This is a genomic window from Mucilaginibacter sp. (assembly GCF_965277465.1).
In the GTDB taxonomy this organism is placed as follows: domain Bacteria; phylum Bacteroidota; class Bacteroidia; order Sphingobacteriales; family Sphingobacteriaceae; genus Mucilaginibacter.
In genome coordinates, this window is the sequence record NZ_CBDICW010000002.1 from 1,384,118 (window position 1) to 1,499,460 (window position 115,343).

The following is a 115,343-nucleotide window of genomic DNA, read 5'->3' on the forward strand; positions in this document are numbered from 1 at the left end:
GGTGTAAAGATGCCTGAAATTGAGGTAGTGAGTATTGCCGAAGAAACGAAGAAGAAAACCATCCAGTCGCACTTTACCAGTGTGCTGATGGGGAATATAAACCAGGCCCTTGAAAAAAAGGAGCAGGTTATTTTGTTTCAGAACCGCAGAGGATATGCACCGGTGCTTATCTGCAAAATATGTGCTTACACCCCCAAATGTATCAATTGCGATGTTACTTTAACATATCATAAAAGCAGCGGTAAGCTGCATTGCCATTACTGTGGCTATAAAGAGGATGCACCGCAAATTTGCCCGGCCTGTGGCTCAACCCATTTGGAGTACAAAGGCTTTGGTACGGAAAAGGTTGAAGATGAACTGAGCCTGATTTTGCCGGCTGCCAGGATTGCCCGCATGGATCTGGATACTACCAGGTCGCGCAATTCATTGCAAACCATACTGAATAACCTGGAAGAAAAGAAGATTGATATTTTGGTAGGTACACAAATGGTTGCCAAGGGGCTCGATTTTTCGGATGTTACCGTTATCGGTATTATTAACGCCGATAGCCTGCTTAAATTTCCGGATTACAGGGCTAATGAGCGCAGCTACCAGATGCTTGCACAGGTTAGCGGGAGGGCAGGCAGGCGCGGCAAACAAGGTAAGGTAGTGATACAAACATACGACCCAGCCCACCGCGTTATAAAACAGGTAATTGAAAACAATTATAACGAGCTGTATTTTACCGAGATGGAAGAGCGTAAAGGCTTTAAATATCCCCCATTTTACCGCATCATCAACTTAGCCATTAAGCATAAGGATCCCGAAATGGTTTATAACCAATCCATCTATTTAGCCACAGAGTTGAAAAAGCATTTTGGCGACAGGGTAATTGGCCCTGAATTTCCATTGATCAGCAGGATAAGAAATTACTACATCCGCTCCATCATGCTGAAATTTGAAAAGGACGGTATCTCCATCAATAAAGCAAAAACCATCATTCGCGATGTAATTACGCAGTTTCAAACCACCAAATTAAGTAAGGGCAGCATTGTACAGCCCGATGTGGATCCTTATTAATAGCTCAGTCGTTTTGTATGGTAATCAGCTGGATCTGGTAATATCCCGCGGTTGGCAAAAGCCCGCACTGAAACTTTGTGTTCAAACTTTTGTAACTGATCAGTACTTTTAAATTATCGGTTTGATAATTAACGGGCAGGTTGATTGGGCTGTAAACACTATCCGTACTGTTTATTTTAATAACCCAGCCACAACCGTCAGCCGCAGGCGACCCTTGATTTAATACAGTAGCTTCAATGCCATTTTTTATACTTTTTGTATTATCTTTTTTGCAGGATGATATAATTATAGCAGGCACCAATAAAATGCTTATCAGCAGGATGAGTAATATTTTGCTTTGTTTCATAAATGGTTTTAATAGTAATACGACTTTAATGGCCCATACGCTACAGTAAACATCGTGTTTAACGTTTGTTTTTTTAATGTTAAAAAGAAATGAGCAAGATAATCAGGTATATGTGCAAAGCTATTAATCAGTACAGCTTTGTCAATGCTCAAAATCCTAAAATCGTGTTAACTTTGTGTTGTAATGAACTACAATTTCAATGATCACTATCGCGAACAGGGCGCGCGTAAAATACTGGTTGAAGAGCTAAGAAAAAAAGGAATTGATGACGAAAGGGTTTTATCGGCCATTGGTAAAGTGCCGCGTCATTTCTTTTTTCACCAAAACTTCTGGAACCAGGCTTACAAGGATATTGCTTTCCCGATAGGTGAAGATCAAACTATTTCACAACCTTATACCGTTGCTTATCAAAGTCACCTTTTAAATATAAAAAAGGGCGATAAGGTATTGGAAATAGGTACAGGCAGCGGTTACCAAACCTGTATATTAATGGAATTGGGCGCTAAAGTTTATACCATAGAACGGCAGGAGAAGCTATACAAGCAAACCATACAGGTGTTACCACACATTGGTTATAAGCCTCATTTCTTTTTAGGCGATGGCTCGATGGGGATTGCTAAGCACGCCCCTTACGATAAAATTATAGTAACAGCCGGGGCACCTACCGTGCCAGATGTATTATTGAAGCAGCTAAAAATTGGCGGAATATTAGTGATCCCGGTAGGAAACGAACAATCGCAAAAAATGGTAACCATACTAAAAGTTGCCGAACACGACTACGAGAAAATTGTATTGGATACCTTTAGGTTTGTACCCTTAGTAGGCGATAAGGCCTGGTAAACTATACTGATATAAACTATCAGGCTATTGTTTCATAGCCCTGTCCATTTCAATTTTACTATCGCGCTCTTTCATGGTATCGCGTTTATCAAAGGTCTTTTTACCCTGTGCTAAACCAATTTCTAATTTGGCAAAACCGCGCTCGCTGATAAAAAGTGCAAGCGGTACAATGGTTAAGCCTTTTTCTTCACCACGGGTTTGTAGTTTTTTTAGCTCTTTTTTGTTAAGCAGCAGGATCCGGTCGCGTTTGGCTTCGTGGTTATAGAACGATCCGAAGCTGTACTCGGCTATATGCAGGTTGCGTACGTAAAGCTGTTCGTTTATAAAAGTGCAAAAAGCATCGTTGATATTAGCCTTTCCTTCGCGTATTGATTTGATCTCGGTACCCAGCAGTTTTATCCCGGCAATATATTTGTCAAGTATGTGGTATTCAAAATAAGCTTTCTTGTTCTTTATATATATATCCTGGTTCATCACGGCCTCATTTGCTGCAAATATGCAAATTATTATTTTGTTTGTGGTTTTACAACCAGCACCGGTATATTCACCATGTGCCTTACCGAGTTAACTGTTGTGCCAAAAATAAGATCTTTTAAAGCCTTGTGCCCATGCGATCCCATCACCACAAAATCAATTTTTTCGCTGTTGATTATTTTAGCTATGGAGCTTGCTGCGCTGCCGAACCCAATATGTGCACGGGCTTTATAGCCTAATTCAGTCAGCGTGTTGACATAAGTATCTAAGTTGTCTGAGTCACTTTGTGTTTCATGGTCCATCACTTCGGTGCCATAATAACGGGCGCCTGCCGTTTCAACAACATGTATTAAAGTATAAACGGCATGTTTACCGCCCTGCATTATCGCATTGCGGATACATTCGGTATCGTTTTTTGAAAAATCAATAGTGATAGCTATATTTTTATAGGCAACAGGCGTTAAATCCTCAATTTTTGAAGCCAGGCCATGCGGTACCTGTGCAGGCATATCATAATGTTTAAACAATAAGGGCCTTAAAAACACATAAATAAGCAATATGGCTATGGCAACTATTAACGGAGTAGCAACCCCATAGATCCATATTGCAGCGGATGGATATTGCGTTCCCCAATCGCTCAATTGCTGGTAAACCAGTTTGGCATTTAAGCCTACAATTAAAACAGCACTTGCCCACGCCAGTATTTTTACCTTTAGGCTGATGGCGAAATCCCCCATCCGTTTGCGGCTTGATGTAAAATGTATAAGCGGGATCACAGCAAAACCTAACTGCAAACTCAATACCACCTGGCTTAAAATAATCAGGCTGCCCAGTCCTGTTTCGCCAAAATAAATAATGGTGAACACGGCGGGCACAATGGCCAGCACCCTGGTAAGTAAGCGGCGCAGCCAGGGTTCAATACGCAGGTTAATGTGCCCTTCCATAATAATTTGCCCGGCAAGCGTACCCGTAATGGTTGAGCTTTGGCCCGATGCGATCAAGGCAATAGCAAAAAGGGTAGGCGCAACCTTACCAAAAATATGCTCAAGCAGTTTATAGGCATCCTGTATCTCGGCTACCTGGAAGTAGCCATTTTTAAAAAAAGCAGTTGCGGCTAATATCAATATGGCTGCATTTACCACAAAGGCAAGGTTAAGTGCAATAACAGTATCAAACAGGTTGAATTTTATGGCTGCTTTGATGCCTTTATCATTGCGGCTTATTTGCCGGGTTTGTACTAATGATGAGTGTAAGTACAGGTTATGCGGCATTACCGTAGCGCCAATTATACCAATTGCAAGGTAGAGGGCATTCCCCGTTAAATTAGTGGGGATAAATCCCTTTGCAACTCCCGCAACATCGGGCCCAACAATAAACATCTCAATTAAAAATGACAAGCCTACAATAAATATCATGGCCATAATAAAGGCTTCCAGCTTGCGCATGCCTTTGTTCATTAAAAAGAGCATTAATACGGTATCAGTTATGGTAAGTGATACACCCCATATAAGCGGCAGGTGGAACAATAGCTGTAAACCAATGGCCATCCCAATAATCTCGGCCAGGTCACAGGCTATAATGGCTATCTGGGCCAATATATACAGCCAGAAATTCACAAAACGCGGATATGCATTTTTTGAGGCCTGTGCTAAATCAAGACCGCGCACTATGCCTAACCTTGCACTTAAAGATTGCAGTAACAGGGCAATTAAATTGGAAGCAAACAATATCCAGATCAGCTTATAGCCAAAAGCGCTGCCTCCGGCAATATCTGTAGCCCAGTTGCCCGGGTCCATATAACCTACGCTAACCAAATATGCGGGCCCTATAAAGGCTAATATTCTGCGCCAGCCAGTTTTATTCTCAGTGTTTATTGAGCTGTGTACGTTTGCAAGTGATTGGTCTGGAGTTTTGCTCATATCGTAATCAAAAGGTTATTTGCCACTTCGCGGCTAATTTGTACAGTTTTATTTTCCATCTGCAATATCATGGAGTGGTCAAACTCTATAATATCAGTTACTATTATTTTTTTACCGATCATTAGTTCCTGTTTTTCCAGGTACTGCAAAAACGGGGTTGAATGATCCCTGACACCACAGATCACGCCGCTCTCATTAACCGTAATTGCCGAGATCGGTTTTAAATCGTGTTTTTTAAAAAGGCCGTTGCTATCAGGTATCGGATCGCCATGCGGATCGTGTTTTGGAAAACCCATAAACTCATCCAGCCGGTTAATCAGCTCGTTCGATGAGATATGCTCCATCTCCTCGGCCATTTCATGCACTTGGTCCCACTTAAAATTCAACTTCTCCACCAAAAAATATTCCCATAAGCGGTGCTTGCGGATAATATTAATGGCAATTTTTTCGCCCGGTGCTGTTAGGCTAACGCCCTGGTAGGGAGTGTAGTTGATCAGCTCTTTATCTGCCAGTTTTTTAAGCATATCAGTTACCGATGATGCCTTGGTATTTAACAGGGACGCAAGCTGGTTTGTGCTCACGTTTTCGGCATTGAGCGATAGGTGATAGATTGATTTTAAGTAGTTTTCTTCGGCTAATGTATTCATTTATACAAATCTAATAATAAATTTAGACTTATCTAAATAATAATTAACAAAGAATTTATTTTTGTTAAAGCTCTTTTTTAAAAAATTTTATTTTGTGAATTAACTAAAACCTTATATTTGCCTGTATCATGGCTGCCGAATTAGACAAAATAGACCTACAAATACTTAAAATTTTACAGGAGAACGGAAGGATAACCAACCTTCAGCTTTCTAACGAAATAGGGCTTTCGCCTGCACCTACATTAGAGCGTGTGCGCAAGCTTGAAAATGCCGAATACATCAAGAGCTATCACGCTCTTGTTGACGAAGAAAAGCTTGGATTAGGTATAAAAACCTTCATCCAGATCTCGCTTGATTTTCATCAAAAAAACACCATTCAAACTTTTTTGGATGAGATCCAGAATATAAAAGAAGTTACCGAGTGCCATCACGTTACGGGCCAGTGTGATTTTTTACTGAAAGTTTACGTGCGCGATATTAAATCGTACGAGCAATTGATTATGGAGAAGATAAGCCGCATTACGGTAGTTAAAACCTTCCAAACTATGATGATCATGTCAACCAGTAAAAAAGAACCTATTGTACCGTTGGAGTATTAATTGATAACCCTTAACCATAAAATATAAAATGCTTGCTTTTTGATAAAAGCAAGCATTTATTTTTAGTTCAAAATTGTAAATGGTTAATGTATCTGCCAGTCAATCGGCTGCTTTCCTTCTTTTTCAAGGATAGCATTTGTTTTTGAGAATGGCTTCGACCCAAAAAATCCCCTGTCCGCCGAAAATGGCGAGGGGTGGGGTGATTTTATAATGTGGTGCTTTCTGGCATCTATCAGTTCGCTTTTGGCTTGTGCAAAAGCGCCCCAAAGTATAAATACAATTCCAGTTTTCTCTTCGGATATTTTTATGATCACGGCATCGGTAAAATTTTCCCAACCCTTTTTTTGATGCGATCCGGGCATCCCGGCTTTAACCGTAAGGCTTGCATTAAGCAGCAGCACACCTTGTTTGGCCCATTCGGTAAGGTCGCCATGATTGGGTGGGGTAAAACTCGGTATATCGGTTTGCAGTTCTTTGTATATATTTCTAAGCGATGGCGGAATGGTAATACCTTTTTGCACCGAAAACGAAAGGCCATGCGCCTGATTTTCTCCATGATAAGGGTCTTGCCCAAGTATTACCACTTCAAGCTTATCAAATGGTGTAGTATTAAATGCGTTAAAAATATCGCTGTTTTTTGGATAGATCTTAGCACCTGATTGCTTCTCGGTCTTCAAAAATTCGCGCAGGGCTACCATGTAGGGTTTATCAAATTCGCTACCTAAAACCCTTAGCCATGACGGCTCAATATCAATTGCCATAAATATTTATTAAGATGTTGATTAAGCGTACAAATAAACGGATATTTGTATGCTAATTTATAGTATTACAGAAATGTCAAATATAGTAAGGTTAATTATTGCTTGTGTTGTTTTAGGTGCCGCAGTTGCACTATGCGCATTCGGTTTTTGGGGATGGGGCATATTGGTATTGTTTTTAGGTGGCTTTGTATTGTTAAGCTATTTCTTTAATGAAAACATGATTATTGCCCAATGGTTTTTACGTAAAGAAAATTCAGAAAAATCTGAAGAGTGGTTGTTAAAGATCACCGATTATGAAAAACAACTGAACAAAAGCCAGTGGGGTTATTATAATTTATTAATAGGATTGATAGAATCGCGTAAATCGCCTCTAAAATCAGAAAAATATTTCAAAAAGGCGCTTGCCTTGGGTATGAAAATGTCGCACAATACAGCATTGGCTAAATTGAGCCTTGCGGGTATATCAATGGCAAAGCGTAACAAACGCGAAGCACAAATGTACTTGCAGGAAGCAGCTAAAGAAGATACAAACAAATTACTTGCCGATCAGATCAAGATGATGAAAACGCAGATGGCTCAAATGGATAAGCAGGTAGTTCAACGCGGATACAGGCAGTTTTAAGAATATAATATTACACAAGGTAATAGCTAAAGGCTTCCCGAATTTCGGGAAGCCTTTATTTTTCCTCTATCGAGCCATAATAATCAGGCTCCGAAGAATTGTTCTGGTTTGGATAAAAATGCCTGTCATTAATAAATGAGGTATCCTCTGTTGGGTTTGCAACCTCAACCATTTTCAACAGGCTTCTTATAAAAGACAAATTGAAATTGCTTCTGTTCAGTTTTATCAGGTATTCGCTTTCGGTAATTTCTAAGATAGAATTAGTCATAACTTTAGTTATAAGTGTTTATTGCAATAATAAACATCGTAATCAATACTAAAGTTTCATTTACTTTATGCTTTTATTAATGAATTGTTAATAAATAGCACATTTTGAGGGAATTAATTTATTTAGGCACGAACTGAAACGCCGTGCCTAAATAAAAAAGGATTATTCAAACCAGGCCATTACCACTTCTTTAACAGGCATGGTAATATCTAATTTTAGTTTTTTACGCATTCCGCCTAAGTCGTTAAATACTTTGTTGGGGTTTGCTGCTTTAAGTTCTTTAACCGTATTAAAGCCCATTTTGTTAAGTACCGGCACCCATTCGGCAGGTACACCAATATTTATAAACTCATCGGCCGTAATCACATTTGCTTTTTTCTCCGGGCGCATCTGCGGGAAAAATAGTACTTCCTGTATGGTGCTTTGATTGGTCATCAGCATAACCAAACGGTCAATACCTATACCTAAGCCCGATGTTGGCGGCATGCCATATTCTAACGATCGTAAAAAGTCATCATCCATAGCCATAGCTTCATCATCACCGCGTCCGGCTAATATCAGCTGTTCTTCCAAACGTTCCCGCTGATCTATCGGGTCATTAAGTTCAGAGTATGCGTTGGCAATTTCTTTTCCGTTCACAAATAATTCAAAACGCTCAACCAGGCCTTCCTTGGTACGGTGCTTTTTGGCAAGCGGTGTCATTTCAATAGGGTAGTCGGTTATATAAGTCGGCTGTATAAGGTTGGCTTCTACTTTAGCGCCAAATATCTCATCAATCAGTTTGCCTTTACCCATAGTAGGGTTAACCTCAATGCCCAGTTCCTTACAAGTTTCGCGTAAGCCGGCTTCGTCCATTGCAGATACATCAATGCCTGTATATTTCAGGATAGAATCATACATGGATAGCTTTACGTATGGCCCTGCAAAGTTGATCTCATTGGCACCCACCTGTACAACCGGGATGCCATGAACAGCTCTTGTAACAGTTTCAAGGCACTCCTCAACCATGGCCATCATCCAGATATAATCTTTATAGGCCACATATATTTCCATGCTGGTAAATTCTGGGTTGTGGGTACGGTCCATGCCCTCGTTACGGAACATTTTACCAAACTCATAAACGCCATCAAAACCGGCAACAATTAATCGTTTTAAATATAACTCATTGGCTATGCGCAAAAATAGCGGCATATCCAGGGTGTTATGATGCGTACCGAAGGGGCGTGCAGCTGCACCGCCATGCACGGGCTGCAGTATGGGCGTTTCAACCTCAAGCCAACCCTGCTTATTAAAGTAATCGCGCATGCTGCTGATCACTTTTGAGCGCTTCATAAAAATCTGCTTAAACTCCGGGTTAACGGTAAGGTCAACATAGCGCTGGCGGTAACGCATTTCGGGGTCGGTAAAGGCATCGTAGGTATTTCCTTCATCATCGCGTCTAACCACGGGCAGTGGTTTTAATGATTTTGAAAGCACTGTTAATTCCTGTACATGTACCGAGATCTCGCCGGTTTGGGTTAAAAAAACATAACCTTTAATACCCACGTAGTCACCTAAATCTAAAAGTTTTTTAAATACGGTGTTGTAAAGTGTTTTGTCTTCGCCGGGGCAAATATCATCACGCTTTAAATAAACCTGTATACGGCCTGTAGAGTCCTGTATTTCGGCAAATGATGCACTGCCCATAATACGGCGGGTCATGATGCGGCCGGCAATAGTAACCTCCTTATATTTATCAGGCTGTTGTTCAAAATTGTCGGTAATATCCTGCGCAAAGGCGGTAACCTTATATTCTTCGGCCGGATAAGGGTTAATACCTAAAGCACGCAGTTGCTGTAATGATTCGCGGCGTAAAATTTCCTGTTCGGATAGGGCAATACTCATATTTTTATTAAAGGTGCAAAAATACGTTTTTGAGGCGAAAGCAAAAAGGTTTTAAGTGATGAAGATTGCACTACTTTTCAAAAATGCCTGATCTTAAAAATCAGAATAATATATTTGAATAATGGACTTGAAAGTTATTGCGTTTGATGCCGATGATACCCTTTGGGTTAATGAGCCCTATTTTAGGCAAACAGAAGAACAGTTTTATACGTTACTGAGTGGGTTTTCATCGCAACATGAACTGGAGCGCGACCTGCTGAAGATTGAAATAGATAACCTGGCGCTGTATGGCTACGGCATAAAGGGTTTTATATTATCAATGATTGAAACTGCCCTGCACGTAACCGATAACAAAATAAGCGTTGAAGCGGTTGACCAGATAATGCAGTTGGGTAAGCAAATGCTTAACCAGCCAATTGAACTGCTGGATGGGGTTGAGGATGTGTTAAAGGCATTAAAGGGCAAATACCGTTTAGTGGTTGCCACAAAGGGAGATCTGCTTGACCAGGAGCGGAAACTAAAGAAATCAGGATTGGGGCATTACTTTCACCATATTGAGATCATGTCTGAAAAGGACGATGCCAATTATCAGAAGCTGATAAGGCACCTGGACATACAGCCCAAAGAACTGATGATGGTTGGTAATTCGCTTAAAAGTGATATACTGCCGGTGCTTAAAATAGGAGGTTATGGCGTACATGTGCCTTACCATATTACCTGGGCACATGAGCAGATAGAACATACCATTGAAGATGAAAAGTTTAAAAGTGTGGAGCGGATAATTGAGATCCTTGAATTTTTATAGAAAGTGAATGCGCTTTTTAATACCCTGCCTGCATACTACACAAGTGTATCTACCAAAATACCTATATAATAAATTTTAATTGAGAACTATGAAAACAGTATTGATTACGGGCGCAAATAAAAGCATAGGCTTTGAAACTGCGCGCCAGCTTATAACAAAAGGATACCATGTTTATTTGGGTACCCGCAGCCTGGCTAACGGCAGGCAGGCCATTACAAAATTACATGAGTATGGATTAGAAAATGTTGAAGCCATAGAAATTGACATCAGCAAACCTGAATCCATTAAAGCGGCACGATTAGCTTTAGGCGAAAAAATTACCTCCTTAGATGTTTTGATCAATAATGCGGGCATAAGCGGTGGCTTTCCGCAAGTTGCTTCAACCATTGATGTTGATGTGATAAGAGACGTATTTGATACCAACTATTTTGGTACCATAAACGTAACCCAAACGTTTCTTGATCTGCTGAAACATTCTGCAGAGCCCAGGATAGTTAATGTTACATCAGGCCTGGCGTCCCTTACCTTGCACAGCGATCCATCATGGATGTATTATGATGTTAAAAGCGCGGCTTATGGCCCTTCAAAAACTGCGCTGAATGCTTACACCGTTGTATTGGCTCACGAACTATTGAATACCCCGTTCAAGGTAAACGCGGTAGACCCGGGCTATACCAGCACTGATTTTAACCATCACCGCGGGCCAGGTACGGTTAACGATGCCGCGGCAATAATAGTTAAGTACGCCACTTTAAATAGTGACGGGCCTACAGGTAAGTTTTTTAGTAATGATATTAAGGATGATAGCAAGGAAAGCCCCTGGTAGTAATCAAAAAGTTTACACGGCGTAATCTCCGTGTTTCTTTATACTTTTCTTAGTGTTCTTTGCGGTTAATTTTACCACAAAGAACACTAAGATTAATATACAAAGTGCATAAAATAAGCTGTTTACTAAAATGTATTTTTGATATAACAGCCTTAATAAATATTATTCCGCATCTGCTTCCTGTAAATACATTTCATCAATTGCAACGGCATATTTCTTTTCAATTACCTTTCGTTTGGCTTTCATGGTTGGGGTAATTTCGCCATCATCCATGCTGAATGGATTGCGTTTTATTTTAAAGCTTTTTATCCGCTCAAATTTAGCTAACTCATTGGATAGCCGTTTAATATCCTGAGCTATCCAGTCTACTATCTCCTGGTCGTCAATAAAAGCATCAGCCTTTTCAAAGTACTCATCGCTCAGGTTAAATGTTTCCTGCAGGGTTTCCCTGGCGGGTACTATAATTGCGGTAATATATTCGCGTTTATCTCCCACTAAAAATAATTGCTCAATTTTAGGGCTTTTTAAATAGGTGTTTTCAACCGGGGTGGGATAGATGTTTTTACCATAGGCGTTTACCAGCATATTTTTTAGCCTGTCGGTAATTTGCAGGTTGCCCCTGTAAAAACGGCCAATATCGCCGGTATGGAACCAGCCATCGGCATCAATAACCGAAGCTGTTTCTTCGGGTTTGTTCCAATAGCCCTTCATTACGCAATGCCCGCGTACTATGATCTCACCTTCTTCCGATTGGTAGCTATCCTTAATACTTTCGTGCGTTTGTATGGTATAAATGTGCTGCGTATCTACATTCTGTATAGCTACTTCAATGCCGGGTATAATACGGCCCACGGTGCCATAAATTACCCTGTCAACCTCGGTTACCGCCATTACAGGCGATGTTTCCGTCAGCCCGAAGCCTTCTAAAACCTTCACCCCAAGATCGCCAAAAAACTCGCCGATGTTTTTGGGTAAAGCACCACCGCCCGAGAGCATGATTTTTAAACGGCCGCCTGTACGCTCTTTTATTTTACTGAACACTAACTTCTCGGCCAGCTTATGCTGGTTGGCTAATATAATGCCTGGCTTTTTGCCCGCTTCTTTAACCTCGCGGTATTCCTTGCCCATTTTTAACGACCATAAAAAAATCTTCGACTTAATGCCGCCGGCACTGGTACCGTTTTTCATGGCCTTATCATGTATGCGCTCTAACAGCCGGGGTACACAGTTCATAACCGTAGGCCGTACCTCGCCCATGTTTTTTGCTAAAAGATCAAGGCTTTGTGCAAAGGCTATTTTACTGCCGGTAAACAGGCAGATATGATAAGTAGCCGTACGCTCAAAAACATGCGAAAGCGGCAGGAAAGACAAGAACACATCATTGCTATCAATAATGGTTATCTGCAGTAAACAAACCCTTGCATTTTCGGTAAGGTTATAGTGCGTAAGCATCACACCTTTTGGCGTACCCGTTGTGCCCGATGTATAAATAAGGCACGACAGATCAGAAGGTAAAATAGCTTCACGGGCGCTGTTAATGGCTTGTGCGTACTTGTTTACCAGGGTACGGCCTTCGTCAATTACCTTTTTAAGGCTAAATACCCCGGCATTTAAATTTAGTTTATCGGTATGTTTTTCAAAATCATCAAATGCTGGGATAATGCGGATCAACGCCGGGCAATTGTTGGCTACCTTAAGCACCTTGCGCAATAAGAATGGATTGCCAGCTAAAATGGTTTTGGCTTCAGAATCATTCAGTATATATTCAATCTCGGCTTCTGTAAGAGTAGGGTATATGGAGGTATTTATTGCGCCTATTTGCTGTAAAGCCTGGTCGTAATAAACATAATCCGGACCGTTCTCAATAATTAAGGCAAGGCGGTCACCCTTTTTTATGCCGATCTCCAGGAACCAGGCAGATATGGCATCTATCTTTTCAAGTGCTTGTTTATAGCTTATTTCAACCCAAACCTCACCAACTTTATGCGTCATAAAAGTATGGGTATCCGGATGAATATTTTTTACAATATTGCGGATAAGGCCTGGTATTGTAGATTGCTGGGCTGCCGTGTTCATTTAAATTAAAATCGGTTTATATTAGAACAAAGCTAATTTAATTTTTAAAAAAGTAGCTTTCAATTATTGTGATTTATTTGATTACAACTGGCGTGTTTAATTAAAATGTATTTGTCTATATTTAACACATAATTACTTTCACCACATATCAAACAAGGATTGTTAAAAATCCGTCCTGATCGAAAAGGATATATCCATTTGCCCAATAATCCGGCAGGTGCGATTGCTAATATCTCTGTTTTCTGATAAAATCAACATCAATTATTAAATACATTTAATCAGGTAATGCTTTTGCGTATATAAATATGCGCTGCATTTTCAATAATAAAATCAATGGAAACAAAATCCAACAAAACTATAGTGCTCGAATGTTACCGCAAAATAATCCGCGATATGGATCTATCAGTGGTAAATGATTATGTACACGAAGATTATATACAACACAGCCCTACCATAAAAGACGGTCGCGCCGGATTGGTTGAAATGTTAACCATTATGAAATCGCTGCCAAAACCGGCAGAAAAATCGCCATCGCCTATCGTCAGGGTTATTGCGGAGGGTGATTTTGTAGCCATACACCTTGATGTTAAATTTATGGGTAAACAACTGGCTGTAGTTGATTTAATGCGCCTAAAAGATGGTAAACTGGCCGAGCATTGGGATGCCGGACAGTTATATGAAATTACGGACAGCCCCATAACCATAATTAATGGCAGTACCGTTATTGAAGACTCTGTTAATGCCGAGAGGGGTAAAGCGCTGGTGCGGAAGTTTTATGATAAAGTGCTCAATGGGGATAGGTCAAGCCACCACGATTATTTTACAGATGTTTTTATTGAGCATAGCCAGGTAAACGGCTTATTGAATACCCAGGGCTACAACATTGAGATAAAAAGAATTATGGCCGAAGGCAATTTTGTGGTTGCCCATTGCGAATACGCAGGCATAGATACAGTTGCGGCCTGTTTTGATATTTTTAAATTGGAGGATAATAAAATTGCCGAACACTGGAACGTTTGGCAGCTTGTGCCCGAGGTAATGGCACACGGAAACGGAATGTTTTAAAACAAAATAGCCCCGGTTTACCGGGGCTATTTTAATATATTGTAAAGGGTTGCTTTATACAGAGAAACTTTCTCCGCAACCGCAGGTACGGCTTGCATTAGGGTTATGAAAGTTGAAGCCTTTGCCATTTAAGCCATCAGAAAAATCAAGCTCAGTACCGGCAAGGTATAGGAACGATTTCATATCCAAAGCTAAACGCACGCCCTGGTCTTCAAAAAACTGGTCGCCCTTTTTCATTTCATTATCAAAGTCCAGATTGTATGATAAGCCTGAGCATCCACCTCCCTGAACAGACACGCGCAGGAAGTAAGAAGCATCAAGCCCCGAATCCTTTATCAGGTGTTCTATCTTATTTTTTGCTTTATCAGTTACAGTTACCATTGTATTAAATCATAAGTCCGGAGTATTAAGTGTAAACCCATAACAGGACGCAACTTATTACTCACTGGAATTTAGTGATGAACTTTTTCGCTTTCAATTGGCGCCATACCGTTTTTTACACGGTAATCATTAATTGCAGCTTTAATAGCATCTTCTGCTAAAACCGAACAGTGAATTTTTACCGGTGGAAGCGCTAATTCTTCAACAATATCCATGTTGTCAATCTTCATGGCATCGTCAATGCTTTTACCTTTAAGCCACTCTGTAGCTAAAGATGATGATGCAATAGCCGAACCACAGCCAAATGTTTTGAATTTAGCATCGGTGATAATGTTGTTATCATCAACCTGTATTTGCAGGCGCATAACGTCGCCGCATTCAGGGGCACCAACCAAACCTGTGCCTACTTTGTGGTTACTTTTATCCAAAGTGCCAACATTGCGGGGGTTGGTATAATGATCGATTACTTTTTCTGAATATGCCATTTTTTTGTTTTTTGTATTTTTATTAATGGGTTTGACATTAAATATCCAACCTGTTGTTTTATTGTTTTACAAAGCTGAAGCCAGCAAGCCGCTTTCAGTAATGAAATTTAGTGTTCTGCCCACTCAATTGAGTCAAGGTCAATACCTTCTTTAAACATTTCCCACAGTGGTGAAAGTTCGCGCAGATGGGTAACCGCTTTTTTAGTTACTTCAACTGCATAATCAACTTCTTCGTCTGTAGTAAATCTGCCTAAACCGAAACGGATTGATGAATGTGCCAGATCGTCTGACAAACCTAAGCTTTTCAATACGTACGATGGTTCTAAAGAAGCCGATGTACAAGCTGAGCCTGACGATACAGCAAGATCTTTCATCGCCATCATTAAGCCTTCGCCTTCAACATATTTGAAAGAGATATTAGCCACATGTGGTAAGCGGTGATCAACGTTTCCGTTTACATAGCTTTCTTCAAGCACGGTTAATTCAGCTTGTAACCTGTCGCGCATTGCCGATAAACGTTTAGCTTCGCTTTCCATTTCTAAACCGCATAGTTCACAGGCTTTACCTAAACCTACAATACCAGGTACGTTTAGCGTTCCTGAACGCATACCACGTTCGTGACCGCCACCGTCCATCTGGGCAGTAACCTTAACTCTTGGTCCTTTACGGCGTACATATAATGCACCAACACCTTTAGGGCCATACATTTTATGTGCCGATAAAGCTAAAAGGTCAATACCATCAGCATTAACATCAACAGGTATTTTACCTACAGCCTGTACAGCATCGGTCATAAATAAAGCGCCGTATTTGTGCGCTATTGCTGATATTTCTTTAACCGGTTGTATAACACCTATCTCGTTGTTACCATACATAACCGAAACTAAAATAGTTTCGTTGGTCATAGCTGCTTCTAAAACTCCAAGGTCAACTAAACCATCTTCTTTAACAGGCAGGTAAGTTACTTTGCCACCAAGTTTTTCAACGTGTTTGCAGGCATCTAATACCGCTTTGTGTTCAGTAACGGTGGTAATGATGTGATTGCCTTTTTCTTTGTACATTTCAAATACACCTTTAATAGCCAGGTTATCTGATTCTGTTGCACCTGATGTAAAGATGATCTCCTTATCGCTGGCACCAATTAATTTGGCCACCTGCTCACGTGCATAGTCAACACCTTCTTCAGCTGCCCATCCAAAAGGGTGGTTACGGCTTGCGGCATTGCCAAATTTTTCATTAAAATAAGGCAACATGGCTTCAAGTACCCTTGGGTCCATCGGCGTTGTAGCATTATTATCTAAATATATCGGAAGGTTCATACTCAAAAAATTAACAATACAAAGATATATAAAGTTTATTTAAAATCATTCAAAACAAGCCGAAACTAACTGTAAGCAGCATTTATTTACAATATTTGGACATGAACAAGATAGAGCATATTGGGATAGCAGTAAGCAACCTGGAAGCTGCGATAAATAACTATGAAAAACTATTGAATACCCCGGTTTATAAAACGGAAGAAATAGTGTCTGAAAGTGTTAAAACGGCATTTTTACAATGCGGCCCAAATAAAGTGGAGCTTTTAGAGGCCACAGCAGCCGACAGTGCAATAGCTAAATTTATTGATAAAAAAGGCGATGGGATACACCATATAGCCTTTGAGGTTGTTGATATTATTGCAGAAATGCAAAGGCTGAAAAATGAAGGATTTGTGCTGTTGAATGATGCCCCTAAATTAGGTGCAGACAATAAGCTGGTATGTTTTGTTCATCCCAAAACTGCAAATGGCGTTTTGATTGAACTGTGCCAAAGCATCGGCACAAATCCTTCTGAGTAAATGTCATGGTTTTAATTTTCTTATCAGGTGGTTGTTATGGTCGGCTACGTAGGCTGTATTTAGCTTGTCTACAGCCACAGCGGTTGGGCCGCTGTAAGTAGAAAGGGACAGCGCTCCGTTTATATCACCACTGGCACCACTGCCTGCAAATGTGGTTACAACGCCGGCAGGCGAAATTTTTCTTATCTGGTTATTGGTATAATCAGCAACATACAGGTTTCCCTCAACATCAAAATTTAAACCCTGCGGGTTGTTAAAAGTTGCGGCTGTTCCGGTTCCGTTGGTGGCACCTGCCGTTCCTGATCCTGCAAAAGTACTAACCACACCATCCGGCGTTATTTTCCTGATCATGTTGTTAAATGAATCTGCAACGTAAACATTGCCGGTGGCATCCACAGCAACACTTGTAGGGGCATAAAAGCTTGCCGCAGTACCTGTGCCATTTTGCGAGCCGCTTGCGCCGCTTCCGGCAAGGGTTGATACCACACCGGCAGGCGTTATTTTACGGATCAGGTTATTACCCTGGTCGGCTACATAAACATTTCCGCTTCCGTCAACTGCAATGCCCGATGCATCATAAAAACTCGCTCCCGAGCCCGGGCCATTGGCTGAGCCTACCTGTCCGCTACCGGCAAGGGTGGATACTACGCCACCAGCTGTAATTTTCCTGATCAAATTATTGCCCTCATCGGCAACGTATAAATTGCCGCTTGCATCAATGGCAATGGCGTAAGGGTAACTAAAAGTTGCAGCGGTGCCTGTGCCGTTGGCCCTGCCTTTGGCTACGGTGCCGGCAAGGGTGGTTACCACGCCTGTCGGGCTGATCATCCTGATCATGTTATTACCTGCATCGGCAACATACACGTTTAAGGAGGCATCAACAGCTATGCCCGATGGAAAATAAAAAGTAGCTGAAGTATCCGAGCCGTTTTTTGAGCCTGTAGCTGAGCCACCGCCGCCACCGCCGGCTAAAGTTGTTACTGAGCCCGAATAATTAGCGGGTGTGCCGCCGGTGTTAACATCGCTCTTTTTTGAACAGGCCGTAAAATTCAGTAAGGCAAATACCGAAAACAGGGTAATAGCATTTAGATGAGTAAAATTTTTCTTCATAATAATTGGTATCGCAATTTTAAGCTTTTTTGGTATATTATAACGTAGCAAACGTAAATAATTGTGTTTGCTATAAATAAAAACAGGCCTTTGTTACAGGTAGTTATTGGTAAAATGCAAATTGGTTGAAATTATGTTTTTAGTTTAGAATATATATACTATATTTGCGCCTCTTTTAGGAAGAAAGTTAATACAAATGAAAAAAGACCTGCATCCATCAAACTATAGATTAGTTGTTTTTAAAGATATGTCAAACGACTATTCTTTTATAACTAAATCATGCATCGATACCCGTGAATCAGTTAAGTGGGAAGATGGCAACGAATATCCGTTGATTAAATTAGAAATTTCTCATACTTCGCACCCATTCTATACCGGTAAAATGAAACTGGTTGATACTGCCGGACGTATTGATAAATTCCGTACTCGTTACAACAAAAAGTAATTTTCTTGTTTCGATAAAATATTTACAGGTCTCCCGGTACATCGGGGGACTTTTTTTATTTTTGCACTATGGCAATTATCCTTTTTGACGATAACGCACATTTTACTCTTCGTCCTTTAACGTTTACCCGCCCGGTTGCCGATCTGCGTATCGGTATATTTACTATAGCCGAAAAATGGAGCAAGCAATTAAATCAGCCTGTTTCTTTTCATACACAAGCCTGGCTGCAGGGTAAATTCCCTATTGCTATACAAGCCAGCAATTTATTTGTTAATGGCTCTGTTTGCCCCGATGAGTTTTTGATTGAAGCTATTGATAACCTGCAACCCGGCGATGCCTTAAAATACGATGGCCAACTATTGGCAGTTAAACTAAACGAAGCTGAAGCGGTTACTTTTAACCCTGATGCTGAATTTGGTAAAACTATTGAGCACCAGCATACTCCGGTAATTGTCCGTTTCCCCGAAGATATATTCAGGAAGAATGATATTGAGCTCCGCAAGGATTTTAATTTTATAACCAAAGGCCGCAGTAGTGCAGCTATCAGTTCAACCAATACCATTATCGGTAATGACTTTTTTGCCGAGGAAGGTGCGGTTGCAGAGTGTTCAACATTTAATACCACAAACGGCCCTATCTACCTGGCTAATAACACCGAGGTTTGGGAAGGCACGCATATCCGCGGTGCATTTGCCATCTGCGAACATTCGCAGGTTAAAATGGGTGCAAAAATTTATGGTGCTACAACGGTTGGCCCATACTCAAGGGTTGGTGGTGAGCTTAATAACGCTGTTATATGGGGATACTCATCAAAAGGGCATGAAGGTTACCTGGGTAATGCCGTATTGGGCGAATGGTGCAACATAGGTGCCGACTCCAATAACTCAAACCTGAAAAATAATTACGAAGATGTGAAGCTATGGGATTATACCTCGCAGCGTTTCCGTAAAACGGGGTTGCAATTTTGCGGATTAATAATGGCCGACCATGCCAAATGTGCTATTAACACTATGTTTAATACCGGTACGGTAGTAGGGGTTAGCGCCAATGTATTTGGTGCAGGCTTTCCGCGTAACTTTGTGCCCGATTTTGCATGGGGTGGTTCGCAGGGGTTTGAGGTTTATTCTGTTAAAAAGATGTTTGAAACCGCAGGCAAAGTATTTGCCCGTCGTGATCACCGTGTTTTTGATGAAAACGAACAGGATATATTAAAGGCCGTATTTGAATTAACAAGCGAGTTCAGAAGATTTTGAGTAAGCTGTTGATCAATTTGATCTGACTAAAACTAATCAACTAAATAATAAGAACATGAGAAAAAAAATTGTTGCCGGAAACTGGAAAATGAACCTTGACTATAATGAGGGTTTAAGTTTGTTTTCTGAAATGATCAACATGATCAGGGATGAAGTAACCGGCAAACAGGAAGCTGTTGTATGCAGCCCTTTTATTCACCTGCACAGCTTGGTGCAATTGTCAAAAGGTTATGATAAAGTATCAGTAGGTGCACAAAATGCATACCAGGCCGAATCGGGTGCTTACACCGGCGAGATCTCTGCAAAAATGATCAAATCGGTAGGTGCTGAATATGTGATCCTTGGCCATTCAGAGCGTCGCCAGTATTTTGGCGAAACCAATGATCTGCTTGCTAAAAAAACGGATGTAGCTTTAAAAAATGATCTGAAACCAATTTTTTGTATTGGCGAAACTTTACAGGAACGCGAAGCTAACCAGCACTTTGGTATCATAAAAAGCCAGTTACAAGAAGGTGTTTTTCATTTAGAAGAAGATCAGTTTGTGAAGTTAGTAATTGCTTATGAGCCGGTTTGGGCCATAGGTACAGGCGTTACAGCATCTTCAGACCAGGCGCAGGAGATCCATGCGTTTATCCGCATTGAAATTGCCGCTAAATACGGGCAGGAAGTTGCAAACAATACCACCATTTTATACGGTGGCAGCTGTAACCCTAAAAATGCACCTGAACTTTTTGCGCAGCCAGATATTGATGGCGGCCTGATAGGTGGTGCTTCCTTAAAATCGCGCGATTTTGTGGATATTGTAAAAGTATTTAATCAATAAAGATCAGGTTGGTTAACGATTGGGAATGATTATTGTCAACCAAAGCATGTTAACCTTCCATCTGTAAAAATGAAAAAGCTATTAAAAGTTCTAATACCTCCTTTTATTGGCTTTTTCATTTTTTTTGCCCTGATATGGCTTAATCCGGCCTACCAGACATTAAGGACAGATGAGATGGGTGAGGGAACCTTACGAAGCTTTATGGCTTTTTATAAGTACTTTTTGCCCTTGTTGTTTGTTATTGGCCTGTTTACTCAATTACTGGTTATTGTGCCGGTATGGGATTATTTAATTGTAAAGCCCTGGCCATATAAGGTAAATGCCATAGTTGACCTGGGTTTTGTTTGCCTGTTATTTGCAGCAGCAATAAGCTATACCATTTGGGATATGGCCGACGGCAGTCATCATTTTATCACACTGCTGGTGTATATGCTGGCTGCCCAGTTAATATACTGGTTTATTAACCTGCTTGCCTTACTTTTAATAGAGTGAGTGCTCAAATTTGAATACATGAATTATTACGAATTACTTTTTACTACCATAACTACCGAAGATTATCAGCAGGACCTTTTGATTAACGCTCTGGGCGAAATCGGCTTTGATACTTTTGAGGAGCTTGATCTTGGATTTAAGGCTTATATCCCTGCCACTGATTTTGACCAGCAGAAATTAGATGAGCAATTATTCCTTTACAAGGACATGTTCACTTTTAGTTATGATGTAACACTCATCCCACAAAAAAACTGGAACGAGGTATGGGAAAGTAATTTTGAGCCTATTGAGATACTGGATAAGATATTTGTAAGGGCAACTTTTCATGAGCCTAAGCCTGCGTTCCCTTACGAAATTGTGATAGATCCAAAAATGGCTTTTGGTACCGGGCATCATCAAACCACTTCAATGATGCTGGAGTATGCATTAGAGACAGAGTTTGAAGGTAAAAAAGTACTGGATATGGGTTGCGGCACCGGGATATTAGCCATAATGGCTGCAAAGCTCAATGCGGCTACCGTAACTGCTATTGATTATGATCCTGTTTGTTACGATAGCACAATTGAAAATGCACAGTTAAACCATATTGATAACATCATCGCCCTGTGCGGATCAAAGGAGGCTATTCCTAATGAGCAATACGATGTTATTTTAGCTAACATCAACCGCAATATTCTTATTGACCAAATGGAGCACTACAGAGAGGTTTTAATAAACGATGGTGAAATTTATTTCAGCGGTTTTTATGAAACACCCGATCTGGATATTATCACCACCGAGGCTGCTAAGTACGGGCTAAAGTATATCAGCCATAAAAAAAATAAAGACTGGGTTGCCGCTAAATTTGTAAAGTAGCCTAACCTGTTTAGGTTTTATCAATTTTTCTTCGGATTTATCTTTTCATCAGTTATTGAGTGTTTGTCTTTACAATAAACTCTCATTAAATTTATGTTTTGGTAATACAAAATGTTACTGGGCTGACAGTTTAAAAAACCATCAGCTTTAATTTTGTATTAACTTTTAGACCGAATTGGTCAAAACGATATAAATCTATTTCCATATCATGAAAACGTATCTTGTTCCTATTGATTTTTCGGAAGCATCAGTGCATGCAGCGGAATTTGCTGCCGCCCTGAGTCATCAAACTGATGTTAGCCATATTATTTTGTTAAATGCGTACTATGTATCGGTTTATGAAACGATGCTCCCTAACCCCGATATGGTGCTTTTACAAGAAGATGAGATTGAACAAAATGCTGCCGACAGGATAAAGAAATTAGAGAGCCTGAAACGGAGACTTTATAATCATGTTAGGGCAGGTGTTGAAATAAGTACACATTTAAACCGCACGCACCTGGTACGTGCCGTTGTTGAAAATGCGATCAGTAAAAAAGCCGACCTGGTGATTTTAGGCAGTAAGGGTAATAGCAGCGCTGAGGATACGCATATAGGCAGCCACGTTGTTAAAATATCAAAGGCCAGCCCGGTGCCTGTTATTGTAGTGCCGCCGGCTTATGATTTTGAAACCATCAGCAGGGTAGTGGTAGCTATTGATTTTAAAAAGGTTACCGAAACCGTTCCTTTAGAAGAGCTTACCAAGCTGTTAAGTAAAAAGAAATTTGACCTTTTGGTTGTAAATATTGATAATGATGCCAAACATATTGGAAAAGATGCCGAACAGATGGCTGAAGAAACTGCCCTGCACAGTATGTTGAAAAAGTTTAACCCGGCCTATTATTATGTTAATGAAACGGATGTAATTAACGGCATACTAAAGTTTGCTGCCGATAAGGATGCCCAGTTAGTTATAGCACTGCCGCATAAATACAGTTTTTTACAATCGTTAATGCATACCAGTATCTCACAGCAATTGGCCGAGATTGCCTCGGTGCCGGTTTTATTACTTAAATAGATAACGGCTACTACTAAATCAAAAGAGGATGTATCAAATTCAATTTTAGTAAAAGATGCCAAATGATACCCTCTTTGAGATCCCTGTGTCTTGGTCTTAGTGTGCTTAGTGGAAAAATTAACCACAAGCCCACTAAGAAAGCCAAAAAGAAAAACTGAGATCATCTATTTGCAAAATTATGCTGCATTATTCTTTTTGATACAGCCCATTTTGGTTAATAACCTAAGGTAAACCTCTTTTTAATGTAGTTGTTGTTTTCTAATTCATTCACTATAGCTACTGCCATATCTTCAACATAGATCTCACATTTACCAGCTGCATCAAACACCGGGCTATCGGTTCCCAATCTGAATTTGGCGGTGCGCTCACCGGGGTGCAGGTTTATTGCAGGGCTTAAAAATGTCCAGTCTAACGCTTCTTCTTTCCGTATTATGTTTAAATAATCGCGTGCTGCTGTTGCTCCGGGTTTATATTCCGCAGGGAACTGAAGGCCATCCACTAATTGTTTACCATCAATTTCTAAACTCCCGGCACCACCTACTACCAATAAGCGTTTAACACCCGATGCTTTTACAGCCTGCTGAATTGATTCGGAACCTTTAATAAAATCTGCATAGATTTCCGGGTTTGTCCAGCCTGGGTTATAGGCGCTAACCACTGCATCGTGTCCGCTTATTAATTCGGCTAAAGCTGTGGTATTAAAAATATCAGCCGCTTTTATGGTCAGGTCCTCGTTTACGGTACTAATCTTTTCAGGATGACGAACAAGTGCTGTTACCTTATAGTCCCTATTTAATAGTTCTGTTAAAACTGCGGTACCTACAAAGCCCGAAGCTCCTATTAATGCTACTTTCATAATTGTTTTTGTTAATTGTAATTAAATATGTTACAGTTTATATTAAATTTTTTTAATCGAATTGTTTGCTGAAACCGGCCAGCGTCATGCTGCCTAACTTGGTTACCAGTGCAGCTTCCATTTCTGCTTGTAAATTATTTAAGTGCGTATTGATCTGCCTGCCGACCGGGCACTCCGGATTAGGTAAATTTTTTGCCTGCCCTAAAACGGCGCCTTGTTTAACCGCCTTAAAAATAGCGGAGAGCCTTATTTGTGATGCCGGTTTGCCCAGGCTATAGCCACCGTTTTTACCTTCTTTACTAATTATTAACTGATGGTTGCGCAGGTTACTAATTTCTTTACGCACCAGGGCCGGGTTAATATTTATACTGCCGGCTATATAGTCTGACGACAATAGTTCATCATCAGCCCTGCATAACAGGGTTAGGATATGAATTGCTATTTGAAATCGTCCGTTCATTCTGTAATAAATAAAATTACAGTACAAATTTATTGATAATTGTGAGCAATAAAAGGGCTTTAAAAAAATTGTACTTTTAATTACAAAGGGGTGATATTTGCTTTATGAGGGCATGAAAGCATTAATTGCCTGATCTGTAAATCTCTACAGTTAAAAACTTAAATAGCCCGAAATAAAATATTATTCAATAATATTGATAATTAGGTAGATATTGAATATTATTGTAACTTTATTAACTATCGCGAAACCCCTTAACCACTAAATTATTACATGAAAACACTCGGAAAAAAAATCAGGCTACTACGCCATCAGAAGGGATGGAGCCAGGAAGATGTTGCTAAAAGACTGGATATATCTATCCCGGCATTCTCAAAAATTGAAACAGGCATTACTGATATTAATTTATCCAGGCTTGAGCAAATTGCTACTTTGTTTGAAATGACAGTAGTGCAGTTACTTACTTTTACCGATTCGGAACAGGATCAAAAGTTTGTGAATGAGTTAGAAACCATTAACAAAAAGCTGATGGACCGCGAAACCGAGGTAATTGATCTGCAAAAAAAGGTTATCGAGTTATTTGAAGAATTAAGACATAATAAAGCTACTGCCTGATTCTACTTTTCTTAGTTTTTTATTGAAATATGTAGCGCATGGTTAAATGTTTTTTACCAAATACTGCGCCCATTGCATTGTGCATCGCTATCATTTTTTCGTTAAAATCGCCAACCCACGATAGTTCTAATTCAGTATATTGATTTAGCGGCAGCACGTATTCGCCCAGTGTAATAAACAACCCTGACTCCAGTCCGTGGTTTTGGAATTTCTGTTTCGTTCCCATAACAATTGCCCTCATCCGCGAAACTCCTTTCCACTTCTGATATAAGAACCGCAGCTTTCCAATCAGGTTTAGCTTGCCGTTCAATGGTTTTATCATAGGGTTAGCATCGGGCAAAATTATCATAAACGAAGCCGGCTCACCGTTTACATAGGCAAACCATATCAGGTTTTCATCCATTATTGCCTTCATTTTTTTGAAGCTTTCGGCAATAGTTTTATGATTAATGGGTACAAAGTTTTCAAAATCTTTCCAGGCATCATTATAGATTTCCATAAAATCTGCCGCAAACTTGTCAATCTCCTTAACTTTAAGGTGCTTAAACTCATAGCCGGGCTTTTGAGTTACCCATTTGGCTATTTTATAAAACCTTGCCGGGAAGGGTTTTAATATATCTAAATGATTGGTGATCTGGGCATACTGTGTTTCAAAACCGTAATGCTCAAAAAAGGCCTGGTAATAGGGCGGGTTATAATTCATACCGTAGGATGGGGCAGTAAAGCCTTCAACCAATAACCCCCAAAAGTTATCATTTTCGCCAAAGTTAATGGGGCCGTCCATTGCCTTCATGCCGTTTTCGGCCAGCCAGTTCTTGGCAGTATCAAATAAAAGGAAAGCAGCAGCTTCATTATCAATACATTCAAAAAAGCCCATGCCACCCGTTGGCTGTTCGTAATTAAAGGCCTTTTTGTTATTTATAAACGCAGCAACACGGCCAATGGGCTGTCCTTTGTCATCAGTAAGCACCCAGCGGATACATTTACCATTTTGATGGAAATTGTTTTTAGCCGGATCAAATACAGCCTCTATATCGTTATCAAGCGGACAAACCCAGGTTTTATCATCCTTATAAATAGCCCTTGCGGTATCCAAAAATGCTTTTTTGCTTGCTTTGTCTTTTACTTCAGTTATGGTCATTGTGTGCGTTTGCTGAAAACAGCTGTTATAAAAAAAGCATTCAGAGGCATGGTCTGAATGCTTTATAATAAGATATATTAATTACCTATTAAAAATCGTCGTCGTCGTCGTCATCATAATTTTCAAACCCGATATCATCTAAAGGGCCGTCAAAATCATCATCATCATCTACTGCCTTCTTCTTTGACGGTTGGTCGAGCGTGCTATCGTCATCATCATCCTCGCCCGCGCTTTTAGAATCTACTTTCTTGTTTACAGGTTTTTTTGGAGTTCCCATTGCCATGAATTTTTTAGTAAAACTTTTTTCAATAATAACTTAATTGCATCTAACTGCAAACAGCTTTTTAATTATTCTGCTAATTGTATTTCTAAGTAAAAATAATCAAAATCATTTTCATTAAAAATAAGATTTGAAAAAAATATTTTTTGTTTTTGGACGCTTCTGGCACGGGTAAATTATTCAGCCTGTTCGCCTATAGTAGCCGTATTGTCGGTAAATTCCTTAATCTGAGGAAGTTCGTTTATGCTGTTTATGCCAAAGTAATCCATAAAAAGTGCACTGGTGCCATAAAGCGTAGGCTTGCCTAAACTTTCAGATTTTCCGATAATGGTAACCAGCTCTTTTTCGAGTAGTTTTTGAACCGAGTAATCGCAATTTACACCGCGGATCTGCTCAATTTCCTGTTTAGTTACGGGTTGTTTGTAAGCTATAATAGCCAAAGTTTCTAATGCGGCCTGGCTTAGTTTCTTTTTTGACCGTTGGGCCTGTAGCAGGCTTATTACCTGGTGAAAGTTTTTCTTGGTTAAAAACTGGTAGCCGTTGCTCACCTTAACCACTTCTATGGCAAATTGCTTATCCTGGTATTTAAGGGTGATATTTTTGATGTGCAGGTTTATCTCATCCTCGGTAAAATCTTGCTCAAAGGCCGATTGCAGGCAATATATGATCTCTTCTGTACGGATGCTTTGCTCCGAAACAAATATTAAAGCTTCAATGTATTGTTCTATATCTTCCATTTATTGCGATGGGGAACGGGATGCTGAAGTCCGAAAGTAAAAAAAGCTTTTCATCCGGAAAATATCTCCGGACAAAAAACTTTTTAATATATACGGCTTAATAATTTATCACCTGCTCTTCAATAGCGGCAGGTATATCGCGCCAATCGTATTTTTGGGTACGTAACTGCGGTTCAAACCCGGCTTCTTTAATAGATTCCTGTATCCCTTTTGCGGTAAAACGGTGTGGTGCACCTGCTGCTGATACTACATTTTCCTCAATCATAATGGAGCCAAAATCATTAGCACCAGCATGTAAACATAATTGGGCTACCTGTTTACCAACGGTTAACCACGATGCCTGTATGTTTTTAATGTTTGGCAGCATAATACGGCTCAGGGCTATCATGCGGATATACTCATCGCCGGTAACGTTGTTGGTAATGCCCCTTACTTTACGTAATAAAGTACCATCATCCTGAAATGGCCAAGGTATAAAGGCAACAAAGCCATAAGCGCCCTCCGGTTTTTCTGATTGTACCTCGCGGATCCAAACCAAATGCTCAAAACGCTCTTCGATGGTTTCGATATGGCCAAACATCATAGTGGCCGAGCTTGGCAGGTTGATCTGGTGTGCTGCACGCATCACATCCAGCCATTCTTTACCACCGCATTTGCCTTTACTTATCAGGCGGCGCACACGGTCGTTCAGTATTTCTGCACCGGCACCTGGTAATGAATCAAGGCCTGCGGCTTTAAGTTCCCTTAGCACATCTATATGGCTCATACCCTCTAACTTGGCTACGTGCGCAATCTCGGGCGGACCTAATGAGTGTAGTTTTAATGTTGGATATAGTTCTTTTAACTGCCTGAAAGTATCTGCATAAAACTTTAAGCCCAAATCAGGGTGATGACCGCCCTGCAACAATAGCTGATCGCCGCCGTAACGGAAGGTTTCCTCTATTTTTTGCTTGTAGGTTTCTATATCCGTGATATAACTGTCCTCGTGTCCCGGGCGACGGAAAAAGTTACAGAACTTGCAATTGGCTATGCAAACGTTGGTTGTATTTACATTACGGTCAATTTGCCAGGTAACTTTGCCATGCGGCACCTGTATTTTACGCAGCTCGTTGGCTGTGTACATCAGGTCGGCAGTGGAGGCGTTATGATAAAGATAAACTCCTTCTTCCTGAGTTAAAAAATCAAACCGCAAAGCGCGTTGCAACAGATCGGCTGTGTTCATGCACAAATATACGAAGTAGGTGGATTGATTTTAAATGCAATGCGATAATTGACAATTAAATGTATAGGGTGCAAAATATCTTGGTAAAAACACCATGCATTGTGTCTTAAGCATACTCGAGACACAAATTATTGTGCCTCTACTGAAGCTTTGATTAATTTACAACCTCGCCTTTATCCAGCTTTAAAACCTTTGTTACGCTTTCTGGTATCTCGTGCTGGTAATGTGTTACGTAAATAAGGGTAACATTGCTTAGCCTGCAAATGGTATCCACTAAGTTTTTAAAATGCTGCTGCTGATGATCGTCGAGCCCCTGGCAGGGTTCATCAAATATTAAAAGTGCCGGATTTTTGATAAGGGCACGTGCCATAAGGCAAAGCCGTTGCGCACTTGCCGGCACATTTTTTAGTAATACGCAAGCATATTTATCAATTTCCAAAGCTTTCATCCAGCGTAAAGCGGTATCGGCTCTGGTCTTTATTGATGGCCTGAAGAGGCCAAGCGTATCATAATAACCTGATTCAATTACCTGTAAACAACTATTATCGGTAGGGAAATATTGATGCAATTCGGGAGATACAAAGCCGATCTTGCTTTTTATATCCCAGATGCTTTCGCCCGTGCCCCGCTTTTTATCAAACAAAATAATATCATTGGCATAAGCCTGCGGGTTATCACCATTGATAAGGCTTAGTAAAGTTGATTTTCCGGCACCGTTAGGACCTAATAATGCCCACCTGTCGCAAGTATCAATTTGCCAGTTTACATTATTTAAAATTACCTTATCGCCATATTTTATGTGCACATTGTTCATTTTAACAATGTTTTGATAAGCAATTTTGCTGGCATTCGTGTTTAACAGGGCTATCAGTTCATTATTATCAATCTCATCTTTATCATTGCTCATGTAAAGTTGAGGGTCAAACTGGTCTTTGGCTATTGTTTGGGCAATGGCGCCATTTTGTAATGCTGCAATATGAGTTATGGCGTCAGGGATCTCGTAGGGTGATGTGGCTACAATCACCGTAATGCCCGATTCAATAATATCGGTAATTATTAAATTGAATTGTTTGCGCGTTTCTACATCAAGCCCGGTTAAAGGGTTATCGAGCAGGAGCAAAGCAGGGTTCTTTAACAGCGCAGCTGCTATCATTAAGCGTTTTGTTTCGCCGTTTGATAGTTTGATGATCTGCTTGCTGATCAGTTCGGTTAATCTTAACAGGGTAACCGTTCTTTCAAATGTCCAATAGATATTGGTTTTTGATAGGGGCGTTATAGTATTTAAATATTGTTCAACAGTTAATGCATCTTCCGAATCGGACGAGTTATAGCGTTGCTGATAATACAGATCGGTGGTGTTTGACAGATTTTTAAAATGGTGCCGTGGTTCAACTAAAGCAATCAGTTTATGGTGGGTTAAATAGCTGGTGGCTGTTTCGGCCTCATTAATAAATTCATCAAAAAAAGAATATTGAATATCTCCGCCGGTAATGTTAAACCGACCGGCAATGGTTTGCAGCAACGCACTTTTTCCTGAGCCGCTTTTACCAATAAGTGCCCAATGCTGCCCTTTATCAACGCTGAAATTTAAATTACTAAAAAGTTTATTGTTTAAAAACCTAACGGTGGCGTTGTTTATTGAAAATATAGATGTAGACATTGCTTCCTGATTGCCCGGTAAATTTAATTATCTATTTGTATCAGCCTAAATAAATTTCAATTAACAATTGCTAAGAGTGGCAGAGGGGATGAAGCAATAAGCAGAAGGAGAGGATATAAAACAAAAACGCTCCCGATAATTATCGCGAGCGTTTTTGTTTATAAAAAAAATGAGATTACATTTTTTTCTTAGCTGTATCAGCAGTCATTTTTTTAGCTGTGTCAGTCATTTTTTTAGCTGTATCCATCATTTTTTTAGCTGTATCAGTCATTTTAGCTGAGTCCATTTTAGCTGAATCCATTTTGGTTGAATCTGCACCAGCAGCACCTTTACCTTTACAAGCTGCAAAAGAAACAGCGATAACTAAGGCTAAAGCGCCCATTTTGAAAGAATTTTTCATGTTAATTTTTTTTAAAGTGATTAAATAGTTTGCCTATTAATACCTCAAAAAACAAAAGGTAACCCATAATTTTTAAATAAAAATTACAAGTCACCTTTTGACAGTTTAAAAACTAAAAAATTAACAGAAAAAACTAAGCGAAATTATTTCTTCTTAGTAGTGTCTTTTTTAGTGGTGTCAGTTTTAGCTGAATCAATTTTAACGGTTGAATCTTTCTTTACAACAACAGTTGAATCAGTTTTTACTGAATCAGTTGTAGAAGAACCTTTACCTTTACAAGCTGCAAAAGAAACAGCGATAACTAAGGCTAAAGCGCCCATTTTGAATGAATTTTTCATCTTTGGATATTTTTAAATGTGAGTGTTTGAAGATTAATACTCAAATATTAAAAAGGTAACCCATCAATTTTAAAAAAAATATAAATTCTATAGTTTTTGTAGAATTTGTGATGGATAAAGTGAAAATTCCTTAGCTGCTTAGTTCTTTTTCTTTACCTCTGTTTTTTTAACTTCGGTACTTTTAACTACTTTGCTAACGGTATCGGTTTTCATTTTTGAGGTATCGGTTGCCGGTTTGGTAGTGTCAACCTTTACAGTAGTGTCCTTGCTGCTTTTAAAAGATGAGGATGAATCAACTTTTGCAGAATCGGCCGAACCTGAGGCCTTTTTTCCCGTACAAGCCATAACCGATAGCGAAAGTACAAGCGCTATGCACGGAAGCTTAAATAAGTTTTTCATATTGTTTTGTTTTAAGTGTTGCTCTTTAACAAATTTTTAGGCAGATGGTTTTATTATCGCTTTTATCGTAAATATTAAATAAGTTGCAGTGTTTTAATTTATAGTAAATAGAAATATGTTAGCCTACTGTTAAATGGTTTAAAACCAGCTTATTTGAAATTATTTCGGTTTTAATTTTTTTTTACCAATAATGGGTTACAATTTCGCATAAATAGTATTAAGTAGTGAGTAAAGACTTAAATAGCGGTATACCAACAGATAGTGAAGTTATCTTAGGTATCCTAAACAATTCGGAAAGTGTTATGAAGCGGCTGTATGTTGCTTATTTTCCGATGATATTACAACTGATCATTAATAATAATGGTAGTGCTGATGATGCCAAAGACATTTATCAGGAAGCCATAATTGTTCTTTATAATAAGGTTAAAACAGGCGACTTTGAGTTAAGCAGTAAACTTAAAACCTATATCTATTCAATTTGCCGCAGGCTTTGGCTTAAAAGGCTTACACAAATGAACCGGTATGGCGGAGATATTAAAGATTTCCAGGAGTATTTAACTGTTGATGACGAAACCGAAAAAAATAACGAGCGCGACATCCAGTTCAATAAAATGGGAAGTGCACTTAAGTTATTGGGCGAGCCTTGTAAAACCATTATTGAAGATTTTTATATCAATAACAGATCAATGCAGGAGATCTGTGAAACTTTTGGGTACACCAACGCAGATAATGCCAAGACCCAAAAATACAAATGTCTGCAAAGGCTGAAAAAATTGTTTTTTCAGCAAAAATAAGGAGTATAGCGATGAGCGAAAATCAGTTAGCAGAAGAAATTGAACGTTACCTAAGTGGTGAGATGACCAAGGACGAACGTGCACGTTTTGAAGTTATGCGTAGCGAAAATACGGATATTAACAGAAAGGTAACTGAGCACAAGCATTTTACCAACCTGATAAAACAATACGGTGAGCGCCTTGAATTAGAAAGACGCTTAAATGCCATACACGATGAAATTGATGTGCATGCCTTAGAAGAAGAACTAATGATAAACCCTCCGTTTATTGTAAGGTTATGGCGCAATCATCATTCAAAAATATCGGTAGCGGCTTCAATAGCCATATTTGCTGTTTTATGTACCTTATTTTTTACCGGGTACCTTAACAACAGGGAGGTTAATTACATTAAGCTGCGTGGCGAGATCAATAAGATAAGTAAAAAAACCAACGAGTTAAATAATAAGGTAAATAACCTTAACCCGGTACATGCAAATATTGTTAACCCTGGTAATTTCAGGGGTACTGGTTTTGCCATATCTTCAAACGGGTATATTATTACTGATAACCATGTAATTAACGGGGCTGATTCTGTTTATGTGCAAAGCACCGATGGAAAATCATACAAAGCCAAACTGGTGTATTCAGAACCACAAACTGATATTGCTGTTTTGGTAATTAATGATCCTGCTTTTAAAACATTGGGTGCCATACCTTATGCCTTTAAGAAAGCAGAAACAGATATTGGCGAAAATGTATTTACCATTGGCTATCCGCGTGATGCGATGGTTTTAGGCCCGGGCTTTTTAACAGCCAATACAGGCTACCAGGGCGATACCATTGCTTACCAGGTTTCAATACCTGTTAACCCGGGTAACAGCGGCGGCCCTTTATTAGATAGTAAGGGAAACCTGATTGGTGTTATTGATGCCAAACAAACCCACATGGAAGGCGCAGGCTTTGCGGTTAAATCAAGCTATTTGCTGAAGGCTATACAGGCTATCCCTGCCGACTCACTAAAGAAACCATTGAATATAAACTCAAAAAACGTATTGGCAGGCTTGAACCGCGTACAGCAGATCAAGAAAATGCAGAACTATGTTTTTATGATACGGGTTTACAAGCAATAAAGATCCCAAAAAACACATATATATGTGTAGGCGTTCCGGTATTACCGGAGCGCTTTTTTGTTTTAAAGGATATGGATAAGGGGTAAATGAAGTTTATCTGTCAACCTCGCCCAATACAAAGTCTATAGAGCCAACAATTGCTATCAGGTCGGCTATCATTACTCCCTTTGCAAGTTCGGGCAATACAGACAGGTTATTAAAGCTTGGGGCACGTGCCTTTACCCTTGTGGGGATCTCAGATTTACCATCGGCCATAAAATAAAAGCCAAGCTCGCCTTTAGCGCCTTCGCATCTTATGTAATAATCCTGCGCCTTAGGTATGGTTTTGCGCGGCATTTTTGCGCGTGGGTCAAATTCGGGGGTGCGTTTTAATTCTTTCTGCAGCCTGTCTAAACACTGCTCAATCATTTTTACGGATTGCTCTATCTCATCAACGCGTACTTTGTAACGGTCCCAGCAATCGCCTATGGTGCCCATTTCGCCTTTGCCAACAGGTATATCAAATTCAAGTTCGGGGTAAACGGAGTAATTATCAATCCGCCTTAAATCCCACATTAAGCCTGATCCGCGCAGCATAGGGCCCGAGCAGCCGTAATTAATGGCCACATCCAATGGTAGCACGCCAATATTTGCGGTACGGTTAATAAATACCTGGTTATCTGTTAATAGTTGATTAAGCTCAACCATTTTAGGTTTAAAGTAATCCACAAACTCGCGGCAGCGTTCTTCAAAGCCAACCGGCAGATCGTAAAATAAGCCGCCCACCCAGATATAATTATACAGCATTCGCGAGCCCGAAGCCCACTCCAGCATGCCCATAATATGTTCCCTATCCCTAAAGCACCATAAAAACGGGGTGAAAGCGCCAATATCAATACCGTAAGTACCAATAGCTATCAGGTGCGATGCTATCCGGTTAAGCTCACAGACCAACACCCTGATGTATTCAATGCGTTTGGGAATATCTTTATCAATCCCTAACATCCGCTCAACACCCATAACAAAGGCGTGGCTATTATTCATAGAAGCTAAATAGTCGAGCCTGTCGGTAAAAGGGATAGTTTGCTGATAGGTTAATGATTCGGCATGTTTTTCAAAACAACGGTGCAGGTAGCCGATATGCGGTATAACCTCTTTAACTATTTCGCCATCGGTAATTAACTCCAGCCTTAGTACGCCGTGCGTTGATGGATGCTGCGGCCCCATATTCAGCACCATATCCTCTGTAGCGGCGGTGGCTATTTTTTGGTAATAGTTGTTTAAAGCGGTATTATATTTAGGGTTGGAGCTGTTCAATTTTTTATTATTGCTGAACCCGGTTATTTATCCCGGATTATTTTGAATTTAAAGATCGCCTTCAAATTTATTCATTTCCGGTTTAAACAGCTAAGATTATCATAATAAAAGATAGACAAAATCCCTTATAAGCAAAAAAGCCCGTGGTAACAGAACCACAGGCTTTTTGTAGGATATTTAACCAGAGATTATTACATCACCTTTGGTTTAAAGCTTTCGCTTATTTTACTGCTTTGTGTGGCTAACCAGGCATAGCTGTACATTGCTATGGCTTTTGCTTTACCCTGGCGGCTTTTAAACGTCCATACATCTTTCATAAACTCTTTATGATTTTTGCTGTTCAGCGTATCAAATGCAACCGAGATAGTAGGGGTAAGGGAGTAAGCGGTATGCCATGTACCAAACGGAATAAATAAAGTTTCGCCGGGGCCTACTACAAAATTTATAGGGGTGGCATCCTTATATTTAGGATGCTTTTCATAATCAGGCTCAAAAATATTCAGTTCCGAACGCCATGGATCATCAGGGCGTGGGTAAAGCATTTCTTCCTGCCCGCGCGGAAAAACGGTGAATTGTTTTTCGCCGTATAACTGCGTTATCCAAGCATTTAAGTGATAATAATCAAGGTGCAGGTACGGGAATTTACCTCCTGGGCCACCGATAAACAATTCGGTAGCGCCGCCCCATTTACCAAGCGACTGGAACATTTTATTTTTTAGCCAGTTTGGCGAAGCATAATTAAGATCAAGCGGGTCTAAAAGGGGCATCAGCTCCGGTAAAGTTTCTGGTATATCAAATATAAAAGGATATGGTGCCGGTTTCTCTTCGGTACTGGCTTCTACCATATCCATAATTTCTTTCATGTTATAGTTTTTCCCACGGCAATCGGTAACACGCTCAGGGTAGTTTTCCCTAAACCAATCGGGCGTAAAAAGTCCGTTAGCTTTCCAAACTTTTGCAGCCTTTGTAAATACCAATGGAATACCCGGTTTGTAATGTTCTTCAATGAACTCTTCGTAAGAAATATTATCCCTTCTTATAATATCCATGATCTTAAATTACGTTTTATTTATGTTTAGGTGAATAGTTTCAATATATTGAATAGCCAATAGATTGGATTATTACGAAATTAAGGTGCAAAAGGTTTAGCTGTTACAATAGCAGAATCCCTTAATAACAAAACAGTAAAGATGTAAATCCTTTGGGCGAGTGAGCGGGGCTTAGTCTATTTTGATGCCTTTGTAATATTCAGCATTTTTATAACCCTTGCGCAGGGGGAAACCTTCCCAATCATCGGGCAGTAAAATGCGGCGCAGATCAGGGTGGCCTTCAAAAAATATTCCTAACAGATCATAAGTTTCGCGTTCGTGCCAGTCAGCAGTGCGGTAAACAGCTGTTAAGCTGGGGAAGGTGGGCAGATCATCCGGATCGCCATTGTTCTGTACACTTGTTTTTAGCGTAAGCTGGGTTTTATAAGGGATGGATGCCAGGTGATAAACTACGCCAAAACGATTATTTTCGGTGCCGTAATCAACACCGGTTATGCTGGATAGGAAATCAAAATAAGTTTCAGGATTGTTACGCAGTTCAAGACAAACCGCTACAATGCGATCGGCCTCAATAAGCAAAGCTGGCTGCAGCCCGGTTGTTTCTTCACCAACAATTATTTCCGGGCCAAATTTGTCAATCAGCAATAATTTAACATCCTCAAAAATCATGGGGCTAAACGCGTTTTTTTCCAGGTCTTATTGTCAATCTTTTTATAAACAATACGGTCGTGCAAACGGCTTGGGCGGCCTTGCCAAAATTCTATCAGGCGGGGCTTTAAAATATAACCACCCCAAAAAGACGGTTTTGGTACTTCTTTATTTTCGTATTCGGCCGATAGCTCGTTCCATTTTTTTTCTAAAAGATCACGGCTGTCAATTTCCTGGCTTTGCGGGGAAACAACAGCACCTATCTGGCTGTTTTTTGGGCGCGAATGAAAATACTTTTCAGATTGCTCCTTGGTTATTTTTTCGAGCGTGCCTTCAATGCGTACCTGTCTTTCCATACTTGGCCAAAAAAAAGTTAAGGCACCAATTGGATTTTTGGTGATCTCTTTTCCTTTACGGCTCAAATAATTGGTATAAAAAACAAAACCTGTATCATGCACACCTTTCAGCAAAACAATACGTGCCGAGGGGCGGCCATCAGTTGTGGCTGTTGCCAGGGTCATGGCGCTGCGTTCTGGAACTTTTGCTTCCTGTGCCTCGTCAAACCACACCTCAAATTGTTTCATTGGGTCGGCTTTGGTACTGTTTTCAGTTAAGGTTGCTGCGGTGTAGTCTTTCCGCTCGTTTTCTAATTCGTCCTGGTTCATCACTGCAAACTTACTAATTAATTATCCCGTACATATACTATTGTATTTCAAATTCAGAAAACTGAACATATTTTTGTAATACTTGTTATATTGAGCAACCAAATTAACTTATATGCTTAGTTCCATTTCGGCAGCCGCAGGGCGCTTGTTAATATCGGAGCCATTTATGATGGATCCGAACTTTAAAAGAGCAGTGATTTTGTTAACAGAATACGCTGAAGGTGGCGCTATGGGTTTTATATTAAACCATGCAAGCGAGTTTTTATTGGGCGATATTTTACCCGATGTATCCTACTCCGAGATTCCGGTTTTTATTGGCGGCCCTGTAGCTCCCAATACATTACACTTTATTCATTGCTGCCCGCACAAAATTGATGATGGTATTGAAATAGGCGAGGGTATATTTTGGGGTGGTGATTTTGAAATGGTGAAAGAACTGGTGAGCAGTTACCAACTGAATGCCGATGAAATAAGATTTTTTACAGGTTATTCCGGCTGGACACCCAAGCAGTTAGATGATGAAATAAACGAGGATAGCTGGATAGTGGCCGATAAGTTGAGCATAAGTACTATTTTCTCGCAAAACGAAGAAAATTTATGGAAAGAAGTGGTAATAGGATTGGGGCAGCGTTACGCACACATCGCTAACTTTCCGGAGAATCCATCGTTAAATTAATGCTGCACTAATCACAAAAAGTTAAACTATTTTTCCATTTCCAAAGCCGACTCTTCCACCTTTTTCTTTAGCTCTTCTTTATAAGTTATTAGGTTTTTAACTATCTGCTCATCGGCAGTTGATAGTATTTGGGCTGCAAGGATACCTGCATTTTTAGCTGCATTTAAAGCTACAGTAGCAACCGGGATGCCATTAGGCATCTGTAAAATAGAAAGTATTGAATCCCAGCCGTCAATTGAATTACTTGACTTTACCGGAACACCAATTACAGGCAAATGAGTTAATGAAGCCACCATACCAGGTAAATGCGCTGCACCGCCAGCACCGGCAATAATAACTTTTAAGCCACGGCCAGCTGCTTCGCGTGCGTAAGTGAACATACGGTCGGGAGTGCGGTGGGCTGATACTACCGTGATCTCGTAAGCAACACCTAATTCTTTTAAAACGTCGGCAGCATCCTGCATAATATGCAGATCTGATTTGCTGCCCATTATAATGCCGATTTTTGGTTGGCTCATTATTTAATTTATTAACTGATTACTTTTAAAGTTTGCTGCACAAAGCGTGCTTTTTCTATGGCTTTTTCACGGTCGGCATCAACAATAGTAACATGCCCCATTTTACGGAAGGGCTTGGTTAAAGCCTTGCCATATAAATGTACGTAAACACCGGGGCATTTTAATACCTTCTCAATCCCTTTGTAAATAGCCGGGCCCTCGTATCCGGCTTCGCCTAAAATATTTACCATTATGGCATTGTTTAAGCAGGCAGTATCGCCCAAGGGCTGGTTAAATATGGCCCTTAAATGCTGTTCAAACTGCGAAACCACATTACCCTCGATAGATTGGTGCCCACTGTTATGCGGACGTGGCGCCAGCTCATTAACCAGTATTTTGCCATGCTTATCTAAAAACATTTCAACAGCCAATAAACCTACAATGTTAAGGTCTTCTGCTATTTTAACGGCTATTTGGGCAGCGTCCTGCTGAATTTCAAATGGTAGGGTTGAGGGAGATATTAAAAATTCCACTAAGTTGGCTTCAGGATTAAATTCCATCTCAACCAAAGGGAAGGTTTTTACCTCGCCGTTTTCATTACGGGCAACTATAATTCCTATTTCTTTTTCAAAATCAATCCAGCGTTCAATCAGGCTGGGTTCGGTAAAGGCTTTAGCCAGGTATGATTCATTCAGAACTTTATAAACACCTTTGCCATCGTAACCATCCCTGCGTAGTTTTTGAATATAAGGAAAAGGAATATGACTTTGCTTTAATTGCTGTGCCGATGATATTACCTGGAATTCGGCAGTGGGGATATTATTTTCTTTAAAAAATTGCTTTTGCAGGCCCTTATCCTGTATCAGCCTGATAATGCGTGGCTGCGGATAAACTAAAACTCCTTCTTTTTCTAACTGTTCCAGTGCATCTACGTTAACCTTTTCAATTTCAATAGTTATCATATCCACCTTTTTGCCAAAATTGTAAACGGTTTCGTAATCGCTTAATGAGCCTACAACAAATTCGTCACATAGTTTACGGCAAGGGGCTTCACGATCCGGATCCAGGATCTTTACCGTTACATTGTAATTAATAGCCTGCTGTATCAGCATACGGCCCAACTGGCCGCCGCCTAAAATTCCTAATTTTAAATCTCCGTAGAATGCTTTCATTATAATAATGCAAGTTTAGCCTAAATCTTTCAAAAAGCCTAAATCATAGTAATACAAGAATAACAGTTTACTTACTCTTTTTTACCAGTTTAACATAAAAAACAGCGTGAATTAACAGGAATATGGTACCTGTTGAAAAATAAAATATGCCGTCGCCGGGTCTTAATTTCAAAAAAAATGTTGTTGCTATAAACACAATGGGCCCGGCAAAATAAAGGATGAGGCGGGTGCTTATATTGTTCCACAAGGTGGTATTTGCCAAAAACAATGAGGAGGCCGACATAATGAACAAAATGACATTGAGCAGCAGCGCACCCGATACAATTAAATTAGCAACCTGGGCATAATCATAATGCGTGCCCCTTTGTGAGTATGCATAATAAATACAATTAACCGCAATTGACACTACTATTGAGGTGATAAATGTTTTAAAAAGATTTTTAGTAAGTGTATTCATGATGAGGTTGCAAAATTAAGTAAAACAAAAGCAGGTTTAAGCTTAAGGGTTCAAAATTTGTCTGGATGCAATGTCACAAATTGCATGATACTGTGGGCATGCAAAGTGAAATTACCTGTAAAAAGCCTACCTTTGCGCCTTATTTACGAAAAGTTCTTTAAAATGAAAACTAAAATAGCCGTAGCCAATGGCGATGGAATAGGTCCTGAAATAATGCAGGCCGTTCTCCGGATTTTTGAAGCAAATCATGTTCCGCTTGAATATGAATTTGTTGAAATGGGGAAATCTTATTTTGATGCCGGTCATTCAACCGGGATGACAGCGAAAGCTAAAGAAACTATTGAAAATCTTGGTCTGCTTTTTAAAGGGCCAATGGAAACGCCTAAAGGCAAAGGCGTTAAAAGTATAAATGTTACCGCCCGTAAAGTTTGGAACACTTATGCAAACCAGCGCGATTTCCGCTCATTAAATGGTGTTGAAACTGTTTTTTCAAAAGCGGGTATCCCAATTAACCTAACTATCATTCGCGAAAATATTGAAGATACTTATGGTGGCATTGAACACTTATTAACTTATGATGTTGCTGTAGGCCGCCGTATTATAACACGCCCGGGCTCGGCCCAGGTTATCCGTTATGCTTTTGAAATGGCAAGGCGAAAAGGCTACACAAAATTAGCCTGTGCGCACAAGGCTAACATTATGAAGCTGACCGATGGTTTGTTTCTTGAAACCTTCCAGGAGATAGCAAAAGAGTACCCGGACATTCAATCATCAGATATTATTGTTGATGACCTTTGTATGAAACTGGTTACCCAGCCGCAAAATTTCCAGGCAATAGTGTTAACCAATTTACAGGGCGATATTGTATCTGATCTTTGTGCCGGTTTAGTGGGTGGTCTTGGTTTTGCACCATCAGCAAACATTGGCGATAATATTTCCATTTTTGAGGCCGTACATGGTACTGCGCCTGACATTACTGGTAAAGGTATTGCTAACCCTACAGCACTTTTGCTATCAGGCATCCTTATGCTGCGTTATATGGGCTTTACCGAAAACGCGGCTGCTATTGAAAATGCTTTGTTATATACTTTAGAGCATGGCACCCATACCGGCGACTTTGGCGATAAATCAACCGCCGCAGTTAATACCAATGGTTTTGCTGATGCAATAATTGCCAATTTGGGTAAAGCGCCATCAAAAGACTTTGTTATTTCGCAACCAAACCAAGAGATTAAAGCAACAGCCAAGCATCTTGATAAAAACAAGCTAACCGTAACCAAAGGCATAAAGGAAGAAATGGTTGGGGTTGATGTTTTTGTTGAGGCCGGCGACTTGCAGCCTGCTGAATTAGCCGAATTAGCTAAGAAAAGGCTAACCGATAATTTTGAGGTGGTAATGATCTCCAACCGTGGTACACAAGTTTGGCCTACAGGTTCAATTTATACCGAACTGGTTAACGAGTACCGTGTACGTTTTGAAAAGAAACCCGGAACCGTTGTTACCCAGAAAGAGTTACTGCATATAGCCGCTGCTTTTTCTGAAGACGCAAAAATTTGTTCAGTTGAGTTTTTAATGAAGTTTGGTGATAAGATAGGTTATACACTGGCACAAGGCCAGTAATTAAAAATATCTTATTTATTAAGTTTCCTATTCATATAATGCCTGTCCGCGATGAGTGCGACAGGCATTCCTATGCATACAATAAGTATAGCAATGCCAATAACGGTAGGCAATACATGAAATTGTTTAAGCCCGATTTTACTTAATGGGATTACTATCAGGTTCATAACAAACCAAGTGATAAGGCCATACTCAACCCCGATAAGGTATTTATTGCGGAAGTTAGTTTTGAAAAACGGGTAAGCGAGATAAAACGCTACGGTAAATACATAGGCTATTACGTAATGAAAAAACAAACCCCATAAAACCATTTTTGTGCCCCCGGCAAAGGCTGCCTTGCCAAAGTAACCGCTTGCTATAAAATCAAAAATGATGGCGGCATTAGTTTTATAGTTCCACAGCATAGCGGCAATTGCATCAAGCGTGCCGGTAAGCAGCCATGCAAGCAAAATAAGTATAAAAGTTTTATTTTTTTTATCGATTACAGGCTTCGCCATTTGGTAGTATGATGTGTAAGCGTTTCAAATGTAAAAAAAATAGCATTAAATGCAGGTAGTATCCTTTATGATCTATAAAAGGTAAAAAAATACTCCATATATCCTGTTGAGGATGAGAAGCATAAGTAACTCTTTTTATTTCTTTAAAACCATTGTGTGTAATCAATGGTTATTAAAAGGTAAATCAATTAATCATAAAGAAAAAATATTATCGCAAAAGCTGTACTTATTATAAATCTATCTAATAACGTAAATAAACAGAACATGAAAAAAGCAATTTTAATAGCTGCTGCAGTAACACTTGGTTTCTTCTCGAATAATTTATTCGCTCAAACCATGCAGAAGGATACAGCTAAAAAAACGCCAACACCTACAACATCAAATATGGCCGTAACCAAGCCCGATACATCTGCTAAAGACATACAGGCTACTTTAGCCAACGTTGCAGATCTATCAACACTGGTTGCTGCAATTAAAGCAGCCAATCTTGATGAAACTTTAAAAGGCCCGGGCCCGTTCACCGTTTTGGCACCTGATAACAGTGCATTCAGCGCTTTGCCGAAAACAAAGGTTGATAGCCTGATGAAAGATCCGGTTAAGTTAGCTGCTTTGGTAAAAGGACACGTTATAGCGGGCCGTTACGATAAGGCAGCCCTTATAAAAGCTTTAGGAGCTGGTAAAGGTACAGCAGTATTAAAAACTGTTGATGGCCAAACATTAACACTATCAGTAAAAGACAAAAAATTAGCTATCACCGATGCACAGGGAACTGTTGTTGAGGTAACTTCTTTTGATACACCAAGTACCAATGGCCTGATTGATGGCGTCAATGGTGTTTTAATGTCTAAATAATCAATCAATTTTAAATCCAAATTTGGTCTTGCCCGTATCGGGCAAGGCCTTTTTTTATGGGGTTTTTAAATTATCGCTGATGTATAAGTACAATAATCATTATTTGGCATCAGCATTGATTAACAAAAGCTAAATAACAAAAAAACATGTTTAAAATATATTACAGAGTTTGGGCCGATGCTATTGTGGCAGAGCAGGCAAAAAAGGTGGAGAAAAGGAACTGGAAGCTTTATACGCTCATCCCAATGTCTATCGTTATGGGTATTAACCTGCTAACTTTTTTTTACTGGATGAAGGTGTTGGTAAACAGAAATTTACCCTTGTTTATCGGGGTGAATATTTTTAATGCCAAGCCAATCAATTCGTTTATATCGGTAGTGTGTACCTTTATTATTCCGTTTATTATTTTAAATTACCTGATTGTTTTTAATAACGACATTTATAATTACATACTCCATACTTACCATGCCGAAGGTGGAAAGCTATACCGTAAATATGTATTATACTCACTGGGTTTGTGTATAATCCCGGTATTAATTAAGGTGATGTTTTTTTAATTGAAGGGATTTAAACTTTTAACAAGCGCTCGCCTTCAATTTTCTTTTGTAATTCTAATATAGCGCCAATCAGTGCTTCAGGGCGTGGTGGGCAGCCCTGAACGTAAACATCAACAGGTATCACCCTGTCAACACCTTTTACTACATGATAGCCGTGCTGCCAGTAAGGGCCGCCACAGTTGGAGCATGATCCCATCGAGATCACATATTTAGGATCGGGCATTTGCTCATACAGGCGTTTAATGCGCTCGGCCATTTTAAAGGTAACCGTACCCGCAATGATCAATACATCGGCCTGGCGTGCTGACGGACGCGGAAAAACGCCATATCTGTCCAGATCATAAGTAGAGGCAAATGCGCCCATAAATTCAATGGCACAGCAGGCAATCCCAAAACTTAAAGGCCATAATGATGATAAACGCGCCCAGTTAAGCAAATCGTTCATTTTAGTGATCACAACACCACCATTCTCGCTGCTTATATCGTTACTCATTACCGGGCTTTTTTAAAGTTGGTTTAAACATTGGTTTCCTTATAGCGGCAGGCTCCGGGCTTGCTGTAGCAGCGGCAGTTGCAGGTATAGCGGGTAAAGTATCAGGCGTAAACGGCCTTATTTTATAAGTGCTTTGTTCGGTATTAAGTTTATCGTACAGGGTTGATGGAATATTGGTATTAGTAGTTGGTAAGGTAACTTTAGGTTTTATCCAGTCCAGGTCGCCTTTTACCCAAACGTAGGCCAGCCCAGTTATCAGGATGCCTAAAAATACAAACATTTCAATAAGGGCCATCCAGCCCCAGCGCGCATCAACGGCATTCATATCATGGTTGCCAAAAACTATAGCCCAGGGAAAAACAAAAACCATCTCTACATCAAACAGCAAAAAAATCAGGGCAATTACATAAAAACGGGAGTTAAAAGGCAGCCATGCATTTCCGGTTGGTTCTTCGCCGCATTCGTAAGAGGTCAGCTTCTCCGGGTTCGGATTTTTTGGTGCCAATAAGTTATTGGTAAAAAAAGCAAAGCATACCATTATTATTCCTGTAATTAGGAAGATAAGTATCTTTCCAAATTCTGATATTTGCGAAACCCCATCCATGACGACAAATTTAACAAAACAAACAGATTTTGATGCTATAATTATTGGCGGTGGCGCCTGTGGTTTAATGTGTGCCGTGCAAGCAGGTTTTTTAGGTAAGCGTATGCTCGTGCTCGAAAAAAATGATAAGGTAGGCGCGAAGATCCTCATCAGCGGTGGGGGCAGGTGCAATTATACCAATATGTATACCTCGGCACAGCAGTTTATATCTGATAATGAACACTTTTGTAAATCCACCCTTTCGCAATGGACAGTTGATGACACCATCAGTTTTTTTGAAACCTATGGCATCACAGGGAAAGAAAAAACCCTGGGGCAGCTGTTTCCGGAGAGTGATAAAGCCAAAGATATTGTAAATGTTTTTACCGGCTTATGTGATGATTTAGGGCAAACAATTTGGTGCAATACCGAAGTTAAGGGCCTTGAACAGGCTGAAAATGGCTTTGCTGTTTTGATAGAAAGAAACGGACGGACTGAAACATTGAACGCCCCAAGTGTGGTAATTGCATCCGGAGGCTTACCTATCCCGAAAATGGGGGCTACTGATTTTGGTTTGCGCATGGCGCGAAAGTTTGATCTTAAAATTAATGATACCGCCCCTGCATTGGTGCCTTTAACCATTACCGGGAAAGATCAGCCCTGGTATGAGCAATTATCAGGCAACAGTATTTTTTGCCGTGTATGGAATGACAGGGCAAGCTTTGAGGAAAATATTTTGTTTACCCACTGGGGATTAAGTGGCCCGGCTATTTTGCAGATCTCGTCCTATTGGAAAGCAGGGGAGTTTATTTATATCGATTTGTTACCCAATCAAAACATTGCCGACCTGATACAGAAAGAGCGGGAAGCCAATGGTAAAAAGATGCTGCTTGCCTATATAGCCGGTTTATATACCCGCAAATTTGCCGAAGCATTGAGCGATAAGTTGCCGGTTGATAAAAACCTGGCATCGTTAACAAAAACGGATATTGAGGATATAAGCCAGCTGATCCATGAATTTAAGGTAAAACCAGCAGGGGATAAGGGCTATGACAAAGCCGAAGTGATGCGTGGCGGTGTATCAACAGACGAGCTTTCGTCCAAAACTTTAGCCGTTAAAAAAATACCCGGCCTTTTTTATGGCGGCGAATGTGTTGATGTTACCGGCTGGCTTGGTGGTTATAACTTTCAATGGGCCTGGGCATGCGGCTTTGTAATAGCTCAAAATATTTAATTGATGCCTATAAGTTAGTTGGCTTGATGTGCTGCTTTTACCTGCTTAAAATAGTTTACAAGTCGGTCAACATTGGCTAACACGTATACTTTGGCTTTTATCTTGTCAACAACTTCGGGTTCATCGCCCATAATGTCGGTCATAATATCTTCAAAGTTAGCATCGGTCAGTCGTCGCATCTCGGCAGTATTGGCACCGTAATAGTAAGTTATCTTTTGGCTACCGCCGCCTCCGCCGCCAATGGGTATTTCAACCCCGGCACCAACCCCTCCTCCAAAGCCACTTCCGTAGCCGCCTGTGCTAAAACCCGCACCAACCTCGGGCTCAAAGCTTACGCCACGGCCACCGCCGCCTTTGCCTACTTTGGTAACATAGAGTTTTACGTCTTCGTTCAGTTCTACTTTAACAAAGTCGTATTCTTTTTTCGACCAGATCTCGTTTTGAGGGGCATGGGCTACCACAAAGCTGTCTTTACCCATTACAAACGATTGCAGATCTCCGGCACTTAATTTAAAAGGGGTTGATTTTTCGCCATCCTTAAATTCAATAAAGCCCTCATCCCTTACAGGGCCTTTGGCTGATGGATTTACGCGGATAAAACCAGTTTCCTTATTACCCTTTATATCAGTAAAATGACCGGCCTGCCACTTGCTGCTTTGTGATTTTGCTGATAGAATGATCAGCATAAAAAATAAAATGATTAAAATTGAGCGCATAATAAGTAAAACACAAATAACGCAATTTTAACACATTTAATATGATGAATGTTGATTTACGAAGCGATACCGTAACCAAGCCTACCCCCGGAATGTTAGAAGCAATGTTTACAGCCAAAATTGGCGACGATGTTTTTGGCGAAGACGAAACGGTTAATGAACTGGAAGATAAAGCCGCTAAACTATTTGGTATGGAGGCAGGCATATTTTGCCCATCAGGTACTATGACCAATCAGATAGCCATAAAATGTTTTACCCAGCCTTTAGATGAATTAATTGCCGACCAAACAGCACATGTTTACCGTTATGAAGGCGGTGGGATAGCCTTTAATTCGGCGGTATCAACTCGTTTGTTAAATGGTTACCGCGGTATTATTACTGCCGAAATGATTGAGCCTGAAATTAATGCCGAAAATATCCACTACCCGCATACCATTTTGGTAGTGCTTGAAAATACGGTAAATAAAGGTGGTGGCAGTTGCTATACCTTAGAGCAGATTAAACCGATTGCTGAATTGTGTAAAGACAAAGGCTTAAAACTTCATTTAGATGGTGCGCGCATATTTAATGCACTTACTCAAACAGGTGATAAGGCTGTTGATTATGGCAAATATTTCAACGGCGTTTCGGTATGCCTCTCCAAAGGATTAGGCGCGCCGGTTGGTTCTGTTTTTTTGGCAGATAAAGAAACCATTAAGTATGCAAGGCGTATCCGCAAGGTTTTAGGCGGTGGCATGCGCCAGGCAGGCTTTTTAGCTGCGGCAGGTATTTATGCCCTTGATCATCATGTGGAAAGATTAAAGATTGACCATGCCCATGCACAGATCTTAGCCGCAGAATTAGCTAAATGCGACTGGGTGTCGGCAGTATTACCGGTAGAAACTAATCTTATCTTGTTTGATACGATAGCCCCGGCAAGCGCTGTACTTGAAAAACTGGCCGAACATGGCATTAAAGCAATGTCGACCGATAAGCACCGTATCCGTTTTGTGCTGCACTTAGATGTGCATGCCGACCAGGTGGAGCATGTGGTTAAAGTGCTGAAAACGATATGAGGAAAAGTTTAGGTCTAAAGTTCAAAAGGTTAACTAAACATAATGCCTGTTTTGAACTTTAGACCTAGTACTTATTTATTCAATACCCTGTCGCCTGATTGTCTTTCAACCATCCATCCCGGGTATTCTTTTGGCAGGGCGCTTACTTCATCAATCTTTTGCAGGTCATCCGCAGATAAAATAACATCCACCGATTTGATATTTGCATGCAACTGGTCAATACTTTTAGCGCCAATAATAGTGCTGGTTACCCCTTTTTGCTGGCGCACCCAAGCTAATGCAATCTCGGCTACCGATGCATTGTGTTGCTTGGCAACTTCGCTTATTACATCAATAATATCATAGGTTTTCTCTTTATTAATCGGCGGGAAATCAAAACTATCACGGCGTGACCCTTCTGCTTTTGCAGCATTTCGGCTGTACTTGCCACCCAAAAAGCCGCCAGCTAAAGGACTCCAGGGCATCATGGCCAAGTTTTGATCGGCAGCTAATGGCAAAATTTCCCTTTCAATATCGCGCCCGGCTAATGAGTAAAAGTATTGCATGCCTACAAACTTATTCCAGCCGTTTTTTTCGGCAATGCCCATGCCTTTCATCACCATCCATGCGGGCCAGTTACAAATGGCTATGTAACGCACTTTGCCTGTTAATACAATATCATTAAGCGACCGCATAATTTCTTCAACAGGTGTTTTAGGGTCAACGCCATGCACATATAAAATGTCAATATGATCTAACTGCAAACGCTGAAGGCTCTCATCAACAGATTGAAAGATATGATAACGGGAAAGCCCTACATTGTTTAATCCTTCGCCCATACGGCCACGTACCTTGGTAGCTATAACCAGGTCATTGCGATTAAAACCATTGTCTTTTATTGACTGGCCCAAAAGCTTTTCAGATTCGCCAAATGAATATACATTGGCGGTATCAATAAAGTTAATGCCCGATTCTACAACAACCTTCATCAGGTCGTTTACTTCCTTTTGCTGAATTTTACCAATAGCCTCCCAATAACCTTTTCCACCAAAGGTCATGGTGCCAAAACATAGTTCGGATACCACCAGGCCGGTGTTTCCTAAAAAATTGTATTTCATAAGTAGATGATTTGTTTAAAGTAAAATTGAATTTTTATAAGTTGAGATAAGTCAGCAAAGGGTCAAACCCCAAAACTGCCGAATGATACAATATCTTCAAAACAAATAAAACTTAAAATAAGGGCAATTGTTTATCATTAATGAACCGATTACTAACCAAACTTGAAAAGATAGGCCGCGACCCCAAGAGTACTGCAAAAGCGGTAGGGCTAAGATACGTGTCAGACGCCACAGCCGGTTATACCCGAAAAAAAACAGGCAAGGGCTGGAGTTTTTACGATGCCAAAGGCGTTTTGGTAAAGGACAAGGAATTGGTAACGCGGTTCAATAAATTGGTTATCCCACCAGCTTACACTAATGTATGGATCTCACCCTTTGATAACGGGCACCTGCAATTTACAGGTACCGATGCAGCTGGGCGTAAGCAATACCGTTACCATGCAGATTGGAATAAGATCCGTAACCAATCAAAGTATCATCGTTTACAAACATTTGCGGCGTATTTGCCTGCTATCCGCAAACAGGTTGATAAAGATTTAGGCAGGCATAATCTTGACCATGATAAAATAGTAGCCTTAGTGGTTAGGCTGATGGAACTGACCAGTATTAGGGTAGGGAACGAATCCTACAAAAAACTTTATGGCTCATTCGGGCTCACAACACTGTTAAACAGGCATGTGAAAATAGAGGGCTCCAATATCAATTTCGAGTTTAAAGGCAAAAAGGGGGTATATCATAAAATATCATTACAAAGCAGGAAGCTTGCCCGTTTGGTAAAGCAATGCCGCGAGATACCAGGGAAAGAGCTTTTTCAATATTATAATGCAGCCGGCGAGCATTGTACCATCGGATCGGGCGATGTGAACCATTATTTAAAAGAAATTACCGGCGAAGATTTTACCGCGAAGGATTTCCGCACCTGGGCTGGCAGCGTTAGTGCGCTTTATGCCTTTAAGCAGGCCGGGGAATTTGATAACCTAACCGAGTGCCGTAAAAAGATCATCAGCGTATTAGATGAGGTTGCCATTAACCTGGGTAACACCCGTACGGTTTGCAAAAAATACTATGTACACCCAACCGTAATAAAAAGCTATGAGGATGGTGCTATATTTAAATATATTAAAGATTTGGATGAAGAAAAAGATATTAGCTCTGCCGAGTTAAATCTTGCCGAAAAAGCATTACTCAGTATACTTGAACATGAAAAATTAGCTGAAGCCAGTTAAATAATTAATTCATTATTTAAGCTTTGTGTAATTTGAAACAGCACCAACTAATGCGTTTTACGGCTTACTATTAGCGTAACTAAAAAATTACGATAAATAAGTATTATTCGTTGCAACACTCAATCTATTGTTTTACATTAGATGACTTAATTATGACAATATGCTGATCAATAAAAAAATCATGGCTACTTTGGGTTTAGCATCCATTGTAACGTTTGTAGCACTAACTTCAATGGCTCCGGATAAGGAGGAAGGATTTAAAAACCTTAAGGTGCTTCCTAAACACATTAGCGACAGGCAACTGGATAAAGTGATGGATGATTGGTCGCATTCGCTTGGTGTACACTGCAGTTTTTGCCATGTACGTGACGAGGCCGCTAAAAAGATGGATTTTGCAAGCGATGCAAAACCTGAAAAGGAAATGGCCCGCGAAATGTATAAGATGATGAATAAGATCAACCAAAAATATTTTGAGGCTAAAAAAGATTCGTTAGGAATGGTGATGACATCCGGTATCAATTGTAATTCTTGCCACCGTGGCGAATCACATCCGGAAGTTAAAGTTCCTGAAGGACGCAGAGGACCGGGTGGTCCCGGTGGACCTGGTCAAGGCGGTCCGGGTGGCCCGGGCGCTCCTGGTGCCCCACCAAAACAATAAACATTTATTAAAAAAATATAAGCACCTGTTAGCATAATGTTAACAGGTGTTTTGCTTTAAATCCATTATGTTAAATGATAAGGTAATTATCCGCGATGCTCAAAAAGGCGACCTGCCTGCTATGCTTGCTATTTACAATGAGGTTATAGTAAATACCACCGCTGTTTACAGTGAGCAGCCGCATACTTTACAAATGCGCCAGGATTGGTATAACGACAGGCTAAATAATAATTTCCCGGTGTACGTTGCAGATGTTAATGGTGTAATAGCTGGCTTTAGCAGCTACGGGCATTTTAGGGTATGGCCATGTTACAGGTATACGGTTGAAATATCTGTTTATGTGGATACGGCATACCGCGGCCATGGAATAAGTAAGCTGCTATTGCAGGCATTGATTGATTGTGCAAAAGAAAATAATATACATGCTGTAATAGCAGGTATAAGTGCCGATAATGGGGTAAGTATAAGGCTACACCACTCGTTTGGTTTTGAAGAGGTAGCACATTTTAAACAGGTAGGGTTCAAGTTCGGGCGCTGGCTCGATCTTAAATTTTTAGAGCTGCTTTTAAACAACCATCCTAAAAGTTAAACGCTTTTTTTAATGTACTTTTTGTAAAGGTACTCCGCATAACCAACGCTGAAATAGTCGGGAAATTTCCAGTTTGGGAAATAAGTTTTTTTCAAATATTTTAAAAAGCTAAAAAATAATACGCCTAAAAATAAAAGGGCTGCAAGGCCAAGTAAAACCTTTATAAAAATAACTACTACGTCCATTTGGTATCTGTGTGTTTAAATTGTCAGGGTATACGTACGCACGAAATAATATGTTAATCCCTAAGCAAATATTTATGTAATATTTTTAATACATATCTTTTTCCTCTATTAATTATTATTGGTTAACTATCCGTGGTTTTTTAACAATTCTTATAACTTTGAAAGTATCTATGCAAAAAATACTGATAGCCAACAGGGGAGAAATAGCTTTACGTGTAATGCGTTCAGCACGCGAAATGGGTATTAAAACGGTTGCCGTTTATTCGGATGCCGACCGCAACGCCCTGCATGTGCGTTATGCTGATGAAGCTGTGCATATTGGCGAGGCGCCATCAAGCAAGTCCTATTTATCGGGCGATAAAATAATTGAGGCCTGCCGCAAAACCGGTGCTGAGGCCATACACCCCGGTTACGGTTTTTTAAGCGAAAATGCAGCTTTTGCCCGGCAGGTAAGGCAGGCCGGGTTGATATTGATAGGCCCATCGCCCGAGGCTATGGAGGTAATGGGCAATAAGCTTTCGGCAAAGGCTGCGGCTTTAAAGTATGATATTCCAATGGTACCCGGTACCGAAGAAGCTATCACCGATATTAATGAAGCCAAGCAACGCGCTGTTGAAGTAGGTTTCCCTATTTTAATTAAAGCTGCAGCCGGTGGTGGGGGAAAGGGTATGCGTATAGTTGAAGCCCTAACCGATTTTGAGGAACAAATGCAACTGGCCGTATCAGAAGCTGTTTCGGCCTTTGGGGATGGCTCGGTATTTATTGAGCGCTATGTTTCATCGCCAAGACATATTGAGATCCAGGTTTTAGGCGATAGTCATGGCAATATAGTTCACTTGTTTGAGCGTGATTGTTCTGTACAGCGCCGCCATCAAAAGGTTATTGAAGAAGCACCATCGTTTATATTAACACCGCAGATAAGAGCACAAATGGGCAAATGTGCGGTTGATGTGGCCCGGTCTGTTAACTATACCGGCGCAGGCACGGTTGAGTTTATAATGGACGAAAACCTGAACTTTTATTTTTTAGAAATGAATACCCGCCTGCAGGTGGAGCACCCGGTATCAGAACTAATAACTGAGATTGACCTGGTTAAGGAGCAGATAAAAATTGCCAGGGGCGAAGCCATCAGCTTTAAACAGGAAGACCTGAAAATTAAAGGTCATGCAATTGAGCTGCGCGTTTATGCCGAAGATCCGGATAATAATTTTTTGCCTGATATTGGTACCCTGCAAACCTATATTACCCCCAAAGGGCCAGGCGTTAGGGTTGATGACGGTTTTGAACAAGGCATGGAGATCCCGATTTATTACGACCCGATGATTGCCAAGTTGGTAACGTATGGAAAGGACAGGGCGGAAGCGATTGAAAGGATGATCCGCGCTATTGACGAGTACCAGATCACAGGGATCACCACCACTTTGGGTTTCGGGAAGTTTGTTATGCAGCATGAGGCCTTTATTTCCGGAAACTTTGATACCCACTTTGTTAAAAAGTATTTTAAACCCGGATCATTACAAAAAAGTAAAGAGGATGAGGCCAAAATTGCAGCTATTGTGATGGAAAAGCTTTTAGGAGGACAACGATCAATAAAAGCCGACCTTGCATTGTCCGAAACTTCCAACTGGGTTAAGAACAGAAAGGATTAGTATTAAACAAGCGTAATAAGCTGATTGATCAAGCCTGCCTGTGCTGCATTTATTTTCAGCCTGGCAGTGTCCGTATCAAACCATTCAGCCCTGTCAACCTCCGGGAAGGATTGTTTTTTGCTGGATTTTGGCGGCCATTCCATCTCAAATGTATTGCTTACAATGGTTTCCTGATCTATATCGCCCTCAATGGCCCATGCATATATTCTTTTGCCACTTTTTAGGGTTACAGCATCTAACTTAATAAACTCCCCATTAACTGGTTGGCCGGTTTCTTCCTCAAACTCGCGTTTGGCAGCGGTAAGAGCATCCTCATCATCCAAAAATTCGCCTTTCGGAATTGACCATACGCCCATGTCTTTATTTTTATAAAAAGGGCCCCCCGGATGTACCAAAAATACCTGTAGCTGTTTATTTATTTTGCGGTATAATAATATGCCTGCGCTTTGTTTAGCCATTTTTAATATTTAAAGGCAAGTTAACAAAACAAAAAACTTTTATAGTTAAATTTGGATGGATAGCAATTAAACAAACTCCCCTACGATGGACAATACATGGACCAGCTTTAAAGTAACTGGCGATTATAATACAGATATAAGAAGTCTTTATGAAGCATGGGCAACTACTGCCGGCATTGAAAAATGGTTTTTGCGGAAAGCTAATTTTTATACCGTTCCCAGGCGTACCCGCGAACCGGAAGAGTTTATTATGAAGGAAGATACCTACGAATGGTACTGGCACGGCTATAATGATGCTGTTTTTGAAAAGGGCCAGGTATTAGAAGCAAATGGAACCGACTTTATAAAATTTACCTTTAGTGATGGCAGCACCGTGAGTGTAAATATTTATAGCCGTAACGGCCTATCTATGGTGGAGCTTATACAGGAAAACATCCCGGAAGAAAAAGATCCCTCAAAAAACTTGTATGTGCAATGCCAGATAGGGTGGACCTTTTATATGGCTAACCTGAAATCAACAATTGAAGGCGGCGTTGACCTGCGGAACAAACGGGTAGAAATAAGCAGCAATTTTAAATAGCCAGTTAAAATTCATCAACCGTATCGCGCATTATATGATCGGTAATCAACAAGGTTAGTTTATGCTCAGCTGCATCAATTTTGAAAGTGCAGGTTTCTGTACCATCATCAGATCGTTTTATGCCCGAGCATCCGAAGAAAAAGAAAACTTTATACTTCAGCTTAACCTTACCGGTATTGCTTTCGCTGTTATAAAAGCATTCAGCTATCTCAAATTCATGTATCTCCGGCGATCCGCCATCACCTGAATGATAAGCTAACAGGCTTGATTTTACAGCATCCTGGGGGCTTTTTTCATTATGCAATACATCTTCTAAAAAAGGCTTTAACTCCATTTTTTTATTAAGAAAAATTAAATACAAGTCGGGATTGATATTAAATATTAATGCTGGCATGGCCAAAAATACAATTTATTAGGCTGCAGGGATTTTATATGCGTTAATACAACGCTGGGTTGACAATGAACAGCATATAATTAATTAGTTTTGTGCTAACAAGGCGCCTTATTTAAGCGCCTTAAACGCTATATGTTTACAGGAATAATAGAAACTTTAGGTATAATAACCGAGCTTAAACACGATCAGGGTAATTTGCACATCACGGTTGAATCAGCAATTGCAAGCGAGCTGAAGATTGATCAGTCGGTAGCGCACAACGGTGTTTGTTTAACCGTTATTGCTTTGGCCGATGGTAAACATACGGTTACTGCCATTGAAGAAACGTTGAAAAAAACCAGCATTGGTCACCTTAAAATCGGCGACTTAGTTAATCTGGAACGTTGCATGCAAATGAATGCCAGGCTGGATGGCCACATTGTACAGGGGCATGTTGATCAAACTGCCACCTGCACTGGGTTTAATGAACTGGACGGCAGCTGGGAATATACCTTTGAATATGATGCGGCATTGGGCAACGTTACTGTTGAAAAAGGATCTATCTGTGTAAACGGGATCAGCTTAACGGTTGTAAACTCAAAGGCCAATAGTTTTTCGGTAGCTATAATCCCTTATACTTATGAGCATACCAACCTTCAAAATGTTCGTGAAGGCGCCGTAGTAAACCTGGAGTTTGATATTATTGGTAAATATGTTGCCCGCTTAATGCAGCGTTAATTTTTAAGCTGCTCAATCCTGCTTTTCGAATAGGCTATATATGTTTGATGTTTAGCTATGGGTTTTGCCGCAAGGTATTTTTTATAATATTTAATGGCATTAGCCTTATCTTTTAACTCCGTATCATATAAATTGGCCAATAGATAATATAGGGTTGGATCTTCGCTAAACTGTAAGGCTTTTGTATAAGCCTGTACCGCTTTTTTGTAATGCGTAAGGTTTTCTTCGCTGCCCGCCATTTCGCCATAATAGGATGCTACGTTAGGGGAGATGGATAAAAATATGGCCATTTTCATACAGTGTATTAATTGGGCATTATCTTTTAGCTCTTTATAGCACAGCCCCGCATAATAATAGCTGTATTCGTTTTGTTGTATGCCGCTAAGGCTGGCAAAGGTTTCTGCAGCGCAGGCATATTTTTTTAAATTATAATAGGCAAGGGCAAGCTTATTTAAGATCTCGCCATTACTGGTTCCAAGCTGTATAAGTTTGTTGCAGCCTTCAACGGTTTCGGCCCATTTCTTTTGGCTGTAAGTAAGTTTTGTCATACTCAGTAATATCATCACATTATCAGGGTCGTTTGTGGCGGCTTTGTTCAGCACTTTTAATGCCTGTTCAAAATGTTCATGGCTTACATAGGCATCGCTCAATTCGCTGGCTACATCAATATCAAAAGGGTTAAGGTTGTTGGCTTTTTGCAGATAAAGCATTACACCCGTAGTGTCATTCTTCCGGTCGGCTATGCTGGCAAGCTGTGTGTAAACGGCAAAGCTGGTGGTATCCTTAGCTAATATCCTTTTGTAATACATTTCGGCCTTAAGGTAATTGCCCCGTCTTGAATTAATGCCCGCCATGCTGAACAAGGCATTTTGATTGGTGGTATCTAAGTCATAAACACGTTGGTAATAACCTTCGGCATCAACCAATTTATTGGCCATTTGGGAAGAGTAAGCCAGTCGCGAAAGTATCTTAGGATCGTTAACCGGTTCGGGGAAGTTCTTTTTAAGGTATTCAGCAGCCTCCATAAAACGCTGGCTCTGATAATATTCCATTAACAAATTATCGTCCACCCTCGTGGTTTGTTGTGCCGTAGCAATTGTAGAAAGGCAGAGTGTAAATAGTAGTAGATAGATGTATTTCATATAACTAAATTATTAGTTATAAATGATAAATCCAAATCTATGGTGATTTCAGTTTAGAAAAAAAAGTTTTTAAATAATTTAATGATTATCAATATAACTTAGGAAAGATTTGTCCCACACATAAGCAAAGACAAAAAATAAACGTAAGAAATAGTTAATAACAATACCTATTTTGTGTAATCAATCAAACCCTATGACTAAAAGTAGAAAAATAGTAAAGCAGAACAAGCGTAATACACCGTTAAAAAAAGAAGCTGCACCTAAGTCAAAAAATTTACTTTTTATAAAAAATACATTTAAAAGTTTTTGGGGTATAGTAATTATCATATCTGTTTTAAGTGGAATATACTATTTGTTTTTCCCATATCCCTTATCTAAATTATTTCAGACAGAACAAGAAAAAAGGGACAATGAAATTTTTGATAAAGGAGAATTAAAGGCTCCTCCAGCGCCGATAATGGATAATCAAAGATATTCTATATCTAAAATCACTCCGGATTTTAATATTCCAAGATCTATTAAACTTCATTATCGTCCAGTTAAAGGTATAGTATTGCCTGATCTTAATAAAAATGGATATGTTTTTGTTTCTCTTAGTGGATACATTTTTACTTGTTTCCGTGTTGATCTTGAAAAAGGGATAGATATTTTTGATCCTTTTTTAAGTAATTGTGCAACAACAAGCCTTAATTTAGCAGTTAAGGATAGCAAATTATATGTTTCAGTCGTATTTAAAGATTTGGAAAAGGAAGAAGTTATAGGTATTATTTCGTATAATCACTGGCAAATATTAAAGACAAATGTTTTAAAGATTAAGGATGATGACCCTGAAAAGTTTGAGGTAATAGATAAACAAAATAACATTGTTTTTTCCATGAAATATCAAGCAGAAGGAGTTTGGATTAGCGGGTATTTTATTGGTGCTAAATCAATAATAGTTATGCCTAATGACCCCAAAAAATACAAAAAATTCCTACCCTTATGTATTCTCAAATCTGATAGTAGTTGGAAACAAAAAGCTTTAGATGAGATTATTAAAATAAAAACGATATATTGAATCTATGCCATTTTTAGTCTTTCGGATTGCAGAAAATCTTATAAACGAAGTGCAGTACTTTTGCGGAACAATATCTTCAAGTTTTTTGTTTATATTCTTTATAAATCCAAATTTCTAAACAATTTTGATCAAACAACGTTATCTATATAAACAAAATAACAACGATATGGATAAGTTAAAGAAATTCGGATTAATGGAAAAGATTGTCCATGAATTAGAAGATTTAAAAAATAGTCAGCAGGCCATTATTCAAAAACTGGCAAAAATTGAAGTTGACAACATAGAATTAGGTGATAAAAGGCTTGAAAAAGATTTGCCCGATATGCACCAAAGAGTAGCAGATAACCTGGATACCATTGCAAGCATCTTAGAAGATTTTGCAAACCAGACGGACGCCTTCAGCAATAAAAATAATATTGCAGCTTTAAAAGAGCAGGAAGCTATTAACAATATCTAAGAACAAAAAAAAACTCCCCAGAGACGGGGAGTTTTTTTTTGTTACAGCTTAAAGCTTTTTACTGGTACTGTATATAAACAGGAGCCGGTTTTAATTCTAAAATCTCTTTCATGGTTAACATGCGGTTAGGAGCGTTTTTAATATCGTTTTTATAGAATAACTTAAAGCCGGTAAATTGTACAGGCTCATTAGCTATAAAATATTTGTAAGTGCCTTTCTTTAAATCAGGGCCGCCCCAGCCGTCCATATCCATAACAAACTGTACTTCGCTGCGTAGCTTTATATTTTGATAATTGGTTACCATTCTTTTAGTAAAACGGTGAACTATAAATATTTTTGGCGGCAGGTTATATTTAGTAACTAACGACGCCAAATATTTGGTTACGTAATTAATGTCATCAGCATCAAACGTACCGATCCGTTTCCCCGGGATGCTGCCTTCTTTCATTGAAAATTCAGGGTCAATGCCTAAGTGTACGTTTGGCATTTTCAGGTATTTTTCCAATAGCGGGATCTCTTTTTGTACGGTGCTAAAGCCAACCTGTAAATCTAAAAACAACAGGGCATCCATTGATTGGGCCATGTGCAATACACTGTCAATCTGTTTAAAAGGCATACGCAAATTGTGCAGGCCATTGCTGCCGGCATCAGCCTGTGCAGTAACACATATATAATGCAGTGCCGGTTTAACAGGTGTGTTAGGGTCTGCCTTTTCCCAGTTCTTTACTTCGGCTTTTAGCTTAGCCATCATAATTTTAGGTGGATACTGACCTAAAACTCCCATATTTTTGGAGTACATATTGCCATAATAAGCCACTATACGGTTAAATGGTAATATAGCAGCTGGTAAAGGATAAGGTGCTTTTTTAACAGGCCACTTGCCAGTTTTGTCGCCATTAGCCAGCTTTATCATTAATGAATCGTACAAAGCGGTATCTAAGGTTTTAACGGTGGTATCCTTAAATTTTAAATAGCTGATGGTTGTGGCTGATGCCCTGTTAAATAAAAAGAAACTGATAACTAAAATAAAGGCAGATTTGATGTTTTTCAAGACAGATAGGTTTGTTTATAAATGATTATTCAATGCTTTTACCCTTCATGGCATGGCTTATAGCCTGGTCCATTAAGCGTTCGGCAAAGGGACGGGTAAATTCGTTTAACTCGTCAATAGCTTTATGGATCAGGTTTTTATCGCCACTGGTTAACGAAGTTTTTAAGGTGTCGATATATTTATGTGTATCTGCTATTTCAGTAATAGAAATAAAGCTGTTATTCTTTTGCAAAAAGCGCTCAACAGTATAAACCATTTGCTCACCTTCGGTACGGGCTTCAATCAGCATGCGCTGCTCAACATCATCCTTAGCATGGGTTATGCTGTCCATCAGCATTTGCTCAACCTGATCGTCGGTTATGCCATAGGTAGGGGTAACCTCAACTTCCTGTTTCACACCAGATCGTTGCTCAACAGCCTGGATCTTCAATATCCCGTCGGCATTCAGTAAAAAGTTTATATCAACCTTAGGGAAACCTGCAGGCATTGAGGGGATTCCTTTTAAATCAAACTCTGCTAATTTGCGGTTCTCTTTGATCAGATCGCGCTCACCCTGGTAAACGGCAATCTTCATGTTAACCTGCCCGTCAATAGAGGTGGTATATTGACGCCCTGCCTTGGTAGGCACTTTTGAGTTCCGAGGAATAATCACATCCATTAACCCACCCATAGTTTCAATACCTAAGGAAAGGGGGGTAACATCAAGCAGCAAAATATCGCTGCGGTTACCGGCTAAAACATCGGCTTGTATGGCGGCGCCAAGGGCAACTACCTCATCGGGGTTAACTTCATCATGTATGGGGCGGCCAAAAAATTCAGCTACCATTTTTTTAACCAATGCTGTACGTGTTGAACCGCCAACCATTATTACCTCATCAATTTGGGTAACATCTAACTTAGCATCTTTCAGCGCATTTTGGCAGCAGGTAATGGTTTGCTGTACTTTGGCTAAAATCAATTGCTCAAAAGTGGTCCTGTCAAGCGTGCACCATATCTCGCCAATCTTTTCATTAAAAATGCTTTGATGGGTAAACGCTTTTTTAGCTTCTTCGGCTTTAAGTCGGAGTTGCTGGGCCAGTTTATTGTCGGCAAGTAACACAGCTTTATTCAGCTGGTTTTTCTCTATCCAGTAATCAACAATGGCGCTGTCAAAATCATCGCCACCTAAAAAAGTATCACCATTGGTTGATAACACCTCGAAAATACCGTTTTGGATTTGCAGAATGGATACATCAAACGTACCGCCGCCCAAATCATAAACTGCTATAGTTTTTGTTTCTTCGGGATTAAGGCCAATGCCATAGGCTAAGCTTGCGGCAGTAGGCTCGTTAACAATACGTAAAACATCAAGGCCTGCCAGCTTACCGGCATCGCGGGTTGCCTGGCGCTGCGAATCATTAAAATAGGCAGGGACGGTAATAACCGCGCGGTTAACAGGTGTTTTTAAAGCATGTTCTGCACGGGCTTTAAGCTCCTTTAATATAAGGCCCGATAATTCAATCGGCGTATAAAACTTATCGCCTACCTTAATTTTAACAAGGCTTTCAGAATCATCATCAATAACTTTATAAGAAAAGAAATCTTTATAGTTCTCAATGTCTTTGTACGAACGGCCAAGCAACCGTTTTACAGAAAATACGGTGTTCTGCGGATCGGTTGTTAAATAATCCTTTGCTTCGTTACCAACAATAATATCGCCCGATGGGCCAAAATGCACAACCGACGGTACCAAAACACCTTTACCTGTATCGTTTATTACCTGTGGGTTTTTATCGGGGTTGATAAAAGCCACCAGGGAGTTGGTAGTACCAAGGTCAATGCCTACAATTAACTCTTCTTTTTGTATAGAACCTGTTGCCAGGTTGATAGAAACTTTAGCCATTACGTATAATTAACAAAACGCAAATGTACTTAGTTTTAAAAGATGCTGTGTCATTGAATTGTTTTTGATTTTGCACATACTTTGTTTATTGCAAAATAAGAATTTTGAATATAAAACGTTGATGCTCAAAAACCCGTAATTGTATCAATTGCCATTTATACATTTCATAAATTGTACTTACTTTCACCCTAAATGAACCGTTGCTGCAAACTGCTTATTATACTGCTTATACTTACTGCAACCATATGCAGGGCCCAGGAGTTTGGCGGCAACCCGCCATCCATTAAATGGAAACAGATAAATACCCCGGCAGCCAAAGTAATATTTCCAAATGGTTTGGATTCAGCGGCGCTTAAGGTGGCCAACATTGTTCAGCAAATGAATGGTGTTATACAGCCCACCATAGGCTTTAAACAAAAGCAGATCAGTATTGTGCTGCAAAACCAAACTACGGTAGCTAATGCCTATGTAGGGCTTGCCCCGTTTCGCAGCGAGTTTTTCCTTACTCCCGAGCAAAATAGTTTTGATATAGGCAGTCTGCCCTGGCACGAACAGTTGGCTATCCACGAGTTTAGGCATGTGCAGCAGTATAATAATTTTAATGTCGGCTTTTCGCATGTGTTGAAAGTTGTTTTTGGCGAAGGCGGACAGGCATTGGGTAATGAGCTATCCGTACCAGATTGGTTTTTTGAGGGCGACGCCGTTTTTAACGAAACCCATGTAAGTGAACAGGGCAGGGGGCGCTTGCCTTTTTTCTTTGACGGTTTCCGTGGATTATGGTTGGCTGATAAGAATTACAGCTATATGAAGATCCGTAATGGATCATACCTTGATTACACACCCGATTGGTATCCTTTGGGATATATGCTGGTAGCTTACGGGCGAGAAAAATATGGTGATGCATTCTGGAAAAACGTTACGCACGACGCAGTAGCCTACAAGGGTGGCTTTTATCCCCTGCAAAGGGCAATAAAAAAGTATTCGGGCCAGGATTTTGTAAAGTTCAGAAATGAGGGGCTCAGTTATTTCAAAAAACAATTTAGTGCGGATGAAGCTATAAACAGGTCTATTAACAAAGCGATAACCAATAAACCTCAGCATTTTGATGCCGACCGGGAATACCCAAATTATATTAATGATACCACGCTGATCTATATGAAAAGCACCTATGATCATCTCCCTGTATTTGTGATCAAAAGCGGAGGGGTAGAAAGAAAGATCAGCGTTAGAGGGGTATCACTGGATAATTATTTTGCTTATCACGATCAAAAGATAGTTTACAGCATTTACCACCCTGATGTGCGCTGGGCATACAGGAACTACAGTGAATTGGTAGTGCTGGATATTAATACCGGCAAAGAAAAAAGGATCACCAGCAGAACCAAATATTTTTCGCCATCTTTTAGTGATGATGGTAAAACAATAGCCACGGTAGAAGAAGCTTCGACGGGGAAAAGCGCCATTCATTTATTAAATGTAGCTGATGGCCGGCTGATTGCAATTATCCCTAACAAAGATAAACTGTACTATACTTATCCCAAATTTTACGGGGATAGCCAACTGATCTCAGCGGTTAGAAGCCCTGCAGGTAAAATGTCAATAGCCTTAACAGATATTAAAACCGGGGCAAATAAATATTTGTTACCGTTCTCCTATCAGCCGATTGTATTTCCTGTTTTGAAAAATGATACGGTTTATTTTTCGGCAACCTCGGGTATTAATGATCGCTTATTTGCCCTGAGTTTAAAAACCGGTAAGATTTATGAATTAATTGCGTTTGATCAAAACCGCTCAATTGGTAGTTACCAGGCCACTGTAAGTGATAAAAGGTTAGCATGGGTTGGCTTTACTGCCTATGGTTACCAGGTAAATGAAGCCGACAAAAAAGACTTAAAATGGAGTGAAATTGAAACTGCAATTCCCGGTGGTTTACCTGATATGAGGATATCTGCGCTAAAAAGAGATTCATCAACCAACCTGCTGGCCGATGTGATTGATAAACCGCTTGCTGTAAGTAAATACCCCAAATCGTACCATTTATTTAACTTTCATAGCCTGATCCCCAATTTTAACGATCCCAACTATGAGCTTTCAATAGCCGGCGAAAATGTGCTGAATACATTTCAAACCAATATCTCCTTTAACTATAACCGCAACGAAGGGTATAAGCAGTTTGGATTTGATGCAATATACGGAGCATTTTTTCCTTATCTATCTGCTGGGGCTGATTACACCATTGACCGTAAAGGATATTATAAGGGCAGTAATGTTTACTGGAACGAAACCCAAATTCATGGCGGATTGGAGCTGCCGCTCAACTTTTCGGAAGGGAAGCATTTAACCAATTTACAGGTGGGCAGCGATCTGGTTTATTCGCAAACCCATTTTCAGCAGGCTTATCAAAGCACGTTTGCCGATAGATCATATACTTACAGTAATAACTACATCAACTTTAGCAATAGCATACAGCAGGCCAGGCAAAACATTTACCCCATGTTAGGGCAAAGTATTACATTGAATTATAAATCGGCCATATCTGGTTTAAGTGCTAATCAGTTTTTGGCATCGGGCGCATTTTATTTCCCGGGTTTATTTGTTAACCAAAGCTTTGTAATAACAGCGGCTCATCAGCAAAAAGATAAAAGTAATGTGATCAGTTTTTCAAATGATTTCCCTTTTTCAAGAGGCTATGAGTCCGAAAACCTGCACGATATGAATAAGATAGGGGCCAACTATCATTTTCCTATAGCCTACCCTGATGCAGGTTTTGCAAATAGCTTTTACCTGCTGCGTTTGCGTGGTAACGCTTTTTATGATTATACCCGCGCCACTGATTTTCTTACAAATGGAGCCCAGTTTAAAGGTACCTTCAGGTCTACCGGTGCCGAACTCTATTTCGACACCAAATTTTTTAACCAAACATCCATTACGTTTGGATTTAGGTATAGCTACCTGATTGATCAGGATGTTTTTGGCGGAAGCGGGCATAGCCGCTTTGAGCTGATTGTGCCGGTAACCATTTTTTAAATTATGTATAAAACTTAGTACTTAATCAAATGTTAAATTGAAATGGAAAAATACGTTAATCTTAAAGTAGCCGATGGCACCGATATGGAAGCTTACACTGCCATACCTAAAGATGCGGTTGGCAAAAATGCACCCGGATTGATATTATTGCAGGAAGCTTTTGGAGTAAACCATCATATCCGCAACGTGGCCGATAGTTTTGCAGCCCAAGGATATGTAGTGATAGCACCCGAGCTTTTTCACCGTACGGCACCTCCTTATTTAGAAGGTGATTATGCCGACTTTGGTGCCATTGCACCGCATTGTAATGCGTTAACAAACGAAGGTAGTGGGGCGGATTTGAAAGCTGCTTACCATTGGCTAAAGCATCATGAGCTGGTTAATCCAGGCAATATTTTCAGTATTGGTTATTGTATGGGTGGGCGCGTATCCTTTTTGGCTAATGCAGTATTGCCTTTAAACGCAGCAGTAAGCTATTACGGTGGTGGTACTGCAGCATTGGCCGATAAAGCGGTTGATATTAACGGCAGTCACTTGTTTTTTTGGGGAGGGCTTGATAAGCATATTGGGCAGGATCAGATCGATACCGTTATAAAAGCTATGGATGATGCGGGTAAGGATTATATCAACGTTAAAATATCATATGCCGACCATGGTTTTTCTTGTGATGAAAGACCAAGCTATAATGAAAAAGCAACCAAGGAAGCATGGGCTTTAACACTTGCTTTTTTTAAAAACAATATGCGTTAAAATTTAACAAACACAGGCTTGTAATTACTGATTAAGCATAGTTCATAATATTATTATATTTTTGACCGTATGAAAAGGAAATTACTTGCCTGTGTTTTGGTATTGTGCTGCTTTGGTTGCTCGCGCACTAAATATAAGCCAGCGGCTGTTGAATATTTAAAAACCCAGCTTGCAAAAGGAGCCTTTATTGATACCGTTAAGTTTTTAAAACCGGATACCATTTTTACATCCTTTTACGATAGCCGCGAATATGTAGACCTTAAGTATTCCCGTGATAGTTTGATCAGTGAAAATAAGCCGGCAGAGGCTGCAAAAGTATCGGCAGTTTTGGATAGTAAGATCAAAACCTTCTCTAAAAAAGTAATAGGTTATGATGTAAGCCTGATATATAAGGGTAAAAACAAACAAGGCGCTATTAAAACAGATACCTGCAGGTTTACCTTTGGTGCCGATTTTAAAGTAGTTAAGGATGTTAACGGGATTGATCTTTAGCAACTAATCCCTCGCCTCAGGTAAAATTATTCGGAAAGTTGAGCCCAAACTTTCTTCGCTTTCCACATCAATAGTGCCTTTATGCTTTTCAATTATCTGTTTTACAATACTTAGCCCTAAGCCTGTTGATTGTTCCCCTCTTAAACCTGGCCTGCCAGCTTTTGAAAATGGATTGAAAATAAAAGGAAGCATATCTTTGGATATACCCATCCCATGATCTCTCAGGTCTATAATTATTTTACCGCTATCCCTGGTCAAAAATATTTCGATCTTGCTGCTTTCTTTTGAGAATTTTAAAGCATTACCTATCAGGTTATCAATTACCCTTGTAAATTTTTCCTCGTTAATATTAACATTTGCCGGGTTAACATAGCTAAACAGCTCTATGTTATTTTTAGCTGCCTTTTGTATCTTCCAAACATCAATGTTATGCTGTAAAAACTTATTTAGTTCGGTTTTATGGGTTTCAAAGCCGCTGGTGTTTTCATTACGTGCAGATTCAAGCAGATCATCAATTATGGTACGTGCCTTAACACATGATGCCTTCATCAGGTTCAGCGTATCCTGCGTGTCTTCATCAATTTCGTCCATTTCCATCATCATGGCCAAAGTTTCAACGGCTGCAATGGGGTTTCGCAGGTCGTGGGCAACGGTACCCAGCAACTGGCTTTTAAATTCGCTACCCCGTTCAATCTCCAGGTTCTTCTCCCTTATCTCAATCACCTGCATATAGTAATTGGATTTGTAGTTGAAAAAATATCTCGAGATCAAATAAAATCCACCTAAAACCATTATAGATACCAATTGATGGTAAATTACTTCGGTAGGGTCAATATGGTAGGTTATTAAAAGCGAAGTGAACAAAAACTCTGCAGCAATAATTAGTAATATAGTTTCATAGTATTCAAAAACAAACAATACGCTAACTATGGTTAAGGCAATAAGGTACAGTGTTAATGCGCTCCGTGGATTTGCATTGGCAATAAAGCTGGAATACATCCCACAAAAAACAATGTAAATAGAAAACGTAAACACAAACAGGGACATTATGGCAGTTGCTTTTTGTGTACGCTGGTACTGCTGTATCAACAGGTTACTGAAAAGGTAAATAACAAATGATGAGATAATAAAAATCCAATTGGTAAGATCAAACTCCGGGAAGTTTTCGGCCTTGGTAAGGCTTACCGGGAATATCATATAAAGGATCCTGATAACCAGGTTCAAAACTAAAAAAATAGCACTTGCTATCCGCACCGATAACAAGTTTTGCCCCGTGTAATGATTGCGGTATGCAATTTTGTTTTTTTCCGGCAGGTTTCTAAAAAAATTTTGTTTCACGTATGGTTATTGCAGAGGTAAAAATAGGTGTTTTTTAATGAACTACTAAGAAGTGGTTATATTGATTTTATGATATTGGTTTATTGGATAACAGTAATGGTGTCAAAACGACCGGTCGTTTTGTTTTATAACGCCACTTTAGCATGTTTAACCCGTTGGCAGGTGATTTGATTAGATAACATTGTTGATTGAGTAGGCGGCGGATGAACTAAATTGTGTGGTTGGTTTAGTGTGAAGTTGGAAATTGAGTAAGAGGTGAATAATTTATTTCAGTCCGTCTACCCGGTCGGCTAATCAAAACAAAAACTATGAATTTTAACAATTTTACCATAAAAGCTCAGGAGGCAGTTCAAAAAGCTTCGGAGATAGCAGCCGGCAACCAGCAGCAGGCCATTGAAAATGCGCATCTGCTTAAAGGGTTGTTAACGGTTGATGAAAACGTTATAACCTACCTGTTAAAAAAACTTAATGTAAATATTAACCGCCTTAATACAACGCTCGATGAGCAGATCGCTTCATTTCCTAAAGTTAGCGGCGCAAATGGCTATTTATCATCAAATGCAAATTCGGCTTTGCAAAAAGCGCAGGCATATCTTAAAGAATTTAAGGACGAATTTGTATCAGTTGAGCACATCCTGTTAGGTATTTTAGCAGTTAACGACAAAACCAGTACCGCATTAAAAGATTATGGCGTAAATGAAAAGGACCTTAAAAAAGCCATTGTTAGTTTACGTGGCGACAATAAAGTAACTGATCAAAATGCCGAGGCTACTTACAACGCCTTAAATAAATATGCCCGTAACTTAAACGAGTACGCCGAATCGGGCAAGCTCGACCCGGTTATTGGCCGTGATGAAGAGATAAGGCGCGTTATCCAGATACTATCACGCCGTACCAAAAACAACCCCATATTGGTTGGTGAGCCCGGTGTTGGTAAAACTGCCATTGCCGAAGGTATTGCCTTCCGGATTATAAAAGGCGATGTGCCCGAAAGCTTAAAAACAAAAACAGTTTACTCTTTAGATATGGGCGCCCTTATTGCCGGTGCTAAATATAAAGGGGAGTTTGAAGAACGCTTAAAAGCCGTTATAAAAGAAGTTACCCAGGCCGATGGCGAGATCATCCTATTTATTGATGAGATCCACACATTGGTGGGCGCAGGTGGTGGCGAAGGCGCAATGGATGCGGCTAATATTTTAAAGCCGGCACTTGCCCGTGGCGAATTAAGGGCCATTGGTGCAACCACCCTTAACGAGTATCAGAAATATGTAGAGAAGGATAAAGCCCTTGAGCGCCGTTTCCAGATGGTGTTGGTTGGGGAACCTGATACGGCTGATGCGATTTCTATTTTAAGGGGATTAAAAGAACGCTACGAAACACACCATAAGGTAAGGATAAAAGATGAGGCTATCATTGCGGCGGTAGAAATGTCGCAGCGGTATATATCAGACAGATTTTTGCCTGATAAAGCCATTGATTTAATGGACGAAGCAGCGTCCAAACTCCGTTTGGAAATGGATTCAGTTCCCGAAGTGGTGGATGAATTGGAGCGCCGCATAATGCAGCTTGAAATTGAGCGCGAAGCTATTAAACGCGAAAAAGATGATAGAAAGGTAAAGGAACTGAGCGAAGAGATAGCCAACCTATCTGCCGAGCGCGATTCCTTACGTGCCAAATGGCAGGGTGAAAAAGACCTTGTTGATGGCATTAACCAAAAAGTTGAACAGATAGAAAATTACAAGCTTGAGGCTGAACAGGCCGAACGTGCAGGTGATTATGGTAAAGTAGCAGAATTACGCTACGGCACTATAGTAAAGGCACAGCAGGAAGTTGAACAATTAAAAACTGCCCTGCTTGATAACCAAAGCGACAGCCGCATGCTGAAGGAAGAGGTTACTGCCGATGATATTGCTGGTGTAGTATCAAGGTGGACAGGGATCCCGGTATCAAAAATGATCCAGAGCGAGCGTGAAAAGCTGCTTAACCTGGAAGCTGAACTGCACAAACGTGTAGCGGGGCAGGAAGAAGCCATTGAAGCCATAAGCGATGCTATACGCCGCAGCCGTGCTGGTTTGCAGGATAAACGCAAGCCAATAGGTTCATTTATATTTTTAGGTACAACGGGCGTTGGTAAAACAGAGTTGGCTAAAGCATTGGCCGAATACCTGTTTAATGATGAAGCCGCACTGGTGCGTATTGATATGTCTGAATACCAGGAACGCCATGCAGTTTCAAGGTTGATAGGAGCGCCTCCGGGCTACGTAGGTTATGATGAAGGCGGCCAGTTAACTGAAGCCGTTCGCCGTAAACCATACAGTGTGGTATTGTTGGATGAGATTGAAAAAGCGCATCCGGATGTATTTAACATATTGCTGCAGGTTTTGGATGATGGCCGTTTAACTGATAATAAAGGCCGGGTGGTGAATTTTAAAAACACCATCATCATCATGACATCAAACATCGGCTCAAGCCTGATAATGGATAATTTTCAGGAGCTGGAAGATAATAACAGGGACGAGGTGATTGCAAAAACCAAAAACCAGTTGTTTGATCTGCTCAGAAAAACCATCCGCCCTGAGTTTTTGAACCGTATTGACGAGATCATTATGTTTACACCGCTCAGCCGCGATGAGATAACAGACATTGTTCGCTTACAGTTTAAACAGGTACAGCAAACACTTGCAGAAATGGGTATTACTATGGAAGCGACAGAAGAAGCTTTAGACTGGCTGGCACAATTAGGCTATGATCCACAGTTTGGCGCAAGGCCATTGAAAAGGGTAATTCAGAAAAAGATCCTTAATGAGCTTTCAAAACAGATCCTTGCTGATAAGGTGAATAAAGACAGCACCATTAAACTGGATATGTTTGATAACAACTTTGTGTTTTTGAATGAAGCCAGCGCTAAGGATGCCATTGCCAAATAATATAACAACTCCATCATATAGAAACAAAGGCTGCCTGCGGGTGGCCTTTGTTGTTTTCAAGTGAAGGATATTTTTTTGCCGGAGCGGGCTTCATAAATATTACAACAAACAACCGGGTGGTTTTATGGTTATATATTTATAGTAATTGAACTATATTATAACTATAACATCGCCATGAGAACATATAATAATTTAGTGGAAGCCACTAACGATTTGATGAAAAGAGGATATACCGAAAATTTAAGTTTAGAGGGTGATACAGTTGATGATAAGGGAAAAAAGATCCAGATGGCAGCTGATGATTTTGATATAGATGAATTTTATCGTTTTGAAGGTGCAAGTAATCCTGATGATAATTCAATCATTTATGCTGTTAGTTCTGAAAAATATAATATAAAAGGGGTGTTAATCAATGCATTTGGTGCCTATGCCAATACCAGCGAATCGGCTATTGAGGCCAAGCTTCACCATTACCAGGTGAGTGATAATTTAAAAAGAGAAGATAAGCCGACCGAATAGCCACTGCTAAATTAAACTTAATAGCTTTTTACCTCGAAACTGAATAGCTGCGGAACCTGTCTTCATTAAAAACTTTACCTGGTTTTCAAGCTCTTCAGTTATCCATGGGTAGCGGTCTTTGAGATTAAAAAGCGTGTCGGCAGCAAAAACCTTAACCGCTGCTTTTACTTTGGGATCAATCAGCCAGTCAAAACATTTTTCTACCACAGGTTCAAGGTCGGCACTTTTTAGTTTTTTCTTTATTGCTTCGTTTGTTTTAGCTTCTGTAATATGCATCCATATTTTGGCATAGTGCCTTTGGCAACTGGCGTATTTAACATCTTTAATCCGCACTATTAAATAGTCAAGATCAGCCTCATAAAGTTCAGGCTCTTTAAGAAATAAGTTTTCTAAGATCCATGCAGCGCGGAAGGCAATGTTTTTATCGGCATAAAATGTAAGGTCAATCAGGTCGCGCAAGGTAAAGTTTTGCTCCTTTAATATTAGGCTCAATTCAAGCACCTTAGTTTTACCAATGGTACTTGATATTTGTTTAATGAGCCCTTCGCTGGTAATCATTTTTAAAGATATTAAAACCTGTTGTTCAAATCAAGGCACTTATTTACATCAAATTACTGCAACTTTAGGTATTCGGTGGTGCAAAACTGCCCCTCATTCAACAAATATTCTACCTTTGCTCAGTTTTAATTGAAAGTTTACAAATGGTTAAATTCAACCGGTTTATATTAGATAACGGTCTGCGTGTTATTGTGCACGAAGACAATACCACACCTATGGCGGTGCTGAATATTTTATATGATGTTGGCGCCCGCGACGAAAACCCCGAACAAACTGGTTTTGCCCATTTATTTGAGCACCTGATGTTCGGCGGATCGGTAAATATTCCTGATTATGATCAGCCGCTGCAAAGGGTAGGGGGCGAAAATAATGCCTTTACCAGCAACGATATTACTAACTACTACATTACCCTGCCATCTGCCAATATCGAAACCGCCTTTTGGTTAGAGAGCGACCGGATGCTTAGCCTCGCGTTCAGCAAAAAAAGCCTGGATGTTCAGCGCAACGTGGTGATTGAGGAGTTTAAACAACGATACCTTAACCAGCCTTATGGCGATGTGTGGCTTAAGCTAAGACCAATGGTATACAAGCATCACCCATACCAGTGGGCAACCATAGGTAAAGAGATAAAGCATATTGAAGATGCTAAGATGGAAGATGTAAAGGCATTCTTTAAAAAGCACTACACACCACAAAATGCCATTATGGTTGTTGGCGGCGATATTAAAACAGAAGATGTTAAGCTGCTTGCCGAAAAATGGTTTGGCCCTATACCTGCCGGCGAAAAATATGTACGCAACTTACCACAGGAGCCTGAGCAACACGAAGAACGCCGTTTAACTTTTACCGCAAAAGTGCCGCTTAACGATGTGTATATCGCTTTCCAGATGGAAGACCGTTTGGACGAGAGCTATTACGTAGCTGAGCTGATGTCTGATATTCTTTCACGTGGTAATTCATCACGCTTGTACCGTAATTTGGTTAAAGAAAAACAGATCTTCAGCGAAGTACATGCTTATATGACAGGTAGTTTAGATAAAGGCATATTTGCTTTTGAAGGTAAACCACTTGAAAATATCACCATTGAAATGGCCGAAGCCGCTATGTGGGAAGAAATGGAGCGTTTAAAAACTGAACTTATCCCGGCTGATGAACTGACAAAGGTTAAGAACAAAACGGAATCAACCATGATATTTTCGGAAATGTCATTACTTGATAAAGCCATGAACCTGGCCCAGTTCGAATTATTAGGCGATGCCGATTTGCTGAATACCGAAACCGGCAAATACCTGGAAGTTACAGCCGAGCAAATAAAAGCATTGGCTAACCAGCTTTTCAGAAAAGATAACTCATCGACGCTGGTTTACCTGGCCGAGAAAGCGGTCTGAATTTGAGCTAATACAGATTGAAGGCCTAATAGCGGCAAGTAATAAAATTTCATAAAGATACTGCGGTGGTTAATTACCGGAAGATCAGATTCAGACTAATAATCAAATGACGTTAGAAAGAAAGACAGCCCCCGAATTTAGGGCGATAGATAATATAAACCTGTTAAGGCCGGCCCATCAAAAGTTAGCTAATGGCTGTAATGTTTTTTGCTTTAACTCCGGCGACCAGGAATTGGTACGTATTGAATGGATTTTTGGCAACCAGCGTTTTGACCCGGCCAAACCATTGCTTAATGTGGCCGTAAATACCATGCTTGCCGAAGGAACAACTACACTTACCGCTGCGCAAATAGCCGATAAGGTTGATTTTTACGGTGCATTTTTGCAGGTTGATTATGGATATGATCAATCGTTGGTAACGCTTTACAGTTTAAATAAGCATTTGCACCATACACTCCCTGTAATAAAAGATATTCTGACAGATTCCATCTTCCCGGAAAAGGAACTGGAAACGTTTATCCGCAATCAAAAACAAAAGCTACAGGTAAGCGACCAGAAAAATGATTTTGTGGCCCGCCGTGCCTTTAATAAGGCACTTTACGGTAATACCCTGTATGGTTTGGGTGCCGTTGCCGAAACTTATAACACCCTGCACCGTAACGATATGCTGGCGCATTATAAGCAAATGTACCAGCCATCAAACTGTACTATGGTTATTGCGGGTAAAATTGAGCCCGAGATATTAGAAATGATTACAGCAGCCTTTGATAAAGACTGGACAAATCATTCCGTACCTTCAGATACCACCCAGCCTGAATTAATATCGGCAGATGAGCATTTTTATTTTGTTGAAAAGAAAGATGCTTTACAGTCGGCTATCCGTATGGGGGTAAGGACTGTTAACCGTCACCATCCTGATTTTCCGTACCTGCAAGTGCTTAATACTGTTTTTGGAGGCTACTTTGGCTCAAGGCTAATGGCTAATATTCGTGAGGATAAAGGTTACACCTATGGTATCGGCTCGGGCATGAGCTCGTTAAAATACAGCGGAGCCATTTTTATAGCCACCGAAGTAGGTGCAGATGTATGCAAGGCAGCGATAACCGAAATTGAAAAGGAACTGAACCGCTTGCAAACCGAACTGATCCCCGAAGATGAATTGCTTTTGGTGCGTAATTATATGCTTGGATCATTATTAGGCAGCCTTGAAAATGTTTTTTCGCATGCCGATAAGTTCAAGAACCTTTACTTTGCTAATTTGGATTACGATTATTACGACCGTTATGTGAACGCCGTAAAAACAGCAACTTCAACCCAATTAATGGAACTCGCCAATAAGTATTTAAACTTTGATCAGTTTTATAAAGTGATAGTAGGAAAATATTAAGCTGCAAAAGGAGCCGGAAGTTTGGTTCTGAATATTTTGTTAATTATCATTAAATGGCAATTTTTATTGCTTTAGGTGTGTTTATACAGATAATTTCAGAGGCGGGCTTTCGGAATCCGAAATAAAATGGTAGCTTTGCCCGGCAAATAATAACTCCAATTACATTATTTGCTATGCAATTAGACTCCAATAAATTTGTTGCCGAAGGATTAACTTACGACGACGTTTTACTACTCCCGGCTTACTCTGAAGTTTTACCGCGCGATGTTGACACCAGCTCATATCTCACCAAAAAAATCAAAATAAATATTCCTATCCTGTCTGCCGCTATGGATACGGTTACTGAATCATCATTGGCAATAGCTATTGCACAAGCTGGTGGCTTAGGTATTCTGCATAAAAATATGACGGTACAGGAGCAAGCTGATGAGGTACGCAAAGTAAAGCGTTCTGAAAGCGGCATGATCCAGGATCCGGTAACGCTGCACGAGTCTGCAACGGTTACTGATGCGGTTAAAATAATGAGAGAGTTCAGGATAGGTGGTATCCCGGTTATTGACGGCGATCGTAAATTAAAAGGGATCATAACCAACCGCGATCTTCGTTTCCAGAAGGAAATGAACCGCCCGGTAAGCGAAGTGATGACCAAAGAAAACCTGATCATAGCACCACAGGGAACAACTCTTTTGCAAGCCGAAGAGATCCTTCAAAATCATAAAATTGAAAAATTACCTGTTGTAGATAAGGATGGCATATTGTGTGGTTTAATCACCTTTAAGGATATCCAAAAATTCAAAAACTTTCCAAGTGCCTGTAAAGACGAATTTGGCCGGTTACGTGTTGGTGCTGCTGTTGGAGTTGCTGCCGATAACATTGACCGGGTTAAAGCATTGGTAGCTGCCGGGGTTGATGTGGTGGTAGTTGATACTGCACATGGCCACTCCAAAGGAGTTATTGATATGGTTAAAAGTGTAAAGGCCATATTTCCTGATTTGCAGGTAATAGCCGGTAACATAGCCACTGCTGAGGCTGCAATTGCACTTGCCGATGCAGGTGCCGATGCAGTTAAAGTTGGTATTGGTCCGGGTTCAATTTGTACTACGCGTATTGTAGCAGGTGTTGGTGTACCGCAACTGTTTGCTGTTTATGAATGTGCAAAGGCTTTAGAGGGCAGGGGAGTTCCGGTTATTGCTGATGGTGGTATTAAACAAACGGGCGATATTGTTAAGGCTATAGCAGCCGGTGCAAGTTCAATTATGGCAGGTTCATTATTTGCTGGGGTTGAAGAATCGCCCGGCGAAACGATTATATACGAAGGCCGTAAATTCAAATCATACCGCGGAATGGGATCTGTTGATGCCATGGCAAAAGGTTCAAAGGATCGTTACTTTCAGGATGAAACAGATGTGGTAACTAAGCTGGTTCCTGAGGGTATTGTTGGCCGTGTACCTTTTAAAGGTAATTTGGCCGAAGTAATTTACCAGTATATGGGCGGTTTACGTGCAGGGATGCATTATTGCGGTGCCGCTACTATTGAGGACTTGCAAAAAGCAAAATTTGTACGTATCACAGCAGCCGGAATGCGCGAAAGCCATCCGCATGATATTACCATAACTAAAGAAGCCCCTAACTACTCACGTTAACATCAATATCTGCTTAACTAATTCCAAGCAGTTACTTCCCCTCAAAATATAAAGCAGCGGCACCTAAAAATGCCGCTGTTTTGCAATTCAGATATTTCTATCCTCAATTTTAAGAGGATTTTTTTGAGCTTTTTTATCAAAAAAACCTGTCAAATTCCAATTTTAAGAATATTTGTAATCCCCAAAAGGTTCAATTTTTTCTGTTATTGTGAATAACTACCCTGTTGATAATGTTTGTATATTCAGGAATATACATGCTGAAATTGCTGTAAATCAATACCTACTGGTATGGTATAAAATTGTTAATAACCTGTTAATAAAAAATAAAAAAAATGCTTGCCAAATATTCATTTACTCCCGATATTGAAATCATCAAGAACGACGTACTTTGACAACCTTACAGGATCATGGAACTGAATCGGGCAAATCTTCGGAAGCGCTAAAGATCACGGAAGTACCTGAGTTACCTGAAAAAGAAACGACGAGAGTTGTGGAACTGGAAGAATAACTACAATAAGGATTAGAAAGGATTGCAATTTTTTACGGAGAAGCGCAATAACCGCTAATGAACTGAAAGGAATCAATGTTCGCAAGAACAGCAGAATAGCAGGTCGGTTAATTTACACAAAACTTGGTGCTCTTTGGGTAACTACGGTTAAACTAAGAGTTTGGAAACGGAAGTCGAATCGCAAGAAGAGGCTTCCGTTTTCGTTTTTAAATGGTTTTTTGTTTGTGAGGAGAGGAATCTATTTTTCTGACAGGCTTAAAATAGCTAATTTAGTCGGAATGAGTAAGGAAGGCAAAAGCAAGTCGAACGGAAAGAAAAAGATATTCGTTTTGGATACCTCGGTGATATTATACGATCACAACGCATTTGAAAATTTTCAGGAACATGATGTAGCCATACCTATCCAGGTATTGGAGGAGCTCGACGATAAAAAAAACGGAAACGATACCCGTAATTTTGAGGCCCGCAGCTTTATCAGGCTGATGGATGATATTTCAAAAGATGAACTGGTTAACCAGTGGCGCCCTCTTAACGGTAAAAGCAAAGGCAATTTTAAGGTAATAATGGATCCGCAGAGCATCGCTACGGATGCTACTGCTGTTTTTGGCTCTGATAAAACAGATCACAGGATATTAAATGCCGCCTTAAGCTTACAGGAAGAGTACCCTGAGCGTAAAATAGTACTGGTATCAAAAGATATTTGCCTTCGCTTAAAGGCAAAGGCCCTTAGCCTGCATGCCGAGGATTATGAAACAGGCAAGATCAAAAACCTGGATGAACTATACACCGGCGAAACCACGCTGAACAAAGTGCCGGATAAGCTGATTACCCAGCTAAATAAAACAGAACGGGTGCCCGGTGGCGATTTTGAGATGCAGCCGCACCATATTAATCATTTCTACATTTTAAACGGCAAAAAAGGATCTGTACCTGCATTTTATAATTCGCAGGCCGCACAGTTAGAAAAAGTTAGCGAAAAACCAGTTTTAAATATCGCTCCACGTAACATTGAGCAGGCTTTTGCTATCCATGCATTGCTGCATCCTGATATTAAGCTGGTAACCATACAAGGTAATGCCGGTACAGGTAAAACGTTGCTGGCTTTGGCCAGCGCGTTGGAACAGCGCAAATATTACAGGCAGATCTATGTTACCCGGCCAATAGTGCCGCTAAGTAATAAGGATATAGGTTTTTTACCGGGCGATATCAAATCAAAGATTGACCCTTACATGGCGCCCATTTGGGATAACCTTAAATTTATTAAAGATCAGTTTGCCGATGATGAAAAAATGCAGGCCAAAATTGATGAACTGGTTACTAACGATAAAATCTCTATTGCCCCGCTGGCGTTCATCCGCGGGCGTACATTGAGTAAGATCTTTTTTATTGTTGATGAGGCACAAAACCTTACGCCCCACGAGGTTAAAACCATTATATCAAGAGCGGGGGAGAATAGCAAATTTGTGTTCACCGGGGATATTTACCAGATTGATACCCCATATCTGGATGCAGAGAGTAACGGCTTATCCTATTTAATTGATAAAGCAAAAGGGCATCCACTGTATGCACACATCACCTTACAAAAAGGAGAACGAAGCGAACTGGCCAACTTAGCCACCGAGCTATTATAATTTATTATTGCACTTAATGCTGCCGCGGGTTTACAAACCTATGGCAACCATGTGTCAGTTTTTAACTGACTTAAAACTCAATCAATTTAAAATATTATCCGTAACCCTTGCTATATCAGCACTTATCTTATTGATAAAGCCTAACTGCTCATTTAACAGTAAAGCATCCGCCGATTGCTCTTTAGGCTCCCCATCATTTGTAGCAACGGGTAGTTTTAGGGTACTTAAGTCAATTACTATACCGTCCAGCTTTTTATTGGCATCGTTAAGTACAGCAATGCTGCGTTTTAACAATTTAAGGTTTTCTGTTTGGCCTTTATGTAAACCCTTTAAAGATACCGCCGTTGCAATTGTAGCTATGTACGATGACAGGATATGGTTAAGTACAACAAACTTATGAACCTCCTTTACCTTTTTCTGCTTGCTTTTAGGTTCAGAGGTCATTCGCTCAAACGCTGCGGATAGGTTAGCCGATTTTACAAAAACATCTTTTCGGGCAAGCTTATATTCAATGGTGCCCACTTCGCGGCCTAAAATACTATCTGCAATTTTAACCAGGTAGTTTACATTGGCATTAATTACTTCGCGCAGGTTTTGCTGAATCTGCTCAAACTCCCAACTCGGGAAAATTAAATAACTGGCTAAAAATGCAATAGTTGAGCCAATTATGGTATCAACAATACGCTCTTTCACCACAAAGCCAACCCCTAAAAATTTAAACAGAATAAGCACATAAGGTGTCATAAAAATAACGCTTACCACATAGTTTAACCTTAAAAAACTGTAAGTGCCTATCATTAATATCACCAATAAAATAAATTCAACATCTTTATTAGGGATATAAAGCAATATGGCAATACCTGCAATACCACCGGCTATGGTGCCAATCAACCTTTGGTAATTACGCTGTTTTGATAGGCTGAAGCCCGGCTTTAATATCACAATGATAGTAAGCAATACCCAATAACTATGGCCGCCAAGCGCAATGGACTTTGCCGTAATAAAACCTATTAAACAAACCAACGATACCCTTAATGAATGCTTAAAAGCAGCAGAATTAAGCGAAAAATTATCAAAGAAAATATGCGGGGCATAATCTTGCCTGGTTACAAATTTTGAGTACTCATCATTGCTGCTTTTCTCCAGCAAAAGTTCTGATGATTTTGAATGGTAATAATTATAAATGCTCTTTATCCGCTCATTTAAATCGCGGATATTGATCAGTACCTTTTTCAGCGCAATGTTGCTGGTCCCATTTTCGCCATTGCCAATGGCATCAATACGTAATTTTAGCTGCTCAAGGCCGGTATTAAAATCGGGCTTGTATTTACTGCGGGTATTTGATAAAACCATGTAGGCAATATTATCAAGTTCATTAGCCATGTCCTGCAGCAGGTCGGCTATTTCTTTTAAGATCCCGGTAGATTTAAATTTTTCCCTGATATGGCTATAATCATAATGGGTCGACATGATCTGTTCAAACATATCCACCAAATCAACAAAGGTGAGTACCAATATCCGGCTCGCGTTGGTCGATTCCTTTACCATTATCCGGCTTTTAAAAAGCAGTTCGCGTACGGCATCCTGATGCTGGCTTACTTTTATTTGTTGCGATACCAGCTTACGGTAATTTTCGTCAAAATCAGTATCTGATAAATAAAAATTGGCTTTTATCCGTACAAATTTGGCAATGTCGCCTATGCTTTCGCCCAGGGTTTGTTGAGCTGCGCGATAGGGCCTGATGCCAAAAAATATAAGACTGAATATCATATACCAAACCCCGCCTGCTAATATAATGGCGCTTAATAATAAAACGTCAGATGGCTTTGCCGCTTTATCCATCATAAATATCATAGCCAATAAAGCACAGGTACCTACAGATGCTGCACGGTTACCATAAACCGTGAACATAGAGAACAGGAAGGAAAATACGGTAATCTCAATACCGAGCGTAAATATATTTAACCTTGCAAAGCCAGTTATGGCGGCCACTATAAACAGGCATAAATTGCCCGCTGCCATTGCGTTGCGCTTATGGTATAATGGTCCGGGGCTATCAATTGTACAAACGCATAATGCACCTAATGACATGGTGAGCCCCATATCAAAATGGCCAAATTGCATCAGTAAAAGAGATGGAAATAATATGCCGAAGCACATGCGCAAACCATCAGAGAAATACTGGCTGTAGAAAAAGCTTTTGATCTCCCTGGTATCTATTTTCATAAGTGTTTTTTTGAGCCTAAAATCAGCTTTCAAATTTACAAAAATTAAATCTTTGTGCCATATTTTAATAAATATTGCATTAATAATAGTTAACTGTTATTAATTACTCATTATTTGCTAAATTTAGATTTTAGATAATTAAATTCACCCCCAGTAACTATTGCCGGGAAACCGGATTTGACCGCCACTAAACCAATTATATTTTAAACCTAATTTTACTAATTTTATCTGTATGCCCTCAACGTTAAAACTCAGCCAAAGAGAAACAGCTTTTAACAACGAAGTTGTAACCCGTTTTGAGTTATATAACAGTTTGTTTCAAACGTTACCTTTTTACCAGGTTAAAGATACCGGTATTTTACTGCCGTTTTTTAGTTCGCATTGTGAAAAGGAAGCAAATAAACAGTTATCGCCATCGGCAATTATTGAATCTTTTTTCAAAAAATATGTACCCGATATTGATCACCGAGAGCAGATTAACCGCATGTTCCGTTTTATACAATATATTGAGCGGCAGGTGGTATTGTTTGATGCCATTGAAGATTCATCATTCAGTAAAATAGGCAGGGCAGATGATGCAGGTACACTACAAAGCTTATTGCAGCATGCCGCAGTAAGTGAGCAGGCACGTAACGACATCAGCCAAAAATTAAAAGAATTTTCGTTAAGGCTGGTGCTAACGGCACACCCAACCCAGTTTTATCCAGGCACGGTATTAGGAATAATGACCGACCTGATTGAAGCCTTAAAAACTAATGATATTAATACTATTGATGTTTTATTGCAGCAGTTAGGTAAAACGCCTTTCTTTAATAAAACATCTCCAACCCCGGTTGATGAGGCAATAAGCCTGGCCTGGTTTCTTGAAAATATATTTTATTACGCCATTTCAGGTATCCGGTCAAAACTTGAGGAAGAGTTTGATATTGACGTAGATACCAACAAACAGATATTAGAATTAGGTTTTTGGCCTGGTGGTGATAGGGATGGTAACCCTAACGTTACTACCGATACTACCAAGGCTGTCGCCAGTTTTTTAAGACAAAGAGTTTTCCGTTGCTATTACAGAGATTTCAGGGTGTTAAAACGCCGTATCACCTTCCGCGGGGTTGAAAGTGCGATGGCACAGCTGGAAATGCTGATCTACAACAACGCTAATAAACAGCCGGATGATAAAGATCTGCAGCCTGAAATACTTGGTTTACTACAATCAATAAAACAAACCCTGATAGCCGATCACGATAGCCTTTTTGTTAAGGTTGTTGACGACCTGATAAGGAAGGTTAGCTTGTTTGGCTGTTATTTTGCAACGCTTGACATAAGGCAGGATAGCCGCATACTCAGAAAAGTATTTAACTATACTACTGAGCAGGTTGATACAGGTATTGTAGCGGGCTACGAAAATTTTGACGAACAAGGTAAGCTAAGTAATATATCATTTAAAGAGGTAGACTTCTATTGCCCTGATGATGCTGATAAAATGATCTGTGATACCCTTAATACCATCAGGTTAATCAAGCAGATCCAAAAAACCAATGGCGAAAAAGCCTGCCAGCGTTTTATTATCAGTAACTGCCAGCAGGCATCTGATATTTTACAACTGATAGACCTGTTTTTATGGAGCGGTTGGGAAAAGGATAATCTGAGTGTTGACTTTATGCCGCTGTTTGAAACCGTAAATGATTTAAAAAGCGCTGCCCAGGTAATGGAAAGCTTATACACACATCCGTTTTATAAAGAACACCTGGCTAAACGTGGTAATTTACAATCCATAATGCTTGGTTTCTCTGATAGTACTAAGGATGGTGGATATTTAATGGCCAACTGGTCTATCTACCAGGCAAAGGTTGAGCTTACGGCTATGGCCCGCAAATATGGCATAGCGTTAGCGTTTTTTGATGGTCGTGGTGGGCCGCCGGCACGTGGTGGTGGTAAAACACACCGTTTTTATGCCTCAATGGGCGAGGAGATAGCTAACGATCATATCCAGTTAACTATACAAGGGCAAACAGTAAGCTCACAATATGGCTCCATCGAAACGGCACGCTTCAATATGGAGCAGCTGATCAATGCAGGTATAGTATCGGCACTGCATCCAAACCGGAATGACTTGCTTGATACCAGGCATAAAGAACTGATCACATCAATGGCCGATGAAAGCTATAAGCTGTTTTTAGCCTTGCGCCAGCATCCTTTATTTGTAGAGTACCTTGAAAAATTTAGTCCGCTAAAATTACTTTCACACATAAATATCAGCAGCCGCCCAACCAAACGAAATTCTGACTCTTCGTTAAAATTAGAAGATCTGCGTGCTATCAGTTTCGTAACCTCATGGAGCCAGTTAAAGCAAAGTATTCCTGGTTTTTATGGTGTTGGTACTGCTTTAAACAAAATGAAGCAGGAAGGTAACTGGGACGAGATAAAGGAACTATACAATTCATCGGGTTTTTTTAAAACTATGGTTGATAACTGTACCATGTCTATGTCTAAATCTGATTTCAGGGTAACGGCTTATTTAGAGAAGGATAAAAAATTCGGTCAGTTTTGGAAAATGCTGAAGGATGAGTTTGAACTTACCAAAGCTATGCTGCTTGAATTAACCGGCAGCACTGTATTAATGCAGGAATACCCTGTTGAGCGCCGGTCAATCGCCATTCGCGAAAAAATTGTATTGCCTTTGGTAATTATACAGCACTATGCGCTGCAATGCCTTAACCATAGTACAGACGAAGAATTAACCAAGATCTATAACAAGCTGGTTATCCGTACAGTTTATGGTATTGTTAACGCCGGGCGTAATTTAGCATAAAAGACCTCGATTTTACAAGTCCGGAAGTAGATAAGTTAGGTTTAAACACTTTATTCTTATTTTCTTCCGGACTTTCTGTTTTTACACTTTTCTACTTCAAAATAAAGTGTTATTTTGTCATGGCTTTGTAAACCAGATAACTTTTAAGTTGTTATAGCCCTGTATACACTTTAACATTTAGTAAATGAAGAATTTAATTTACCTGGTATTGGGAGGGATGATTTTGTTTTTTGCACAGGCATGCCAGGACAAACATGCTAAAAATTATAACAATCGTACTGATATTGACCAGGATGGCGTATTGTTTATAAAAAATGGGATTGAAGGCGGCTTAACGGAAATAAAAGCCTCGGGTATGGCTATAACCAACTCAAATAACCAAAAAGTAATTGGCTTTGCCAAAATGATGATTGATGACCATACCAAAGCAGGGGATGAGCTGTTAAAAATAAAGGGTGATAAAAAACTCACTGAAATGGATACAATTTACAGTGCACACCAACAAATGATCAATGAGCTTTCAAAAAAAACAGGAGCAGCATTTGATAAGGCCTACATGCAAATGATGGTTGCAGACCACGAAGAAGCCGTGAAGCTTTTTGCAACTGCCAGTAAAAACCCCGATTCGGAAATTGAAGGCTTTGCTTCCAAAACGTATCCTACCATCAAAATGCATTTAGATTCGGCAAATGCCATCAATTCGTCTTTAAAATAACCTGTAATTTATAAAAGGGCTAATACGTTGCACCACTAACAGGTTGCAATATCTTGTAACAGCGTATATTTGGCAGCATATAACTATTGAATGAAGAAAAACTTTTTTATAGCCTTTGAAGGTATTGACGGAAGCGGAAAAAGTACCCAGGTAAAACTGTTAAAAGAAAAACTGGAGGCTGCCGGATTAAAGGTTTATACCACCTGCGAGCCTACTGACAGCCCAATGGGTAAAATGATACGGGATGTGTTTAATCACCGCATGGAGGCCGATCACAGAACCATAGCTGCATTATTTGTTGCCGATAGATTAGATCATTTACTTAATAAAACCAATGGCATATTAAAAATGCTGGCTGATGGTTATACTGTTATTACAGACCGTTATTATTTATCATCGTACGCTTACCAAAGTCCTTATATGGATCTGGATTGGGTGATAAAGGCTAATTCCTTAAGTGCTGATTTGCTGAGGCCCGATCTGAATATTTATATTGATATTACTCCGGAAGTAAGTATTGATCGACTGAATAAAGGACGGACATCCATTGAGCTTTATGAAACATTGGAGAACCTTCAAAACGTAAGTACCAAATACGCCGAAATAATAGAGTTGCTTAAAAATGAGGAAAAGATTTTAATAATAGATGGAAACCGGTCTGTTGAAGATATTGCAGCAGATATATGGATTAATATCCAAAAGCAATTTATTGGAGAAATGCAGTAAGAAGAAGAAAAGAAATTATACTTATATCAACCCATTGTTGATATAAGTATCTTTATTTATTTGCCTAATAAACGACTTTTGTTTACAGGAACATAAACTGGTTTTAGTTTATGTTCAGCTGGAACAATGCCATAATATTTTTGGTTAATTTTAACAGCTAAGAAACCATTTCCAATAAAAAATTCAATAAGCACTTTCCTGTTCATAATAATTGGATTAATATTTTACTAATAAATAATTAACGACTAAAACTTGTTATTGTTTTATCAAATATTAAAAATAATTATGACAATCGCAAATTTTTTGTAGTTTAATTAAACCCCTATTAAGAATGTGACAGTTTAGTTAATTAACTGGTTAAAAAAGCTTTAACTGTTGCTGCAAAGGTGGTTTTGCATTGCCAAACACGGTGCGGCCGCCATACCTCCACGATTCATTTCTCTCCCGCTCAACCACCTTATCAAAGTTAGCATTTGGCGTAAAATCCTGTTCAGCGCGCTGGGCTACCTCGGTTAAGCGCTTAATAGCTTCGCTTTTTTCAGACTGCCCTAATTTAGCCTTATTGATAGCCATTTGCAGTACGCTAATGGTTTCATCGTATACCTTTGTTGGTACCGGGAAGGGGTGCCCATCCTTACCGCCGTGCGCAAAGGAAAATCGTGCAGGATCCTTAAACCGCGAAGGTGTACCGTGGATCACTTCGCTTACCAACGCTAATGATTGCAGCGTTCGTGGCCCTAAACCTTGCAGTAATATCAGCTCTTCAAAGTCTTTAGGCTGTTTTTCGCGTGCCAGCCACAATACGGCGCCTAATCTTTTAAGGTCAATATCTTTGGCCTGTACATCATGGTGCGTTGGCATTACCAATTTATGGATCTCCTTAAGCATCAGCTCCGGGTTTTCCCGGGCAATCTGCATTACGCCATTTCTTGAGCTGCCGGCATCTTTATCGGCCAAATTTAAAATAGTGCCTGTATTTTGCCCGTAGATAAACGTATGCGGGTCATCAACAAAGGTGGTTAGCTGTTCGGAATGCCAATGATAACGCCGTGCTGTTTTGCTGGCGTCGCTCATGCCTTGCTGTACTACGGCCCACTTCCCGGTATCGCTTAAAATAAAGTTGTGGGTATACAGCTGGAAACCATCCTGAATGGCCGTATTATCCACCTTGGCGCTCAGTTTGCTGCATTTTACCAGGTAATTACCATCGAGCCCGGTGCTTTCGCTGATCCTTAATAATTCGTTGGGGGTTTGCGTGGAGTGCTTGCCTTTACCACCGCAAATATAAATGCCCAATTCGCGGCTGTGCGGGTTAATGGATCGCTTTAAAGCCCCCATAACCGATGTTGTAATGCCGGAAGAATGCCAGTCCATCCCCATAACTGCCCCCAGGCTTTGAAACCAGAACGGATCGCTTAACCTGCGCAATACCTCATCCCTGCCATAGTCCATCACAATATTCTCCACTACGGCTAAACCAAGCTTCGCCATGCGTTCGGCAAGCCATGTGGGTACATGGCCATAATGTAAAGGCATATCAGCACTTCCGGAACGCTTCATGCTAACAAAATTAGCAAACTATTTCAACGAATCAAAGCTATACTTTGCAGTATCCCAAAATTCGTCGAGGGCTATAATACGGGGCTTAAAAAAGGAGATCAAGGCGGGCCAGTCGTTTTTATTAAAAATGTTCACCCCGTTTAATTGTGTACAAATGCGGCTGATAGTTTTACCGTATTCGTCTTTGGTATGCAGCTCCCAATCCCAGGTTTCATCAACTGCCGAATGAAGGATGTTTTTTAGTTCCTGGAATTGCTCAAAATATAATTCCTGGATTCCCGGGTCGGGGTGCGAGATCTCGATAGCAATAGTAGCAAAGCGTTTATCCGCGTACATCCTAAAATATACATGTTTAATGCCTGTTTTATAATTAACCCAATTTACCCTCAGGCCTTCGGCCGACAGGTGCGGGGAGATGTATTGCCCAAAGGCAGTCCAAAATGCTTGCTTTAATTGTGATGCTTCTTCCTTCGAGTACAAAACCTGGTCTTATTTACTTACAATAAAAGGCAAAATTACTTTTTCATCGCGCGAATTACTACCTAATATCAATTTATAATTACCGGGGTATACTTTCCATCTGTGAGTTTTTATATCCCATTTCTGCGATTCGCTAACCGGGATATGAAATGTAGTAGACTGGCTATTGCCTACGCTAACAGAAACCCGTTTAAAGCTTTTTAATTCTTTTACCGGCATCCGGTCAATTTGGGGATATTCAATATAAGCCTGTACCACATCATCGCCATCCATTTTACCGGTGTTTTTAACCTGAAGGTTTACGCTAATGGTATCGGTTATTTTGTATTTATTTTTAGGCTGACTGCTTAAGGAATAATCAAACGAAGTATAGCTTAAGCCAAAACCGAATGGGTATTGAACAGGGCCATCATAGTAACGGTAGGTGCGGCCTTTCATGCTGTAATCCTTATAATCAGGCACGTTGCTTAGTGCTTTATAAAAGGTAACAGGTAAATGTCCTGATGGGGAGATATCGCCAAAAACAATATCAGCCAAAGCATTGCCACCTTGTTCGCCGGGATACCAGGCTAATATTATGGCATCGGCATAAGGCGCTATGGCATCAATATCCACATCGCTCCCGGCAGTAACCACCGCTATAACAGGTTTATGAGGAACTGATTTTCTCAATTCCTTCATAAAAGCAATTTCGCTGGCTGGCAGACTTAAATTCTTTTTGTCGCCGCCGGTTTCTGATAAAAAGGCATCACCTGCCTCACCCTCTAAAACCGGGGACAGGCCTATTACCGCAATGGTAACATCGGCATTACCAGCTGCCCAGGTGCCGCCAAAGTGGATAGTATCTTTATAGTCTGATCCCTGGTCGTACTCAACCCTTGTTGAGGGATCCACCGCTGCGGTAATCCCCTCCACAAAATTAACCACCTTGCTGCTTACCCCATGGTAATTGGCCACCATCGGATCAAAGGCTGCGGCATTGGGCCCCAAAACCATAATGCTCGAATAATTGCTTTTTTTAAGCGGCAAAACATTGTTATCGTTTTTTAACAGCACCATACTTTGCTGCGCTATTTTACGGGCCAATGTTATGTGTGCCGTATTATGAATACTATCGGCGCGGTAACTATAATATGGGTTCAAGGTGGCATCGTCATAAAAACCTAACTTAAACTCCGTTCTTAACAAGGCCGATAATGCGCCGTCAATATCCTTTTCGGTAAGTAAGCCTTGTTTAATGGCTTTAATGGCATCATTTTGTAAAATGGTGGAGCAATCTAAATCAACCCCGGCTTTTATAGCTGCGGCTGCAACCTCAATAGGGCCGGGTAATGATTTATGGGTGGAGTATACATCATCCAACGCGCCGCAATCGGTAACCACATGGCCTTTAAAACCCCATTCTTTTCTCAAAATATCGGTCAGCAAAACCTTGTTTATGGAGTTTGGTGTACCATTAACCCTGTTGTAAGCACTCATAACAGATTCTACACCGTTGGTTACCAAGGCATGGAAGGCATATAAATAAGTTTCACGCAGGTCTTTTTCATCCACTATAGCATCAAAATAATCGCGGGTAGCTTCGGGGCCGCTATGTACCGCAAAGTGTTTAGCCGTAGCCGATGTTTTTAAATAATGCGGATCGTCGCCCTGTAATCCCTTAACAAAGGCGGTGCCCATCGTGGCGGTTAAAAAGGGATCTTCGCCATAAGTTTCCTGCCCGCGGCCCCAGCGCGGATCGCGGAAGATATTGATATTGGGGGTCCAAAAAGTAAGCCCCATGTATTGTAAATGCCTGTCTTTTGCTATAGCCAGATTATACTTTGCTCTTGCTTCGGTTGATATTACGGTTGATACCTGCTTTAACAGGTCAGGATTAAAAGTTGCCGACATGCCAATGGCCTGCGGAAATATAGTAGCCTCGCCAGCCCGGGCAACACCATGCAGCGCCTCGTTCCACCAGTTATAGGCCGGGATGCCCAAACGTTCAACAGCCTTGCTGCGGTAACCTAAAAGGGATACTTTTTCTTCGAGCGTTAACCTCGAAACCAGGTCTTTTACACGCAGATCAATGGGTTGGTGAGTGTCTTTATAAATCAATTTGTCCTGTGCGTGCGATGCACATGGGATTATATATAACAGGATAACGATGAAGAGGCTGCTGTTTATTTTAATATTCATAATCGGACCTAATTTAAACTCTTTAATTCAAAAGGAGAAGAATAAAATTTGGATGTAGATATTTAAGACTTCTACATAAAAAATATACATTAGCAAAACAATAAATAATACGCATAGCTATGAAGTACCTTTTTTTGACCGCTTTTTTATTGCTGACAGGTTTTTCGTCATTTAGCCAATCGGCTCCCACGCCTTATGGGCCTTTACCATCGGCAGCACAACTAAAGTGGCAGGAAACAGAAATGTATTGTATTATCCATTTTGGCCCTGATACGTATACCAATAAGGAGTGGGGCTATGGGGATGAAGATCCGCAGATATTTAACCCAACTCAATTTGATGCTATGCAAATTGTTGGCGCAGCTAAAGCAGGTGGTTTTAAAGGAATTGTGGTTGTGGCTAAACACCACGATGGTTTTTGTTTATGGCCAACAAAAACTACCGAGCATAATATTTCAAAAAGTCCTTATAAAAATGGCAAAGGTGATATTTTGCAGGAATACCGGGATGCCTGCAACAAGCTTGGGATGAAAATGGGTGTTTATTGTTCGCCCTGGGACAGGAACAGCGCATTATATGGTACGCCGCAATATGTTACCGATGCTTACCGCAAGCAACTGGAAGAGTTATATACGCATTACGGGCCCATCTTTATATCGTGGTTTGATGGCGCCAACGGTGGCGATGGTTATTATGGCGGCGCAAAAGAAGTTAGAAAAATTGACCGCTCAACTTACTATGGCTGGGACACTACCTGGGCTATACCGCGCAAACTGCAACCAGGTGCTGTTTTATTTGGTGATGTTGGGCCCGATGTGCGCTGGGTAGGCAACGAAAAGGGCTACGCCGGTACAACCTGCTGGGCAACTTACACGCCGCATGCACCTGATGAAGGTAAAGTACCGGGCAATGGTTATACCAAAGATTATGAAGGTACCGAGGGCCAGCGCGATGGAAAATACTGGATGCCCGCAGAATGTGATGTATCATTAAGGCCGGGATGGTTTTATCACCAGGATCAGGATGATAAGGTGAAATCGCCGGATACCTTACTGAGTTTGTATTATAAAAGTGTAGGCCATGGCGCATGCCTTGATCTTGGCTTATCGCCCGATAGGCGCGGTTTGCTTTATAAAAACGACGTAAGCTCATTAAAAGCACTGGGTGATATTCTAAAGGAAACTTTTAAAACTAACCTGGCAAAAGGGGCTACCTTAACCGCAAGTAACATCCGAGGAAATAATAAAGTAAAATTTGGCCCTTCACATTTATTGGATAACGACCGGTATACCTATTGGGCTACCGACGATAAGATAACAACACCTCAACTTATTATAAATATGCATCAGCCCAAAAGCTTTAACATAATACGCCTGCGCGAAAACATTAAGCTTGGCCAGCGTATTGACGAGGTTGCTGTAGATGCATTTATTAACGGTAGATGGCAGCAGCTTGCCACAGCCACCAGTATAGGTGGTAACCGGCTGATCCGTTTGCCAAACACCGTTACTGCAAGTAAAGTAAGGCTGCGGATAACTAAAGCAGCAGTATGTATTGCATTAAGCGATTTTGGTTTATATAAAGAAGCTACCAATACCACACCGGTTTTAACTCGAGTAAACTAAGCTTAATGATCGCCCTTAAAAAAATATTTACCTGTTTGTTTTTACTATTTACTGTGCATAGTTTATTTGCACAGCAGGTATTGTACGATACTTTAACCAAACCCCGTCTTATTTCCAGGCAATTCAGTTTTACGGAGGGTGCATCGGTTGATAAAAAGGGCAATGTGTTTTTCACGGATCAGCCAAATAATAAAATATGGGAGTATAGTGCAGATGGAAAGCTTTCAGTTTTTATGGATAGTGCAGGGCGATCAAACGGGATGTATTTTGATAAAAAAGGAAACTTGGTTACCTGCGCTGATGAACACAACCAGTTATGGGCCATTAGCCCTAAAGGGAAGATCAGGGTTTTGCTGACCGATTATCAGGGTAAGTTGATGAATGGGCCTAATGATATTTGGATTGATGCCAAAGGCGGGATCTATATGACCGATCCTTATTATCAAAGGCCATACTGGTCACGTACCAAACCCGATATTGAAGGCCAAAAGGTATATTATCTGCCAAAAGGAAAAAAGCAACCTATTATTGTTGACGATCAGTTTAAACAACCCAATGGAATTGTTGGAACGCCCGACGGAAAATGTTTATACGTTGCTGATATAGCAGATAACAAAACCTATAAATATGCCATCAATAAAAATGGAACATTGAGCAACCGCCAGCTATTTGCAGCCCAGGGATGCGACGGGATGACATTGGATATGCAAGGCAACGTTTATATGGCCGGTAAAGGTGTAACCATCTATAACCCGCAAGGAGTAAAAATCGGGCATATTGCCATTGATGAACCCTGGACGAGCAATTTATGTTTCGGCGGGGTAAACAAAGATGTTTTGTTTATCACGGCATCAACCGCTATCTATACTTTAAAAATGAATGTAAAAGGGGTGGAGTAAGTCTGCTTAAATAAGCCTTATTGTTTGCGCTGTGCTTTTTCCCAAATGGCACTTTGTTTTTTAGTAAAATACCTGATAATACCCATTAGCACTGCATAGTTCATCACACAAAAATAGTAGGGGATAAAAAGTATTTTAATACGTATCTGTCTTTTCTCCATGATAAGGCCAAGCAGGGCAAGCAGGTAAAAGAAAACCTGGGCTATAAAAACGACGAGGTAAGTGGTTGCCCCGGGTTGAAAGGCCAAAACGGCGTTCAGGATAAATACAAGTATCAGCAGGAAGGGGGTAAGCGTCCACCGCAATACCCGGTGACTTATATATTGAAACGCCAGTACAGGAAATTTAAAGGGATTTAACAGGTTTTTTAATCTTAATATTGATTGGATACCACCCGCTGCAATCCTGATCTTTCTTTTCAGCTCTTCTGATACATTTTCTGATGCTGTTTCAAGGGCATAGGAATCAGGCTCATAAACTATACGATAACCTTTGGCAGCTATCAGCATCGAGATCATAAAATCATCTAAAACAGTATCTGCAGGCACATCCTGGTATAGCGATCGTCTTACACTAAATAATTCGCCGGCGGCACCTACTACCGAATACAATTCCGAATCCCATTTTTTTAATGCCGATTCATATTTCCAGTAAAAACCCTCGCCGGCGGCGCTGGCATCGGCATTTTCATCAATCTGTACACGTTTTTCTCCCGCAACGGCGCCAACCGTAGCATCGGCATAATGCCTGCAAATTCGGGTTATGGCTTCTGGATTTAAAAAAGTATTGGCATCGGTAAATACTACAACTTCGGTATGAACATACTCCATAGCGCGATGCACGGCAGCTATTTTACCAGCCCGTGCTGCCCGGTGCAGTAATTGTACCTGCGGATAACGGGCGATAATTTCAGGAGTTCTGTCTGACGAGCCATCGGTTATAAAAACCAGCTTTAATTTCCCTGCCGGGTAATTCAGTTTTAGGCTGTTGGCAATTTTTTCTTCAATAAATGATTCTTCATTGTAGGCGGCTATTACCAGGGTACAGGTTGGCAAAAGTTCATCTGCAACATCCTGAACTACATGTTTGCCCTTAAACACCCTTTTTATTTTGATCAAAAAATAAAGGAATATGCCATAACCGGCAAACGTATAAAAAACAATAAAAAGGCTCAGCCAAAAAATAATTTTCATTTAATTGAATTAATAGGGTATCCTAAGTTTTTACTGTTTTTGCTATGGCTCAGGTTCCACCAAACTGCTTTTAAAAGCATGGGGATAAAATTATAGTTCTTTTCTTTTATATAACTCAGCAGGTTTCGTGGTACAACCAATAAAATAAAGTAGGGGTAAAAAACCAATTTATTAAAAAGCGGTGCGTTGCGGCGGGTAAATAAGATCCGGTTGCGGTTCATAAAGTATTCCTTCAATGGGCTTTTTTTGCCTACCGAAACAGACTCTTTATGATAGATCAATGCATCGGTACATACCCATGCCTGGTAACCAGCCCTTATGATATGTTCGCACCAATCAACTTCCTCGTAATACAAAAAGAAATTTTCGCTCATTAGCCCGGCCTTTTCTATTGCTTCGCGACGAATCATCATAGCAGCACCATGGCAATAAGCAGTAGGAGCGGTGATGTGATCGTATTGGCCGTTATCCCGTTCTTTTAAACCTATACAGCTGTTGCGGCAGGTATAATAATTCATATGAGTATAACCAGCATACTGAATTAATCCTTTATCAACAAAGTAATTGATCTTCGGCGAGATCATCCCTACTCCGGGTTTTGAATCAAGCACCGCAACTAATTTTTCTACCAGTCCGGCAGTAAATTCGGTATCGTTATTAACTAAAAAAAGATAATCGCCGCTTGCAGCATTAATACCCACATTATTGCCCCCGGCAAAACCCAGGTTTTGTTCAGACCTGATAAATTTAACTTCGGGGTAACGGGTTTCCCATTCAACAGTATGATCTGTTTTACTGCCGTTATCAACTACAATAATTTCAATATTGGTATAAGTGCCGGGAATAGACCGTAGGAGTTCTTCAGTAACCTGCGGCTGATTGAAATTTACGGTAATGATAGAAACTTTTTTCATTGTTAGGGATAACGGCATTTTATACGTTATTAACCATTACAATGTTAAATAATTTTTGAACGTATTATTACGCTTACGAGGCAAATGCCCATAAATTTTAAGGTAATATTGAATTCTATACTTTTAGTTATCTTTAATAAATAAATTTGAAGTAAAACAATGAATGATACTGTTGTAACCCCAGGCAGTAAAAAACGAGATAAGGTATTTTTCCCTAATTTAAATGGTGTAAGAGCAATTGCTGCATTAATGGTAGTGGTGGCACATATTGAGTTCCATAAAAAGGATTTTAATCTTATCCAGAGCAGGTTCAGCCAATTCCGGCTTTTTGATTTTGGTAAAATAGGGGTGACTGTCTTTTTTTCGCTAAGCGGATTTTTAATTACCTATTTGCTGCTGGAGGAAAAAGAAACCTTTATGCAGGTAAACTTTAAGGATTTTTATATCCGCCGTATTTTAAGGATCTGGCCGCTTTACTTTTTAGTCATCCTTTTTGGTTTTTTTGTCTACCCGGGTTCTGATTCTTCCGGTGCTTTGTGGCTTTCTATATTTTTTGTGCCTAATATAGCCTTTTGCTTAAATCTTTTACCGTTGATATTTGACCCAATATGGTCGATAGGTATTGAAGAGCAGTTTTATATTTTTCACCCGCATTTTTTCAGAATAAAAAAATTACAAAATCTGCTTTATGCATTGCTATTATTCATTGTGCTATTTTTTGTGGCAAGCTACCTCATCAGGTACTTTACCCGGAATGATCACCATGAAACGGCGCTCACCCAGTTTTTTTATTATGCCCGGTACGATAATATGATGATAGGCGCTATTGTAGCCATTTTATATTTCAACACTAAAAACAACATATTTAGCTTTAAGTTCCAACGTGTTTTCAACCTGCTATTTAATAAGTATGCGCAGGTGATATTGATTTTAGCCTTTTGGATATTTGCCATACTGTATGTTACTTACCCGATACCACAGGGAGATGTGGTGATCTCTATACTGGCCGCATTTTTAATAATGAACCTTTGCGAAGCAAAAACCAGCATTTATTCATTAAGCCATAAAGGTTTTCAGTTCATCGGGAAAATCTCATACGGAATTTATCTGCTCCACAAGTTCCCATTGTTTTTGGTGCTTTACTTGGTTGGGACATATATGAAAGGGCAATCTTTCCTGGTGCAGAATATAGTAATTTATGCTGCAACGCTTCTTTCGCTTACGGGGCTTGCCTCTTTATCTTATTACGGTTACGAGCGTTATTTTTTAGAGATCAAAAAACGCTTCCAAAAAGTAAAAAGCAATCAGATCTGATTGCTTTTTGCTTTTTTATTGGGGATCAATTTTTTGCTACCCGATCCAAACATTGCTGTAAAACAACGGCAAATTGCTCATCATTAGGTGGGGCAAATATGGTATTGTGCTCGCCCGGTATATCATGTACGTTAACACCTTTTAAGGCAAATTCGCGCCATCCCAGGTAATCGAAATCGGCCATGTAAAATGTTTTTTTCTTAGCCTTAAAAAGGTCGACTACTATATTAATTGGTTTTTGGAAGTAATTGCGTTTGGCTTTTGCACTTGCTTCGTCAATTTCATTATCATAAGCAAAAAAGCCTTTTTGTTTTTGATCCTTGCCTCTTAATTTCCAGTAGGTTCTTATAATCCGGCGCTTTATAACCAAGGTTTTATACTCATAAGTACGTTTTGGGTCTTCGGCAAATAAAACAAAGCTGTAAAAGAATTTCATGATAAATAGCCAGATCCTGTTGAATGTCCTTTTAAGCAGCGGATCATAAATATCAGTCTGTTTGGCATAGGTATCAAAAACGGCAAGCATTTTTACTTCCTTGCCCATCTCCATCATTTGGCGGGCCATTTCGTAAGCTATGGTACCACCAAGCGAATATCCGGCTAAAGCATAAGGCCCGGTAGGGTTTTGCGCAACAATTTCGGCAATGTAATTGGCTGCAATTTCTTCCATTACATCTAATGGCTCATCAATTCCGTTCAGTCCGCGTGCCTGTAAACCATAAACCGGCTGCTCTTCGTCCATGTTCATGGCAAGGGCGTTAAATAGCAATACATTTAAGCCGGCGCCATGTACAATGTATAATGGCATTTTTGAACCTTTAGGTTTTATTGGAACTAAGGATTCCCAGGTGATAGAGGTGGAATCAATGTTTAACCTTAAAGATAGTTTTTCGATGGTTGAATGCTCAAACAACGTGGCAAGCGGAAGACGCTTACCGGTTTGTTTTTCTATCCGTGCCATAATCTGCACGGCTACTAATGAGCGGCCACCCAGCTCAAAAAAGTTATCAAAAATACTGATCTTTTCCAGCCCCATTAATTCCTGCCATATTTCCGCAACCTGTTTTTCAAGCTCAGTACGCGGGGCAACATATTCACCCTGGCGGGCAATGGTATTATAATCGGGTTTTGGAAGTGCTTTCCGGTCTATTTTTCCATTAGGAGTAATAGGAATAGCGGTCATCAGCACAAAATCATCCGGAACCATGTATTCAGGCAATACAGCCAATAGCGCCTGTTGCCAGGTATTGATCTGCTCTTTCAGCTCTTTGCCTTCTGCTTCAGCAGTTAAAACAACATAGCCTACCAAGCGTGGATCTCCTGGGGTATCTTCTCTTGCAATTACAACGGCTTCTTTTACATCCTCTTGTTTAACAAGGGCATGTTCTATTTCTTCAAGCTCAATCCGGTAGCCCCTAACTTTCACCTGGTGGTCTATACGGCCCAAACATTGAATATCTCCGTTTGTGCGATACTTACCCAAGTCGCCGGTACGGTACATTTTTTCTCCGGGTTTTCCAGCAAACGGATCGTCAAGAAAACGTTCTGCAGTTAAATCATCACGGTTCAGATAGCCTTTTGCTACGCCGTCACCTGCAATAAATATTTCGCCAATATTGCCATCGGTCAGGTTATTTAATTGCTCATCAAGTATATAAACCTGCGTGTTGGCAATAGGTTTACCAATGGTGATTTCCTCGTCATTGGTAATTAATTTTATGGTAGACCAGATAGTAGTTTCAGTAGGCCCGTACATGTTCCAAAGCTCACTGATGCGGCCAATTAGCTTGTTCACCAGGTCCTTCGGCATGGCTTCACCACCGCAAAGTATTTTAAGGGGCAGCTTCTCGTTCCAGTCAGACTCCAGCATCATCCGCCAGGTGTATGGCGTAGCCTGCATAAAGGTTATTTTTTCGCTTCGTACTATATCAAGCAGCAGACGGCCATCTTTTGCGGTGTCAGAGTCGGTCAGTATAATTTGTGAGCCGGTAATTAATGGCAGATAAATTTCAAGTCCCGCAATATCAAAAGATATGGTGGTAACAATCAGTATGTTATCATCAGCCGTCATCCCCGGCTCTTTTTGCATGCTCAGCAAAAAGTTAACCAGGTTATAGTGCCTTATCTGTACACCTTTTGGTTTGCCTGTTGAGCCAGAGGTATAAAGAACGTAAGCCAGGTCGGTACCTTCAATTTTTACATCAGGTTCTTCCGCACTATAATCATCAAATTTAGCCCAGGCATCTTCAATCAATATTTCGGTAGCCGATGAAGTAAAATGGTTCTGATATTTTTTTGAGGTGATGAGGATTTTTGCTGATGAATCCTCCAGCATAAACTCAATCCTGTCTTTAGGATATTCAGGGTCGAGCGGAATGTAAGTAGCACCAGCTTTTAAAATGGCCAATAAGGATATGATCATTTTTGGAGAGCGATCAACCGCTAAGCCAATTACATCACCAGTTTTTATGTGATTATCAATTAATATTTTAGCAAGCTTGTTTGAACTTTCGTACAGGTTTTTGTAAGTAAGCTGCTGCCCCTGAAATTTGATTGCAATTTTATCGGCGTGAAGTTTGGCACATTCATTTAAAAAATAGGGTAGTGCTTTTTCCTTAGGATACTCAACAAAAGTATCGTTCCAGTTATTTTTATCGTCGAGCTGTACAGGAGTACTCATGTTAATAATTCTTTCTTAATTGATCTTTTTTTCAATTTCTATCTCATCAGCTTAAATGTATAATTTTATTTTGTTGGTAACAAAAAAACTACAAATAGGCTTTTATTCTGCACTATGCGTATGCGGTGTGTGTATAAACTTTTTATTGGCGCCTTTTAATTTAAATAATAACAAAAGCATTGTAAAAAATATCATCGGGATCCTTACCAGGGCGCCTAAAAAATCTTTATTATAAAAAGATGCTGGTATAGCTATAATAATGCCAATATAACAACCGGCAGTTGCTGCTAACCATAAATGCCAGTCCGGCCCAATACCAGGGGTTACTAATGCAACAAGCAGCATGCATGGCATTAAACCAAGCATCAATATCCTTGGTAAAATTGATAGCTGGTAAATTTCATTCAGGTAATCAAAATTACCCTCTTTAAAAAGTGCGGTAAAGCCGCTGGCTCCATAGTTTTTAAGCAGGTTAAACTGGGCCGATAGCCACCTGCGCCTTTGTTTTTTAAATACTTCTGGATTACTTACTTTTTCATCATAAATTAAAGCATTCTCGGCATAAGCAACACCTATTTTACTGCGGGTAAGCAGCAGGCCCATTTCTTTATCAAAACCGCCAACGGCATCAATTTTTGACATAACATCGGTAAATAACCGGTACTCCAAAGCCATACCGGAACCAATAATAGCGGCTGAAAGATTAAACACCCTTTGCGATTTACGGAAAATGTGGTTGTTAACTTCTTCGCTTATAGCATCTAATATGGCTACCGAAGTATTGGTGTTTTTGGCTACCCTATGCCCTTGTATCACCTTTTCGCCAGCTTGCAGGTAATTGTTTATGTGGTATAAAAAATCGGGCGCTGCAACGTTGTCAATATCAAAAACTATAGCGGCATCAAAACCTTCGGCTGTGTTTTCAATGGCTTTATGTAAGGCTTTTGATTTGGTGCTGCTTTCAAATACTACTTCCAAAACCTGTATTGGCATTTGCTTAAGCTTAACTATCGTTTCGGGCTTTAGCGAATCAGCAATTACGCAGATATGAAACAGATCGCGCGGATAATCAATTGTAATAGCACTTGCGGCTGAATTGAGTATGATATCATCTTCTTTATAGGAGCATATATAAATAACAAATTTGGCTAAAGTGCTGCTTTGTGCGGGAACTTTAACGGGGAATAATTTCCCAGCTACAGAAAATACAAAAAGGTAAAGGCTGTAAAAGCCCAGGTAAATAAAAAGTACACTTGTAATAATTGATGCTATAATTTTTATGATTTCCATACCTTGCTTTATTATACGTAATTTATTGCTTTAACGGTTGGATTTTATTTAAAATTTTTACCTTTCAGCATTACTCAATGGTGTTTTTTATCAAAGTTTAATTGTAAAAGTTCTTTTATTTCAACAATCCGGTGTTCCCAGGTATTATCTGCAGCTACGGCAAGCCTTTTTTGTTGTAAAGCTTCAGTATCCTTTAAACAAACTTCAATAGCTGCCGAAAACTCTTTGGCTGTTTTACAAAACGGTACGGTGCCTTCTGTAAAATCTTCTAAATCAGGATTAAAATCTGTTGAAACCACGGGTCTGCCTGATCCTAAATATTCAAAAAGCTTTAGCGGGAAAATATGACTGCTCACCTCATCCTTTTTAAAAGGGATAATTGCAACGTCAAATCCCTTTAATACTGATGGCATCATCTCGTACGGCACTGCGCCTTTAATATAAAGGTTAGGTGCTTTATAGTCTTCCTCACTAATATAATAGGTATCAATAGGCCCAACAAATACAAAGTTTTTATCAGGGTTGGTACTTAAAAGTTCTCTTACCATATCATAATCTATCCTGCGCTCAATTGCTCCAAAATAGCCTACAATTGGTTTTTTTATGTCTGATAAAATATCGGCAACCGGTAAATCAGGGTTAAGCGTTTTTAAGCTATGGCTTATGTTGGCCGCGTTAGGTATAAAGTAGGAATTTTTGTTTAGCAGCGCTTTTTGATTGCGCAGCTCCATACTGGTGCTGATAACTATATCCACACCTTTTACCAATACATCCTCAGATATTAAACCATGTTTAGTTTGGTAAGGCTCGATAATAGGGTCGACACAGTGATAAGCCGTTAATGTGGGCTTAAGTAATTTGTGCAGGGTAGGGTATGAGAAGTTGTAGGAGTTTATATAAATATAATCCTCAATTTTTAAGTTTTTAATGATCGTTTTTAACCGTTTACCTACAATCCATTCGTTAAACTTTAAAGCTATCCGGTATATTTTACCCTCAGGCAGCATGTTGATGGATGGTACAGGAGGAGTGATGATGATCTTTAAATTTGGTATCTCTGTATCAATTATACTGTTTGATGGAGAAAAGAAATGAGGTTTTCTGGTTTTAAAGCCAGGGGTATTTTTAAATTTGATATAATCCCGCCAGGTAAAAGGCCTGTCTACATAGTAAACAAAGTTATCCTTGGCCAGGTGCTTGGCCATTGTGTAATTTGTCGACTCCAGTTTGCCGTCAAATTGCATTTGAGAAAATATAATGATGTTTTGATTGGTAAGGCTCATGAAAAAAAATCAGGGGGTATTTATTTATCAAAAAGCATAATAGCTTTCGCCATTGTTAATTAATTGTTTCAGTATTTCGTTCTTTATATTTTTTCAGGAATGAGATTGCAAGTGCTTTGGTTTCAATAAAGCCCACTTTTAATATCCCAAGCATGGTAAAATTTAAGTGTTTCCTTAGTACCCAGTAACCATAAATTACACCTGCTAAAAACGTAAATATAGATGATAAGGCAACCCCATAAAGGTTATGGAAAATATAAATGCCTATAAAGTCGCCCGCTACGTTTACAACCAGCATTATAATAACCTTTATCATATTTATATGCGGCTTGTTCAAAATATCAAGTGTTATCCCAAAAAAGCGGTCGACAGGTAACAGGATTGCAAAACACATAAAAATACGGAACACGTTAGATGCATTGGTTGCCAAAAATTTATGACCGCCTAATATATCGATCACCAGATCGGCACAGATAAATGATACCAGCGATACCGGGATCAGTAAAATTGTTAGTATACCGGCATACTTTGTCAAGATGTAGGTTATATGGCCTTTATCGTCGTGTTTTACTGCTGCCGACATAGATGGCAGGGCTGTTGAAATAAAGCTGCGCAGCGGTATCTCAATCACTTCCATCAATCGCTGTGGCAGGTAGTAGATCCCAACAATGGCCGGATCAACAAACATAAATTTAATAATGAAAGTATCAGAGCTGCGAAGCAGGTAGGAGCTGATGGATGTGCCAACACTGTACTTTCCAAAATTAGCCAGTTCCTTTACACATTCCCAGGTTTTTTTGCTTATTGATGCAAGCCTTGCCCAGCCACTTATAATAGCAAACGCACTTGTTATTGTAGCAGCGGTAAAGTAGGCGTAAATAGTATTTTGAAAGGTGGTTTTGTTAAGAAGGATCAAAATTATTATAGATAATAAAAATGAACCCTGGCCAATTAACTGCAGGATAAAAACGCGGTCAAACCGTTCCTCGGCTTGTAATATCCAAAGGGCAACACTTGATGGCAGCGTGCTGAAAAATATAATGGCAAACCATTTTAATGTGATCTCGGCCTCAAAGTTTCCATCATAAAAATAATTAAATACTATGCTGAAAAGGCCAAGCGCAGCTGTAAGTGCAAAGCCCAGGTACCAGGTTGATCCGGCTACGGTTGATGATCTTTCTGCACTGGCACCCGAATAAAATTTAACCAGCGAGGTTTGTAAAAAGCCACTCCTGAATAAATTGGCTAAGGTAAAGGTGATCAAAAATAATATCCAGTCGCCAAAATCACGTTCAGATTGGTTACGCGCAAGTAACGAAACTGTAACCATGCCAACCACAGGCATTACAGCATTACTGGCTAAAGAAAGAGTATGTTTATTTATTAATTTTTTAAATACAGACATTATACTTTTTCCCAGCTACTGGTTTCAAAATTATATTTTTTAATCACGCGGGCCGGGTTACCAACTGCAACCGAGTAGGGGGCAATATTTTTTGTTACCACACTCCCTGCGCCAATTACCGAATGTTTACCTATGGTAACGCCTGCAGTAACCACACAGTTAGCACCAATCCAAACATTATCTTCAATGGTAATTTGTTTGGTAACTACTTTCTGTACCCTTGGCGGTAAGTTAATATCTTCATACCCATGGTTAAGGCCTGATATTACTATATTTTGGGCCAGCATTACATAATTGCCAATTTTAACCGGGCCAATTATTACGTTGCTTAAACCTATCCCTGCGTTATTACCTATCGAAACATCGCCAACGCCATTGTTAATGGTAGCAAAATCTTCAATAATGCTTTTTGAGCCTATGCTGAAATTTTTAAAGGGGAACAAGTCCATCCTTGTATTAAATCTTATAATGGTTCCTTTGCCTTTTTTGTGAATAAATGGGTTAACAAGTAACCTAACCCATAATCTGGGCCTGGCCTGGCCGCGGGGTATCAGGAGCCAATGTACAAATTTTTTTAATTTGGGGTTAGATTTAATAGCAGATAATAACGACATCAGGTTTTGTTTTTTCAGTATTAAATTTATGCTGCTATTGTAGGTTGTAATCCTCTTTGCTGAAGGTCTAACCGCATCGTAACATTCAATATAGCCATTGCCAAATAAAATAAAATATTGGTGGGGTATTGTACGAATGCTTGTTGAGGATAGTTACCAAAATCGAGCGCGAAGATAATTAATATCATTGCCAGGCAATATATTTTAAGCTCCGGATCTTTAATCAGGTAATAATAGTAAATGCCTTTTTTTAGTATAATAAAGTTAAATGTGCAAAAAAGTAACAGGCCTATCCAACCCATTTCAACAGCTACGCGTACGTAACCGCTATCGGGCGGGAATTTAGCCAGGTAGGAGTTAGGTGCAAAACGCTGCCCCCATATACCCACAGAGCCTAAACCACCGCCAAGCGGGTGGGTTAATATATAAGGCTGTATGCGTTTCTGATTTTCAGCCCGTACATTAAACGATGCATCTTTTGATGGGGCAAAGGCAGTTTGAAACCTTACCAGGCTTGGGTTTGAGGTTGGTATTTTGATCAGTATGCCTAAAAAAACTGCCGCTACTATAACTGCAAATAGTATTTGTTTGTTAAATTTTAATATAGCCAGCATAACCAATGCCGCGGGTAATAGCACGAATGACGCGCGTGTGCCCGAATACATCATCACCGTTAAAAAAAAGATGATCATACCCACCAGGATAACCTTTTTATAGGTTTTGAAATTTCTGAATAACAGCGTGAGGCATAATATGGATGCTGCTATCATGTTATAGGCAAATACCACAGGATCAGAGAAGATCCCGAATTTACGCATATGCCCGCTGATGAATAACAGGCTTACACGTAAAGGCTCGGCGTTGAGCCATTTTTTTTCAAAATCAAAAAAGCCAAAGTTTTCCTGCTGAAATGCTGATATGGCGGCTATCACTTCTAAAATGAGCCATACTTTTATCAATGTTTTTATAAAATCCTTTGAGCGGATATGGAATACAAACACAAAATACATCAGCATTAAAAATGCAACGGTACGTACGGTATAAACCCATGCTAATACTGATGATGCTGAGGGGTTTATAACCTCAAGCAGGTTATAGGCCAGCCACGCTAATATAAAATAGCTGATAGGGTCTTTAAAATAGTCCCAGCGGTTCTCTGTACGCTGTTTGATAAAAAACCCTAAAATTAACAGGTATGTTAGTAAATCCATAACAATACCAATAGGGGTATTATCAGGAAGGATACGGGAAGCATGATTGACCAGGAAGGCGGCAATTATAAAAACAATGATGCCAAATTTAGGATAGGCAACAATGGCATAAACAGCAGGCAGGCCAATTAAAGCAATAATGATCAGAATGCCCATTACAGCACCCTGGCTTGCTATCAAAAAACTAATGGTTAATGATGTAATGAGCAAAACAAATAATACAATAAGCTTTGAATACTTATGGAGAATTAAATTACTCCAAAAAGATCCTCTGCTTGCATTATTTCCGGTTGTGTCATTTGGCATCTATCGGGATGGTAATTAGCTTAAAAAAATAGAATTTTAAAAACCCAAACAAAAATACTGATGAAGGAAACAGTAAGCGCAGTATAGTAACAGCGTTTTTGTAACGTATCTAACTCATCTATCGGATCATCTGCTTTACGAACAGGCTCAACTCTCATTATTTTAAATATATCTCAACTACCAGATGCAGGCTAACTCAAAAACTAATTGTTTTTTCTTTTTGATGATGCAGGGATCACCGCCCTGTTTAACACCCAGCCGGCAAATTTGCCATTAAGGCTTTTTAAATAATCAACATACTGTTTTTGCGACTTGGAAATCTTTCTGTTGGCTTCAAAAACGGCTATAGCTTTGTTCGAAAACAATAACCACTCTTTTGATTTGTTCAAGGCATCAATAGCTGGCAAATCAATTAGTATAATATCAAAACGCGATTTTAATTCATTAAACTCGTTTTGAATGTGCTTTTCATCGTTAATCTCCAGCAGCGTAATGTCATTACCCCGGTTACCTAAAATGCTGATCTTTGAGCTGTCCCTTTCAATATAGGTACTGTTTCTGAAATAATCCTCCACAAATAAAACAGGCTCAAAAACATTGCTTATCCGTGGGTTATTAAAATTACCGTCAATCAGTAATACCCTTTTGTTTATAGCAGCGTAAGCATAAGCAAGGCTCATAACGGTAAGTGTTTTACCCTCCCCCTCAAGCATGCTGGTTACAGCTAATATTTTATCACCTTTAAGTTCCTGGTCAATCTCAAACCTTACAGATCGCAGCAGCTCTTTGTATTGCTGCATCTTGTTCCTGTTTTCAACATCCCATAATTTTTTAAGTTCGGGTTTTGGGCCGCTTATCTGGTTTAGTGAACCAAGCAATGGTAGTTGCGTTCTGCTAACCAGGTCATTAGGCGATTTAATGGTATCATCCAAATAAAACAGGATAAATAATACCACAATACAAGCAAAAAAGCTGGCAATACCGCTTAATGCAATTAATAGCATTTTTTTGGTAGGCTGGGCAATATCCGGTGTGGCCGGTTCAACCTGCATCAGTTTTATTGAAAAATTTGATTGCAGGTTGGTTGCATTGTATTTGTTTAATACATCAAGGTATTCCTTGCTTAATATATCTATATCAAATTCATAAGTTTTAACTGTTGCATCAAAGGGTACCAAACTGGCAAATTTGGTGTTAAGTAATTTTAATTCGCTGTCGATAGATTGTACGCTGTATTTGGCAAGGTCACGGTTTATTTCCAGCTCCTGTTTTTTGATTACAAGGTTACTTTTTGCTACGCGCGGATCCAGGATATAAGCATCTGAGCTGTTATTAATTTCATTTGACAGCTGTTTTTGCAATGAATCTAAAGCGGGCTTCATTTTTGGATTAAAGCCGCTATGCACATAATCGCTGTTCATGGTACGCAATTGATCCTCCGTACTGGTAATTGATTGATTGAGCTTGCTTATGGCCGATTCAACATATTGCCTGTCTTTAGGGTCAAACCTTCCGTTAATATCTTTAAGTGCACCTTCGTAAGAGGCAATGTCTTTTTCGGCCTGCAATTTTTTATCCGTGTAAACCAATATTTGAGAAAATATAGATTTTGACTGCTCATCTAAATTCAGGATACCGTTTTTTATTTTGTACTGCTGTAGTTCTTCCTTTTTAGCGTTAAGGGCTGTACGTTTTTGGTCTAAAAGGTTTGATAAAAAATTTACAGCATTTGATTCGCTTCTTTTAATGTTAACCGTGTAGTAATCAATAAACTCTTTACAAAGTGTATTTACAACAAAAGCTGAAAGCTGCGGATTTTCGGAAGTGTACATTACAGAGATAAAATCGCTTTCTTCTTCCCTGTTAATATCCAGTTCTTTTCTTAACGACCGTTCATCATAACCCATTGAAATAAGTAGCTGATTTAATCCGCTTTCGTCAGCATTATAAAGCGACAATGGTTCGCCGTTTTGAAGCTTGCTTCTAAACACAGTAAGCGCATGATTTACTGCGCCCGCGCTTAAATCTTTAAACTGATGATTCAGCTTTCTGAAAGGAGTGGAGCTGCTAAGGTCATGGATAATGAGCTGATACGAAACCTGGTCAATTAATTTTTTAAGCTTAATAATCTCCATCAAATTACTAAACTCCCTGCTTATCTGGTCTGATTGGGCATTAGGGGTGTTCTCTTTATCCAGCAGGTGCCTTGAAGCATCAACAATGCCTGTGGCAATTTGCGTGCGCGAAACATATTCGTCTGGTAAATTTTTGACAAGGAAGTACGATGAAACTACTGCTGCTAAAACAACAATAATAATTACGAATTTATATTTACCTAAGAGTGAAAAAAAAGACGATACTTCCATTATTTATTTAATACTTTCCAGCTTTGCACCCAAAAGTTCTTCAAGGTTGGTTTTAGCTGTAAAAACAGCAAGCTCACCCTGTATCCTGAACGAATTTTGACTGTAAAGGTTGCTTAATGCTTCGTTATATGTTTGAAACGGTATCTCACCTTTTTGAAAAGAATATTTAAGTTGTTTTACGGCAGTTGTGGCATCTTGTACGGCGTTTACCCTGCTTCGTAAATCGGTTTGTGCTTCAAGATAAGCAAAGTAAAAACGTTTTATCTGTGCTTCTAAGGTTAGTAAGTATTCATCCTGCTGCAGTTCTGCAATTTTTGAGGCTTCGCGGGCATTGTGAATGGTGTATGGCCTTTCAAATAAGGAACCTAAACTTACTGATGCTACTAATTGTACGCCGTTAAACACGGTTGGTGCATTTAAATTAATTGCACTTTTAGGACTGTAGATGTAGGATGCACTGAAAGCTTCCAGCCAACCAAAGTTTGACTGATGAAAGGTACTGCGTGCAATATTGGCCTGCGCTTGTTTTACTTTTACTTCGGGGTAGTTCTTTTTAGCGGTAGCTATTAATTTCTCCAGGTAATCATAGGAAAGATCTTTAAACATCGTTTCCTGTGCGTAAATGTTACTGGCTGAAATAAGGATAAATAATGTTAGGCAAATAACTTTTATTCTATTATTCATTTGTTTACACTTTTTCTTTCTGAAATACTGCTGGTACGGTTCTGATCAGGATCTTTAAGTCAAGCCAAAAGGAATAATTTTGAGCGTAAAAGTTATCTAATTTTTTTCTTTCACGTTCAGACATATCTGCTTTACCACGTTTGGTAATTTGCCATAATCCTGTTAACCCCGCAGGGCCTAAAAAACGCATCGACCACTCGTTTGAAGTAAGCATTTCTGCTTCATAAACCGGCAATGGCCTGTTACCAACTAACGACATATCCCCCAATAAAATGTTGAATAATTGAGGAAGCTCGTCGAGGCTCGAATTTCGTAAAAATTTGCCGAGTTTAGTTACACGCGGATCGTCTTTAATTTTAACAAATGCGGCTTTTGTGCCTCCATCCTCATTTGCATACTGATTTTGTGTTGATAACTCTACCAATAATTTATCGGCATCAGTACGCATCGACCTGAATTTGTAAAAATCAAATACTTTATAGCCTGTACCAACGCGTTTACTTTTATAAATAATCGGCCCTTTTGAGCCTAATTTAATGGCGATAACAACAGCAAGCATAATAGGCGAAAGCGCAAGGATCATACCGCCTGAAATAACCAGGTCAATTAACCGCTTACCAACAGGCATTGAATATTTGATATCAACCTCTTTTGATATTTCAATCAGCTTTGGCTTGATCAGTTTAAACTTTACCAAAAAGTTTAACCTTTCGCGCAGATCTGACATCGAAAAAGGATAAATATAAAAGTCATGCACCTTTAGCTGCATGGCACTTAGTTTTAATGATTTATCGTTTGATAATGAAATTAACACGATGATCAGCCCGTTAAAAAGGAAATTACCTTTCAACCGTTCAATCAGCTTAAAGCATTCGCCGTTTTCGTCAACTTCTAATAAAATTATTTCAGGTAAGGTTAAAATAGACTGATTGCCCAGGTACTCTTCAAGTTTAGGCAATGATTCATTATAAAAAATCTGAAAATAGGGGTTAAGTTCAGTTGCTACCAAATCTTTTAATTCAACTCCGGCATACGCTATCCTGGTATGTGAAGCTGCATTTTCATTCCATTCAGTTGCTATGGGATGCGTCATAAATACTTAATACTTTAGTAATTGCTGATTTTAAAGATGTTGGGTTAAATGGCTTCGGCATATAAGCATCTACCTGGAATGGCATTTTACTAACTTGTTCGTCCAGATCATGCGCAGCAGATAACATGATGATAGGAATATCACGGAAAAGGCCGCTGATCTTAACGTTTTTTATAAATGATTGCCCGTCAAAATAAGGCATTTGCAGATCGGAAATAATCAGCTCAGGAATATTGCCGTCTTCAAGCCATGAAAAAGCATCGATTCCATTATTTCTTACAACTACATCGTAATCTTTTGAAAGAATGAAATTTAGGAGCTTTAAAATACTTAAGTCGTCATCAACAATGAGTATCCTTTTTTTCATATGGCAACCTGATCTTGTATAGTAAATTTCACCTGATTACGTATTTTGAGTGAGAAAAGTTTTAATAACAACTAATTTAAACCAAGAGTTTGTTTAGTGATAAAGTGATTAGTTGAGGTTTTAGTAGTTAATAGTTTACTTTTTAAAGTTTAATTCTATAAAAATACCTAATTGATAATAATAATAAACATTTATTTAAGAATTTTTAACTCAAACATAATGAACAATATAGCGCTCCTATTTGAGGTTGCACAAATGCAATTAACCAACTAAAGTTTAAGAAATATTCCTGAGATAATTAAAATCAGCATTCCAAAACATTAATTTTTTTGCTGATAAGTTGTTTGCAATACTTGCCACATATGTATCACTCACTGGAAAGCTATTTATTAACCAATTGTTTGCTGATGCTGCAATTATGCTGTCAATATAATTTTCACCATCCAAACCAGGTATAAGTTTCAGGTCCTGATCCAGTCCTTTTTCGGTTGCTTTGGTTAAGGCTTCTTTCCGGGTCCAGGTCATAAAAAAACGCTCAACCGATGAGGTCTGCTTAATATAGCTGATCTCCGCCGCGCTGAAGTTATCCTCAAGAATATCATTAAAATTAAAAGATGGGTTTACAAACTCCACATCTGCACCAATTGCTGATGCTGCAATCGCAATTAATATCCAATCGCCCGAGTGTGAAATATTGTAATGTAGGTTTACGTCTTCCGGCGTTTTAATATAGGGTTTTTTATTTACCCCGATTCCAAAAATGATGGCTGAAGGGCTGTAATTTAAATATTGTCCCAGCAATATCCGCAGTGCACCGCGGCTTACAATAAATCTGTTTTTATCTTTAGTTTGAAAATAGCGGTTAGCCTTAACCAATTCATTTTCATTTAAAACAGTTGTGAAATAATCAAGTAATGCAATGTTTAAGCTGATATTGATCCGCCAAACATCCGTAGTATCATTTACTTTAAACCCGCACTCATTTGCATTTACCCAGCTAACACCGGGTAAATATTGATTTGTGATTTTTATAAGCCCCATACCTGTTTATATGCTGCACAAGTTACTTGTTTACCGCTTCATCTAAACATTTTTGAAGTACATCGGCAAATATTTTATCATTGGGTGCTTTAAAAATGGTATTGTGTTCTCCAGGTATGCTATGGATGTGAACGCCTTTCAGCGCATACGGTTTCCAGCCAAGATTTTCAAAATCATCCATATAAAAAGTACGGCGCTCGGCCCTGAAAACCTCTACGGCAATATTTTGGGGCTTTAATTGGTAATTTCTTTCAGCATGGTTATTCATTTCATCAATTTTATTTGAATAGCCAAAAAAGCCTGTTTGATTTTGATCTTTACCGTATCTTAATTTCCAGTAGGTCCTGATGGCCCTGCGTTTTAATGAGGTGCTTTTATCTGTTATAGTGCTCTTCACACCATTTTGGAACGATAGGGCATAAAACACTTTCCGGAGAAAAAACCTTCCCCTTTTTATTAACTTAGTTAAGCTTGGGTCAAAATGTGGTGAGCGGTAGGCATAGGTATCAAACATGGCCAGCATTTTTACCTGCTTACCCATCTCTTCTAATTGCCGGGCCATTTCAAAGGCAATGATACCCCCAAACGAGTAACCGGCCAGGGCATAAGGCCCCGTAGGGTTTTGCTGCATTATGGCCGAAATATAATGCGCTGCAATATCTTCTATCTTGCTCAGCGGCTCATCTGTACCGTTAAGTCCTTTTGCCTGCAGGCCATAAACAGGCTGCTCTGCCGACATGTTCATTGCTAATGTATTAAACAATAATACATTTAAACCTGCGCCATGAACCATGTACAAGGGCATTTTACTCCCTTTTGGTTTTATCGGAACAAGTGAGTCCCAGGTTATTGATTTTGCGCCCATCTCAAGTAGTTGTGCTAATTTTTCAACTGTTGATGTTTCAAATAAGGCAGCTAAAGGCAAACGTTTTCCTGTTTCTTTTTCAATACGGGTCATTACCTGAACGGCAATCAGGGAGTGGCCGCCCAACTCAAAAAAGTTATCGTGTACACCAACTTTTTTAACTCCGAGGTATTCGATCCATATATCGGCAACTAATTTTTCAATATCGGTACGTGGCGCTAAATAACCATTACCGGCTTCTGATGATGATATGCCATGTTTAGCTAAGGCCTTTTTATCTATTTTACCGTTAGGAGTTAACGGCATTGCAGGTATAAGTATAAAATTATCGGGTACCATATAATCAGGTACCGAATCTCTGAGCTTTTCCTTCCACTTTTGTACCTGGTTGGCTTCGCTCATGCTATCATCAGCGTAATCAACAACTACAAATGCCACCAGTTTATCAATGCCTAAATTATCAGGCCGGGCAATAACTACAGCCTCTTTTATATTAGTTCCGTTAACTAATTGGTATTCAATTTCGCCAGTTTCAATACGGTAGCCGCGTATTTTTACCTGTGCATCAGCGCGGCCAAGACATTCAATTTCGCCATTAGGCATAAAACGGCCCAAATCGCCGGTGTTGTACATTTTGCTGTCCTTGTTTTTTGAAAAAGGATCGCTCACAAATTTTTCGGCTGTTAATTCAGGGCGGTTTAAATAGCCTTTTGCCACGCCTTCGCCGCCAATGTAAATCTCGCCGGCAATACCTGGCGCCAATGGCTTTAAAAAGCTGTCTAAAATATAAACGGAGGTATTATCAATAGGCCTGCCTATCGAAATTGTTTTGTCTTCGGCGGTTACTTGTTTAACTGTCGACCATATAGTTGTTTCGGTGGGGCCATATACATTCCATAAGGATGCTGCACGGCTAAGCAAACGGCCGGCAAGTTCAATAGGTAAGGCCTCGCCACCGCAAATAACTTTTAATGGTGTGGCTTTATCCCAGCCGGCCTCGAGCATTATTCGCCAGGTATATGGGGTAGCCTGCATTATTGTAACCTGCTTTTTTTTGATGAGCTCAAGCAATGCACGCCCATCTTTTGAGGTTGCGGTATCAGCAATAATAACTTCAGCACCTGTTAGCAGTGGTAAAAAAAGCTCCAGCCCGGCAATATCAAAACTTATAGTGGTTACGGCTAATAGCTTATCAACCGTCTGCATTCCCGGCTGTTTCTGCATGCTGTACAGAAAATTTACCAGGTTATGATGTGCTATTTGCACGCCTTTAGGCATGCCTGTTGAGCCGGATGTATATAGAATATAAACCAAGTCATCGCCGGTAATATTTACTTCCGGATCGGTTGTAGGGTAATCTTGTTCTGATGTTAATTCATCTTCAATCAATAACTCCTTTGCGTTGGATTGATACCTGTTTTTGTATTTTTTTGAGGTTAATAAAACTACTGCCTTTGAATCTTCGAGCATGTAGTTGATGCGGTTGAGCGGGAACTGCGGATCGAGCGGGATATAAACCGCACCTGATTTCATTATAGCCAATAAGGCAATAACCATTTCGGCCGACCTGTCGAGCGAGAAGGCAACCTTATCGCCTTTTTTAACCTCATTTTTAATCAGGATATAAGCCAGTTGATTGGCACGCTCATTTAATTCTTTATAAGTGATCTTTTTATCGCCAAAGGTTATTGCCGTTTTACCGGGAATTTCAATAGCACGCTCACTTATTAACTGGTGTAATGGTATTTGTTTGGGGTAATCGCATTCGGTGTTATTCCACTTGTCTAACTCGAGTGATAACTCACCGGCATTTGCCGATGGAATATTCCCGATGAGTACATCAGGATTACTCACCAGCTGGCCAAGTAAAAATTCAAAGCCATCCATCATTTTTTTAATGGTAGCTGATTTGAAGAGCTGCGTATTGTACGACCACTCTAAAGTAGGCGCTGCTTCCTGCCCGGCAATGTTCAGAAATATTTCAAAGTTTTCGTACTCGCGCGGGTTGCTGATCAATTTATGCTGCAGCTCGTAAAATGCCACATCATCATCAAGCCCCATATCAATGTTAAACATTACCGGCACCAATGGTACCCGTGATGGATCACGCGGAATACTTAATTTTTTTAATAAGCTGCCAAAAGTATACAGCTGATGATCGTAAGCATCAAGTACCTGGGTACGCCTTTGCTTTAAATATTCTTTAAAAGACAGGTCTCCTTTAGGATAACTTCTTAATGCTAAAAGGTTTACACAATGGCCAACTAAATGATAATTATCAGTTGCCGATTGCCCGGCAGAGGGAAGGCCCAATATAATTTCTTCCTGCCCGGTTAATTGTTTTAAAAATACTTCAAAAGCGGCAAGCAAAGTGGTTACAAAGCTACTACCCGTGCTGCGGCCAAGTTTTTTTACCTCATTTGCCAGGGCTGCATTTAAAACAAAATCATCGCGGTGGCTTTTATAGGTGCGTACTGATGGGCGTGGAAAATCGGTAGGGATATTTAATAAATGATTGCTGCCTTTAAATTGCTCAACCCAGTATCGCTCTGTTTCTTTGTATGATTCACTTTCTGTTAATATCCGTTGCTCCAGCGCATAATCACTAAAACGTGCGGCATTAGGCAAGCGGATAGGTTCGTTTTTTGCATAGGCGGAGTAAAGCTTGCTCAAATCCTGCATCATAATGCCGATAGACCAACCATCGCAAACAATATGATGGGCTACAAATGTTAGCAGATGCTCGTGCTCGCCGAGTTTAAACAGTGAAGTTTTAAAAAGCGGCCCATTAATTAAATCAAAAGGGGTAAGTACAAGCTGCTTGTTATAAGCATTTATAAAGGTTTGCTGTTCATCATCTGATTTTGACGACAGGTTCTGAAAATCAATATCAAGCAATAATTCTTTATAAACACATATACTGGTACCATCTGCGCTAAATGTTGTTCGCAGGGCCTCGTGCATGTTAGCCATATCCTGCAAGGCACGGATCATTGCCGATGCATTGAAAATACCAGTTAAAAGTAATGAAGCACATTCATTATATGAACAGTTTGCAGAAGTACCGCCAATAAGGCATGAAGTCCATATCTCCACCTGCGATTCTGTTGCAGGCGCTATCAATGTTATTTCAGGCCCTGCAAACGGATCAAATTCAACAGGTGTGGTAGCTGACATATTGTTTTCCAAACTGGTTATCATTTTACTTGTAAATATTTACCCGGATTGTTCACATCACTGATGAACCAGCCTGGGTTACCATCCTTATCGCGGCCAAGCCTTGCCCCGGGGATAGGTGATTCCATAAATGGATTAAATTCTTCTTTAGCAGGGGCGGGTTTATTTGAAGGGAAAAATCCCGACTCGATCAGCTCGCTTACACTTTCCCTGAATTTAGCAATAATGGTATCCACTTCCTCTTTGGTATGTGAAGCGGTTAAAAAGCAAGGGAACAAATCCCATATATGGATGCCCTTTTCGCGCATCAGGCTAAAAAGTAGTTCACCATAAGGCAGTTCTTCTTTAAACTTTATTTTCCATAACGATCCGAATGATGGGGCATACAACGGAATGCCTTCTTTTTCGCAAGTGTAATTCAACTCGGTTGCTAAATATTTAGTCAGGTCGTTTAAACCTTGCTGTAAAGCCGGGCCCTGTTCTTTCATATAGGTTAATGATGCTTTTGCTGCTGCCAACGCTAATGGGTGCCTTACAAAAGTGCCTGCAAAGTAAGTTACACCTGCTTCTGGCTGTGAATCATCGCCATACTCCCAGAAACCACCGTCAAGCGCATCCATGTATTGTTTTACACCCGCAATAGCGCCTATAGGCATACCGCCGCCAATTACCTTGCCGTAAGTACCCAGATCGGCTTTTATACCGAACATGGCCTGCGCACCACCGGGATGCATCCTGAAACCGCTGATCACTTCGTCAAAAATTAAAACCGTATTTGATTTTCGGGTGATCTCACGTACCTTTTTTAGAAACTCTACAGGCTGAAACTCTGGTCTGCGGCTTTGTACCGGTTCAACCAAAACGGCTGCAAGCTCGTGTGCTCTTTCTTCAATTATTCTTAAGGTTTCATCGGTACCATAATCAAGTATCAGCATATTCTGTACAACCTCGGGCATAATGCCGGGTGCAGCAGGTATTGTTTTAAGCTTTTTAGTGCCTCTTACAATAACCTCATCATTTATACCGTGGTACGATCCGCTGAAAGCCACCATTAATGAACGGCCCGTAACAGTACGTGCTATACGCATGGCACCTAAAACAGCCTCAGATCCGGTATTACATAAAGCAGCGCGGTCAAAATTTGTAAATTCACTTATCAGCTTACAAACCTCGCCGGCAAGCTCATGCTGCGGGCCAATCTCGTAACCTTTTTCAACCTGTTCAAGTACAGCCTTTTTTAATACTTCGGGCTGGTAGCCTAAAAAGCTTGATCCAAAGCCATTTAAGGCATCAATATATTCGTTGCCATCAATATCCCAAACATGGCTTCCTTTTGATTTGTTAACCACAATTGGGTAAACGATCTCTTTTGTTAAAGGCCTGAAACCACTAACAACACGCGGATCGGCCATGTAGGAGCGATGTTGTTGTGTATATGCTTTACTGCCTTTTGTTTTGGCATTGTAACGCTGGGTAAGATCGCTCAAAAACTTTTGTTGCTTTTCACTTAAACCCTGTACCTGTTTTTCAATGCGGGCCGTGGCGCCAAAAGGTTTTTTAACTTCAACCTGCTCCTCAGGCGTAAGATCGTACTGGATACCTGATTTTACAGGTGCAGCAACCTGGGCAGGTGGAGCAACAGGCGGCGCAGCTTGTGGCGCATTTCCGTTTTGCATCATTGCTAACTGGCCTGCAAGCATTTGTATTTGCTGTGCAATTAAATCTAAAGCAGGGTTTGCAGCAGCAACCGGTGCAGCAACAGCAGTTGTATTGTAAACAGGTTGTGCATAGCTATTTGCAACGGGAGCAGCCTGCGGGCTAAAAGCCCCGGCAGGTAACTTTGCATCTAAATAAGCTGCAAGCAAATCTATAGTATTATATTCTTCAAATAGTTTTCTGAACGTGATAGGAACATTAAACTCCTTTTTAAGGTTTGTTGAAATCTGTGTCAACAAAAGGGAATCAAAGCCGATCTCGATAAAATTCATATCAGTTGATGCTCCATCAATTTCAATGCCCGATGCATCTTCAAATAGTTCCTTTAATTTATCAGTTAGCAGTTCTTTTCTCATCAGGATACTTTCTTCTTTTATTGTTTGTTGTTCTGTTGTTGTATGGTTATCAGTAGTTTGTGTTATTGTATTTACCGGGGGGGCGGCATTAAGCCAATAACGTTTATTATCAAATGCATAGGCCGGTAAACTTGTTTTTGATCGCTGCTGATTTTGGTAAAATCCTTTCCAATCAGGTTCTATTCCATTTAACCATAACTGACCTAATGCCCTTAATACGGAATAATACTCTGTAAGTGTTTCATTTTTTTCAAATCCGGATACAATTGGGGTTGTTTTAATGGTTATTTGCTGGCGCGATAGTGTTGCCAATACATTTCCGGGGCCAACTTCAACCAAAATACGGCCATCATCCTCCTGTAAAGTATTAACAGCATCCGCAAAACGAACGGTGTTACGCAGGTGATTTGCCCAATAGGCAGTGCTTGTTGCTTCGGCCTCGCTTATCCATTTGCCCGTAACAGTTGATACGATTGGTTTTACCGGCGGATTTAATTTAAGGGTTTTAACAACCGCCTCAAAAGGTGCCACTATATCATCCATCATGGCGGAATGAAATGCATGACTGGTTTGCAGCAAGCGGGCAGGGATATTTTTCTCGGCCAGGAACGCTGAAAATTCAGCTACTAAATCATCCGGGCCGGCAACAACACTTAGCTTGTTACTGTTAATCACAGCAATAGAAAGTTTGTCTGGTAGCATAGCTGCTAACAAATCAGCCTCAAGCCTTACGGTAAGCATACTGCCTTTGGCCACTTCGCTTACCATTTTTGCCCGGGTCGAAATCAGGAGCAGGGCATCTTTTAAATTAAATATGCCTGCTAAATGCGCGGCAACAAATTCGCCAATACTGTGCCCAACTAAAATAGTAGGTTGTATACCCCAGCTCATGTATAATCTGGCCATAGCATATTCCATAATAAATATGGCCGGCTGGGTATAAAATGTGTTCTTTATGTTTTCTGCCGATGCTTCGTCAAAGCTTGAAGGATATATTACATCAAGTATATGTGCATGTGGGGTATCCTTTAGCAAATCAATACATTCATCCACCGCTGCTTTAAATACAGGTTCGCCGGTGTAAAGCTCATGGCCCATGTTTACATATTGCGAGCCCTGGCCCGGAAACATAAACACTACCTCTGATGCTTTTGAAGTAAGTTTTTTTGATGTATTGGCCTCAATGGCAGGTGCTGTTAATTTGCTTAACAGCTCATCATTATTGGCTGCTATAATAAACCTGCGCTGGTTAAGATCGGCCCTTGTACTCTGCAATGAGTAAGCAATGTCAGTAATATTAACACCTTTATTGTGCTCAACAAACCCGGCAAGTTTTTTAGCGTAGCTGTTCACACTTGTTTCTGTTTTTGCAGACCAAGTGATAAGGCTCAATGGTTTTTGAGTGCTTTCTTCAAATTCAGGCGCATCATATTCTTCTAAAACAACATGTACGTTAGTGCCACCAACACCAAATGAGCTAATCCCAGCCCTTCTTTTCCCGGCTGGCTGCCATTTTGTTAATTCAGCATTTACATAAAACGGGCTATCGGTAAAGTTGATGTTAGGATTGCTGTTTTTATAAAAGAGTGAAGCCGGTATTTGTTGATGGCGCATAGCCAGTACCGTTTTTATAATACCCGCCACTCCTGATGCAGCAGTTAAATGCCCCATATTACTTTTTATGGAGCCTATGGCACAATATTGTTTTTCCTGTTGTAAGCCAAAAGCAAGGTTAAGGCCCTCAATTTCAATTGGATCTCCTAATGGCGTGGCTGTGCCGTGTGCTTCAACATAGCTAATGGTAGCTGCATCAATAGCAGCATCATCAATAGCCATGGCAATAGCACCTGCCTGGCCTTGCGCACTCGGGCCGCCAAAGCTGCCTTTATCGGCACCATCGTTGTTTATTCCTATACCTTTTATTATTGCTAAA

General features: G+C 40.0%; 108 protein-coding genes (2 of these 108 running past the window's edge). 46 read left to right on the plus strand and 62 right to left on the minus strand.

What is annotated here, in order from left to right; all coding sequences use genetic code 11:
• Nucleotides 1-1,059, plus strand: the 3' portion of a protein-coding gene (priA, locus tag ACQY4U_RS18450) for a replication restart helicase PriA (RefSeq protein WP_428330929.1). Its footprint begins 1,428 nt before the window's first position; the window shows 1,059 of its 2,487 coding nt (coding positions 1,429-2,487); its start codon lies off the left edge, out of view; its stop codon occupies nucleotides 1,057-1,059.
• A 4-nt stretch (nucleotides 1,060-1,063) separates the two neighbouring features.
• Here priA and ACQY4U_RS18455 read toward each other — a convergent pair whose 3' ends face one another.
• Nucleotides 1,064-1,405: a hypothetical protein gene (locus tag ACQY4U_RS18455; RefSeq protein ID WP_428330930.1), complete on the minus strand. Its 342-nt coding sequence runs from the start codon at nucleotides 1,403-1,405 to the stop codon at nucleotides 1,064-1,066.
• Nucleotides 1,406-1,588: 183 nt separating this feature from the next.
• Between ACQY4U_RS18455 and ACQY4U_RS18460 the strand changes: the two genes are divergently transcribed.
• Entirely contained in the window at nucleotides 1,589-2,245 is a 657-nt protein-coding gene (locus ACQY4U_RS18460; protein ID WP_428330931.1) for a protein-L-isoaspartate(D-aspartate) O-methyltransferase, read from the plus strand.
• A 24-nt stretch (nucleotides 2,246-2,269) separates the two neighbouring features.
• Here the strand turns inward: ACQY4U_RS18460 and smpB are convergent, their stop codons facing one another.
• Genes smpB through ACQY4U_RS18475 form a run of 3 tightly spaced genes read right to left on the minus strand, consistent with a single transcriptional unit; the run spans nucleotide 2,270 to nucleotide 5,285 of the window.
• Nucleotides 2,270-2,719, minus strand: a complete 450-nt coding sequence (smpB, locus tag ACQY4U_RS18465) for an SsrA-binding protein SmpB (RefSeq protein WP_428330932.1) — start codon at nucleotides 2,717-2,719, stop codon at nucleotides 2,270-2,272.
• Between the two features lie 32 nt (nucleotides 2,720-2,751).
• The gene (locus tag ACQY4U_RS18470; protein WP_428330933.1) at nucleotides 2,752-4,638 is read right to left on the minus strand and encodes an Nramp family divalent metal transporter; all 1,887 of its coding nucleotides are present in this window, start codon (nucleotides 4,636-4,638) and stop codon (nucleotides 2,752-2,754) included.
• The gene (locus tag ACQY4U_RS18475; RefSeq protein WP_428330934.1) at nucleotides 4,635-5,285 is read right to left on the minus strand and encodes a metal-dependent transcriptional regulator; all 651 of its coding nucleotides are present in this window, start codon (nucleotides 5,283-5,285) and stop codon (nucleotides 4,635-4,637) included. Before ACQY4U_RS18475 ends, ACQY4U_RS18470 begins: the two co-directional genes overlap by 4 nt.
• A 128-nt stretch (nucleotides 5,286-5,413) precedes the next feature.
• On the opposite strand from ACQY4U_RS18475, the gene ACQY4U_RS18480 reads away from it, so the two are divergent.
• Nucleotides 5,414-5,884: an Lrp/AsnC family transcriptional regulator gene (locus ACQY4U_RS18480; RefSeq protein WP_067059219.1), complete on the plus strand. Its 471-nt coding sequence runs from the start codon at nucleotides 5,414-5,416 to the stop codon at nucleotides 5,882-5,884.
• A gap of 83 nt (nucleotides 5,885-5,967) precedes the next feature.
• On the opposite strand, the gene ung is transcribed toward ACQY4U_RS18480, so the two are convergent.
• Nucleotides 5,968-6,645, minus strand: coding sequence for a uracil-DNA glycosylase (ung, locus tag ACQY4U_RS18485; protein ID WP_428330935.1), 678 nt, complete (start codon nucleotides 6,643-6,645; stop codon nucleotides 5,968-5,970).
• 73 nt (nucleotides 6,646-6,718) lie between these two features.
• On the opposite strand from ung, the gene ACQY4U_RS18490 reads away from it, so the two are divergent.
• The gene (locus tag ACQY4U_RS18490) at nucleotides 6,719-7,267 is read left to right on the plus strand and encodes a DUF2892 domain-containing protein (protein ID WP_428330936.1); all 549 of its coding nucleotides are present in this window, start codon (nucleotides 6,719-6,721) and stop codon (nucleotides 7,265-7,267) included.
• A 55-nt stretch (nucleotides 7,268-7,322) separates the two neighbouring features.
• Here ACQY4U_RS18490 and ACQY4U_RS18495 read toward each other — a convergent pair whose 3' ends face one another.
• Nucleotides 7,323-7,535 (minus strand): hypothetical protein, encoded by a 213-nt coding sequence (locus tag ACQY4U_RS18495; protein ID WP_428330937.1) that lies wholly within the window; start codon nucleotides 7,533-7,535, stop codon nucleotides 7,323-7,325.
• A gap of 162 nt (nucleotides 7,536-7,697) precedes the next feature.
• On the minus strand, nucleotides 7,698-9,419 hold the full coding sequence (gene lysS, locus ACQY4U_RS18500) for a lysine--tRNA ligase (protein ID WP_428330938.1): 1,722 nt from the start codon (nucleotides 9,417-9,419) through the stop codon (nucleotides 7,698-7,700).
• A 121-nt stretch (nucleotides 9,420-9,540) separates the two neighbouring features.
• Between lysS and ACQY4U_RS18505 the strand changes: the two genes are divergently transcribed.
• A complete protein-coding gene (locus ACQY4U_RS18505; RefSeq protein ID WP_428330939.1) occupies nucleotides 9,541-10,224 on the plus strand; it encodes an HAD family hydrolase in 684 nt (227 codons plus the stop codon).
• Between the two features lie 88 nt (nucleotides 10,225-10,312).
• Entirely contained in the window at nucleotides 10,313-11,050 is a 738-nt protein-coding gene (locus ACQY4U_RS18510) for an SDR family NAD(P)-dependent oxidoreductase (protein WP_428330940.1), read from the plus strand.
• A 162-nt stretch (nucleotides 11,051-11,212) separates the two neighbouring features.
• On the opposite strand, the gene ACQY4U_RS18515 is transcribed toward ACQY4U_RS18510, so the two are convergent.
• Nucleotides 11,213-13,126, minus strand: a complete 1,914-nt coding sequence (locus ACQY4U_RS18515) for an AMP-dependent synthetase/ligase (RefSeq protein ID WP_428330941.1) — start codon at nucleotides 13,124-13,126, stop codon at nucleotides 11,213-11,215.
• A gap of 333 nt (nucleotides 13,127-13,459) precedes the next feature.
• Here ACQY4U_RS18515 and ACQY4U_RS18520 point away from each other — a divergent pair, with 333 nt between their 5' ends.
• Nucleotides 13,460-14,191, plus strand: coding sequence for a nuclear transport factor 2 family protein (locus ACQY4U_RS18520; RefSeq protein WP_428330942.1), 732 nt, complete (start codon nucleotides 13,460-13,462; stop codon nucleotides 14,189-14,191).
• Nucleotides 14,192-14,245: 54 nt separating this feature from the next.
• Here ACQY4U_RS18520 and ACQY4U_RS18525 read toward each other — a convergent pair whose 3' ends face one another.
• The 3 genes from ACQY4U_RS18525 to ACQY4U_RS18535 all read right to left on the minus strand — a co-directional run bounded on the left by ACQY4U_RS18525 (nucleotide 14,246) and on the right by ACQY4U_RS18535 (nucleotide 16,376).
• Entirely contained in the window at nucleotides 14,246-14,572 is a 327-nt protein-coding gene (locus tag ACQY4U_RS18525; RefSeq protein WP_428330943.1) for a HesB/IscA family protein, read from the minus strand.
• Nucleotides 14,573-14,643: 71 nt separating this feature from the next.
• A complete protein-coding gene (gene iscU / locus ACQY4U_RS18530) occupies nucleotides 14,644-15,057 on the minus strand; it encodes a Fe-S cluster assembly scaffold IscU (RefSeq protein WP_428330944.1) in 414 nt (137 codons plus the stop codon).
• 107 nt (nucleotides 15,058-15,164) lie between these two features.
• Nucleotides 15,165-16,376 carry an IscS subfamily cysteine desulfurase gene (locus tag ACQY4U_RS18535; protein ID WP_428330945.1) on the minus strand — a complete coding sequence of 404 codons (1,212 nt, stop codon included), beginning with the start codon at nucleotides 16,374-16,376 and terminating at the stop codon, nucleotides 15,165-15,167.
• Between the two features lie 101 nt (nucleotides 16,377-16,477).
• Here ACQY4U_RS18535 and mce point away from each other — a divergent pair, with 101 nt between their 5' ends.
• Nucleotides 16,478-16,894 (plus strand): methylmalonyl-CoA epimerase, encoded by a 417-nt coding sequence (gene mce / locus ACQY4U_RS18540; protein ID WP_428330946.1) that lies wholly within the window; start codon nucleotides 16,478-16,480, stop codon nucleotides 16,892-16,894.
• Between the two features lie 3 nt (nucleotides 16,895-16,897).
• Here mce and ACQY4U_RS18545 read toward each other — a convergent pair whose 3' ends face one another.
• A complete protein-coding gene (locus ACQY4U_RS18545; RefSeq protein WP_428330947.1) occupies nucleotides 16,898-18,004 on the minus strand; it encodes an NHL repeat-containing protein in 1,107 nt (368 codons plus the stop codon).
• A 196-nt stretch (nucleotides 18,005-18,200) separates the two neighbouring features.
• Here ACQY4U_RS18545 and ACQY4U_RS18550 point away from each other — a divergent pair, with 196 nt between their 5' ends.
• From ACQY4U_RS18550 to ACQY4U_RS18575, 6 genes are all read left to right on the plus strand, one after another.
• Nucleotides 18,201-18,449: a type B 50S ribosomal protein L31 gene (locus ACQY4U_RS18550; RefSeq protein WP_428330948.1), complete on the plus strand. Its 249-nt coding sequence runs from the start codon at nucleotides 18,201-18,203 to the stop codon at nucleotides 18,447-18,449.
• 68 nt (nucleotides 18,450-18,517) lie between these two features.
• The gene (locus ACQY4U_RS18555) at nucleotides 18,518-19,702 is read left to right on the plus strand and encodes a GlmU family protein (RefSeq protein WP_428330949.1); all 1,185 of its coding nucleotides are present in this window, start codon (nucleotides 18,518-18,520) and stop codon (nucleotides 19,700-19,702) included.
• 55 nt (nucleotides 19,703-19,757) lie between these two features.
• A complete protein-coding gene (gene tpiA / locus ACQY4U_RS18560) occupies nucleotides 19,758-20,525 on the plus strand; it encodes a triose-phosphate isomerase (RefSeq protein WP_428330950.1) in 768 nt (255 codons plus the stop codon).
• 69 nt (nucleotides 20,526-20,594) lie between these two features.
• Nucleotides 20,595-21,017 carry a hypothetical protein gene (locus tag ACQY4U_RS18565; protein WP_428330951.1) on the plus strand — a complete coding sequence of 141 codons (423 nt, stop codon included), beginning with the start codon at nucleotides 20,595-20,597 and terminating at the stop codon, nucleotides 21,015-21,017.
• An 18-nt stretch (nucleotides 21,018-21,035) separates the two neighbouring features.
• The gene (gene prmA, locus ACQY4U_RS18570) at nucleotides 21,036-21,872 is read left to right on the plus strand and encodes a 50S ribosomal protein L11 methyltransferase (RefSeq protein ID WP_428330952.1); all 837 of its coding nucleotides are present in this window, start codon (nucleotides 21,036-21,038) and stop codon (nucleotides 21,870-21,872) included.
• Between the two features lie 208 nt (nucleotides 21,873-22,080).
• Nucleotides 22,081-22,929, plus strand: coding sequence for a universal stress protein (locus ACQY4U_RS18575; protein WP_428330953.1), 849 nt, complete (start codon nucleotides 22,081-22,083; stop codon nucleotides 22,927-22,929).
• Between the two features lie 214 nt (nucleotides 22,930-23,143).
• On the opposite strand, the gene ACQY4U_RS18580 is transcribed toward ACQY4U_RS18575, so the two are convergent.
• Nucleotides 23,144-23,785 carry an NAD(P)-dependent oxidoreductase gene (locus ACQY4U_RS18580; protein WP_428330954.1) on the minus strand — a complete coding sequence of 214 codons (642 nt, stop codon included), beginning with the start codon at nucleotides 23,783-23,785 and terminating at the stop codon, nucleotides 23,144-23,146.
• 52 nt (nucleotides 23,786-23,837) lie between these two features.
• The gene (locus tag ACQY4U_RS18585) at nucleotides 23,838-24,245 is read right to left on the minus strand and encodes an Rrf2 family transcriptional regulator (RefSeq protein ID WP_428330955.1); all 408 of its coding nucleotides are present in this window, start codon (nucleotides 24,243-24,245) and stop codon (nucleotides 23,838-23,840) included.
• Nucleotides 24,246-24,515: 270 nt separating this feature from the next.
• Between ACQY4U_RS18585 and ACQY4U_RS18590 the strand changes: the two genes are divergently transcribed.
• Complete coding sequence (locus tag ACQY4U_RS18590; RefSeq protein WP_428330956.1) at nucleotides 24,516-24,857, plus strand: helix-turn-helix domain-containing protein; 342 nt, start codon at nucleotides 24,516-24,518, stop codon at nucleotides 24,855-24,857.
• A 19-nt stretch (nucleotides 24,858-24,876) separates the two neighbouring features.
• Here the strand turns inward: ACQY4U_RS18590 and ACQY4U_RS18595 are convergent, their stop codons facing one another.
• The 8 genes from ACQY4U_RS18595 to ACQY4U_RS18630 all read right to left on the minus strand — a co-directional run bounded on the left by ACQY4U_RS18595 (nucleotide 24,877) and on the right by ACQY4U_RS18630 (nucleotide 31,034).
• A complete protein-coding gene (locus ACQY4U_RS18595; protein WP_428330957.1) occupies nucleotides 24,877-25,998 on the minus strand; it encodes a GNAT family N-acetyltransferase in 1,122 nt (373 codons plus the stop codon).
• 88 nt (nucleotides 25,999-26,086) lie between these two features.
• Nucleotides 26,087-26,275 carry a hypothetical protein gene (locus ACQY4U_RS18600; RefSeq protein ID WP_428330958.1) on the minus strand — a complete coding sequence of 63 codons (189 nt, stop codon included), beginning with the start codon at nucleotides 26,273-26,275 and terminating at the stop codon, nucleotides 26,087-26,089.
• Nucleotides 26,276-26,454: 179 nt separating this feature from the next.
• Entirely contained in the window at nucleotides 26,455-27,015 is a 561-nt protein-coding gene (gene scpB, locus ACQY4U_RS18605) for an SMC-Scp complex subunit ScpB (protein WP_428330959.1), read from the minus strand.
• Nucleotides 27,016-27,112: 97 nt separating this feature from the next.
• The gene (gene mqnC / locus ACQY4U_RS18610) at nucleotides 27,113-28,237 is read right to left on the minus strand and encodes a cyclic dehypoxanthinyl futalosine synthase (RefSeq protein ID WP_428330960.1); all 1,125 of its coding nucleotides are present in this window, start codon (nucleotides 28,235-28,237) and stop codon (nucleotides 27,113-27,115) included.
• 154 nt (nucleotides 28,238-28,391) lie between these two features.
• Nucleotides 28,392-29,897 (minus strand): ATP-binding cassette domain-containing protein, encoded by a 1,506-nt coding sequence (locus ACQY4U_RS18615; protein ID WP_428330961.1) that lies wholly within the window; start codon nucleotides 29,895-29,897, stop codon nucleotides 28,392-28,394.
• Between the two features lie 175 nt (nucleotides 29,898-30,072).
• Nucleotides 30,073-30,297, minus strand: a complete 225-nt coding sequence (locus ACQY4U_RS18620) for a hypothetical protein (RefSeq protein ID WP_428330962.1) — start codon at nucleotides 30,295-30,297, stop codon at nucleotides 30,073-30,075.
• Between the two features lie 143 nt (nucleotides 30,298-30,440).
• Nucleotides 30,441-30,635 (minus strand): hypothetical protein, encoded by a 195-nt coding sequence (locus tag ACQY4U_RS18625; protein ID WP_428330963.1) that lies wholly within the window; start codon nucleotides 30,633-30,635, stop codon nucleotides 30,441-30,443.
• A 138-nt stretch (nucleotides 30,636-30,773) separates the two neighbouring features.
• On the minus strand, nucleotides 30,774-31,034 hold the full coding sequence (locus ACQY4U_RS18630; protein ID WP_428330964.1) for a hypothetical protein: 261 nt from the start codon (nucleotides 31,032-31,034) through the stop codon (nucleotides 30,774-30,776).
• A 224-nt stretch (nucleotides 31,035-31,258) separates the two neighbouring features.
• On the opposite strand from ACQY4U_RS18630, the gene ACQY4U_RS18635 reads away from it, so the two are divergent.
• Both ACQY4U_RS18635 and ACQY4U_RS18640 read left to right on the plus strand, forming a co-directional pair.
• Nucleotides 31,259-31,828, plus strand: a complete 570-nt coding sequence (locus ACQY4U_RS18635; RefSeq protein ID WP_428330965.1) for an RNA polymerase sigma factor — start codon at nucleotides 31,259-31,261, stop codon at nucleotides 31,826-31,828.
• Entirely contained in the window at nucleotides 31,786-32,937 is a 1,152-nt protein-coding gene (locus ACQY4U_RS18640; RefSeq protein ID WP_428330966.1) for a S1C family serine protease, read from the plus strand. Before ACQY4U_RS18635 ends, ACQY4U_RS18640 begins: the two co-directional genes overlap by 43 nt.
• Before the next feature lie 93 nt (nucleotides 32,938-33,030).
• Here ACQY4U_RS18640 and ACQY4U_RS18645 read toward each other — a convergent pair whose 3' ends face one another.
• The 4 genes from ACQY4U_RS18645 to pdxH all read right to left on the minus strand — a co-directional run bounded on the left by ACQY4U_RS18645 (nucleotide 33,031) and on the right by pdxH (nucleotide 36,595).
• On the minus strand, nucleotides 33,031-34,155 hold the full coding sequence (locus tag ACQY4U_RS18645) for an NADH-quinone oxidoreductase subunit D (RefSeq protein ID WP_428331760.1): 1,125 nt from the start codon (nucleotides 34,153-34,155) through the stop codon (nucleotides 33,031-33,033).
• A 269-nt stretch (nucleotides 34,156-34,424) separates the two neighbouring features.
• Nucleotides 34,425-35,282, minus strand: a complete 858-nt coding sequence (locus ACQY4U_RS18650) for a cupin-like domain-containing protein (protein ID WP_428330967.1) — start codon at nucleotides 35,280-35,282, stop codon at nucleotides 34,425-34,427.
• 171 nt (nucleotides 35,283-35,453) lie between these two features.
• A complete protein-coding gene (locus ACQY4U_RS18655; RefSeq protein ID WP_428330968.1) occupies nucleotides 35,454-35,951 on the minus strand; it encodes an NADH-quinone oxidoreductase subunit C in 498 nt (165 codons plus the stop codon).
• A complete protein-coding gene (pdxH, locus tag ACQY4U_RS18660; protein WP_428330969.1) occupies nucleotides 35,948-36,595 on the minus strand; it encodes a pyridoxamine 5'-phosphate oxidase in 648 nt (215 codons plus the stop codon). Before pdxH ends, ACQY4U_RS18655 begins: the two co-directional genes overlap by 4 nt.
• A 112-nt stretch (nucleotides 36,596-36,707) precedes the next feature.
• Between pdxH and ACQY4U_RS18665 the strand changes: the two genes are divergently transcribed.
• Nucleotides 36,708-37,271 carry a YqgE/AlgH family protein gene (locus ACQY4U_RS18665; protein WP_428330970.1) on the plus strand — a complete coding sequence of 188 codons (564 nt, stop codon included), beginning with the start codon at nucleotides 36,708-36,710 and terminating at the stop codon, nucleotides 37,269-37,271.
• Nucleotides 37,272-37,297: 26 nt separating this feature from the next.
• Here ACQY4U_RS18665 and purE read toward each other — a convergent pair whose 3' ends face one another.
• From purE to ACQY4U_RS18680, 3 genes are all read right to left on the minus strand, one after another.
• A complete protein-coding gene (purE, locus tag ACQY4U_RS18670) occupies nucleotides 37,298-37,789 on the minus strand; it encodes a 5-(carboxyamino)imidazole ribonucleotide mutase (protein ID WP_428330971.1) in 492 nt (163 codons plus the stop codon).
• An 11-nt stretch (nucleotides 37,790-37,800) separates the two neighbouring features.
• A complete protein-coding gene (locus tag ACQY4U_RS18675) occupies nucleotides 37,801-38,940 on the minus strand; it encodes a 5-(carboxyamino)imidazole ribonucleotide synthase (protein WP_428330972.1) in 1,140 nt (379 codons plus the stop codon).
• Nucleotides 38,941-39,007: 67 nt separating this feature from the next.
• The gene (locus ACQY4U_RS18680; protein ID WP_428330973.1) at nucleotides 39,008-39,397 is read right to left on the minus strand and encodes a hypothetical protein; all 390 of its coding nucleotides are present in this window, start codon (nucleotides 39,395-39,397) and stop codon (nucleotides 39,008-39,010) included.
• Between the two features lie 162 nt (nucleotides 39,398-39,559).
• Here ACQY4U_RS18680 and ACQY4U_RS18685 point away from each other — a divergent pair, with 162 nt between their 5' ends.
• The gene (locus ACQY4U_RS18685) at nucleotides 39,560-41,017 is read left to right on the plus strand and encodes an NADP-dependent isocitrate dehydrogenase (protein ID WP_428330974.1); all 1,458 of its coding nucleotides are present in this window, start codon (nucleotides 39,560-39,562) and stop codon (nucleotides 41,015-41,017) included.
• An 11-nt stretch (nucleotides 41,018-41,028) separates the two neighbouring features.
• Here ACQY4U_RS18685 and ACQY4U_RS18690 read toward each other — a convergent pair whose 3' ends face one another.
• Entirely contained in the window at nucleotides 41,029-41,514 is a 486-nt protein-coding gene (locus tag ACQY4U_RS18690; RefSeq protein ID WP_428330975.1) for a hypothetical protein, read from the minus strand.
• A gap of 264 nt (nucleotides 41,515-41,778) precedes the next feature.
• On the opposite strand from ACQY4U_RS18690, the gene ACQY4U_RS18695 reads away from it, so the two are divergent.
• Nucleotides 41,779-42,366 carry a fasciclin domain-containing protein gene (locus ACQY4U_RS18695; RefSeq protein ID WP_428330976.1) on the plus strand — a complete coding sequence of 196 codons (588 nt, stop codon included), beginning with the start codon at nucleotides 41,779-41,781 and terminating at the stop codon, nucleotides 42,364-42,366.
• A 146-nt stretch (nucleotides 42,367-42,512) separates the two neighbouring features.
• Nucleotides 42,513-42,923 carry a hypothetical protein gene (locus ACQY4U_RS18700; protein ID WP_428330977.1) on the plus strand — a complete coding sequence of 137 codons (411 nt, stop codon included), beginning with the start codon at nucleotides 42,513-42,515 and terminating at the stop codon, nucleotides 42,921-42,923.
• A gap of 10 nt (nucleotides 42,924-42,933) precedes the next feature.
• Here the strand turns inward: ACQY4U_RS18700 and ACQY4U_RS18705 are convergent, their stop codons facing one another.
• On the minus strand, nucleotides 42,934-43,416 hold the full coding sequence (locus tag ACQY4U_RS18705) for an NADH-quinone oxidoreductase subunit B (protein ID WP_428330978.1): 483 nt from the start codon (nucleotides 43,414-43,416) through the stop codon (nucleotides 42,934-42,936).
• On the minus strand, nucleotides 43,409-44,020 hold the full coding sequence (locus ACQY4U_RS18710) for an NADH-quinone oxidoreductase subunit A (protein WP_428330979.1): 612 nt from the start codon (nucleotides 44,018-44,020) through the stop codon (nucleotides 43,409-43,411). Before ACQY4U_RS18710 ends, ACQY4U_RS18705 begins: the two co-directional genes overlap by 8 nt.
• Here ACQY4U_RS18710 and ACQY4U_RS18715 point away from each other — a divergent pair.
• Nucleotides 44,019-45,233, plus strand: coding sequence for an NAD(P)/FAD-dependent oxidoreductase (locus tag ACQY4U_RS18715; RefSeq protein ID WP_428330980.1), 1,215 nt, complete (start codon nucleotides 44,019-44,021; stop codon nucleotides 45,231-45,233). The two genes, ACQY4U_RS18710 and ACQY4U_RS18715, sit on opposite strands and share 2 nt — an antisense overlap.
• A 14-nt stretch (nucleotides 45,234-45,247) precedes the next feature.
• Here ACQY4U_RS18715 and ACQY4U_RS18720 read toward each other — a convergent pair whose 3' ends face one another.
• On the minus strand, nucleotides 45,248-45,919 hold the full coding sequence (locus ACQY4U_RS18720; RefSeq protein WP_428330981.1) for a hypothetical protein: 672 nt from the start codon (nucleotides 45,917-45,919) through the stop codon (nucleotides 45,248-45,250).
• Nucleotides 45,920-45,990: 71 nt separating this feature from the next.
• On the opposite strand from ACQY4U_RS18720, the gene ACQY4U_RS18725 reads away from it, so the two are divergent.
• On the plus strand, nucleotides 45,991-47,004 hold the full coding sequence (locus ACQY4U_RS18725; RefSeq protein ID WP_428330982.1) for a threonine aldolase family protein: 1,014 nt from the start codon (nucleotides 45,991-45,993) through the stop codon (nucleotides 47,002-47,004).
• Nucleotides 47,005-47,075: 71 nt separating this feature from the next.
• Here the strand turns inward: ACQY4U_RS18725 and ACQY4U_RS18730 are convergent, their stop codons facing one another.
• Nucleotides 47,076-48,101 carry an aldo/keto reductase gene (locus ACQY4U_RS18730; RefSeq protein WP_428330983.1) on the minus strand — a complete coding sequence of 342 codons (1,026 nt, stop codon included), beginning with the start codon at nucleotides 48,099-48,101 and terminating at the stop codon, nucleotides 47,076-47,078.
• 140 nt (nucleotides 48,102-48,241) lie between these two features.
• Here ACQY4U_RS18730 and ACQY4U_RS18735 point away from each other — a divergent pair, with 140 nt between their 5' ends.
• The 3 genes from ACQY4U_RS18735 to ACQY4U_RS18745 all read left to right on the plus strand — a co-directional run bounded on the left by ACQY4U_RS18735 (nucleotide 48,242) and on the right by ACQY4U_RS18745 (nucleotide 50,574).
• Nucleotides 48,242-49,327, plus strand: a complete 1,086-nt coding sequence (locus ACQY4U_RS18735) for a DNA topoisomerase IB (protein WP_428330984.1) — start codon at nucleotides 48,242-48,244, stop codon at nucleotides 49,325-49,327.
• Nucleotides 49,328-49,487: 160 nt separating this feature from the next.
• A complete protein-coding gene (locus tag ACQY4U_RS18740) occupies nucleotides 49,488-49,985 on the plus strand; it encodes a c-type cytochrome (RefSeq protein WP_428330985.1) in 498 nt (165 codons plus the stop codon).
• 67 nt (nucleotides 49,986-50,052) lie between these two features.
• On the plus strand, nucleotides 50,053-50,574 hold the full coding sequence (locus tag ACQY4U_RS18745; RefSeq protein ID WP_428330986.1) for an N-acetyltransferase family protein: 522 nt from the start codon (nucleotides 50,053-50,055) through the stop codon (nucleotides 50,572-50,574).
• On the opposite strand, the gene ACQY4U_RS18750 is transcribed toward ACQY4U_RS18745, so the two are convergent.
• The gene (locus tag ACQY4U_RS18750; RefSeq protein WP_428330987.1) at nucleotides 50,571-50,759 is read right to left on the minus strand and encodes a hypothetical protein; all 189 of its coding nucleotides are present in this window, start codon (nucleotides 50,757-50,759) and stop codon (nucleotides 50,571-50,573) included. The two genes, ACQY4U_RS18745 and ACQY4U_RS18750, sit on opposite strands and share 4 nt — an antisense overlap.
• A 170-nt stretch (nucleotides 50,760-50,929) precedes the next feature.
• Here ACQY4U_RS18750 and accC point away from each other — a divergent pair, with 170 nt between their 5' ends.
• Complete coding sequence (accC, locus tag ACQY4U_RS18755; RefSeq protein WP_428330988.1) at nucleotides 50,930-52,408, plus strand: acetyl-CoA carboxylase biotin carboxylase subunit; 1,479 nt, start codon at nucleotides 50,930-50,932, stop codon at nucleotides 52,406-52,408.
• A 2-nt stretch (nucleotides 52,409-52,410) separates the two neighbouring features.
• On the opposite strand, the gene ACQY4U_RS18760 is transcribed toward accC, so the two are convergent.
• Entirely contained in the window at nucleotides 52,411-52,866 is a 456-nt protein-coding gene (locus tag ACQY4U_RS18760) for an NUDIX domain-containing protein (RefSeq protein ID WP_428330989.1), read from the minus strand.
• Between the two features lie 85 nt (nucleotides 52,867-52,951).
• Here ACQY4U_RS18760 and ACQY4U_RS18765 point away from each other — a divergent pair, with 85 nt between their 5' ends.
• On the plus strand, nucleotides 52,952-53,446 hold the full coding sequence (locus tag ACQY4U_RS18765; protein ID WP_428330990.1) for an SRPBCC family protein: 495 nt from the start codon (nucleotides 52,952-52,954) through the stop codon (nucleotides 53,444-53,446).
• Between the two features lie 4 nt (nucleotides 53,447-53,450).
• Here ACQY4U_RS18765 and ACQY4U_RS18770 read toward each other — a convergent pair whose 3' ends face one another.
• A complete protein-coding gene (locus ACQY4U_RS18770) occupies nucleotides 53,451-53,840 on the minus strand; it encodes a hypothetical protein (RefSeq protein WP_428330991.1) in 390 nt (129 codons plus the stop codon).
• 132 nt (nucleotides 53,841-53,972) lie between these two features.
• Here ACQY4U_RS18770 and ACQY4U_RS18775 point away from each other — a divergent pair, with 132 nt between their 5' ends.
• A complete protein-coding gene (locus tag ACQY4U_RS18775) occupies nucleotides 53,973-54,557 on the plus strand; it encodes a riboflavin synthase (RefSeq protein WP_428330992.1) in 585 nt (194 codons plus the stop codon).
• Here ACQY4U_RS18775 and ACQY4U_RS18780 read toward each other — a convergent pair.
• Nucleotides 54,554-55,699, minus strand: a complete 1,146-nt coding sequence (locus tag ACQY4U_RS18780; protein WP_428330993.1) for a tetratricopeptide repeat protein — start codon at nucleotides 55,697-55,699, stop codon at nucleotides 54,554-54,556. The genes ACQY4U_RS18775 and ACQY4U_RS18780 overlap by 4 nt on opposite strands.
• Before the next feature lie 193 nt (nucleotides 55,700-55,892).
• Between ACQY4U_RS18780 and ACQY4U_RS18785 the strand changes: the two genes are divergently transcribed.
• On the plus strand, nucleotides 55,893-56,756 hold the full coding sequence (locus ACQY4U_RS18785) for a hypothetical protein (protein ID WP_428330994.1): 864 nt from the start codon (nucleotides 55,893-55,895) through the stop codon (nucleotides 56,754-56,756).
• Nucleotides 56,757-56,922: 166 nt separating this feature from the next.
• Entirely contained in the window at nucleotides 56,923-57,213 is a 291-nt protein-coding gene (locus tag ACQY4U_RS18790; protein ID WP_428330995.1) for a hypothetical protein, read from the plus strand.
• 58 nt (nucleotides 57,214-57,271) lie between these two features.
• Here the strand turns inward: ACQY4U_RS18790 and ACQY4U_RS18795 are convergent, their stop codons facing one another.
• Nucleotides 57,272-58,264 carry a hypothetical protein gene (locus ACQY4U_RS18795; RefSeq protein ID WP_428330996.1) on the minus strand — a complete coding sequence of 331 codons (993 nt, stop codon included), beginning with the start codon at nucleotides 58,262-58,264 and terminating at the stop codon, nucleotides 57,272-57,274.
• 25 nt (nucleotides 58,265-58,289) lie between these two features.
• On the minus strand, nucleotides 58,290-60,146 hold the full coding sequence (hscA, locus tag ACQY4U_RS18800; RefSeq protein ID WP_428330997.1) for a Fe-S protein assembly chaperone HscA: 1,857 nt from the start codon (nucleotides 60,144-60,146) through the stop codon (nucleotides 58,290-58,292).
• 192 nt (nucleotides 60,147-60,338) lie between these two features.
• Here hscA and ACQY4U_RS18805 point away from each other — a divergent pair, with 192 nt between their 5' ends.
• The 3 genes from ACQY4U_RS18805 (at nucleotide 60,339) to ACQY4U_RS18815 (ending at nucleotide 64,415) form a co-directional block, all read left to right on the plus strand.
• Entirely contained in the window at nucleotides 60,339-63,173 is a 2,835-nt protein-coding gene (locus tag ACQY4U_RS18805) for a hypothetical protein (RefSeq protein WP_428330998.1), read from the plus strand.
• A gap of 42 nt (nucleotides 63,174-63,215) precedes the next feature.
• Complete coding sequence (locus ACQY4U_RS18810) at nucleotides 63,216-63,923, plus strand: dienelactone hydrolase family protein (protein ID WP_428330999.1); 708 nt, start codon at nucleotides 63,216-63,218, stop codon at nucleotides 63,921-63,923.
• 69 nt (nucleotides 63,924-63,992) lie between these two features.
• Nucleotides 63,993-64,415: a hypothetical protein gene (locus ACQY4U_RS18815; RefSeq protein ID WP_428331000.1), complete on the plus strand. Its 423-nt coding sequence runs from the start codon at nucleotides 63,993-63,995 to the stop codon at nucleotides 64,413-64,415.
• A gap of 3 nt (nucleotides 64,416-64,418) precedes the next feature.
• On the opposite strand, the gene ACQY4U_RS18820 is transcribed toward ACQY4U_RS18815, so the two are convergent.
• A complete protein-coding gene (locus ACQY4U_RS18820; RefSeq protein WP_428331001.1) occupies nucleotides 64,419-65,753 on the minus strand; it encodes a sensor histidine kinase in 1,335 nt (444 codons plus the stop codon).
• Nucleotides 65,754-66,061: 308 nt separating this feature from the next.
• Here ACQY4U_RS18820 and clpB point away from each other — a divergent pair, with 308 nt between their 5' ends.
• Together clpB and ACQY4U_RS18830 are read left to right on the plus strand one after the other, a co-directional pair.
• Complete coding sequence (gene clpB / locus ACQY4U_RS18825) at nucleotides 66,062-68,680, plus strand: ATP-dependent chaperone ClpB (protein ID WP_428331002.1); 2,619 nt, start codon at nucleotides 66,062-66,064, stop codon at nucleotides 68,678-68,680.
• Between the two features lie 174 nt (nucleotides 68,681-68,854).
• Nucleotides 68,855-69,199 (plus strand): phosphoribosylpyrophosphate synthetase, encoded by a 345-nt coding sequence (locus ACQY4U_RS18830; protein ID WP_428331003.1) that lies wholly within the window; start codon nucleotides 68,855-68,857, stop codon nucleotides 69,197-69,199.
• A 6-nt stretch (nucleotides 69,200-69,205) separates the two neighbouring features.
• On the opposite strand, the gene ACQY4U_RS18835 is transcribed toward ACQY4U_RS18830, so the two are convergent.
• On the minus strand, nucleotides 69,206-69,757 hold the full coding sequence (locus ACQY4U_RS18835) for a hypothetical protein (RefSeq protein WP_428331004.1): 552 nt from the start codon (nucleotides 69,755-69,757) through the stop codon (nucleotides 69,206-69,208).
• 143 nt (nucleotides 69,758-69,900) lie between these two features.
• Here ACQY4U_RS18835 and ACQY4U_RS18840 point away from each other — a divergent pair, with 143 nt between their 5' ends.
• The 4 genes from ACQY4U_RS18840 (at nucleotide 69,901) to ACQY4U_RS18855 (ending at nucleotide 76,314) form a co-directional block, all read left to right on the plus strand.
• Complete coding sequence (locus ACQY4U_RS18840; RefSeq protein ID WP_428331005.1) at nucleotides 69,901-71,145, plus strand: M16 family metallopeptidase; 1,245 nt, start codon at nucleotides 69,901-69,903, stop codon at nucleotides 71,143-71,145.
• A 106-nt stretch (nucleotides 71,146-71,251) separates the two neighbouring features.
• Nucleotides 71,252-72,532 carry a M16 family metallopeptidase gene (locus tag ACQY4U_RS18845; RefSeq protein WP_428331006.1) on the plus strand — a complete coding sequence of 427 codons (1,281 nt, stop codon included), beginning with the start codon at nucleotides 71,252-71,254 and terminating at the stop codon, nucleotides 72,530-72,532.
• A gap of 173 nt (nucleotides 72,533-72,705) precedes the next feature.
• Nucleotides 72,706-74,175, plus strand: coding sequence for an IMP dehydrogenase (gene guaB / locus ACQY4U_RS18850; RefSeq protein WP_428331007.1), 1,470 nt, complete (start codon nucleotides 72,706-72,708; stop codon nucleotides 74,173-74,175).
• 786 nt (nucleotides 74,176-74,961) lie between these two features.
• Entirely contained in the window at nucleotides 74,962-76,314 is a 1,353-nt protein-coding gene (locus ACQY4U_RS18855; RefSeq protein ID WP_428331008.1) for a PhoH family protein, read from the plus strand.
• Nucleotides 76,315-76,395: 81 nt separating this feature from the next.
• Here ACQY4U_RS18855 and ACQY4U_RS18860 read toward each other — a convergent pair whose 3' ends face one another.
• Entirely contained in the window at nucleotides 76,396-78,540 is a 2,145-nt protein-coding gene (locus ACQY4U_RS18860; RefSeq protein ID WP_428331009.1) for an FUSC family membrane protein, read from the minus strand.
• 232 nt (nucleotides 78,541-78,772) lie between these two features.
• Between ACQY4U_RS18860 and ACQY4U_RS18865 the strand changes: the two genes are divergently transcribed.
• From ACQY4U_RS18865 to tmk, 3 genes are all read left to right on the plus strand, one after another.
• A complete protein-coding gene (locus ACQY4U_RS18865; protein ID WP_428331010.1) occupies nucleotides 78,773-81,349 on the plus strand; it encodes a phosphoenolpyruvate carboxylase in 2,577 nt (858 codons plus the stop codon).
• 184 nt (nucleotides 81,350-81,533) lie between these two features.
• A complete protein-coding gene (locus ACQY4U_RS18870; protein ID WP_428331011.1) occupies nucleotides 81,534-82,064 on the plus strand; it encodes a DUF4142 domain-containing protein in 531 nt (176 codons plus the stop codon).
• Between the two features lie 90 nt (nucleotides 82,065-82,154).
• A complete protein-coding gene (gene tmk / locus ACQY4U_RS18875; RefSeq protein ID WP_428331012.1) occupies nucleotides 82,155-82,790 on the plus strand; it encodes a dTMP kinase in 636 nt (211 codons plus the stop codon).
• Between the two features lie 56 nt (nucleotides 82,791-82,846).
• Here the strand turns inward: tmk and ACQY4U_RS18880 are convergent, their stop codons facing one another.
• The 4 genes from ACQY4U_RS18880 to ACQY4U_RS18895 form a co-directional block, all read right to left on the minus strand.
• Complete coding sequence (locus ACQY4U_RS18880) at nucleotides 82,847-82,996, minus strand: hypothetical protein (RefSeq protein WP_428331013.1); 150 nt, start codon at nucleotides 82,994-82,996, stop codon at nucleotides 82,847-82,849.
• Nucleotides 82,997-83,147: 151 nt separating this feature from the next.
• Nucleotides 83,148-84,350: a DUF763 domain-containing protein gene (locus ACQY4U_RS18885; RefSeq protein WP_428331014.1), complete on the minus strand. Its 1,203-nt coding sequence runs from the start codon at nucleotides 84,348-84,350 to the stop codon at nucleotides 83,148-83,150.
• 18 nt (nucleotides 84,351-84,368) lie between these two features.
• A complete protein-coding gene (locus ACQY4U_RS18890) occupies nucleotides 84,369-84,830 on the minus strand; it encodes a DUF4268 domain-containing protein (RefSeq protein ID WP_428331015.1) in 462 nt (153 codons plus the stop codon).
• A gap of 9 nt (nucleotides 84,831-84,839) precedes the next feature.
• Nucleotides 84,840-87,011, minus strand: a complete 2,172-nt coding sequence (locus ACQY4U_RS18895) for a glycoside hydrolase family 3 N-terminal domain-containing protein (protein WP_428331016.1) — start codon at nucleotides 87,009-87,011, stop codon at nucleotides 84,840-84,842.
• A gap of 119 nt (nucleotides 87,012-87,130) precedes the next feature.
• Here ACQY4U_RS18895 and ACQY4U_RS18900 point away from each other — a divergent pair, with 119 nt between their 5' ends.
• On the plus strand, nucleotides 87,131-88,636 hold the full coding sequence (locus tag ACQY4U_RS18900) for an alpha-L-fucosidase (RefSeq protein WP_428331017.1): 1,506 nt from the start codon (nucleotides 87,131-87,133) through the stop codon (nucleotides 88,634-88,636).
• Nucleotides 88,637-88,641: 5 nt separating this feature from the next.
• On the plus strand, nucleotides 88,642-89,535 hold the full coding sequence (locus tag ACQY4U_RS18905; protein WP_428331018.1) for an SMP-30/gluconolactonase/LRE family protein: 894 nt from the start codon (nucleotides 88,642-88,644) through the stop codon (nucleotides 89,533-89,535).
• A gap of 17 nt (nucleotides 89,536-89,552) precedes the next feature.
• On the opposite strand, the gene ACQY4U_RS18910 is transcribed toward ACQY4U_RS18905, so the two are convergent.
• Complete coding sequence (locus ACQY4U_RS18910) at nucleotides 89,553-90,728, minus strand: glycosyltransferase family 2 protein (protein ID WP_428331019.1); 1,176 nt, start codon at nucleotides 90,726-90,728, stop codon at nucleotides 89,553-89,555.
• Nucleotides 90,725-91,642, minus strand: coding sequence for a glycosyltransferase family 2 protein (locus ACQY4U_RS18915; protein WP_428331020.1), 918 nt, complete (start codon nucleotides 91,640-91,642; stop codon nucleotides 90,725-90,727). Before ACQY4U_RS18915 ends, ACQY4U_RS18910 begins: the two co-directional genes overlap by 4 nt.
• 159 nt (nucleotides 91,643-91,801) lie before the next feature.
• Here ACQY4U_RS18915 and ACQY4U_RS18920 point away from each other — a divergent pair, with 159 nt between their 5' ends.
• Nucleotides 91,802-92,956 (plus strand): acyltransferase family protein, encoded by a 1,155-nt coding sequence (locus ACQY4U_RS18920; RefSeq protein WP_428331021.1) that lies wholly within the window; start codon nucleotides 91,802-91,804, stop codon nucleotides 92,954-92,956.
• Between the two features lie 25 nt (nucleotides 92,957-92,981).
• Here ACQY4U_RS18920 and ACQY4U_RS18925 read toward each other — a convergent pair whose 3' ends face one another.
• The 13 genes from ACQY4U_RS18925 to ACQY4U_RS18985 all read right to left on the minus strand — a co-directional run.
• Nucleotides 92,982-95,636 (minus strand): non-ribosomal peptide synthetase, encoded by a 2,655-nt coding sequence (locus tag ACQY4U_RS18925; RefSeq protein WP_428331022.1) that lies wholly within the window; start codon nucleotides 95,634-95,636, stop codon nucleotides 92,982-92,984.
• A gap of 102 nt (nucleotides 95,637-95,738) precedes the next feature.
• The gene (locus ACQY4U_RS18930; RefSeq protein WP_428331023.1) at nucleotides 95,739-96,926 is read right to left on the minus strand and encodes a glycosyltransferase; all 1,188 of its coding nucleotides are present in this window, start codon (nucleotides 96,924-96,926) and stop codon (nucleotides 95,739-95,741) included.
• A gap of 74 nt (nucleotides 96,927-97,000) precedes the next feature.
• Nucleotides 97,001-98,209, minus strand: a complete 1,209-nt coding sequence (locus tag ACQY4U_RS18935; protein WP_428331024.1) for a glycosyltransferase family protein — start codon at nucleotides 98,207-98,209, stop codon at nucleotides 97,001-97,003.
• A gap of 55 nt (nucleotides 98,210-98,264) precedes the next feature.
• Complete coding sequence (locus ACQY4U_RS18940; RefSeq protein ID WP_428331025.1) at nucleotides 98,265-99,614, minus strand: lipopolysaccharide biosynthesis protein; 1,350 nt, start codon at nucleotides 99,612-99,614, stop codon at nucleotides 98,265-98,267.
• On the minus strand, nucleotides 99,614-100,228 hold the full coding sequence (locus tag ACQY4U_RS18945; RefSeq protein WP_428331026.1) for an acyltransferase: 615 nt from the start codon (nucleotides 100,226-100,228) through the stop codon (nucleotides 99,614-99,616). The genes ACQY4U_RS18940 and ACQY4U_RS18945 overlap by 1 nt, the downstream gene beginning before the upstream one ends.
• A 26-nt stretch (nucleotides 100,229-100,254) precedes the next feature.
• On the minus strand, nucleotides 100,255-101,745 hold the full coding sequence (locus ACQY4U_RS18950) for an O-antigen ligase family protein (RefSeq protein WP_428331027.1): 1,491 nt from the start codon (nucleotides 101,743-101,745) through the stop codon (nucleotides 100,255-100,257).
• Nucleotides 101,746-101,948: 203 nt separating this feature from the next.
• Nucleotides 101,949-104,111 (minus strand): exopolysaccharide transport family protein, encoded by a 2,163-nt coding sequence (locus tag ACQY4U_RS18955; RefSeq protein ID WP_428331028.1) that lies wholly within the window; start codon nucleotides 104,109-104,111, stop codon nucleotides 101,949-101,951.
• A 3-nt stretch (nucleotides 104,112-104,114) separates the two neighbouring features.
• Nucleotides 104,115-104,795: a TolC family protein gene (locus ACQY4U_RS18960; protein WP_428331029.1), complete on the minus strand. Its 681-nt coding sequence runs from the start codon at nucleotides 104,793-104,795 to the stop codon at nucleotides 104,115-104,117.
• Between the two features lie 4 nt (nucleotides 104,796-104,799).
• A complete protein-coding gene (locus ACQY4U_RS18965) occupies nucleotides 104,800-105,888 on the minus strand; it encodes a sugar transferase (RefSeq protein WP_428331030.1) in 1,089 nt (362 codons plus the stop codon).
• On the minus strand, nucleotides 105,866-106,255 hold the full coding sequence (locus ACQY4U_RS18970; RefSeq protein WP_428331031.1) for a response regulator: 390 nt from the start codon (nucleotides 106,253-106,255) through the stop codon (nucleotides 105,866-105,868). The genes ACQY4U_RS18965 and ACQY4U_RS18970 overlap by 23 nt, the downstream gene beginning before the upstream one ends.
• A gap of 276 nt (nucleotides 106,256-106,531) precedes the next feature.
• Nucleotides 106,532-107,296 (minus strand): 4'-phosphopantetheinyl transferase family protein, encoded by a 765-nt coding sequence (locus ACQY4U_RS18975; RefSeq protein ID WP_428331032.1) that lies wholly within the window; start codon nucleotides 107,294-107,296, stop codon nucleotides 106,532-106,534.
• A 22-nt stretch (nucleotides 107,297-107,318) separates the two neighbouring features.
• Nucleotides 107,319-111,338 (minus strand): non-ribosomal peptide synthetase, encoded by a 4,020-nt coding sequence (locus ACQY4U_RS18980; protein ID WP_428331033.1) that lies wholly within the window; start codon nucleotides 111,336-111,338, stop codon nucleotides 107,319-107,321.
• A gap of 20 nt (nucleotides 111,339-111,358) precedes the next feature.
• Nucleotides 111,359-115,343 carry the 3' portion of an amino acid adenylation domain-containing protein gene (locus tag ACQY4U_RS18985; protein WP_428331034.1) on the minus strand. It continues 2,609 nt past the right edge of the window, so the window shows 3,985 of its 6,594 coding nt (coding positions 2,610-6,594); its start codon lies beyond the right edge, outside the window; the stop codon is at nucleotides 111,359-111,361.

Coding starts and splice junctions, on each gene's coding strand:
- mqnC (WP_428330960.1), bottom strand. CDS start 28,237: ATGAACACAGCCGATCTGTTGCAACGCGCTTTGCGGTTTGATTTTTTA.
- lysS (WP_428330938.1), bottom strand. CDS start 9,419: ATGAGTATTGCCCTATCCGAACAGGAAATTTTACGCCGCGAATCATTA.
- ACQY4U_RS18695 (WP_428330976.1), top strand. CDS start 41,779: ATGAAAAAAGCAATTTTAATAGCTGCTGCAGTAACACTTGGTTTCTTC.
- ACQY4U_RS18805 (WP_428330998.1), top strand. CDS start 60,339: ATGAACCGTTGCTGCAAACTGCTTATTATACTGCTTATACTTACTGCA.
- ACQY4U_RS18655 (WP_428330968.1), bottom strand. CDS start 35,951: ATGATTTTTGAGGATGTTAAATTATTGCTGATTGACAAATTTGGCCCG.
- smpB (WP_428330932.1), bottom strand. CDS start 2,719: ATGAACCAGGATATATATATAAAGAACAAGAAAGCTTATTTTGAATAC.
- ACQY4U_RS18785 (WP_428330994.1), top strand. CDS start 55,893: ATGACTAAAAGTAGAAAAATAGTAAAGCAGAACAAGCGTAATACACCG.
- ACQY4U_RS18975 (WP_428331032.1), bottom strand. CDS start 107,296: ATGGGGCTTATAAAAATCACAAATCAATATTTACCCGGTGTTAGCTGG.
- ACQY4U_RS18760 (WP_428330989.1), bottom strand. CDS start 52,866: ATGGCTAAACAAAGCGCAGGCATATTATTATACCGCAAAATAAATAAA.
- ACQY4U_RS18455 (WP_428330930.1), bottom strand. CDS start 1,405: ATGAAACAAAGCAAAATATTACTCATCCTGCTGATAAGCATTTTATTG.
- ACQY4U_RS18480 (WP_067059219.1), top strand. CDS start 5,414: ATGGCTGCCGAATTAGACAAAATAGACCTACAAATACTTAAAATTTTA.
- ACQY4U_RS18845 (WP_428331006.1), top strand. CDS start 71,252: ATGACGTTAGAAAGAAAGACAGCCCCCGAATTTAGGGCGATAGATAAT.
- ACQY4U_RS18915 (WP_428331020.1), bottom strand. CDS start 91,642: ATGAAAAAAGTTTCTATCATTACCGTAAATTTCAATCAGCCGCAGGTT.
- ACQY4U_RS18545 (WP_428330947.1), bottom strand. CDS start 18,004: ATGAAGAAAAATTTTACTCATCTAAATGCTATTACCCTGTTTTCGGTA.
- ACQY4U_RS18495 (WP_428330937.1), bottom strand. CDS start 7,535: ATGACTAATTCTATCTTAGAAATTACCGAAAGCGAATACCTGATAAAA.
- accC (WP_428330988.1), top strand. CDS start 50,930: ATGCAAAAAATACTGATAGCCAACAGGGGAGAAATAGCTTTACGTGTA.
- ACQY4U_RS18515 (WP_428330941.1), bottom strand. CDS start 13,126: ATGAACACGGCAGCCCAGCAATCTACAATACCAGGCCTTATCCGCAAT.
- ACQY4U_RS18955 (WP_428331028.1), bottom strand. CDS start 104,111: ATGGAAGTATCGTCTTTTTTTTCACTCTTAGGTAAATATAAATTCGTA.
- ACQY4U_RS18550 (WP_428330948.1), top strand. CDS start 18,201: ATGAAAAAAGACCTGCATCCATCAAACTATAGATTAGTTGTTTTTAAA.
- ACQY4U_RS18595 (WP_428330957.1), bottom strand. CDS start 25,998: ATGACCATAACTGAAGTAAAAGACAAAGCAAGCAAAAAAGCATTTTTG.
- ACQY4U_RS18980 (WP_428331033.1), bottom strand. CDS start 111,338: ATGTCAGCTACCACACCTGTTGAATTTGATCCGTTTGCAGGGCCTGAA.
- ACQY4U_RS18750 (WP_428330987.1), bottom strand. CDS start 50,759: ATGGACGTAGTAGTTATTTTTATAAAGGTTTTACTTGGCCTTGCAGCC.
- ACQY4U_RS18535 (WP_428330945.1), bottom strand. CDS start 16,376: ATGAACCTTCCGATATATTTAGATAATAATGCTACAACGCCGATGGAC.
- ACQY4U_RS18555 (WP_428330949.1), top strand. CDS start 18,518: ATGGCAATTATCCTTTTTGACGATAACGCACATTTTACTCTTCGTCCT.
- ACQY4U_RS18620 (WP_428330962.1), bottom strand. CDS start 30,297: ATGAAAAATTCTTTCAAAATGGGCGCTTTAGCCTTAGTTATCGCTGTT.
- ACQY4U_RS18950 (WP_428331027.1), bottom strand. CDS start 101,745: ATGCCAAATGACACAACCGGAAATAATGCAAGCAGAGGATCTTTTTGG.
- purE (WP_428330971.1), bottom strand. CDS start 37,789: ATGAGCCAACCAAAAATCGGCATTATAATGGGCAGCAAATCAGATCTG.
- iscU (WP_428330944.1), bottom strand. CDS start 15,057: ATGGCATATTCAGAAAAAGTAATCGATCATTATACCAACCCCCGCAAT.
- ACQY4U_RS18575 (WP_428330953.1), top strand. CDS start 22,081: ATGAAAACGTATCTTGTTCCTATTGATTTTTCGGAAGCATCAGTGCAT.
- ACQY4U_RS18705 (WP_428330978.1), bottom strand. CDS start 43,416: ATGAGTAACGATATAAGCAGCGAGAATGGTGGTGTTGTGATCACTAAA.
- ACQY4U_RS18815 (WP_428331000.1), top strand. CDS start 63,993: ATGAAAAGGAAATTACTTGCCTGTGTTTTGGTATTGTGCTGCTTTGGT.
- ACQY4U_RS18775 (WP_428330992.1), top strand. CDS start 53,973: ATGTTTACAGGAATAATAGAAACTTTAGGTATAATAACCGAGCTTAAA.
- ACQY4U_RS18685 (WP_428330974.1), top strand. CDS start 39,560: ATGAAAACTAAAATAGCCGTAGCCAATGGCGATGGAATAGGTCCTGAA.
- ACQY4U_RS18725 (WP_428330982.1), top strand. CDS start 45,991: ATGATGAATGTTGATTTACGAAGCGATACCGTAACCAAGCCTACCCCC.
- guaB (WP_428331007.1), top strand. CDS start 72,706: ATGCAATTAGACTCCAATAAATTTGTTGCCGAAGGATTAACTTACGAC.
- ACQY4U_RS18615 (WP_428330961.1), bottom strand. CDS start 29,897: ATGTCTACATCTATATTTTCAATAAACAACGCCACCGTTAGGTTTTTA.
- ACQY4U_RS18790 (WP_428330995.1), top strand. CDS start 56,923: ATGGATAAGTTAAAGAAATTCGGATTAATGGAAAAGATTGTCCATGAA.
- ACQY4U_RS18715 (WP_428330980.1), top strand. CDS start 44,019: ATGACGACAAATTTAACAAAACAAACAGATTTTGATGCTATAATTATT.
- ACQY4U_RS18880 (WP_428331013.1), bottom strand. CDS start 82,996: ATGAACAGGAAAGTGCTTATTGAATTTTTTATTGGAAATGGTTTCTTA.
- ACQY4U_RS18925 (WP_428331022.1), bottom strand. CDS start 95,636: ATGAGTACTCCTGTACAGCTCGACGATAAAAATAACTGGAACGATACT.
- ACQY4U_RS18510 (WP_428330940.1), top strand. CDS start 10,313: ATGAAAACAGTATTGATTACGGGCGCAAATAAAAGCATAGGCTTTGAA.
- ACQY4U_RS18930 (WP_428331023.1), bottom strand. CDS start 96,926: ATGGAAATCATAAAAATTATAGCATCAATTATTACAAGTGTACTTTTT.
- ACQY4U_RS18490 (WP_428330936.1), top strand. CDS start 6,719: ATGTCAAATATAGTAAGGTTAATTATTGCTTGTGTTGTTTTAGGTGCC.
- ACQY4U_RS18625 (WP_428330963.1), bottom strand. CDS start 30,635: ATGAAAAATTCATTCAAAATGGGCGCTTTAGCCTTAGTTATCGCTGTT.
- ACQY4U_RS18855 (WP_428331008.1), top strand. CDS start 74,962: ATGAGTAAGGAAGGCAAAAGCAAGTCGAACGGAAAGAAAAAGATATTC.
- ACQY4U_RS18840 (WP_428331005.1), top strand. CDS start 69,901: ATGGTTAAATTCAACCGGTTTATATTAGATAACGGTCTGCGTGTTATT.
- ACQY4U_RS18900 (WP_428331017.1), top strand. CDS start 87,131: ATGAAGTACCTTTTTTTGACCGCTTTTTTATTGCTGACAGGTTTTTCG.
- ACQY4U_RS18830 (WP_428331003.1), top strand. CDS start 68,855: ATGAGAACATATAATAATTTAGTGGAAGCCACTAACGATTTGATGAAA.
- ACQY4U_RS18895 (WP_428331016.1), bottom strand. CDS start 87,011: ATGAATATTAAAATAAACAGCAGCCTCTTCATCGTTATCCTGTTATAT.
- ACQY4U_RS18905 (WP_428331018.1), top strand. CDS start 88,642: ATGATCGCCCTTAAAAAAATATTTACCTGTTTGTTTTTACTATTTACT.
- ACQY4U_RS18935 (WP_428331024.1), bottom strand. CDS start 98,209: ATGAGCCTTACCAATCAAAACATCATTATATTTTCTCAAATGCAATTT.
- ACQY4U_RS18865 (WP_428331010.1), top strand. CDS start 78,773: ATGCCCTCAACGTTAAAACTCAGCCAAAGAGAAACAGCTTTTAACAAC.
- scpB (WP_428330959.1), bottom strand. CDS start 27,015: ATGGAAGATATAGAACAATACATTGAAGCTTTAATATTTGTTTCGGAG.
- ACQY4U_RS18940 (WP_428331025.1), bottom strand. CDS start 99,614: ATGTCTGTATTTAAAAAATTAATAAATAAACATACTCTTTCTTTAGCC.
- ung (WP_428330935.1), bottom strand. CDS start 6,645: ATGGCAATTGATATTGAGCCGTCATGGCTAAGGGTTTTAGGTAGCGAA.
- ACQY4U_RS18585 (WP_428330955.1), bottom strand. CDS start 24,245: ATGAACGGACGATTTCAAATAGCAATTCATATCCTAACCCTGTTATGC.
- ACQY4U_RS18630 (WP_428330964.1), bottom strand. CDS start 31,034: ATGAAAAACTTATTTAAGCTTCCGTGCATAGCGCTTGTACTTTCGCTA.
- ACQY4U_RS18745 (WP_428330986.1), top strand. CDS start 50,053: ATGTTAAATGATAAGGTAATTATCCGCGATGCTCAAAAAGGCGACCTG.
- ACQY4U_RS18690 (WP_428330975.1), bottom strand. CDS start 41,514: ATGGCGAAGCCTGTAATCGATAAAAAAAATAAAACTTTTATACTTATT.
- ACQY4U_RS18675 (WP_428330972.1), bottom strand. CDS start 38,940: ATGAAAGCATTCTACGGAGATTTAAAATTAGGAATTTTAGGCGGCGGC.
- ACQY4U_RS18525 (WP_428330943.1), bottom strand. CDS start 14,572: ATGGTAACTGTAACTGATAAAGCAAAAAATAAGATAGAACACCTGATA.
- ACQY4U_RS18920 (WP_428331021.1), top strand. CDS start 91,802: ATGAATGATACTGTTGTAACCCCAGGCAGTAAAAAACGAGATAAGGTA.
- prmA (WP_428330952.1), top strand. CDS start 21,036: ATGAATTATTACGAATTACTTTTTACTACCATAACTACCGAAGATTAT.
- ACQY4U_RS18645 (WP_428331760.1), bottom strand. CDS start 34,155: ATGGTGCTGAATATGGGGCCGCAGCATCCATCAACGCACGGCGTACTA.
- ACQY4U_RS18870 (WP_428331011.1), top strand. CDS start 81,534: ATGAAGAATTTAATTTACCTGGTATTGGGAGGGATGATTTTGTTTTTT.
- ACQY4U_RS18770 (WP_428330991.1), bottom strand. CDS start 53,840: ATGCCAGCATTAATATTTAATATCAATCCCGACTTGTATTTAATTTTT.
- ACQY4U_RS18885 (WP_428331014.1), bottom strand. CDS start 84,350: ATGAAGCGTTCCGGAAGTGCTGATATGCCTTTACATTATGGCCATGTA.
- ACQY4U_RS18910 (WP_428331019.1), bottom strand. CDS start 90,728: ATGAAAATTATTTTTTGGCTGAGCCTTTTTATTGTTTTTTATACGTTT.
- ACQY4U_RS18810 (WP_428330999.1), top strand. CDS start 63,216: ATGGAAAAATACGTTAATCTTAAAGTAGCCGATGGCACCGATATGGAA.
- ACQY4U_RS18835 (WP_428331004.1), bottom strand. CDS start 69,757: ATGATTACCAGCGAAGGGCTCATTAAACAAATATCAAGTACCATTGGT.
- ACQY4U_RS18475 (WP_428330934.1), bottom strand. CDS start 5,285: ATGAATACATTAGCCGAAGAAAACTACTTAAAATCAATCTATCACCTA.
- ACQY4U_RS18720 (WP_428330981.1), bottom strand. CDS start 45,919: ATGCTGATCATTCTATCAGCAAAATCACAAAGCAGCAAGTGGCAGGCC.
- ACQY4U_RS18580 (WP_428330954.1), bottom strand. CDS start 23,785: ATGAAAGTAGCATTAATAGGAGCTTCGGGCTTTGTAGGTACCGCAGTT.
- ACQY4U_RS18680 (WP_428330973.1), bottom strand. CDS start 39,397: ATGAATACACTTACTAAAAATCTTTTTAAAACATTTATCACCTCAATA.
- tpiA (WP_428330950.1), top strand. CDS start 19,758: ATGAGAAAAAAAATTGTTGCCGGAAACTGGAAAATGAACCTTGACTAT.
- ACQY4U_RS18860 (WP_428331009.1), bottom strand. CDS start 78,540: ATGAAAATAGATACCAGGGAGATCAAAAGCTTTTTCTACAGCCAGTAT.
- ACQY4U_RS18650 (WP_428330967.1), bottom strand. CDS start 35,282: ATGGATATTATAAGAAGGGATAATATTTCTTACGAAGAGTTCATTGAA.
- ACQY4U_RS18700 (WP_428330977.1), top strand. CDS start 42,513: ATGTTTAAAATATATTACAGAGTTTGGGCCGATGCTATTGTGGCAGAG.
- ACQY4U_RS18590 (WP_428330956.1), top strand. CDS start 24,516: ATGAAAACACTCGGAAAAAAAATCAGGCTACTACGCCATCAGAAGGGA.
- mce (WP_428330946.1), top strand. CDS start 16,478: ATGAACAAGATAGAGCATATTGGGATAGCAGTAAGCAACCTGGAAGCT.
- ACQY4U_RS18710 (WP_428330979.1), bottom strand. CDS start 44,020: ATGGATGGGGTTTCGCAAATATCAGAATTTGGAAAGATACTTATCTTC.
- ACQY4U_RS18960 (WP_428331029.1), bottom strand. CDS start 104,795: ATGAATAATAGAATAAAAGTTATTTGCCTAACATTATTTATCCTTATT.
- ACQY4U_RS18600 (WP_428330958.1), bottom strand. CDS start 26,275: ATGGGAACTCCAAAAAAACCTGTAAACAAGAAAGTAGATTCTAAAAGC.
- ACQY4U_RS18665 (WP_428330970.1), top strand. CDS start 36,708: ATGCTTAGTTCCATTTCGGCAGCCGCAGGGCGCTTGTTAATATCGGAG.
- ACQY4U_RS18520 (WP_428330942.1), top strand. CDS start 13,460: ATGGAAACAAAATCCAACAAAACTATAGTGCTCGAATGTTACCGCAAA.
- ACQY4U_RS18945 (WP_428331026.1), bottom strand. CDS start 100,228: ATGTCGTTATTATCTGCTATTAAATCTAACCCCAAATTAAAAAAATTT.
- ACQY4U_RS18780 (WP_428330993.1), bottom strand. CDS start 55,699: ATGAAATACATCTATCTACTACTATTTACACTCTGCCTTTCTACAATT.
- ACQY4U_RS18740 (WP_428330985.1), top strand. CDS start 49,488: ATGCTGATCAATAAAAAAATCATGGCTACTTTGGGTTTAGCATCCATT.
- ACQY4U_RS18470 (WP_428330933.1), bottom strand. CDS start 4,638: ATGAGCAAAACTCCAGACCAATCACTTGCAAACGTACACAGCTCAATA.
- ACQY4U_RS18965 (WP_428331030.1), bottom strand. CDS start 105,888: ATGACGCATCCCATAGCAACTGAATGGAATGAAAATGCAGCTTCACAT.
- hscA (WP_428330997.1), bottom strand. CDS start 60,146: ATGGCTAAAGTTTCTATCAACCTGGCAACAGGTTCTATACAAAAAGAA.
- pdxH (WP_428330969.1), bottom strand. CDS start 36,595: ATGAACCAGGACGAATTAGAAAACGAGCGGAAAGACTACACCGCAGCA.
- ACQY4U_RS18460 (WP_428330931.1), top strand. CDS start 1,589: ATGAACTACAATTTCAATGATCACTATCGCGAACAGGGCGCGCGTAAA.
- ACQY4U_RS18735 (WP_428330984.1), top strand. CDS start 48,242: ATGAACCGATTACTAACCAAACTTGAAAAGATAGGCCGCGACCCCAAG.
- ACQY4U_RS18565 (WP_428330951.1), top strand. CDS start 20,595: ATGAAAAAGCTATTAAAAGTTCTAATACCTCCTTTTATTGGCTTTTTC.
- tmk (WP_428331012.1), top strand. CDS start 82,155: ATGAAGAAAAACTTTTTTATAGCCTTTGAAGGTATTGACGGAAGCGGA.
- ACQY4U_RS18970 (WP_428331031.1), bottom strand. CDS start 106,255: ATGAAAAAAAGGATACTCATTGTTGATGACGACTTAAGTATTTTAAAG.
- ACQY4U_RS18730 (WP_428330983.1), bottom strand. CDS start 48,101: ATGAAATACAATTTTTTAGGAAACACCGGCCTGGTGGTATCCGAACTA.
- ACQY4U_RS18505 (WP_428330939.1), top strand. CDS start 9,541: ATGGACTTGAAAGTTATTGCGTTTGATGCCGATGATACCCTTTGGGTT.
- clpB (WP_428331002.1), top strand. CDS start 66,062: ATGAATTTTAACAATTTTACCATAAAAGCTCAGGAGGCAGTTCAAAAA.
- ACQY4U_RS18765 (WP_428330990.1), top strand. CDS start 52,952: ATGGACAATACATGGACCAGCTTTAAAGTAACTGGCGATTATAATACA.
- ACQY4U_RS18640 (WP_428330966.1), top strand. CDS start 31,786: ATGTCTGCAAAGGCTGAAAAAATTGTTTTTTCAGCAAAAATAAGGAGT.